Genomic DNA, 113,121 nt, shown 5'->3' on the forward strand with positions numbered 1-113,121 from the left:
GCCGCCGGATGCTCCCGGCAGGTTGCGCAGGTTCGGGCGGTTGATGGTGATCTGGCTCGAACTCACGGCCGACACGATGGGCGCGGCATTGAACGACGCGGTTTGCGGCACGCTGGCAAGCAGCTGCGCGGTGGAATTGGCGCCCACGGCGGTGATCGCCTGGGCATTGAGCGAAACCGTTTCCGAACCTGCCGGCGCGACGCCGCGCAGCAGGGTGCCGGTAACGATGATTTCCTGGATTTCCTTATCGCTCAGCGGCGGCGGGCTTTCCTGATCAGGAACGGCCTGCGCCATCGCGGCGATCGGTGTGAGTGCAATTATCGAGACGCCGAACAGCGCACACTGACGGACGGATCCGCAAGTCCTTTTCATACCCTCTCCCCTGTGCGGCACCTGCGGATTTTTCCGGGTTGCCGGTCTTGTTTTCCGCCGCTTCTGCTGTTGGCTATGAGGCTGTCGCAAGCGCCGGAGCACTAGGATTGGCAGATTCGCGGTCGCTTGTCTCGGGAAAAATTTAGAGGCTAAAATAAATCGGGGCCGCGCGGTGTTGCGGATACCGGGGAATTGGCCGATGGGAAGATCATGCGTCTATCGGATCAGGAATATAATCGCCTTCTGCTGCTCAAGAAGGTGCGGACGAGCGAGCCGGTTGCCCGGATCGATCTTGTCGGGCTGACCGGGCTGACGGGGGGGACGATCACGGCGATCACCGCCGATCTTGTGAAACGCGGCATCGTGATCGAGGAGAAGGTGGCCTCCAGTGCCCCGGGGCGGCCCCGGGTCAACCTGCGGATCAATCCGACCGGCAAGTACGTCATCGGCATCAATGCGACAGGTGACGGGCAGGCCGTGGCCGAGATCGTCAATCTGAGGGGCGAAAGCCTTGGCGTAGCAACGGCTGAATTAAAGCCGGCGACGCGGATCGAGGATCTCGCGCAGCAGTTCGTGGCGGCGCTGGAAGACGCCATTGCCGGCTGGCCGGTGAAGCGGGAGGAGATTTTCCGGATCGGAGTCGGGCTTCCCGGCATCGTCGACAGCCGTACCGGCATCGTCGAGCAGATCATCACGTTCGAGCCCGGCCCGTGCAACTTCGGGGACATCGTCTCGGGCGCGCTCGGGATTCCGACGCTGGTGGACAATAACATCAACCTGCTTGCCCGTGCGGAGCATTGGTACGGTGCAGGTGCCCATGCCGACGATTTCACCCTCATCAATGTCGATCTTGCCATCGGCGCGGCGCTTTACCGAGGCGGGCAGCTAATCAGCGGCGCGCACGGGATCGCTTCGGAATTCGGGCACACCAAGATCATGCCCGACATCGGCCGCCCTTGTTTCTGCGGCGCCAACGGCTGCCTGCAGGCCTATTGCTCGATCCATTCGATCATCGAGCAGTCCTGTGAGCGACTGGGGCGGCAGATGCCGTCACACGAGGTCATGAACCCCTGTTTCGATGGATTGATGGCAGAATATGCCGCTGCCGAGATCGACATCCGGACGGTGCTGGAACAGGCCAGCCACTATCTCGGCATAGCCGTGGCCAATCATATCACCATGCAGGACCCCGAGGCGGTCATCATCATCGGGCCGCCCGTTGCACGGATGGATGAGCTGCGCGGTGCCTTCTTCACGGCTCTCGAACAGAACACCTTCCCCGCTTTGCGCCGGCGGACCAGACTCTACTTCAAGGCGCGGGATCAGGGCGCCTATGCGCGCGGCGCTGCGGCGATGGTGCTGGAGCATGTCTACGCCGCATCGTGAATTTCACGGTTTGGCGGGGAGTAGGTAGATGAGGAGAGCCGGGTCATCCTCCTCATCTACCCAGTCGAGCGCTTGCAGGCTGTTGCTTTCGGGTCGGCCTTAGCCGACGAAACGCCAGCGGATCGTCTCTCCGGCATGGAAGGGAACGAGGGTGATGTCGCCGTCGACGATCGTTTCCGCCACGGCCACGTCCTCGCGCTTCAGCGTTACCGTGCCCTCGTTCAGGGGCAGGCCGTAGAAATTGGGTCCGTGTTCGGAGGCGAACCCTTCCAGCCGGTCAAGCACGCCTTCCTCGTCGAAGACCTGCGCGTAGCTTTCCAGGGCGAACGGCGCATTGAAGATGCCGGCGCATCCGCAAGAGGATTCCTTGCGGCCGATGGCGTGCGGCGCGCTGTCCGTACCGAGGAAGAACTTGGGCGACCCCGAAACCGCCGCCTTGCGAACGGCGAGACGGTGCCGTTCCCGCTTGGCAACGGGCAGGCAATAGGCGTGCGGACGAATGCCGCCATCGAAAATCGCGTTGCGGTTGATGATGAGGTGCTGCGGCGTGATCGTTGCGGCGATCCGGGGGCCGCTTTCAGCCACGAACTCTGCGGCGTCGGCTGTGGTGATATGCTCCAGAACGATCTTGAGCGCCGGGAAATCTCGGACCAGCGGCGCGAGGACGCGTTCGATGAACACAGCTTCGCGATCGAAGATGTCGACATCGCGATCGGTTACTTCGCCGTGGATCAGCAGCGGCATCCCGATCCGCTGCATCGTTTCCAGCAGCCCGGTGAGCTTGCGGATATCGGTGACGCCGTGGGCGGAGTTGGTGGTGGCATGGGCGGGATAGAGCTTGCAGGCAGCGAACACGCCCTGTTCGTAGCCGCGCTCGATTTCCGCCGGATCGGCATCGTCCGTCAGGTAGCAGACCATCAGCGGGGTGAAGTCCGTCCCGGCCGGCAGGGCGGCGATTATCCGCTCCCGGTACGCCTGCGCCGAGGCCACGCTGATGACAGGCGGCGTCAGGTTCGGCATGACGATGGCGCGCGCAAACTGGCGCGCGGTATAACCGACGACTGCGTTCAGCATCTCGCCATCGCGGAGATGCACATGCCAGTCGTCGGGGCGGCGGATCGTTATCTGCGATGTCATGAGGCCGCTCTAGCCCACCTCGATGGCTGTCGTCGATGCCGGATTCGGAACATTTCCGCTGCAACGATCGGTGCGTGCTGTCGGTTCGAAAGTTACCCGATGAACATCCCCCCGTTTACTGCGAGCACTTGCCCGGTGACGTAGCCGGCGCCGTCGGATGCGAGGTATTCGCAGGCCGCCGCGATATCTTCCGGGGTTCCGGGGCGTGGAATCGGAATGTGCTGGGCAATCACGTCAAGCGGCGGGAATGTCCCCGCGGCGATTCCCGCTTCTGCCATCGGCGTTGCGACGACCGATGGAGGGATGGTGTTGACGGTGATTCCCTGGCCCGCAAATTCGCGGGCCAGTGCGCGCGTCAATCCGATCACTCCGGCTTTCGCAGCGGAGTAATGCGCACGATCCGCCGCACCGGACTGGGCGGCCTGCGACGAGATCGTGATGATCCGGCCCCATCCTGCCGCGACCATGTCGGGCAGCGCGGCCTGTACCGTATGGAAAACGCCGGTCAGGTTGATGTCGATCATGCGCTGCCAGGTTTCCACGGTTACGTCCTGGAAGCGGATGCCCTCGGATATGCCGGCATTGGCGACCACGATGGCGATGGGGCCCAGTTCCTCGCGCACGGCGGCATAAGCGGTTTCGATGCTATTCCGGTCGGAAACGTCGACCTTGCGGGCAAGGATCGCCGCACCTTCCGAGCGCAGCGCGGCGCTTTCCCGGTCCAGCGCGTCCTGCTGGATGTCCAGCATCGCGACGGGGTGCCCGTTGCGGGCGAACAGGCGCGACACGCCCAATCCGATGCCCGAAGCTCCGCCGGTGACGACGACGACACGATCATGGCTGCTCATTTAGCTCTCTCTCTCCCATCCGTTTCGTTCCGCCGCGCGGTCGCCGCCGAGCTTCCTGGCCCGAGCGCGCTGCGTATGGATCGCTAGTTTATGCGATATCGTGGCGCACAACTTGCGTGATGTCCAGCCCACCGATAGGCATGGAGCGCGCGATTCGGATCGCGTGATAAAATTGGAATGGGAGAAAGAGAGTGCCAGTGCCGGACGTTTCCAACCGCTCGATCAATGAACTGATTTCCCTTGCGGGCAGGAGCGCGGTCGTGACCGGGGCGGCCTGGGGACTGGGAAAGGCAACCGCGAGGCGGCTGGCCGAGGCGGGGGCGGCCGTGCTCATCGCCGACATCGACGAGCAGGCGGCCGCTGCCACAGCCGGGGAACTGTCGGAACGCTATTCGGCCGACGTCTCGTTCGCCTGTCTGGATGCGGCCGATAGCGGTTCGATCGCCGCCGTGGCCGATCTTGCGGAGAGCCGGTTCGGCAAGCTGGATATATGGGTCAACAATGCGGGCATTCCTTCGTTCACGCCTTTGCTCGATCTCGATGACGCGGAATTCGACAATGTGCTGGCGATCAATCTTCGCGGATCGTTCGTGGGCGCGCGGGAAGCCGCGCGCCGGATGATCGCGCGCGGACAGGGCGGGGTGATCGTGAACGTGGCGTCCCTTGCCGGTGTCATTGGTATTTCCGAAGGCCAGGCGGCCTATTGCTCGTCCAAGCATGGCGTCGTCGGCCTCACCCGCCAGTTGTCCATCGAACTCGGCGCGCACGGCATCCGGGTTCTGGGGGTGGCTCCGGGCTTCTCTCTTACGGAAAAGACGATGTTCATCGCCGATTGGGATGAGGCAACGATCAGGAACTGCCCCATTCCGGGTATCGGGGCCAGCCGACTCGGCCGCGTGGGTGTGGCCGACGATATCGCCCGCGCCATCCTGTTCTGCGCGTCAGACCTTGCCGCATTCATGACCGGCAGCACGCTCCTGCTCGACGGCGGCGTCGCCGCCTGAGCATTCGCCGCGATCCGCCGGCCCGGCGGCAACCTTCTGGAGGCTGGCGCCGGGACGGACGGGATCAGAGCAGTTCGACGAGCGCGAGACCTTCCGGCGGGAGGTCCAGGGCGAGGGTTCCGTCACTGTCGAGGCGGCGGCGTTCGATCACGGGTAGAGAGGCCTTGCGCAATTGCGCAACCTGATCGCGCGAAGGATACTGCGGTGAACCCATCGCTCGCCAGGCCGGCATGGGCGAGCCGCGCTCCCAGTCCACATAGCGGACTTCCGCGGTTTTACGGCCGCCGATACCGTCGAAGGCAAGCGTTATGCGCTTTGGCTCGCCCTTGATCCTGCGTTCTGCGGTCATGCCTGGAATGCCGCCGGGTTGATCCACTTCCGCCAGGTTCCACACCAGCACGGAAACACGTCCGTCCTTCCCGCGCGAAGCCAGTGCCGGGCCCTGGGCGGAGAGCCGCTCGGTGCCGAGGCGGTGCAGCAGGCGATAAGTGTTGAACGAAGGCTTGGCGATGCCGTCGATCATCATGCTCCAGCCCATCGAGCCTTCCTTCAGCATGTAGTCGTCCACGCCCAGTTCCTCGTACATGCCGCTGAGCGTCCACTGCGACATCCCTGCACAATGCGCCATGCCCTGAGCGATGACGTGGGCGATCATGGCCGGGCTGTCCGACGACCATTCGGAAAGCCACAAGGGCTTGCCCGCGAGTGGACCCGCGTCGATGGTCCGGCGTGCATTGCCGAGCGCATCGGGGATCACGTCGTTGACGTTGCGCCGGGGCGCGTCCTTGCCGAAGACGTCGTTCTGGTCGTCACCGGCGTAGACGTGGGTGGCGAAGAAATCGACCGGCGCGTTGTTCGCCGCGCACCATTGCGCGAAATCCCCGATCCAAGCCGTTTTCGACGTTGCCGGTCCTCCTACCTGAATGCGCGGATCGACCGACTTGATGGCGACCGCGGCGGCCTTGTACATATCGAAGTAGCGCTGCTTGTCCGCTGTCCAGAAGAACGCGAGATTGGGCTCGTTCCACACCTCGAACGGCCAGGTGCGCACGGTTTCTATGCCGTAACGGTCCACCATCGCGGCGGTGAACGACTTCAGGAAGCGGGCGAATTCCGCGTCGGAAGTCGGCGGGGTGATGTTCCCGCCGTAGAAACCGAATTGGGTTTTGCCGGAGGCCAGTTTCCCCGGCATGAAGCTCAGTTCGACATAAGGGCTGATGCCGATGTCGAGCATGCCGTCGTAGACCCGGTGTACATTCAGCCAGTTCGGCCCGCCGTTGCGGCGCATTTCCAGGATGCTCTTGCCGAATACGCCGAGCTCGTCATTGAAGATGCCGTGGAAGCGGGCGCGTTTGAAGCCCGCTTCGGCCCGGCCGATCCGCATGTCCTGCCGCCATTCCTCGCGCATGGTGATCGCGGCGCGGTCCGATCCTACCGATTCTTCCCACACGTGGGGCAGCGGCCCGGTTACGGCGCGGGTGTCCACTCGAACGGTCTGGACCGCCATATCGGCCGCGCGGACGCCCCTTGCGGAAAGGGCCGCCGCCGCGGCACCGGATGCCAGGAATGTACGTCGATCAAACATGCTTCTCTCCACAATATTGTCGGATGCGCGGAAGGATCAGTGCGCCATTTCTATTTCGAAAATCGAGCTTGAGCCGGCGAGCTGTGACCGTGACGGGTAAGCTGCGGGTTACTTCCGCGAGCAGGGCGCCCGCTTCTTTCAGCAGGTCGGTGGTGATCGCCAGACCGGAGCCAGCGGCTGGGACGCTCGACGGAAGGACGTGCAGAGCCGGGCACGGCAAGCGCGGCTTCCATAGCGATCGAAGCGACAAGTCGCCGGCCGTTTGCCATTGTCATCTCCCATAATGTCGTGCGGCCATTTTTTTGGCCTTCACGTTTTCTGTTTATTGGTCTGACCAGTGATTGTTACCGTGTTTCTGACCCTGACACACGTTTTCTTCCCGGCGATGCTTTTAAAGCTGCATTGCGGTCCATGTTGACGTTGCCGGAATTCTTCAACGGGAAGCCGAGCAGCCGGATTGGACCGATCAATCCCGAGCGGCGCAAGGGCGCGTCTTTCCGGTAGGTGGGCGTCGCGGTCCATGTCACCTTGTCCGCTCCCGGCTGCGCATCGCCGATGAGGCGATTGACCCAGAGGTTGGCGACGCGGACTTGCACGCGGTTCCTGCCCGGTTTCATGAACGCGCCGATGTCGACGCGGTAAGGCGCATGCCAGGCGTGGCCGGCAATGCGGCCATTGATGCTGACTTCCGCGATCTCCCGCGCTTCTCCCAGATCGAGCTGGAGAGGCTGGCCTGCCTTCCAGCCGCGCGGCGTATCTATCTCGCGCGAGTATGTGGCCACGCCGGAAAAGTAGCGGATCGCCGGATCGTCGTTTTCGTCCAGCGGCGCCAGCGCCATGCGCACGCTTGCGGGCGCGCCGCGGCCGGGTTCGAACGCGACATTCCAGAGGCCCGGAACCGTCGCCAGCGGGACGGGATCGCGGGATGGCGCGGATTGCTGGCGTGCCGGGGTTTCCTTGCGAAACACCACGTTCACGGATTCGTCGGCCTGAAAGGTCAGGGGGATGATCGTGATGCCGTCCCGGATAGTGAAGCTGACGGATTCGGATCGGCCGGTCTCCGCATGCCACAACTCGGGTATCCTGCCGGCGATCCTGAACCGGGCTTCGATCGTCTCGGTTCGGTCCTTCTGATTGGAAATGAAGTAGATGTCGGCCTCCTGCGACTGTCGGTGCACGAACGGCAGATGGCTGTCGGCCTGCGCGCCGGTGTAGGAAAAGTCGGGCCTGACGCCGATATCGGTCAGGACGGAAGCGAGATCGTTAGTGTTAAACACGCGGCCTTGCCCGACGGCGGTGTCGGGCCGGCCCGGCCAGAGCTTGCCGAGCAGGCCAGCGTATAGGTCTTTGTCCGTTTCCAGCCCCGGGTCGCCGATCGGCCGCCGGCCCACCACGATCGCGCCTTGTTCTGCCAGGGAAGCGACCCTGCGCAGCACGGCAAGGCTCATCCGGCTGGAAGAACCGCCGAGATAGAGCACGCGGTAACGTGCGCCGCCGATGCTGGCGAGTTCGCCGCGATCGACTTTCAGGGCTTCCACGAGCGCATCGGCATTCACGAAGTCGAACGCATGGCCTGCGGGAATGCCGGTAGCTTGCCCATTTCCGAAAAGGGATGTGAGGGGCGCTTCCTCGCCGTGGAAATAGGCGACATCGGCAACGTTCCTTCCCTGCTGCAGCATCAGCGCGTTGCGTGCGATGTAATCCATCCACGGCCGCGCGAGTTCGCCCCATGCTTCGTTGCGATTGAAATCCTGCCCGAAGATCGAAAGGCGCAGTCCCGGCTTGCGGTCTTCCACCGGCACATGAACCGAGGTGTGGATGACCGGCCGGTTGATGCCGCTTGCGAATTCCAGGTCGATCATGCGCTTGAGATCGGCCGGACCATAGGACCACGGCGAGAGCATGGACGTCAGTGATTCCGCCGCCACGAATGTCCTGCCATAGATATGAGCGACCGATGCCGCGCCCTTCATGTCGGCTAGATAGGTGGGCTTGGGTCCTCCTGCGCGAGGGAAGGCCCACATTGCGGCCATGGGAATATCGGCGAATTTGCGCATGGCCATGTCGTCGCCCAGCATGGGGCGGTGGTCCTCCAGAGCTTCGCCGTAGACGATCATGCCGTGTTCGTGGGCTGACCGGGCGATCGTACCGTAATGCTCGCTGGCGAGCAGTTCCGCCAAAGTCCGGCGGAAGTCATGGAGGAAGCGGTCGCTCCGGCTTCGCGATCCGACGATCCTGCCGGTGAGGGCCGGCATCCAGGGAACCGGATCGTATCCGCGCAGGCGCCGGAACCGGTCGATCATGCCGGGCGTCCAGTTCGACGCGCCCACTTCGATGCTGTCGGTCAGGATGGCCCGGATCCCTTTTTCGCCCATCAGATCCTGGCCGGCCGCGTCGCGATAGGTTTCAAGGTAGTGATCCATGTAGCGCTGCACCGCTCCGGCGTCGTACTTGTCCACCTCGAGCCCGGTGGCCTCCAGCGGCGCCGGGTGGTTCATGGTGCCGACGAGCGAATAGCCGAACCGCATGATCCGCCACCGCCCCTTTGGCGGCAGCCAGTCCAGCGTGCCGTCGGGGCGGAGGCGCGCTGTCACGTCGATCACATCGGTCGGGGGCGTTCCCGGTGTGTCGATGAGTCCGTGGTCGAGATCGTAGTAGTCCGGCACGACGTCGAACCCGGCCTTGGCTTCGGCGCGATTGATGCGATCGGTTTCGGAAAGGACGAATTCGGCAATGCGGATGGTCTTCGCCTGCCCGGTGCCGGAAAACCCTGCCGCCAGAGCGGAAAGATCGACGCCTGCGGGTGGCGGCGCGATGTTGGGCAGGCTGCTGACTTCCTCGAACACGGCGCGGAACCGGCTTGCCTTCACGGGCGGGAAGGCCATGGTCGTGGGCACGCGCGAAAGCGGTATTTCGGATACTGCCGTCCACGTCCCACCGGTCGTTTCGGCTTCCAGTCTGGCCTTGAGGTTGGCGCCGACGAATTTGCCGGAACCGCCGGGCACGAAGAGCGTCATGGACCGGACCGTGGTTGGCCGGGCGTAGTCCAGTTCCAGGACCGATGGGCCTTTCGCCGCCTTGGCGAGGTCAACCGCGGATTCGAGATCGCCGTCCGCCAGGGCGGCTCCGTCAATCTTCTGCCCGGGGCCGTCCCTGTAGGATACGGGCGCCGGCACCTCGTTTACGGCGGCTGGAAAAGCCAGCACGGCGACATCGCGGTAGAAGGGCTGCGGAACTTCGGGCGCCTTCTCGTTAATGGTTGAGTTCGTTCCCGACTTTGCCGCGATCGACTGGAAGGGCCCGGTTATAGCAGGCGGCGCGGGGAGCGCCCGCGAGAACGGTTTTCCGCCTTCGATAGTCACCTCGCTCCAGACCAGTTTCTTCATGCCATCGGCGGGCGGCACCCATGGCCCGCCGGTTTCGGACCATCCCGGCGAAGAGGCGATGGCCAGTTCGATGCCGAGCCGGTCAGCTTCCCGAGCGGCGGCCCTGAACGCCGATTTCCAGGCGGGCGTCATGTAGACCAGTCTCTGGTCGACGATCTGCGGGCTCTGCAGATTGACATCGAAGGACTGTGCACCGCCGATACCGGCGCGCTTCATCCAGGCAAGATCCCTGAGGAGTCCGTCCTGCGTGATATTGCCGTTGATCCAGTGCCACCAGACGCGCGGCCGCGCTTCCATGGGAGGATCGTTGAAGGCGGCTTCGAGACCCCGTGCTTCCGCGGGCTGGGCGGGATCTGCTCCATCGGCAAGCGCGGGGGCCGAGCAGATGGCGGCCGAGAGTAACAGAAACTGCTTCAACACTTTGGCATAAAAACGAAAATTCCCTGCTGCCATGTCTCTGCCCGTTCCTGCATCGTTGCGCGAAAAATGCCTGGCCGGAACAGGCCCTTGCGTACTGTCTCCGGCGCCATGTATTTTGTGCGATACAGTATCGCGTATTAATGGATTGAAGCGCTGTCAAGCCAGTGACGCGGTTCGGCCGGCTGATGCCGCCGCATGCCCCCTTCCCATCCTCGTTCGGGCTTGACGCATAAGCGGCGTCAGGTTTATGCGCCACTGTATCGCGTAAAAACGAAATCCGGTTTGAAGCCGGTGGGGCCGCGGTGCAGGAGAGGGCTGGAAAATGACGACGATTATCGTTGTGGGCGCGTCCGGAGAGGAAAGAGCCCTGGAGGCGAGGCCGGGGCAAACCGTCATGGAAATCATCCGGGATGCCGGGTTCGATGAACTGCTGGCGCTGTGCGGGGGCTGTTGCTCCTGCGCGACCTGCCACGTCCATGTCGAACATGTGCAGGGGACGAAGGCCCTCGATCCCATGAGCGATGATGAAAGCGATCTGCTGGATTCGTCGAGCCACCGGAATGAGCGCTCGCGCCTCTCGTGTCAGTTGCAGGTCACCGATGCGCTCGATGGCCTGCGCGTGAGGATCGCCCCCGAAGACTGAAACACCGAAACACTCGCTTGCCGGGCAACGCACCCGCGCAAGGAACAGGAGCAGGATAGATGACTGAACTGGCCGATCGGGACTATTTCACCGACCATGAAATCCTTGTCGATCCCTACGCCTATTTCGAGGCCGTGCGCGGGAAGGGCGGGATCTACAGACCCAAGGGCAAGGATTACCTGATCGTCACGGGGTTCGAGGAGACCCTCGAAATCATGCGCAATTCCGAGGATTTCTCGGCGATCATCGGGCTTCAGGGCGCCTCGGCGCCCTTGCCGTTCACACCCCGGGGCTGCGATATCACCGCCGAGATCGAGGCGCACCGCGAGGCTTTCCACGGCGGCGACCTGCTCGTCAACCTGGACGACAATGCCCATCTTCAGTTGCGGTCGCTGGTCAACCGCCTGTTCACGCCTTCGCGCCTGAAGGCGAACGAGGCATTCATCCAGGCCTTCTCCGACGAACTGGCGCGCGATGCGGTGGCGAACGGCAGTGTCGAACTGGTCCGGGCGATCGCGACCCCGTTCGTCACGCTGGTCATTGCCGATCTTCTGGGTATCCCCGCCGAGGATCGCCAGCGCTTCATCGAGATCATCGAGAACGCGCCGCCCCCCGGAAATCTGGACGGCGAACTCGATCTTGACGCCGAGGACCATCCTTTCGTGATCATGGGCGGCTACTTCGCCCAATACGTTTCCGATCGCCGCGCCAATCCGACCGAGGACATCCTTTCCGAGCTGGCGAACGCCCGTTACCCCGATGGGACTCTTCCGGAAGAGATGGCCATCGTCAAACTGGGCATGTTCATGTTCGGGGCGGGGCAGGACACCAGCGCCAAGCTGCTGGGCAATGCGATGCGCTTCATAGTCGATCAGCCCGGCCTTCAGGACCGGCTCCGTGCCGACCCCGCGCTGATCCCGGCCCTGATCGAGGAAGTGCTGCGGCTGGAAGGATCCACCAAGCAGACCGCGCGCCTGGCGCGCAAGGACACGAAGATCGGCGATCTCGAGGTTCCTGCCGGAACGAAGATCATGCTGGCGATCGCGGCGGCCAATCGCGATCCGGCGCGTTGGGAAGATCCCCAGGAATTCAGGCTAAATCGCCCGAAGATCAGGGAGCATGTCGCATTCGGGCGGAGCGCGCATACCTGTGCGGGCGCTCCACTGGCGCGTGTCGAGGTGCGGATCATTCTCGAGAAGCTGCTCAGGTACACGTCGGATATCGACCTCGATCCCGCGGTTCATGGGCCGCGCGGTGCGCGAAAGCTCGACTTCGAGCCGAGCTTCATCATTCGCGGGCTGGCGGAACTGCATCTGAAACTGACCCCGGCAGACGGCGTCGATCTCAACGCGGCGCAGCCTTCGATCCTCGGGGAGACCCCTGCGGTCGAGGCGTCGCCGTCACCGGTCGCTCCGGCGGGTTACTCCACGGCCCGGACCAGACTGGCAGTGCTGCTCAAGGACGAGGCAGCCAAGGCGGTGCTCGATGCGCATTTTCCGGGGATCACGGCAGACAAGCGGATCGGCATGGCGAAATCGATGACGCTGCGCGCCATCCAGAAGTTCGCGCCCGGCCAGTTTACCAACGAAGCGCTGGATGCCGTTGACCTCGACCTGGCGGCACTGCCGACCGGCTGATGCACCGTTTCCCTTCGCCTCGCCGGACGCACGGGGCGAAGGGAATGGTCAATCCAATTTATGAAAACAGATTGACCAATGCGATACAGTATCGCACGAAATGCGTAATATAAAAAACAGAAGGGAAGGGGATTCGATGCGTAGGGAACGGGCTCTCACGCTCGCGGGCGCCAGCCTGCTTGCAATGTCAACGCCGGCACTTGCCCGGCAACAGACCGAACCGGCGGCAACGGGCGAGGCGAATGCAGCGCTGTCGCTGACCAATGAGATCATCGTCCAGGCCCGCCGTCGCGACGAGAGCCTGCAGGACGTGCCGCTTGTCGTGAACGCCGTGACGGCCGACACGATAGACAAGCTGAACATTCGCAGTTTCACGGATATCGGCTCAGTCGTCCCCGGCCTTCAACTGACGCCCAATGCCAATGGCATCGGCACGTCGTCATCGATCCGAGGCGTCAATCACGACGTGAATGTCAGTGCCGAAAACGGCACCATCCAGTACTATCGCAACGATGCCCCGGTCCCGTCGAGTTTCGTTTTCCAGACGATGTACGATGTCGGCCAGATCGAGGTCCTGCGGGGGCCGCAAGGTACTCTGCGCGGCCGGTCTACGCCTTCGGGTTCCATCACGGCAACCACCAGGCTGCCGGATCTCGTCGAGCCGGGCGGTTATGTTTCCGGTACATTCGGATCGGGATCGGCGGCCAACATCAACGGTGCCCTGAACATTCCGGTGATAGGCGACATGCTGGGCGTTCGCGTGGCCGGACTGCACAAGTTCGACCGGCTGAACCGCGTCAGCAGCATCAACAGCGATGTGAAGCCGCGCAGCGAAACCAATGCGATCCGCGCGACCGTTCGCTTCGAGCCGACCCAATGGCTACGCTTCGGCTTTCTCTATGAGGGAATGCAGAACGATGCCTTGCGTTTCGACCAGGTGCGTTCGGTAGCGGCGTTCAATCCCGATTACACCCCATCGGCCGGCGCACCGGACTACGGCGACATCGGGATAGGCGATTATCTTTCGGTTCAATCCCGGCCGAGCACTGTTTCGCAGAAATTCCGGTTCTACAACTGGAACGCCGAGGCCGACATTCTCGGCCAGCGCCTGGTCTACGTAGGATCGCGCACGGCGCAGCATTACCGCAGCTTCGGGGTGCGCGACCTCGCCAATTTCTTCCCCGACCTTGCGATCGGGCAGGAGGCCGACACGCGCGGCACGACGTCCAGCCACGAGGTTCGCCTGCAGAACCTCGACCGGATCGGGGGCCTGTTCGACTATGTCGTGGGCTATTTCCAATATGCGGTTCCGTCCCGCACGATCCTGAACGAGAGCAGCATCACGCAGTTGCGGCTGGCAGGCCCCGGCATTCCGATTGCGCCGCCCAGCGTGACGGACACGCCGATCTATCTTCCCAAAGGCATGCCGAAGGAGGAATCGTTCTTCGGGAACGTGACGCTTCATCTGGGCGATGCGACCGAACTGTCCGGAGGCCTGCGCCGAATCCACTTCACGGACTTCCGCGATGGCCTGTTTATCGGCTGCACCCCGCAGTTGTACGAGGCCGGATCGTGTACGCGCCAGAACGGCACGCAGTCGGACGTGAAGGAGAACACCACGATCTACAGCGCGAGCATCAAGCACCGCTTCACGCCGGGGCTCATGGTCTATGCGGCGACCGGCAGTTCCTGGCGTCCGCCTGTCGTCGCGATCGGCAATTTCACGCATGCCGATTACACGCCGAACGAAGTCGCCCATGTCGCGCTGCCGCCGGAAAGCTCGAAGTCCTATGAGATCGGCGTGAAATCGGACTGGTTCGATCACAAGCTGACATTCAACCTCACGGCCTATCACCAGAAATACAAGAACTACCCCTACCGTTCGGGCGGGGCAGGCATTGCTTATATCAACATCAATTCGGCCGGTGCGCCCACTATCGGCAACTTCAACTTCGTGAGCGCGGTGCCGGTGAAGGTGAACGGGGTGGAGGCGGAGCTCGCTTTCACTCCAACCTCGCAGTTCAGTGTCGGCGCTACCGTCAATTATGCCCGGAGCACGATAGGCAATGCGCTGCTGGCCTGTACCGACGCGCTGAACAACCAGACGGGTGCCGTCGGTTCGGACGGACTTCCCGACAGCGTGACCCCGACGCTCGCGCAGATGCAGCAGGCTTACGGCGCCGAGCGCGTGGCGGTGTGTCCGGGCGGCGGACAAAGCGCGACATTCCAGCCGCAGTGGACCGGCGTTCTGCGCGCGGAGTACAACCAGCCGGTCGGACATGACATGGACGCCTATGTGCGCGGGCTGCTGAGCTGGCGAGGCAAGTCGAAGACCGATCCCAACAACCGCTTCGACGATGTCGGGGCATATGGCCTGTTCAACCTCTATGGCGGTTTGCGCGCGGCCGATGGAGGCTGGGAAGTCACCGTCTATGCCAAGAACCTGTTCGATACGAACAAGCTGCTGACCCAGGATGACCTGGCCCAGTTCACGGCTGTGACCGACGTCTATCTGGCGCCGCCGGCCTTCAGCGTTACGGGCATCGGATCCACCGTCTACAACAGCCGCTACACGGGCGTGACCGTTACCGCGCCGCGCGAATTCGGCGTGACGTTCCGCGTGGCGTTCGGTTCCCGCTGAGGATATCTGCTCCCGAAGTCCCGACCTGCGGGACTTCGGGGAGGTTTGGCGATGCCGCTTCGAAACGGCGTCAGTCGGGAGCCATGATCGAGGTGGAAAGCAGCCGGAACAGGATCCTGGCCACTTCCGGCACACTATAGGTCCCCTCCGGCTGGCCGACCCACCATGCCAGCGTTTCGGCAATCAGGGAGGCTGCGCATATGGTGCCCAGATCCGGCGGCAGCCACGCATTAAGCGGCGTTTCGTTCTGCGCGACGATCCTTGATACGCGTAGCCATTCCTCGCGCATGGCGCTGCCCGCACCGCCGTTGAGGAGGATCGACCAGAGCGAACGGTGCTCATCGACATATGAGCAAAGCGCCCGGAAACCCGCCTCGTAGTCTTCCGCGTCGCGGATGGACAAGGTCAACTGGTTGAGGTGCGCGATCTCGTCCTTGGCGATGGCGTCGAGCAGGCCTTCCTTGGTCTGATGGTGGCGGAAGAATGTGGCGTAGTGAACTTGCGCTTCGGCGCAAATGTCACGGACGGTGATCTGATCGAACGGCTTTCGCTGCAGGAGCGCGAGCATGGCCTCCTGCAAGGCGCGCGCGGATCGCAAGGCGCGGGCATGCTTAGACCTCGATGACGCCAGTGGCTCGATTTTATGCGATACAGCGTCGCTTTTCTTACGATTCGGTTTGTCGGTATCGGCCATCGCCTCGTCTTTGACGCAAAAGCGACTGGCTGCGCAAGCGAACAGCGAAAAGGCGGGCCGGTCGATGGTGCCCGAAACGGCTCATGAGGTATCTTTGGTCAGGCGATAGAAGCAGTAGTCCGTCCCGTCGCGGCCATGCTCGACGAGTATCATCGCATCGATGCCGAGCTTCAACGCATCGAACGTTCCCAGGACGACATCCTTCCTGTGCTGGATCGTATGCGGATCATTGGCGCGGGGGTGCCGGAGCAGGCGCCGTGCAAACCGCCGCAGGCCGAGCAGTCTGCCCACGATCAGCCGGCGAAAGCCGTTCGGGCCGTGCAACAGCAACTCACCGATGGGAACCTGATGGCGGATGCCCACGATCAGGTGGCGTTTCGAAACCCGCCGGAGTTCCCGCAGAACTTCCTCAAGCCCGCGCGCGTCCATCCAGTTGAGGAAACGGATGCTCAGGGCGCAGTCGTAAGTGCCGTCCGCATCCGGGATGGCGCGAATGTCGGCAAGCTCGAGCGTGCAGTCCAGTCCGTCCGCATCGTCCAGCTTGACGCGTGCCGCTCTCAGCATGTCCGGCGAAATGTCGCGCCCGACCACCTTGAAGCCGCGTTCGTGATAGAGCTTGAGAAAGCGCCCGGTCCCCACCGGCATGTCGGTAACAGTGGCTCCGCTCCGGACGGCGCGCAAAAGCTCGCGGACGGCGCTATCCTCGCTTACCCATTTGGCTGTGGGTGCCCGGCGGGCATCGTATCCTGTGGCGGTGGCACCGGTATATGCGCTGCTCAGTGTCTGAAAATCCATCAACCGATCTCCTGCTGAGGAATTCTGATCCGCAAGAATTGTGCGACCTGTTCGGCGGCGTCGGATAACTGATCCTCGCCGTTCACCTCGAGGACGGGAACGCCGCGCCGCCGCAAATGCTCGGCGGCGAGAGCGAAGGCTTCGGCGGCGTCAACCGTGGCGGTATGAAGCTCGTTGTCGTCGAGACCAGCATGGGCGCTGATCCTGCGCCCCCTGTTGCGCAGACGTTCGACTATGACGCCGGGGCGCGCCGCCACGAGCACGACCGCACCGGGCTTCGGTACGGAGGAAAAGTAGGCCTCCCGCAATGACGGCGGGCTGGCCCAGCCTTTCTGGACGAGCGCATCCTGTTGGAGGATCTGCACGTCGGCGGGCAGGCGGTTCCAGAGATGGAGGTCGCGCAGCTGCTCCAGCATGATCGGCAGTCTGGCGAACCGGGCAAAGGCATCGCCGAAGCCGGTTCGCGCCATCTCGATGCAACACTCCAGGAAGGCCCCGTGGATATGCAGCATCTGGCGGAACGAGTCCTCCGAAGAGATCGCTGCCAGCCGCCTTGCAAAAACATCCCCCACGCGTGGCAACTGGAACGCGGAAAGGTAGGAGATGCGCCGGATCGGGCTGACCTGATCCAGGCTTGCCGTGGCGGCCAGCAGCCTGCCTTCCTGCACTGTGCGATAGATGGCCTGCCGCCCAAGACGCGCGCGTGCGGCATGGTAGATCGCGGACTTTCCCACGCCGGGCGGGCCGACGAATTCGACCTGCCGCTCGGCGCCGGGGAATGCCGGATCGTGTGCAACGGGGGGAATCGCCAATTGGGGGGTGGGCAGGTTCATCGCCTTCACATCCTCAGCGCTGAAGATTTCGCCCGCGGCTGTGCCCGGGCTCCTCGATAACCTGCCTCGCCCCCAAGGAAGATCAACTCAACCAAATTGGTAGAGAATGTGGATGCGGTCAACCCGGCATGGAATTGAGAAATTCTTATGACAGAAAAGAAAATTCCCGGAGGTACTGAACCGATTAGGGGCCGCTGTTTCGGCCTATATCCATGTTATGGCGAGATTTTTTAATAATGAGGGCGAAGAAATTATATTGAATTTTTCTTAAGTCGATCCGGAGGTGGCCGATGATTTACGATTCGCCCTCCAGCCTGAACTGGCGCAGAGGGCGATGTGCCCGGCAATCGCGCTGGGATCCTTCTCTCAGCCCCGGCGTCATGACTTCGAATGTGCCGGCAGCGAGGCATGGGAAACGCCGTCGCTCGAGACATCGAAAACGGCGTCCCCTGCGCCTGCCGCTTGGTGATCAGTCCGCCAGTTCCGCCGTCACGGGACCCGCCCGTCCGGCGCTTTCGCCTCGGGCCGCGCGCGCGGCGGCGGTGCGGTCCTTGATGGCTTCGAAATCGCTCTCGTACTTCTTGCGCATGGTGCCGCACAGACGGTCCCATATCGTTGTGTAGCCACCGAAATTGCCCGTGAAATAGCGGTGGTGCTGATCGTGGAATGTTGCCGAGATGAACCACTTCGTGGCCCAGGTCCGGTTCCACCAGCGGGGGAGGAACTCGTAGCCGGAGTGGACGTAGAGCCCCATGATGATGTTCGTTGGCAGGATCAGCGCCATTGTCGCGTCATGGACAGTGAAGGCGGCCAGAAACAGCGGGACGAACCCGCCATTGATGATCGATTCCAGCGGGTTGACCGAAAGCGTTGTCAGCAGGTTCGGCGAAGTCGATTTGTGATGGAGCTTGTGGACCCAGCTATAGACCGGTTCCTTGTGCATCCAGCGATGGAGCCAGTAGAAATAGGTGTCGAACAGGAAGAAGTAGAGCACATATTCCAGCGCGATGGTCCACCATGCCGCCGGTGTCGGATCGAACGTGATCCATCCGTGGGTCTTGGCCCAGCCGGTCGCCACGCCGATGATCTTGCCGGATATGGCCAGGGTGACGACGGCAATCAGCGCCTCGTTGCGGAAGATCTTCCACTTGAAGCCTCTGGGCTGGATCTTGCGTGCCTTGAAGAAGCCTGACGCGATGCCGGCGACTATGCCGGTCACCACGAAAGCCGCCAGCCAGAAATTCAGGGCCTGTTCGCCGCTGATGAAGGACTTGAACATCGGTGCCTCAGGAAAGAACGAGGGCAAAGGCGACGATATGCGCCGCCAGAGCAAAGGGAAGGGCATAAGCCGAGCGGCTGGGCATCCGGGTGTTCATGGGTTTCTCCATCTTCGGGTCCGAGGCGGACATGGCCATGTCCGGATGTCAGTTCGCGACTGGCCGGCAAGCAGGATTACGTTACGGAGGGAATTGCCCCATAAATCTCCCGGAAAACCGGCATTTTGCCAGTTCGCGCATCGCGAACTGGCAAAGGCGAACGTGTTTCGGCTTGGATTTCAGGATAAGTCGAAGGCAATTCCACCCTCCGCCAGTCCTTCGCATTTCGCCTTTATGCGCACCCGGCCCGGCTTGCCGCTCCCTCGCAGGATGAGCAGCGCCTGCCCGCGGTAGCACTCCGCGCTTGACGACTGGAAGGAGCCGGTTGCCTGCGGATTGGCACTGCCGAAAGCGGCCAGGGTTGCCGGTCCCTCGATCAAAAGATCGATGCGTCGGCGGTCGTCGGGCAGGACACGGCCCTGCGCGTCGGTGATGTCCACCCGCAAGTAGCTGAGGGCATTTCGGGCGGCTCCGGCTTCGCGGCGTTCCGGCACAACGCGAACGCGCGCGGCAGGGCCCACCGTTTCCAGCACCTTGCGCGCAATCGGCTTGCCGTTGCGATATGCGATCGCTTCCAGCTTTCCGGGGGCATAGGGCACCTCGAACTCGGCCCGCCGCCGGTCGGTCGGACCGAGTTCCCGGGAGGCGGCCAGCTTTCCGTCCAGTCGCAATTCGACCCTGTCTCCGGCGGCGTGAACCCGCACACCGAGCGGGCGCCCCTCGGCGCCGGGCCAGGTCCAGCTCGCCAATTCGTCGGACCAGCCCCAGCCGGAGACATATTCGAATGTCCCGTCAGGGCCAGGGCGCTGCACCGCCATTTCCAGATCGCTGATGCCCCACACCACATCGCGCGCCAGAGAGGACGCCTTCTGCTGGCCGATCAGGTCGATGTCGCCGCACCAGGCGTTCACCCAGGGGAAGGAGGGGAGGTAGATCGGATAGTTGCCGTTCTTCAGCCTCGCGTTGGCGCCGATCCCGGCTTCTCCGAGATAATCCATCGCGGTCCACAGGAATTCGCCAAGGAAGTAGGGCGCCTTCTCCTGCAAGGCCTGATAGTCGTAGACATCGCGAGCGAAGGTCTCGGAAGCATAGACCACGCGTTCCGGGTGCACGCCCTCCTCGGCCTCGATATCTTCGAGGCGGTAGTTGTAGCCGGGCACGTCGAGAAACACGGTCGATGCATTGTCGGTCTTGCCGCCTCTGCCCGCGCGCGCGGTTTCGGGGGCGGCGATCAGTTCAGCGCCAAGAACCCCGTTCAGTCCGGCCGTGACCGGCCTTGTCGGATCGAGCCGCCTGACGGCATTGGCCAGTTTCCATTGCCACTCCACCCCTTCTTCCGTTGACCGGAACGGGATCTCGTTGCCGATGCTCCACATGATGACGGACGGGTTGTTCCGGGCCGTGCGGACCATCGCATCGATGACTTCCGACCAGTGTGCCGGGAACTGCTGCGCGAAGTCCTGCGGCTCCTTGGCGACGTGCCAGGCATCGAACGCTTCCTCGATCAGGTACATGCCGAGCCGGTCGCACGCCTCCCTCAGGCTGCGGGACGCGGGGTTGTGCGAGGATCGGATGGCGTTGAAGCCGCGCGCCTTGAGCAGCCGCAGCCGGCGTTCGTCGGCATCGGGAAAGGCACAGGCGCCGAGCAGGCCGTTGTCATGGTGGAGGCAGCCGCCCTTGAGCTTCACCTGTTGGCCGTTGACGGTCATGCCGGTCCGCGCGTCGAAGGCTATGATGCGGATGCCGTAAGGCTGGACGATGCGGTCCAGCACGGAACCGTTCCGGACGAGTTCGGTTTCCAGCGAATAGAGTTCGGGGCTGGCCGCCGACCAGAGGCGAGGGCCGCGAACCTCCAGGGTCTGCCGCATCGCTGCCGCAGCAGGAGCGCTGGCTTCGGCGACGACGCGGCCATCCGGTTCGACGAGCCGGGTGCGGAGGATATCGCCGCTTTCCGGAGCGACGACTTCGCTCGACACATCCACCACCGCACGGCCGTTTTCGAGCTTGCTCGTCCAGGCCGCCACACCCCAGCGGACGAGCCGCGAGGCGGACGGGACAATGTCGAACTCCACCGAGCGGTAAAGGCCCGAACCTGAGTACCAGCGGCTGTTCCGGCCGAGGTTTCGTACCCGCACGGCCACCACGTTATCGCCGGTGCGGTCCAGGAAGGGCGTGAGGTCAAGCGCGAACGGGGCATATCCCGCCACGCTGCCGCCAACTTGCCTGCCGTTCAGCCAGACGTCCGTTTCCAGATAGGCCCCGTCGAAGACAATCTCGACGCTTGCGCCGGCCGGGTAGGCATCGGCGCGGAAGTGCTTGCGGTACCAGCCTTCGCCGCCATTGGTGAAGCCGGTTGCGGTCTTGCCGATCGAGCGTTTGTCGAACGGGCCGATCACGGTGCCGGGAAGTTGTCCCGGCAGGTCCTCCACGCTCCAGTCGTGGGGCAGGTCCACCCGGCGCCAGTCGGTATCGTCGAACGCCTTGCTTTGGGCGCCGTCCATCTCACCCAGCCGGAAGCGCCAGTCGTCGTCGAAAGGCTGGCGGCGCCCGCCATGGTTTGCGGGTGCCGGGCTGCGCGCACTTGCCGCAGGGGCTGCGAAGGCCGCGCCGCTTACGGCGGTTGCGGCGGCTATGGCCAGCACGTTGCGCCTGCCGGTGGTAAGGAAGCCGCGTTCCATCACCGCTCCCCCAATGTCTTGAGCTTAACATCTACACGGTCGAGCATGTCGGGTTTGACCACCCCGAACTGCACGAGCGACCGGAACGAGAAGTTGCCGAGGTGCGGCTTTATCATGTCGTTGCCGATGCGCGCCTCGACGTTGGGGATTTCCGCCAGGATGATGGCCCAGGCTTCCGGGATCGCCTTCAGATCGGCGATGGCGGTGTCTTTCGTGCCGAGCAAACGCGGGAGCCGGCGCGGCGGCGTGAACTGCTGTGCGGGCGGATAGAGCGGAGCGTCCATGGTCGTTGGTCCTGACCTTTCTTGCGGAATGCACGGTTTGGGAAAGCGGCGCGCGCGGGAGCCGGCGCGCAAGCGCGGCACGCCGACCTGGGCGGCGTGGACAAAATGGCCGGAAGCCTTGTCAGCCCATCACTTTTTCGGAGGTAGCTTCGCGAGATCGGCGTCGATCGCCGCCAGTTTGGCGTCGGTGATCTGGTCTGCCGAATACTGCTGGATGGCGCGCAATGTCATGCCGCGCGCCATGGCGATCTGGTCGCTCTTGACGATTTCGGGAAGGTACTTCTCAAGAACGGTCCTGGCTTCGGGATCGTCGAGAAGGGTTCCGATATCGGTGTCTTGTGTCGTGTATCGCGGAGTTGCGGCCTTTGCCGTGGCGATGGTCGCCGCCGCCGGGGCCTGTGCATTCGCGCCAGACGCGGCGGTGGCGGCAAGCAGTGCGATAAACAGCTGAGTGCGCATGATTTCCTATCCTTCTCCACTGCGGCGCCGTTTTTCCGGGGCAGAGCCCTCGCCCGGATCGCGCTCTAAATGTACACGTCGTATATATAAATCACGCAGACATTGCCAAGCATTTTTGCGCTGCCTGATTCCCGGCGGGGGTTTCCGGCAAGGGTCATGCGCAGGATCCGCCTTCCTGCAATTCCGGGGAAATATTTCGCAATATTTTCAATATTCACCGAACCGTCATCGCCACGACCCGGAATCGTCATCTGCGCTTCCTAGGGCGCACCGAACACAATCGTTTGTATCCGGGGAGCACCTCAATGCGTTTCAACAAGCGTGCGCTGGCATCGTCAGCGTCGACCCTTCTGCTCGCCTGCGCGAGCGTTTCTGCAATGGCCCAATCCGCGCCCCAGGCCGCGCCAACGCCGGCTCCGGCGCCTTCCGACGCTTCTGCCGAGACGGGACCGGACGGCGTGAACGGTGAGGATATCGTCGTTACCGGCAGCTATGCGCGCAGCCTGAGCGCGGCGACCGAAGCCAAGCGCAATGCCGCTTACGGCGTCGACTCGATCAATTCGACCGATATCGGCAAGTTCCCCACCCAGAACGTGGCCGAAGCGCTTCAGCTGGTGACGGGCGTGGCCATCACCCGCCCGCGCGGCGAGGGCATGTATGTCAGCGTTCGCGGCCTTGGCCCGCAGTTCCAGAACACGCTGCTGAACGGCAGCCCGGTGGCGGTAAACGAAGTGATCGAGAACGGCGGCGCCGCCGGTCGCCAGTTCCGCTTCGAGATGCTCCCGGCCGAGTTCACCTCCAGCATCGACGTCGTCAAGACGCCGACCCCCGACATGACCGAGGGCGCGCTGGGCGGCAACATCAACGTCAAGACCTTCGAGCCGTTCGACGTCGGCACCAAGACCACGCTCAACCTGCGCGGCACCTACACCACCCAGACCGACAAGGTTAAGCCGAACGCCACCCTCATCACGAGCTGGGTCAACAAGGACGATACCTTCGGCGTGCTCGTCGGCGGCCAGTACTGGGCCAAGGACGTCCGCAACGACCGCTTCATGAACTTCGGCTGGTACAAGGACCGCTTCGCTTCCGCACTGGGCGAAGGCTACTACCTGCCGACCCGCACCCGCCCGACCGTGGAGACGGAAAAGCGCGAGCGCATCTCCGGCATGCTTTCCATGCAGTGGCGCCCCAGCCCGGAGCTGGAAACGACGCTCAACGTCCTCGCCACCCGTCTGGACGTGGCCTATGACGAGTTCGGCCTCGACATCTTCCCGGACGATACCAGCGTGGCCGGGCACCGGCCGACCATCGACCCCGACAGCGTGGTGCTGGACGGCGATACCGTGGTGAAGGCGACGATCAACGACGTGCGCTTCATGGCCTCGCGCGAGTACAGCCTCAACCGTCACGATCTCATCAATGTCGGCCTGCGCCAGACCTGGAACCACGATGCCTGGCACGTTTCGGGCAATGTGAACTGGTCCTTCGCGCACAGCTATCACCCGAGCTACGATGTCGGCACCGTGCGCAGCCGTGCGATGTTCTTCGCGCCGCTGACTTATGACGCGACCGGCGGCTACAAGAACGTGCCCACCTTCAACACCACGGTCGATGCCACCAACCCGGCGAACTACCAGCTCTACCAGTTCAACATCGCGCCCAAGAACAGCAAGGACTGGAACTTCTACACGCGCGCCGACGTGGCGCACGATTTCGAAGGCTTCATCTCGAAGCTGGCCGTTGGCGGCGAATATCAGTTCCGCAAGCGCGACTATTCCCGCCGCGACTTCCTGGTGAATCCGGCAGCGGGCACCCCGCTCTCCAGCCTCGGTTCCGGCGCTTATGAGCAACTGCCCTTCGACAACTATCTCGAAGGTCTCGGCGGCAATATCCCGCGCAGCTTCCTGGTGCCGGTAACGCAGGCCTATCTCGACGCGTTCTTCACTTCGGATGTCGAGAATTCGGCGCTTACCGCTTCGGATCTCGCCGCATCGTTCCGCACCACCGAAAAGATCTGGAGCGCTTACGCCCGTGCGGATTACGCCTTCACGCTGGGTTCGATCCCGATCACCGGCAACATCGGCGCGCGTTACGTGCACACCGATCAGGTGGCGAGCGGCAACTTGCGGTCCGGCAGCGTGACCACGCCGGTCAGCTACCCCAAGACCTTCAACAACGTCCTGCCCAGCTTCAACTTGCGCGCCGAACTGTCCGGCAATCTCGTCGGCCGCCTGAGCGCAAGCCGTGTCCTGACCCGTCCCAACGTGACCGACAGCGCGCCGCGCATCACCGTCTCTACCGATGCTCCCACGGCAAGCGGCGGCAACCCCGATCTCGTGCCGTTCCTGGCCACGCAGTTCGACGGCTCGCTGGAGTGGTACTTCAACAAGTCGGGCTCGCTGACCGGCGCGGTGTTCTACAAGTCGATGGACGACTACATCACCCAGCAGAACGTGCCCATCGAGATCCCGGGGCGCGGCACCGTGCAGCTCAGCACGCAGGTCAACGGCGGCGATGCCAAGGTCTACGGTTTCGAGGCGGCCTATCATCAGGTCTTCACCTTCCTGCCGCAGCCTTTCGACGGGCTCGGCCTGCAGGCTTCCTACACCCGCACTTCCGTTCAGGCGGACTACACGGCGGGCTCTCGCACCATCAAGGACGAGATGATCGGCCTTTCGAAGAACAGCTTCAACGTGGTGGGCTTCTACGAAAAGGGGCCGATCTCGACCCGGCTTTCCTACGTCTGGCGCGACCGTTATCTCTCCGGGACGGGCAGCACCACGCAGGCCCCGACCTACACCGCCGCCTTCGGATCGCTTGACGGTTCGGTGGCCTATCGCCTGACCGACAACGTGACGCTGAGCCTGGAGGCGATCAACATCGCCGGCGCGCGTCAGTACACCTACAACGACAGCCCGCTGCGCTTCGGCGAGATCAACGATTACGGCACGACGATCCTGTTCGGCGCGCGGGCTGAATTCTGATGCGCGGCGCGATTGTTCTGGCCGCCATCGGGCTGGGTCTGGGCGGGGGAGCCATGGCTTCCCCACCGGCCGCCGGTTCCGGCGCGGCTCCCGCCTCCCAAGCGCCTGCAGCCGCCGACCTGCGAATGAACGACATTCAGGTCGTGGGTTCGCACAACAGCTTCAAGGCGCGCATTCCGGCGGAAGTGATGGAAGGCATCCGCCAGCGGGACGCGCGTCTCGCCGGAGCGCTGGATTACTACCACCTGCCGCTTGCGGAGCAGCTCGACGCCGGCGTGCGTCAATTGGAGATCGACATCTTCGCCGACCCCGAAGGCGGGCGATATGCCGATCCCAAGGGAGAGAAGCTGCTGGCGGCAGGCGGCGCCAGCGGGTTCGACCGGGCAGCCATGCTTAAGCCGGGCTTCAAGGTCCTGCACATTCCCGATGTGGACTACCGTGCCACATGCGTCACCCTGATCCGCTGCCTTGGCGAGGTCGATGCATGGTCGCGCGCCCATCCCGGCCATCTGCCGATCATGATCACCATCAATGCCGCCGACACGCCGAATTCGCATGACGTGACGGCTCCGTTGCCGCTCGACGATGCGAAGCTGCTCGATGATCTGGACCGGGAAATCCGCAAGGCGCTTCCCGGCCAGCGGCTCATCGCGCCGGACGAGGTTCGCGGCAAGGCCGGCAGTCTGGCCGAAGCCGTGAAGTCGAAGGGCTGGCCGACCCTGGAGGCTGCGCGCGGGCGGATCTACATCCTGCTCGATGTGCGTCCGGCCGTTTCCGAGGTCTATCGCCGCGGGCATCCCTCGCTGCGGGGCCGGGCCATGTTCGGCTGGTATCCCGATGGCGAGGCGGAAAGCGCGATCCAGATCGTGCAGGACCCGGTGGCCGACGGCGCAAGAATCCGCGAATGGGTGAAATCGGGCGTTATCGTGCGCACCCGCAGCGACGCGAACACCGTGGAGGCGAGGGCGCACGATCTGGCCAAGGCCCACGCCGCCGGGGAAAGCGGGGCGCAGGCCGTCAGCACGGACTATTACCCCGGTGCCCCCGATCCGCTCGGCCTCGGTTTCTCGGTCACTCTGCCCGGCGGCGTCATGGCGCGCTGCAATCCGGTTCGCGTGGCCGCTTCCTGCACCGTGAAGCCCTGACATGGCGACCTGGCGCAACCTGCTGGCGCTGACCGTGCTGGCGGTCGGCACGGTTCCGCTCATCGCCGTGTTTCCGGGCCAGTCGGTGGCTGCGCGCGAACTGGTGCCGGACAAGGCGGTCATGGTGATGCGGCACGGTATCCGTGCGCCTCTGGACGGCGAGGTGCCTGCGGGCACCCGCACGGCGGCGCCGTGGCCGGCATGGAGCGTGGCGGAAAGCGTGGTTACGCCTCATGGCGAACGGGCGCTGGAAATCGTGGCGCGGGCAGACCGGCAGCTTCTGGCAAGGCGCGGCCTGCTGGATAGGGCGGGTTGCCCGAAGCCCGGCAAGGTCGCGATCACGGCCAACACCTCGCCCCGCGCGATCGCCAGCGGCGAGGCCTATGCGCACGGGTTCGCGCAAGGGTGCGGGCTTGAAGTGGCGCACCGCGCGGCGGGAGAGGTGGACCCGATCTTCGAGCCGCTTCGCGCGCGTGCCACCGCGTTCGACGCTTCGGCGGCGGTGGCCGATATCGAGCGTGCCACGGGCGGGATGGCGGCGCTCGTCAAGCGGGACCGGGCGGAACTCGCCTTGCTCGACACGGTGCTGGGCTGCGGGGGCGACTGCCTGCCTCCCGGCGCCCCGGCAGTCGCACCGGGCGGCGATGGCCACGATATTGCGCTGTCAGGCCAGATCCGCAGTGCATCGGGCATCGCGCAAGTGCTGCTGCTCCAGTATCTCGAAGGAATGCCCGCCGATCAGGTAGGCTGGGGGCGGATCGACGAAAAGGGGCTGGAACGGCTCGGCCGCCTCCATGCAGACTTGTTCACCGTCTTCACCCGGCCGCCTTACATGGCCTCCCACCAGGCGAGCGCGCTGGGCCGGCGGATACTGGACAATCTGGAGCGTGGCCCCGATTTCGAGGTCCTGATGGGCCACGACACCAACGTGACCGCGCTGGCGGCTGCGCTGGATGTGGACCTGTCGGCCAGTGGCTATGCCACGAACGACGTGCCGCCCGGCGGGGCCATCCTGATCGAGCGGCTTCATGACCGGCGGACGGGCGAACGGTTCGTGCGCGTGTCCTACCGAACGCAGCCCCCGGCCGCCCTGCGGGCGCTGCGCGGCGATGTATCGTTGACGCCTCTCGTGCTTCCGGCCTGCGGAACGGAGCTTTGCCCCTATGCCGCATTCGTGTCGGCGCTCGGCGGCAGGCTTGCGCCGGGGGCGTCCTGAGCGCTTCGCCGCTTGGTCAGCGCAGCGTATAGCCGCCATCGCAGTAAAGCGTGCTGCCGGTCATGTTCGCGTTGTCCAGCAGGAACAGGGCGGCCTGGGCCTGCTCGTCGACATGGGCCGGGCGCCGTACGAGGCAGAGCTGCCGCCACTGCGCATAAGCGGTTTCGCGCTGGGCGGCGGGCCGTTCGCGCCAGAGTTCGCTGTCGGTGGTGCCGGGGGAGAGGCAATTGACCCGGATCGGCGACAGTTCGATGGCCAGCCCGCGCGCGAGCCCTTCCAGCGCGGAATTGCAGGCCGCATAGGCCGGAGCCCCGATCGGCCGGGCCGAGGCCGCACCGGACATCAGGACCACCGCGGCATCGGTGCGCAGCCGGGGTAGGGCTTCGAACACCGTCCAGTACTGGCCCCAGAACTTTCCTGCGAAAAGTGCCTCGCTCGTATCGTGCATGCCATCCTGGAACGGGCCGGTGCTGTACGTGGCCGCGGGCGTGAACAGCCCGGCCAGCACCGGGGATCCGGCGAAGAAGGCGTTGATCGATGCGCGGTCGGTGGTATCGACAAGGCGGCCGGATGCACGATCGCCCAGCCGCGATAGAGCCGCCGACAGTCGTTCCGCCGATCGGCCGCCGATCAGCACCCGGTCGCCGCGTCCGACCAGCATTTCCGCAACGGCAAAGCCGATCCCCGATGTACCGCCAACTATGGCGTAAGTCCGTTCATTGTTCATGGACAGGACGATATTCAGGCATGTACATCTCGGGAAATGAAGAAATTTCGCCTCATTCACGAATTGAAATCCTGAAATGCCGAGCGGCCCCCGTCAGTCCGGCGACGATATCAGCGTGTTCCTGGCGGTATGCGCGGCGGGTAGCTTCGCGGCGGCTGCCCCCAGGCTGGGGCTCTCCGCATCTGCCGTTGCCAAAGCGGTGGCCAGACTGGAAGCCCGCCTGCAGGTCAGGCTGTTCCATCGCACGACGCGCAGCCTTGCCCTGACGGCGGAGGCTGCAGTCTACCGGGAGGCGTGCGAGGCGGCGCGCGGCCGGATAGACCGGGTGGAAGCGGAACTGGCGGCGCTGGCATCGGAACCGGCGGGCCTGGTACGGATCAGCCTGCCGCCCCTGTTCGGCACGCAGATCGTTGCTCCGGCGCTGTTCGCCCTGCGCGAAACATGGCCGGGCCTCCGCTTCGACATCTCGACTTCCACGGCCTTGGCAGACCTCCCCGGGGAGAGGACCGACCTTGCCGTCCGCATCGGCGAGCTCCCCGACCTGCCGGGCGTGACGGCACGGAGGCTGGGTGTGCAGCGGGTCGTGCTGTGCGGCGCTGCCGACTATATCGCGAAGCGTGGCAAGCCGGTCCATATCGGCGATCTCTCGCAGCATGCCTTGATCGCCGCCGGGCGCAACGGCCGCGCGGTGCCATGGCAATTGCGGTCGGGTGACGGCGACCGTTTGGCGTTCGAGCCACAGGCGGGGCTGTTGCTTGACGGCAGCCTGCTGACGCTCGCTGCCATCCGGGCCGGGCAGGGGCTCGGACTGGTGCCCTGCTGGCTAGTCCGGGAGGAGATCGCGCGGGGCGAACTCGTCTCCGTGCTGGAAACGCATGTGGCCGGACATCTGCCTGTTCATGCGCTATGGATCACGGCGCCCGTCATGCTGCCGCGCCTGCGCGCGTCGATCGATGCTATCGTCAATGCGGCAAGAGGCGCCATCGCCGAGGGATTGCTGGTATGATCCTTGTGTGTACGGGCGCATAAGGGAAGCACCCGGAGCGGCAGGCCGCAAAGTTTTGCTTCCGGGAGTACGACTCTTATTGTCTAGTGATTTGGTTGAGATTAACTAGGCAGATCGGCGAGCGGCGCACACCCGCCGTTTGCGCAAGGATGTGACGGATGATCCTCGAAATACTGAAGATGGGCGATCCGCGCCTGCTAAAGCCCGCGCGTGCGGTGGAGGACATCGCCGCGCCGGAGGTGGGCGCGCTCGTGGCCGACATGTACGAGACCATGCACGCGGCTGGCGGGGTCGGGCTGGCGGCGCCGCAAGTGGGTGTGGACCTTCGCGTCATGATCTTCGGCTTCGAGGCAAGCGCGCGTTATCCCGGCGAAGCCCCGGTCCCGGCCACCACGCTTATCAATCCCAGCCTTGAAGTGCTGACGGAAGAGACGGAAGACGGCTGGGAGGGGTGCCTTTCGGTTCCCGGCATGCGCGGGCTGGTGCCGCGCGCCACGCATATCCGCTATGGCGGAACGCTGGAGGACGGCACCGTGCTGGAACGGGAAGCGCGGGGCTTCCACGCCCGCGTGTTCCAGCACGAATTCGATCATCTGAACGGCGTGCTCTATCCCCGGCGCATACGCGACATGACGAAGTTCGGCTTTATCGATGCCCTGTTTCCCGGCAGTTCGCTGGCCTCTCTGGAGGCCGGTTGATTTCCCCGATGCGGGTGTGCGGGCAGGCAGGTCTGGATAGTCCGGCCCGGTTCCGCTAACCGCCGCTTCCCCCAGCGCTCAGCAATTCACGAGTTTTTCCGGTTCGGAGCCATGATCGATATATTCCAGTTCCATCACCACCCCGCGCGGGCCCTGCGGTATCGCGAAGCGATGCGGCGATCCGGCGGAAAGGTGCGTGCCGCATGATCCGGCTTGAAGGCGTTCACAAGGCATACGGCGGCACCCATGCCGCGCTTGCCGATGTCGATCTGGAGATCGGCCGGGGCGAGGTGTTCGGCATCATCGGCCGGTCCGGCGCGGGCAAGTCCACGCTGGTGAGGCTGCTGAACGGCCTCGAACGGCCAAGCGCCGGACGCGTGCTGGTGGACGGCATCGACGTTGCGGTTCTGGGGCCGCCGCAATTGCGGTCGTTGCGCAGGCGCGTGGGGATGATTTTCCAGAACTTTGGGCTGCTCTCGTCGCGCACGGTGGCTGACAACGTCGCCCTGCCGCTGCGTATCGCAGGCGCCTCCGCCTCGGAGATCGCCGCGAAAGTGCCGGCCTTGCTGGAGCGGGTGGGGCTTGCGGAGCATGGCGACAAGTATCCGGCCCAGCTTTCCGGCGGCCAGAAGCAGCGCGTCGGAATCGCGCGGGCGCTGACCACCGATCCCGATATCCTGCTGTGCGACGAGGCGACCAGCGCCCTCGATCCCGAGACGACACGCAGCGTCCTTGCCCTCATCGCCGACCTCAACCGCGAGCTTGGCCTGACGATCGTGCTCATTACGCATGAGATGGAAGTGGTCCGCCAGGTGTGCGACCGGGTGCTGGTGCTCCATTCGGGCCGCGTGGTCGAAACGGGCAGCGTGGCGGACGTTTTCCTTCATCCGCAGGCGGCGGAGACCCGCGCGCTGATCGACGAGGACGGCGAACACGAGGCACCCATTGGGTTCGACGGTCCGATCGTGCGCCTGACGCTGCACGGACAGTCCGTCCTCGACCCCGTTCTCACAAGGATCGCGCGTGAGACGGGCACGGACTTCATCATTCTCGATGGCCGCATCGGCCGGCTCAAACATGGCAGTTTCGGCAGGCTCACACTGGGCCTTCTCGGCGGCGACACCGCCGCTGCCATCGCCGCGCTGCGCAACCATGGGGACGTCGAATGAACGACCTGTTCGCCAATGTGGACTGGGGCGAAATCGGCCAGGCCTGTCTCGATACGCTGGCCATGCTGGGCGGCTCGCTGGTGCTGACCGTACTGCTCGGCCTGCCGCTGGGCGTGCTGCTGTTCCTGACCGGACCGGGGCAGCCCTGGGCCAGTCGCTGGGGCAACGGGGCGCTGGCGCTTGCCGTCAACCTGCTGCGATCGGTGCCTTTCATCATCCTGCTGATCGTGATGATCCCGCTGACGATCCTGCTGGTGGGCACCTCGCTCGGCGTGGCGGGCGCGATCCCGCCGCTGGTGGTGGGGGCCGCTCCGTTCTTCGCGCGCCTCGTGGAAACGGCGCTGCGGGAAGTCGATCGCAATACGGTGGAGGCGGTGCAGGCGATGGGGGCGACGACGCGCGACCTCGTGTTCCGCGCGCTCCTGCCTGAAGCCCTGCCGGGGATACTGGCGGCTGTCACCGTCACGGCCATCACGCTGATTTCGTTCACCGCGATGGCCGGTGCCGTGGGCGCGGGAGGGCTGGGCGATCTGGCGATCCGCTTCGGTTACCAGCGTTTCCAGACCGACGTGATGTTCGTCACCGTCGTCCTGCTGCTCGTCCTCGTCCAGTTTCTCCAGGCCGCGGGAGACCGTCTCGTCCGCCGCTTTACCCGCAAATAGGATTTCCCATGCAACGACGCCTGCTTATCGCTGCCTTTGCGGCCTTGCTGCTTCCCGGTTGCGGCGCTTCCAAGAAGGTCGATGATCCCAACCTGCTGACGGTCGCGGCCACTGCCGTGCCGCATGCCGAAATCCTCGAATTCGTGAAGCCGGTGCTGGCCAAGCAAGGGCTGCAACTCGACGTTCGCGTGTTCAACGACTACGTCCAGCCCAATGTCCAGGTTTCGGAAGGGCGGATAGACGTCAACTACTTCCAGACCGGGCCCTATCTCGATGAGTTCAACAAGGCGAAGGGCACGCATCTCGTACCGATCGCGGGAATTCACATCGAGCCGTTCGGCGCCTATTCGCGCAAGTGGAAGAAGGTTGCCGACCTGCCCGCAGGCGCGACGGTGGCCATACCCAACGAACCGAGCAACAGCGGGCGCGCGCTTCAGCTTCTGGCGCATGGCGGGCTTATCACCCTGCGCGATCCCAGGAGCATGTCGGCAACGCCACGGGATATCGTCTCCAATCCCCGGAACCTGAAGTTCCGCGAGATCGAGGCGGCCACCCTGCCGCGCGTGCTCGGAGAGGTCGACCTGGCGACGATCAACACCAATTATGCGCTGGACGCCGGGCTCAATCCCATGCGCGATGCCTTGCTGATCGAAGGCAAGGACACGCCCTACGTCAACTTCGTGGTCGGCACGGAAAAGGCGCGCAGCGATCCGCGTGTCGCGAAACTGGTTGCCGCGCTGCGCACGCCGGAGGTCAAGGCCTTCATCGAGAAGAAGTATTCGGGGGCGGTCGTTCCCGCCTTCTGAGCGGGATCGCACAGCGCGCACGACCCGATCACACGGACCTGAGCGCGAATTCGGGTTTTGAGTTCGCGCTCAGATGATGAGGTAGGCGGTAATCGCCAGGCAGGCCACGGCTACCACCAGCCAGATCAGTGGCCAGCCTTCGCCTTTGCGTTCCTTTGTCGAAACGCTGTCGATGGGCGCAGGCGTCCATTCGTCGGTCGCATGGACGCGCTCCTCGGTCTGCTTCAGGGCAGGGTTGAGGGGCTGTCCGACCTTCGCTTGTTCGGTCATCGTCATGCTCCGTGGTTTCCCGCTTGCCCGCCAGTATGAACTTCGCAGGTCGGGGCGGCAATTCGCCATTGCAGGATGGCGTGGAGGCAGGTCCGCCCGGGATCTGGCCCATCGCGCATGGCGGACATGATCGTGGCCCAGTCTTCCTCGGACGCTGCCCGCGAAAAATCGGCCACGGCCATGCGCACGAATTCGGTAGCCGAAATGGCGGACGCGGCGGCGGCGCGGCGGACATCGGTGCAGGTATCGGGATCGGTTTCGGCAAGGTAGCGCTCCATGCTCGCCGCGGATCGCCGCGCCATGCCGAGAAGGTCGCCCAGCATCATGGTCAGTCCTCCACCGCGCCGACCACGATCCCCTCGACCGTGCCGCGTGCCGCCAGCGCGGCGACATAGCGTGTTGCCAGCATGGACCAGCTTCGCGCTTCCAGCATGTCGCCGATCCTGTCGCGCACCGCATCGAACGGAAGCGTGCGTCCGGGCAGGTGCCGGTTGAGGCGCACGACGTGCCAGCCGAAGCGCGAGCGAACCGGCTCGGCAGCGGTTTCACCGTTCTTCAGCGCCTCTATCGCCTGCTGGACCGCCGGGACCAGTTCCCCCCGACGGATCTGCCCGAGCGAGCCGTCCTGCTGGGCCGGCGCGCAGGCCGAGTGCGTCCGTGTGGCCTCTGCGAACGCGGTCTGGTCGTCCCCTACCGCGGCGGCGATGGAGCGTGCGAAGGCTTCGGCGGCATCCCATGCCGCGTCGTCCTGCCGCTCGGGTTCGATCAGGATATGGGCGGCATCGAACAGGTCCGGCGTTCGAAACCGCTGGGGATTGCTTTCATAATAGCGCCGCTGCTCGCCTTCGGTGGCGATTTCAGGGGCGACCTCCTGCTCCAGCACGAGGCGGACCAGCGCCTCGTCGTCGGTTTCAGCGCGTCCGGTTTCATCGGGATGGCTTGCCGGGTGGAGACCGAGGCGCCTGGCCTCCTGGACCAATAGCTCCCGTACGGCCAGTGCGCGGGCGGCCTCGACCCATGCGGTTTGCGGGTCGGGGGCGGGGTGATGCTGGATTTCCTGTGCGATGGCCTCGGGCGTGATCTCGACGCCGGTCACAAGGACGTCCCCGAAGGCCGGTGGCGGCGGTATGGCGGGACCGGAGCAGCCGCAACCGCCGCTCTGGCAGGCACCCGGCATGTCGCCGAACGACGGTGACACGTTCGTCACGTCGATCATGTCGGCTGTTCTTGTCATGACCCCTCCTGTCCGCTTTCGGCCATCTGGCGAAGCACCGTAGGCCCTCCATAGCTGGGAGCGCCTCCCGCGTGTCCGCGCGTCTGCGAGTAGTCTTTCGCGGACCGTTTGCCGCGGGTCCGCACGATCTGGAAACCGGGACGGAAGATGTACCAGATCGGCGCGCTGAAGACGTGGACGAGGCGGGTGAAGGGGGTGATGACGAAAAGCGTGAGGCCAAGAATGATGTGCAGTTTGTAGACCATCGGCACATCGATCAACAAGTGCGCGGCTGACGGGTTGAAGGTCTGGAGCCCCTGCGCCCAGCCCATGAACTTGAGCATTTCCTCGCCTTCGAGATGCTGCGCGGTCCAGAACGTCGTCGAGATGCCGAGCATGAACTGGCACCAGATCAGGACCAGCATGAGGATGTCGCCCCATGATGAGCTTCTGCGGATGCGGGGATCGAACAGGCGCCGGTGAAGCAGCAGCGAGCAGCCGACGAAGCCCGCCACACCGGCCACGCCGCCGACGAGCATGGCGGCGATCTGCTTGAAACTGTGGCTTATGCCCAGCTTGTCTATCACCGTGACCGGCGTGAGCAGCCCCACGAAATGGCCGACCAGAAGGATGAGGACGCCCATGTGGAACAGGTTCGAACCCAGCACCACCTGCCTGCGTCTCAGGAACTGGCTCGATTGCGATCGCCAGCTGAACTGGTCCGCGTCGAAGCGCAGGATGCTGCCCACGACAAGGACGGTCACGGCGAAATAGGGATACCATCCAAAGGCGAGGTGGTTGATGAAGTCATGCATCACGCTTGCTCCTTGCCGACGGGGCGGTTGGAGGCCCTGATCTTGGCGGTGACCCCGGTAGGGTCGCCCATCTCGTGGGCACCGCCGAACGTGACCGGGGCTTCTTCCCACTGATCGTCGAGGCGGGCGGAATCGTCGTCCGGTTCGCTGCGCTGGAGTTCCGCCAGCGCATCCTTGTCCATCCGCTGCCCGCCCAGTTCGACGAGCGCCGCGAAAATGGCGGCGTAGGGAGATTGCCGTTTTTCAAGCCCCTCGCTGAGCGCCGCGAAGACGTGGCGTGGTCTGGCGTCTGCAGAGCCGGGGCGAGCTTCAGCGTATCGGCATCGTCAACTTCGTCACGCGTACAGGCCGCCTTGCGCGGCTTGCCCTCGGCGTTGCGGTGTTCCTGTCGACGTTCGGCATCGACGTGACGGCGGGTCTTGCTGCACTGGGCATCGGCGGCCTTGCCCTCGCCCTTGGCGCGAGAAAGGCGGTGGAGGATCTGGTGGGCAGCATCATGGTGCTGGCCGACAAGCCGGTCAGGATCGGCGATCGCTGCAAGGTCAACGGGCGCATCGGCGACGTGGTCGACGTGGGAATGCGCTCGACGCGGATACGCACGCGGGAGCGTAGGCTTCTTACCATTCCCAAGAGCCAGTTCGCCGATGCAGAGATCGAGAACCTGACGCTGCGGGATCGCTTCTTCGTGGATCAGATATTCGGCGTCGGGTTTGATGTTCAGGTAGCCGGTGTCGAGGCGGTGCTCACCGCCTTGAGATCGGTACTGGAAGAAGACCCCGACTATATTCCAACGGCTTGCCCGGTTCGCTGTCTGGGTTTCAAGGAAGGGCTCTATACCTTCCAGATCCACAGCTACCTGCAAGGCCCGACATATGCCGAAGGCTTCGTTCGGCAGGAGCGGCTGTTGCTCGAACTGCTGCGCCGGCTTGACGCTATAGGCGTTTCCCCGTCACCGCCGCTTCATCGGATCGATCTGTCGGAGAGAAGTCCCGGCGCCTCTCGGGACTTTCCCCATGGCCAACCGGGGGCAAACCCTGATTAGATCGGGCGCAGCCGCGGGATATGATCGGGGACTTGCCGGGCCGCATCCGGCAAGCAGGGCAATGGTCGGGAAGCGTGGGAGCGCCCTCAGGGCGGCATCCCGCCTCCAGGTTTGCTCGCAATCCCAATCGCCGCAGGGCGTATCCGCAGGACGCATCTATGAACCTAGAAGTCGACAACTCGTTGGCCCTCATGAGGTCTTCGTCGCCCCTTTGCAGACCAATGCTGGTCGGGGCGGCGGTAGTTGCCACGTGCCTGTCGGCGCCTGCGGCCGCGCAGACGCTGGACAAGGACTATTGGATCGCGGTGCAGGCCTATTATCCGCGGATCGACACCAACGTCAGCGTGACGGCGAACACCAGTCAGACGGTCGGATCCGACATCGATTTCGAACGCGATCTCGACATGGACAAGAACGAAATCCTGCCAGCGGTATCGGCAGGCGCGCGCTTCGGGCGCATCGTCGTCGGCTTCGATTTCTTCAAGCTGAAGCGGCAGGGCTCGGTCCAACTGGCTCGCGACATCGAGTTCGATGACGTGACATATCCCGCGTCCGCCCAACTCGGCAGCAGCTTCGACAGCGATATCTACCGGGTGACGGTCGGATATTCGTTCGTCAGTCGCAGCAACCTCGAAATCGGGGCTGCGATCGGTCTGCATGCAACCCGTTTCGACGTCGCGCTCGAAGGGGAGGCGACGGTCGGCGGTTCATCCGTGCAGGCCCGTCGGCGCGAGAAGAACGTCCTGGCTCCCATGCCCACCATCGGTGCCTATGGGACGTACAGGATTGCGGACAGGTGGACGCTCAATGGCCGGGTCGATTACCTGTCGCTGAAGATTGGCGACTATGACGGCCGCCTCATCAATGCGCAGGCCGGCGTCAATTTCAAGGTGCTGGAAAACATCGATCTCGGCGCCGCCTATCGCTATGTCGATTACAGGGTCGGGATCGAAAAGGACGCGTGGGAAGGACGGGTTCGGTACAAGCTGCACGGTCCTGCCCTGCTCTTGCAGGCTTCGTTCTGAAGAAGGGGTGCCAAGCGGCGTCCAGGCCGCCTAGGCGGCGTGGTGGAACTCCTCGTCCAGCGAGGCGATCCGTTTCAAACGCGCTGCCTGAAGTCGGGAGAATAGCCCTGTCCGGCCGGGTATTCCTATCCCGGCCCCGCCATCGGCCGGATCGATCGAGAGGAAATGTTGCGAGGGCGGTGCGTACTTCACGAAAATGCGCCGCACCGTGGAACGCGATTTTCCCGCAATCGCAACGGCCAGGGCGACCGGATCCTTTGTCATCGCGCGCAGCATGAAGGTGCCGAAAGATGCGAAGCGGCGCCTGGAAAGCCGGGCCTCCGCCAACAGCAGGTCTCGCTGGGCCGAAATCCAGCGATCGAGCCAGCGGGGCGGATTGACGGCAGGATGGGCCTCGAGGAACAGGTCGCGCATCATCGCGTCCGAGCCGAGCATCCTTTCGCGGTTGCGCGACATGGTGCCCGGTCCCCGACGATATCCGACAAGATGCTCTGCCACCGATCCCAGCGGGGCGTGAGCGCAGAACATCAACTGCAGCAAATGATCCTCGCAGCCTTCGTATCCCGCATCCCTGAGGCCGGAATCGTAGCCACCTGCCCGGACCCAGGCGTCCTTTCTGAACACCATGCCGCTGCCGTTGCCCACGAGGTTTCGGTAGAGCATGCGGTAAGGGCCGATGTGGCACATGCGGTGAAGCGGGCTCGAGCCGATGATATTCGATCGATCGTCGATGAGGCGGAAGCCGGAAAAGGCACATTCGGCCGGTTCATCGGCCCTCGTCAGGACGGCTACGAGCTTGTGGAGATAGGAGGGGTGCCACAGGTCATCTGCGTCGATCGGTGCGATTAAACTGCCGGAAGCACTCGAAATGCCGAGGTTGCGTGCGGCCGCAACGCCCTTGTTCGGGCTGGAAATGACGCGCACGCGTGCGTCCCTGTTCGCAAAACCTGATGCAATGGCGTTCGTGCCATCCGAAGAACCGTCATCCACGACGATGACTTCGATGCCGGTATACGTTTGGCCTGTTACCGCCGCCAGGGTTTCGGCAAGGGTCGCCTCGGCATTGAACGCCGGGACGATCACCGATACCAGCGGGTTGCCGCCGCCGAAGCCGGCAGCGGGATCGCATCTGGTTTCCGTCATCCCTTGGCTGCCTTTTCTCGGCGATCGCTGCGAATCAGATCCTCGAGCATTGCCTTGAATTCTCCGACCGGGTCGGGGCTGACGAGGCTCCTGGCGGCCTCCGCAGCCTGCCGCCCGATGGATGGCCATGATCCACGCTGCTGCCATGCTCGCTCAAGTGCGGCATCGAGCGCGGCTTCGGTGGCGGACTCTGCAAGGAATCCCGACACGCCGTCCTGCAAGGCCTCCCGGTTGCCGGCAACGTCCGTAACGATGGCGACGCGGCCGCTCAGCATCGCCTCGACAAGCGACAGCGGCAGTCCCTCGCATCGGGACGGCAGGATCAGGCCGTGCGCCGTTTCCCAGATTTTCGCAGGGGTCGCCGAGTAGCCCGGGAACTGTACATTTTCGAGCCCGAGGTACGCGGCCATCCCCTTGAGCCCGTTTGCGTTGTGGCCGGAGCCATAGAACTGCACGGAAATGTCGCGGGTGCGCCATTTGGGCATCGCAAGGACGCGCAGCAGGAGATCCTGGCCCTTTTCGCGGGCATCCAGCCGCGCCAGACATGCCAGCCGGACGCTTTCCTCCGCTCCGGCGCTCGGCCAGGGCAGGGGATTGGACCAGTCGGCATTGTAGGGATTACGTACGAGGATGCCGTTAGGCAGTGCCATTCCCAGTTGTTCTTCGGTGAGCCGGAGGTTGTGTTCGCTGACGAAGAATGCCCGCTGCGCCGCGCCGAATACACCGCGCAGTTCGGCATGCATGCGGTCGTGCGGCCAGTAGAGGTCGGAGGCTTTCTGGCTGACCAGGACGAAGGGAATGCCAAGCTTCCTGCATACTTCACCGGCATACCAGCCGTCGTAGTTGAGCCCTTGCGATACGACGACAAGGTCGGGCTGCAATGCGCGCAGGCCCCGGGCCAGCAGGCGATCCTGCAGATATCGCGAAGCTTTCCAGACCTGGCTTACGAGCTTGCGCAGCCGGGTCGGTGCATGGCGGGGGCCGGCGAGATCGTGAATGCGGCAGCCGGAACCGCGCAGGACTGTCGCTTCGCGGCTATCGGCGATGAATGGCTTGTACACGGACACCCGATGTCCGCCTTTCGCGAACGTCAGCGCGGTCCTGTACCAGAGTTCCTCGCTGCCGCCCCAGACCTGGTTCGAGCTGATGAAGCAAATGTTTCGTGGCTTCGGGATGTGTGACGAGGCGGAAGAGTTCATCATGTGCCATCGCATAGGGGCATGGGAAAGCGGATGCCAGATGCATGACGGCATTCTGCGCCGGGAAAATAGCGAACGCCGACCTATTCGTGAATTTTTCCGGAAGTGTTGAAAAGGCAATACTATTTCTTCAGGTCTCGGGATTTTCTGCTAAGGGGAAATTTCAGCTGTTCGGGGGCGAACTCATGATTTTGATTACCGGGTCGGAAGGCCTCGTTGGGCGCGCGACCATTCGCGCACTTGCAGACCGCGGGATTTCCTGCCGTCAATTCGATATCGCACGCGATCCTGGGCAGGACACCCGTAATGAGCGTTCGCTCGAGGCCGCGGTGGAGGGCGTGGACGGCGTTCTTCATCTCGCAGCCGTTTCGCGGGTCGTTTGGGCGCAGCGTGATCCCAAGCTTGCGCAGGAGGTCAACGTGGCCGCCACGCAGAAGCTGGTCGATACCGTGATCCGGCAGAAGACCCGTCCGTGGATGATCTTTGCCAGCAGCCGCGAGGTCTACGGCGAACAAGGCAGCCTTCCCGTGCACGAAGACGCCGAACTCAGCCCGATGAACATCTATGCCCGTTCCAAGGTCGCGGGAGAACAGATGGTCGCTGCGGCGCGGGAGGCCGGCGTGGTTTCCAATATCGTCCGGCTTTCCAATGTCTACGGATGCACGCGCGACCATGCAGACCGCGTTGTCACGGCTTTCGCCCATACCGCGGCACTGGGCGGAGAGCTTCGCCTTGACGGTCCGGAAAACATGTTCGACTTCACGCATGTCGATGACGTCGCGCGCGGGCTGGTTGCCCTGATCGAGGCGACGCAGACAGGGAAAATCCTGCCACCGATCCACTTGCTGACCGGGCGGGGCACAACCTTGCAGATGCTTGCCGATCTGGCGGGACGCGTGGCACGCAAGCCGGTCAGCGCGCGTAACGCACCCTCGCGCACTTACGATGTCGCCCGGTTCTATGGAGATCCGTCGCGTGCGAAGGAGCTTCTTGGCTGGCAGGCGGAAGTAGACATCGAAACGGGCTTTGCGCGCCTCGCGGACAATTTCTTCGAAGAGGCGGAGGCGAAGACTTCATCGCTCGCGCTTGCGTAACGGGGCAGGGCATCCGGTGCTGGGAAAGTCGGCTCGGGAAATGCGTGCGTTGAGCCTTGGGCAAGTCTCGTAATGAAGGCCTCATTCAACCGGTTGCTGCATGTGCTGCGGCTCAGCGCGGCTCTGTTCCGGGCGTCTCTTCGCGCAAGAGCGCGGCGTTCGCTGCTGGGCCATCTCTGGCTTTTCATTCCGGCGCTCGTGGCTTGCCTCGTTACAGGATTCCTGCGCAATCGGGGCAACCTGAATTTCGACGTGCCGGGCATGCCCTACGTCTTCTTCGTGTTTGCCGGCATGAGCTTCTGGCAGGTATTCGTCGATGCGCTGGGGGCTCCGCTGGCCCAGCATTCGCAGAACCGGTCGATTGTGTCCCGCATCCGGTTCCCACATGAGGCATTGACGTTGGCGGGCCTGTGGAACGTCCTGCTTAGCGCTGCAGTTCGGATCTGCGGGGTACTCATCCTCTGCGCCGTGGTCGGCGTGCATGTCGGGGGCAGTATCGTCTGGCTCCCGTTGGCGGTTTTGGCATTGGCCCTGTTGGGACTGGGGCTGGGGTTGCTGTTGACCCCGCTCGGCCTGCTTTATGACGATATCGGGCGTGCGCTTCCCATGGCGACCACGCTGCTGTTCTTTGTCATGCCGGTTGCCTATCCCTTGGCGGCAACGGGGTGGGAAGCCTTCAACCCCGTGCTGCCGCTGATTAACGCCGCCCGCGCATCGATCGTCGGTGCATCTGTCGCCGACCCTTTGTGGTTGCCGCTCGTCGTCGGTGTGCTGGCGCTTGCCGTGGCTTTTCCGTTTTACCGGATCGCGCAGCCCGAACTGATCGAGCGTATGGGATGAGCGAAATCTACGCCATCGATGTCCGGCACCTGAGCAAGAAATACTGCCCGAACCTGCGGCGATCGCTGGCATATGCCGTGCGGGATACCCTGGCCCGTCTGCTTCCGTGGCTGCGACCATACCCGTCGCTTCGGAAGGGCGAATTCTGGGCGCTCGACGATGTGTCGCTGCAGGTTCGACGCGGCGAAGGCCTTGCGATCATCGGGCACAACGGCGCAGGCAAGAGTACGCTGCTCAAGATCATCTATGGCTTGCTGGAGCCCGACCACGGTTCGGCGCGGACTTCGGGCAAGGTAGTGGGCCTGCTTGACCTTGGAGCGGGGATCGACCCGCTGTTGACGGGCGCGGAGAACATCGTCGTGGTCGCGATGTTGCACGGCCTCGGACGCAAGGCGGCCAGGAACCTGATCCCGTCGGTCCTCGATTTCTCACAGTTGCAGGAGGCCGCCGATACGATCGTGCAGGTCTACAGCGCGGGAATGAAGGCGCGGCTCTCCTATGCCATCGCGGTTATGCTGCGGCCGGAAATCCTGCTGATCGACGAGGTCCTGGCCGTTGGCGATCTTGCGTTCCAGCGCAAGTGCATCAGCCATCTCGAACAGTTCATGGCAGGCGGCGGAACCCTGTTGCTGGTCTCCCATGTGCCCCATCATGTGCAGAAGGCCTGCAGTCGTGCCGTCCTGCTGGACCAGGGGAAGGTGGTGGCGTCGGGACATGTCGGTGACGTGGTCCGCCAGTATCTGGAACGGCGCCCGCTGGACATTCGTGCGGCGGACCAGATAGCGGCGGCGCCGTTCCGTGTTCTCCGCTTGTCTTTGAACCATGCCCGGGGCGGAGCCGCGCGCTGCGGGGAGCCGGCAGAAGTGGTCATGGAACTGGAAGCCGACGAGGATCTGAGCGCATTCTGCGGCTTTTCGATCCACTCGCAGGATGGCTGGACCTGCATCAGTTCCTCCTTCGATCGCGAAGCGCGCATTCTTTCCCCCGGGCGCTCGACGTTGCGCTGCGAAATCGCATCGCTTCCGTTGGTCGCCGGCACGTTCCTGCTGCGACCGATCCTGGCCGATAGCGTGGCGTTGCAAGTCCTTCCTCTCGGCGGACCTGATGGAGGTGGATCGCGCTTCGATGTCGTAGGCGAGGCGGACCTGTTTTCCAATGGCGAGAAGCAGTTGGGCCAATTGGTCCATATGGACGCATGCTGGATGGACCCGGACGCAAACGGGTCCGTGAGGCAACCCGTCGCCAGCGGCGAAGCCGTGCTTCCTTAGTCGCCGCACTGCTGCTGAAGAGAAGGATTTTCATGTCTGATACCGCCGCCATGCGGTCCGCTATACGGTCGGGCCTTGCCTATCTGGAATCTGTCCAGCTTGAGAGCGGCGAACTCCCTTCGTTCAGCGCGCATTCCTGCGACATGATCGAGCGCAGGGTATCCGATCCCTGCGTGTTCGTGACAGCATTTATCGCCAATGTACTGGCCGAGTGCCCGCAGGCAGCCCTCATATTTGAGCGCGCGTGCTCCTTCCTGACGAGGGAGCGCGAAGCGGGAGGGTTCTTCCGGTACTGGAAAAAAGGGCATCACGGGCAATACGTACCGTTGGACGTCGACGATACGGCGCTGGGGGCCGCCGCGCTCGGGAAGCTGGGGCGTCAGTCCGACAATCGAGCCGTCCTGCTTGAGAACCGCGATCCTCACGGCATGTTCTATACCTGGATCGTGCCGTCGAGGGGGCGCCGACACTGGCGACTGATCGGTCGCGACTGGCGGCAGGCGTTTGCCCCGCTGCGAAGCAGGCAACTCTTCGCATCAGGCAGAATCGAGCGGGACGATGTAGATGCGGGAATAAACGCGAACGTCCTTGTCTGGCTCGGGAGCTTCGAAGGCGACGACCGTGTCATCGACAAGCTGGTTGAAATCCTGCGCGGGGGCAGGGAGCCAAGCTGCGACAGATATTACAACGATCCCTTCCTTATACTTTACATGTTTTCCCGCGCGCTCGTCGGCCGGAGTGAGGAGGCCCGCTCCCTTATCCTGTCCAGGACCTCGGTTTCGCCGGAGGCGCCGGCAATCCATGTTGCGCTGGCAATCCTGGTTCGCTCGATTTGGGGGGCTCCCATCGATGAAGACTGGATCGACCGGCTGTTGCTCGCCCAGCAGCCAGCCGGCGAATGGCCTATCGCACCCCTTTATGTCGCCTCTCGCGAGAGGAGGGGGTATCTCGACTTTGCGCCTGCACCGGAAAAGGTCTGGCGCGTTGGCAGCGAGGCCATGACGACGGCGTTGAGCGTAAGCGCCCTCGATCGCGCCCTGGCGGGCAGAGAAGGGTGAGCGTTCACCTTGTGCATGTCGGATATCCCAAGACGGGTTCCACTTACCTGCAGTCCTGGTTTTCCCGGCATCCCGACATCCTGTTCGAACCCTATCATCTTGGCGGCAGTGCCGGCCCCCTCCGGTTCGCGTGGCAGGCGGTCTGCGGCGAGGCCGGCAAGGCTCGTGTCACGAGTTGCGAAGACCTTTCGGTACCGGCCATCAGGCCTGAAGACTGGCCTCGAATGGCCCAGGCCCAGCGCGCGGTCTGCGATCACCTGCACGCTCTTTTCCCGAGTGCGCATATCCTGATAATTACGCGGGGGTGGCGAGAGGTTATTCGCTCGGCACATTCGCAGCTCGTAGCCATGGGCTGGCACGAACAGCTCGAGACTTTCCTGGCTTCGCCGGCCGCGCAGTCGGTCATTCCGGTTGTCATGGACTATGACAGGCTGGTGTCCTGGTATCGGGAATTGTTCGGCGAGCGCGTGACGGTTCTGCCCTATGAACTCCTGCGCGCCGATCCCGCTGCCTTTCTCGCCGTCGTCGAAGGGATACTTGGCGTGGTTTCGGGGCCGATCTCGGCAGCAGCGGAGAACGTAAGGCTCTCGCAGGCGGAATTGAACGCCTATCCGAGAATTGCGAATGCCATTCGCAAGCTGCCGTCTCGGAAGCTGCGCAAGGCGCTCACGCTGCTTCATGTTCGAATGGCGAACTCGCGCCTGGGGCCGCATGTGGCGCGATTGGTCGACAGGATGGTGCCGGTTTCCGCCATCACCGAATTGCACCTTCCGGATCCTGTGCTGCAGGAAATACTGGCCGGTTCAACAAGGCTGGTCGAAGATCCCTGCTATCGGGACTACGCGGCGCTTTATACCGGCTGACCATCTCTCCCTACCGTAGTGCGACTTCTCTACAGTATTGCCGCAGAAGCCGGATCAGGTCCCCGAAGATGCGCAAGGGTGCTCTCGGAAAAAGCAGCAGGAACGCGGCCCAGGCCATCACGTCCGAAGGGTGGCGCAGAACGCCGCTCAGGAAGATGGCCGCAGGAAGAAAGCCCAGATAGTAGTCCTGAAGAAGCAGGATGTGGTTGCTCAGCGGCGCTATCACGACCGGCACATTGTGCCACAGCAGACGTCTCAGCCAAAGAACGATCCCGTAAACCGCCAGGAAACAGGCAGGAATGACGCCCCCGAGTTTGACCATCATGACCGCAAGCCCGGCAACTTCCGCGGGCATGACGATCCAGGATGCCAGACGTCTCGTGGGCATGGCTCCATGCTTTACGACGAAAGTCTCCACGCCGGTGACCTGATCGGCCGCAAGGTCGCGCAGCTGGTGCCACAGGATGGCGCGCATCCCGTGGGCAAGGCTCCATACTGCAACCGCCCCAAGCCAGACAGGATCGATCGCCAGGTCTGCGCTGCGAAAGGCGAGCAACAGGGCAACCAGCGTCGGCAAGGTCGCTTCGCCCAGCGCCACCACGATGATGCCCGCGCTTGCGCGCTTCTTCAGACGGAACGGTGGAACTGAATAAGCCAGGAATGCGAGCCAGGCGCAGGCATAGGCGATGCAAAGCGGAAGGTTGTCACGCCATGCGAAGAGGAACGCCGCGCCGGTGGCGATGCTTGCGACGAGCATTGCTGCAGCGAGCATGCGGACAGGCCCCGTTGCCAATGTGCTTTTGCCTGCGCGCAGGTCTTCCTCGCGGTCGCAGAGGTCGTTTACGATGCTGGCAAAAATTGCGCCGCTCACGAGCGACAGGATCAGCAGGATCGCGTCGCGCCAATGCGGGAGAACAGGCTGGCCAGCGCAGATCAGCGTTGCCGGGAACAGGCTGACGATGACGAGCAGCTTGTAGTCCCACCAGTCGCTCGCGCGGGTTGTTCGCCTTATGGAATCAAACACCTTGGGCATTGGCAATCATCCCCCGCCAGCGGAAGCCGAGGACGACACTCCGCAGCAGTGGAGTTCGATCTAGCGGAACGTAAGGTTATGGAACAGTGCTGTTATATTTGATGGAATGGCGAAAAGATCGCGCCGGATAGACCCGTCCAAATTCGCGATGCGTCGCTGCCTTGCGTTTTGCATCCGGTTGAAACTCAAAGTTGCATCTGCGGGACCGGACGCCCGGTCCTGTCGCTATAATGGGAAGTGGGGGACGCGGGAACGGATTGGCCGTTTGCAGTCTGGACGAAGGTAATCGGCGGCTTTGCGAAATTTCATCGCGCGGAGGATAACACCTGGTTGCGTTTTGTAGAGGAAGGCCCCGTAATGCAATCCATTCCAAATGGCCCGGGTACCCCAGGTAGCAGGTAGGGATCGCACATGTTTCTTGGCCAAAAACTGTCGGGACACCGCGGCGTGGTTGCGATTGTCGGTATCCTCGGTTTGACGATAGGCGGTTCAGCCGCACTGTTCGTGACGTCGCAGTCGATGGACCGGATCGCAGCGGCGCGGCAGGAGCAGCAAGTGCAGAACGCGCTTGCCCGCATCGTTTCGAGCTCGTCGGCCCAGGCATCTGCGATCAGTGCGCGGCTGGAGCCGGCACGGCAGATTGCGGACCTCGGGCCGGATGAAGCGGCGACCTGGCTGGACAACGAACTGGGGCGGCCTACCGTGGCCGCCGATGCGACGAAAGCGGTCGCGATCATGACGCCTTCGGGCGCGATCTATGGTTACACCAAGGCCGGCCGGGCAGAGCCCGAGGATCTGGAGGAAATCCAGAGCGCGACCAATGGCCTGGTGGCCTCTCTTCGTGACGCTTCTCCTTCTGCTCCTCCGGCCTTGGCGGGCACCCGAAAGGACGCGCCGGCGATGGCCGACCTTGGGTCCGTTCGGGGCGTCCCTGCCATTGTCGCCGCATCCCGGCTGCCCGCTTCCGGTGAACCGCTGACGCTGGTTACTGTCACATATCTGGACGAGCCGCTCCTGAACCGCTGGGCCAGCACGTTGATGCTCGATGGCTTCGCGGCCATCGGACCCAGGGCCATGCCTTCCCCCGCGATGCGGAGCGTTGCCCTGACCGCTTCCGACGGCACGGCGTTGGGGCGCATGGTATGGCGTCCGGCAAGACCCGGCGAGGCTATTCGCAGATATGTCATCCCCGCAACGCTGGCGATCGGCGCGGCGGTGCTCATCCTGTTCCTGATGATCGCCTTGCGCGCCAATAGCCTGAGGGAAGAAGCCGTAAACAATTCCAGGCGAGCACGTTTCCTCGAGAGTTTCGATCCCGGAACCGGGCTGGCAAACAGGGCTACGTTCATCAAGCAACTGGAACAGATCGCGGGAGCCCAGCCCTGCCAGCTGGTGCTGCTGGATGCCGACGATTTCAGCGCCATCAACGAGGCACTCGGCCACCGTGCCGGGGATGACGTTATCCGCGAATTCGGCAAGGCGCTGCTTGCCGAATTCCAGGGCTCGCGCTGCCTGGTCGCAAGGCTGGATGGCGATGAATTCGCCGTGCTCATCGTGGGCAATCCCGACGTGCACGATCTCGGCCCCCGTGCAACCGGCATCGCCATCAGCAGGGGAACGCGCGATGGCGGGACGGTATCCGTAACGATCTCCGCCGGGATCGCCGCCGCGCCCGAGCATGGTCATACCGCCAGCGAACTGATGAAGCATGCAGACATCGCCCTTGGTGCTGCAAAGTCCGCAGGGCCGGCCAGCCACGTCGTTTACGATCCCGCGCTTGGCGAGGCCTTCAAGAGCCGCAAGGGCCTTGAGGCGCGCATGAAGAAGGCCATCGAGGACGAAGGGTTCGAGCTGTTCTATCAGCCGATTATCAGCCTGAGCACGATGAAGCCCGCCGGTGTCGAGGCGCTGCTGCGATTGAAGCGCGGGGCCACGGACACGCCCGCCGTCTTCGTGCCGGTGATCGAGAAGCTCGGGCTCATGCCGCAACTGGGGGCGTGGATCATCCAGCAGGCCTTCAAGGACAGTCGCCGTTGGCCCAAGCTGAAGACCTCGATCAACCTCTCGCCGCTTCAGCTCGAGAATACCGCCTTGCTCGATCAGGTGGATTTCAACCGGGCGCGTTTCAATGTCGAGCCGGTTTCCATCGGCTTCGAGATCACCGAAGGCGTCCTGCTCAACAAGTCCGCGACGGTCCATGCGAACCTTCAGGGGCTGCGTGAGCGCGGCTACATCCTGGCGCTTGACGATTTCGGGACCGGTTACTCGTCGCTCAGCTACCTCTCGGAGTTCGAAATTCAAAGGCTCAAGCTGGATCAGAGCTTCATCCGCGGTGGGCGCCTGCTGGAAAACCGGAGCGCCACGCTTGTTCACGGCGTGATCGACATCTGCCACAAGCTGAACATCGACGTTGTGGCGGAAGGCATCGAAGACATCGCTGAAGCGTCGACATTGCGGGCATGGGGATGCGATTTCGCGCAGGGCTACCAGTTCGGCAAACCGGCACCGGCGCGTGTCACGGCGCAGAACCTCGTGACCTTGCAGAATAACGCGCATGAGATCGTCGACTATCGCACCGGCGAGCCGCTTTTCGGGACGCTTTAGAAGCGATCCCCGGTTACTGAAGGACTGGGTTTCTCAAAGCCTCGCAGATTTGCAGCAGCATCTGCGCAGACTGCGGCCGCGGCGAGCATCCGAGCGTCAGCCAGAGCGGATTGTCCGAGGCATCGAGATATCGTAGCCCCCTTTCGGCGAGCGGGTCACGGGAGCGGGCGAAGTCCGTCACGCCGGGCAACTGGATTAAATTCGCCGTGCTGCCGCGTTCGAGGGCGAGGATCAGGCGTGTGCCGCGTTCGGCATAGGGATCTGCAATGTAGAGTTCGCTGCCGTCTGCGGCATAGTGGATCAGGTATCCCATTGCCGGAAAGACATGTTCCAGATCGAACACGAATTCGCAGCCGCGCTCGGGCATGTCCTTCAGGAACAGGGCGCGGGCATCCCTGCCGCCGTGCCGGCTGATCGCCATGTCCCTGTCTCGCAGCGAGCCGAGGTGATGGAGTAGCGGCGCTGCTTCTGCCATCGCGCTTTCGATGGCTGCGCGCATGGTTTTGCCGTCACTGGGGGCATCCCGGGCGGCGGCTTGCGGGTGTGGGCCGTCGATCACCGGCTGGAAACGCCTGCGCAAGTCGGTTTCGATCAATTGTAGCCAGCGTTCCAGGCCGCTGTTGTCCTGTAGCGGCTGCTCGCCGGGGCCTTGCTGGACGTAGAGTATCTGGAATCGAGCAAGCACTGCCTCGATCGTCCCGGACAACCGCGGCCAGTTGGCGACGGCCCAGATCATCTTGCGGCGGGAGATTTCCATTCCTTGCGACTGCCAGACCGGGAGGTCGGGCCGCTTTGCGGCATCGGCAAGTTCCGAAAGCGGCAGGATGAGATTGGCAGCCTCCAGTCCGCCGCGCAGGCTTTGCGGGATCGAGGCCTGCCGCCCACGCATGGTTATCGAGCCGAGTTCCATGATCCACTTCTCGCGCAGTGCGCATCCTCCGAAAGGGGCTTCGGGGCGGCCTGCATAGCTGCCGATGTGGAGGAGTTCGTCTTCGAACAGGAATGCGTAGATGCCCGCCCCGCCCAGTCCCATCTCGCGCGCGCCTTCGCGGCTTCTCAGGAGACTGTCGAGCGACGTCGGATTGCCTGGAAACGCTCCCGTGCTTTCGGCCCGGACCAGATCGTAGACGTTGAAAATGCGCGATAGAAACACCGGACGCTCCCTTCCGCCATTCAGGGCGGCTGCGTGATTGACCGGATATTCTTTTTCTACCTCCATCGTTGACGGTCGATCCGGGAACTTCCCGGGGTAACGGCCTATTTAATCGTCTACTCAATCAATTAAATGGTTTCTCCCTTGTTAAGGGCGATCAGTTGGGCAAGGCCATTGGTTCTCGTCTTGGCCACGATCGCTGCACGGTGATCCTCCACTGTCCTTGCCGAAATGCCCAGTCGCTCGCCGACCTCCTTGTTGCTGTGTCCGCGCACCAGCAAGTCGAAAACGTCGCGTTCCCGGCGGGAGAGTTCCGCTGTGGCGCTTGCGATCCGGCGCTCGCGGGCGGACCATGCCAGGCCCTCGCAGACCGCCCCGACGAGACGCTCCTCGTCGATCGGCTTTTCGAGATAGTCGAGCCCGCCATGGCGGCGCACCGCGTCGACGGCGTGGGACGTCGTGGGCCAGGCGGTCATGAAGACAAGCGCCACGGCGCCGTCGGCTGCGCGCAGGCGGTCGGCAAAGGCGAAGCCGTCCATTTCCCCCATCTGGATATCGCTGACCACGCAGTCGAACCGCTGGCTGTCCAGGGTCGCGAGCAGTTCGGCGGGGGCTGTGAACGGCGTTGCCGGGAAGCCGTGGCGGGCCAGCAGACGGGCCACCGTATGCGCGAGATCGGTATCGTCGTCGAGCACGGCAACCAGCGGAGCGGGGGATCGGGCGGGAGCTGTCATGTGTCGTTTCCGGCAAGCGGGAGGCGCAGGGTGAAGCACACGTTTTCACTGCGGTCGGTGCGCAGGAGCGATCCGCCGTGCGCTTCGACGATCGTGCGCGCGATGATGAGGCCCACGCCCATGCCGGCATGTTCGGAAGCAGAGGGCATGGGCGTTGCATGGCTCCGGTTGCTGACGTGCAGTGCCAGTTCGTCGGCATCGGCGGCGATGTCTATGCGCACGACGCTGTCCGCAGTCGCGGCGATCCCGTTGCGCACGAGGTTGACGAGCGCCTGTGTCAGTTCGATTTCCTGGATATGGACGATCAGGTCGGGGTCGATCTCGCCGCAGACCAGACGGCATCCTCGCGAGCGCAGTTCGGGGCGAAGCATCTGTTCCACGGTGTTCAGCAGGAGCCGCACGGGAACTTGCGAAGGCTCGTCGGCGCTCTTTCCGCCGAAGCGGCGCAGGCGGCGCACGAGATCGGAAAGCGTGCGCGCCTTGCGGTCCACAAGGGCGGCGCTTTCGGCAATGTCCTCGTCGAGCCCGGCCGTGCGTTCGCGCAGATGGCTGGCTTCGATGGCAAGAGTGGAAAGCGGCTGGCTGATCTCGTGGATCACCGCGACTGACATGGCACGCAACGTTTTGAGGCGTTCGGCCTGGAACAGCAGGCGATTGCGCTTCTCCAGCGTGTCGTGAGCGGCGCGCTGGGCATCGGCGAAGCTGCCGGCCAGCCAGGCTACGACCACGATCGCCACCAGCGCGAGATGCAGTTCAAGGCGTTCGATCTGCGACAGGTTCTGGAGGGAGTAGGGCAGCGCCGGAACGAGAATGGCGATGATCGCGAGCCAGGCCGCGACGCGGCCGTGGCAAAGGCCGATCCATGCGCCCGCAAGCAGGGTCGGCATGGGCTGAAGACCGAGCCCGGCCTGCCATAGCAGCCACGTCAGGCCGAGGCCGAGCGCAAGTATGGCGGTGTCCTGCATGAGGGGACCCGCCAAGGGTCTCCATGCGAGCGGTAAAGCGCGCCGGGAGGATTTGCCGGGAGCGCGAAGCAGGCTTGCAACCCAGAGCAGCGGCGGCGCGAGCACGAGCACGCCGAGCAGGTCACCGACTGTCAGGCCGGTGAGGGATAGCACGAGTTCCGCGCCGGTGCCCGTCTTCTGGAATTCCGGCCATAGCACGGCAGTGGCAAGCGTGAGAGACGCCATCGCGGCGGGGCAGATGACGGCCGAGATCCCGAGATTCATCTGTGCCGACTTCAGCGAGCCGGCAGTCAGGCGGCGAACGACATGGATCGTGAGGGCATAGGCGATCGATGGCCGCAACACGCCCCATGCATCGAGCAGGGGGCGCGGGCCGTGCAGGTCAATCGTTCCGGTCGCCAGGTCGACGGCAAGCTCGGTCAGGCCTGTCCACGGTGCTACTCCCGCGCCGGCCAGCCATAGCGCGGCGAAGCGCCAGCCGGCGGCAGGATACCAGAGTGAGAAGAATCCGGTGCCGCCCCATGGCGCGGCGGCGGCGTGAAGCAGCCAGAAACCCGCGCCGTAGACGACCAGCCACCACAGGCGCGCCTTTGCGGGTGCGGCAGCAGAAGGCATCGCTTCGGCCATGAAATAGCGCTTGGTGTTCAGAGGCATCCCTTGCCATCTGCACCCGCTGCCTGCCCGGCGTAACCCGGAAATTTCCCGGGTGCGCACGGGCCGCGTCCATATCATCGGTCAAAAAAAGAGGAAGGCGGGCGAACCGTGGTCCGCCCGCCTTCCTCGTCTATCCCGATCGGGCGTCAGCTTCAGAAGCGGAAGCCGACACCGCCGCCGATCACGCGCGGATCGTTCACGAAAGCGGTCAGGTTGTTGAAGTCGATTGCGCCGATCACGTTCGATTCGTTCGTGATGTTCCGGGCGAAGACGAAGAGGTCCACGGCGTCGGACGGCGAACGCCAGCCTGCACGCAGACCACCTTCGAAGTTGGTGCCTACGTGGAATTCGGTCGCATCGTAAAGGAACAGATTGAAGTCCTTCTGCGCGACCCAGTCGGTCTGGGCATAGAGCTTGCTGCCGCTCGCCAGCTCGTAAGTGTAGGAGGCGTTGAAGTTGAACAGCCAGCGCGGGGCTTGCGGGAAGGGATTCCCGTCGATCGAGGCGCGGCGTGTGGTGCCCACGGTCACGATCGGATCGCGCACGGTGCAGGCGGCTCCGCAGAATGCGACCAGCAGGTCCGGATCGTCGATCTTGGTGAAGTTGTAGGAGACGCCGCCGCTGAACTGCAGGCCGCGAACCGGGTTGGCGGTGGCCTCGAACTCGACGCCGCGACCCTTGCCGCGCTTGGCGTTGATGAGCTGGTTGAAGTTGCCCTGTCCGCCGATGGCGGTGAACTGCGGGTCCTTGATGTCGTAGATGTAGCCGGTCAGGTCGACGCGGAAACGGTTGTCCGGCGTTGCAGCCTTGATGCCTGCTTCATAGGACGTGATCGTTTCGGAATCCGCCGTCGTCAGGATGTTCGAGGTGGCGATGCGGCCCTGGATGGAGGGGCCGCGATAACCGTGCGCGATACGGCCGAAGAGGCTGACCTGCGGGCTGAAGCGATAAAGCGCGCTGACGTCCCAGCTCGGCTGGTCATCCTTGACCGAACGCGAATCCGCGAAGGGCGCGCCCAGCGTGCGGGCCGCATCGAGGTCGCGCTTGTCGCGGGTCCAGCGGGCACCGCCGGTCAGCCGCAGACGGTCGGTTACGTCGTAATGGAGCTGGCCGAAGACCGACCAGCTGTCGCTCTTCTGGCGAAGTTCGGAGATGACCAGCGGATCGATCCCGCCGATGCCGTCCCAGCTGGCCGAGATAAGCTCGAACTTTTCATGCCAGTAGAACGCGCCGACCTGCCAGCCGAAGCGGGTATCGCCATTGCTGGCGAGGCGGATTTCGTAGGTCTGCTGGTCGAGGTCGCTCGACAGGGTGCCGGTTTCCGAACGGAACGGTACGGTGCCGCTTCCCTCCGTCGTGCCGAGCACGCCGCCGTCGATGTCGCCGCGGCCCGAGCTGCTGCCCTGATAGGCCGAGACGATCGCGGTCAGCGTTGCGCCGCCGAGGTCGTAATCGACATGAAGCGCCTGCGAGGTGGTGTCCTGCGTCTGCGGGTTGTTACGGCCGCCGTCGTAGTAGACGGTGTCGCGGTCGTATCGGTCGTTCAGCTTGTTCGAGCCGGTGGTCAGCACGTTGGCCCGGTTGAGCGTGCCGGTGCCTTCATAGTGGCGGCCCTGGAGGGTCAGCAGCACGGAAAGGCGATCGTCCGGCTTCCACAGGGCGTGGAGGCGGCCGGCAACGTCGTCGAACCCGCCAAGGTCCTTGCCCGGCTTGGTGAACGAGGCGTCGTAAGCGTTGTTCACCCAGTTCTCGCGGTGGTTGACGAGGCCGGCGACACGGAACGACAGGGTGCTGGTGGCAGGGATCGTCACGCCGACTTCGCCGCGCACGGTGCCGAGTTCGCCCACAGTGAACTGGGCCTGTCCCTCGGCATGGTCGCCGGGGCGGCGGGTGTCCATCTTGACGACACCGGCGGGCGTGTTGCGGCCGAACAAGGTGCCCTGCGGGCCCTTGAGCACTTCCACGCTGTCAAGGTCGAAGAGCGGGAAGCCCTTGAGGTAAACGTTCTCCAGCACGACGTCGTCCAGCACGACGGAAACCGGCTGCGAAGCGTTGAAGTCGAAATCGACGTTGCCGAGACCGCGAATGTAGAGACGTGGGGCGTAGCGGCCGTTCGAGCTTTCGACATAGAGGCTGGGCGTGCGGCCGGCGAGCGAGAGAATGTCGGCGCCGCCCTCGGAGACTGCGCTGATCTTGTCTCCGCTCAGCACGGAGACCGCGATCGGCACGTCGCGGATGTTTTCCGGACGGCGCTGGGCGGTGACGACGATGTCGGCGGAAGCGTCCAGGGTGTCAGCCGTGGCGGCACCAGGCCTGGCGGCTGCGTCCTGCGCCAGGGCAGGCGCCGCGCCGGCGAGGAGCGCCGGCACGCTGGCCAGCCAATACGTCTTCATCTTCATCTTGCACCCCTTAACGGTAAGCCGGTGCGTATGGATGTTGACGCCGGAAAACCGCGCGTAGTCGGCAGGAATGGCCACGCACCTGACCGCCTTGCCGAGCGCGGGCCTCTAACCCTGCAATGTGACAATTTCGATATTGATGTTTCGCCAGCCCACAGAAAACCATAGGGAGATGGCCATGTTTACAAAGACAGTGATCACCCTGTGTCGTTTTGGCATCACTTTGCTGGGGGCCGTCGCGGCCATGTCCGGGCCGGTTTCGGCCGCTCCGGCGAAGGCCGCTTTCGACCTTGTTCCGCTTGGCGTTGAAGGCGGTGTCGTGGAGGGGGCCACCACCGCCTGGTTCATTGCGGCAAGCGGAAGTCGCAAGGGGCTGGCCTGCGATGCCGGAACGCTGGTGCCGGGCATCAGGGCGGCCATTGCGAAGGGTGGATTTCCTGCCGGAAGCCGGGCCAGCGATGTGCTTCACGAAGGGATCGGGGCCTACCTGATAACCCACCCCCATCTCGATCACGTTGCAGGACTGGTCATGGCCTCGCCGGACGACAGCGCCAAGCCGATCCTCGCTTTGCCGGAGGTCAACGCCGCGCTTTCAGCGCATTATTTCAACTGGAGCTCCTGGCCCAACATGGGCGATCGCGGCCAGCCGCCCATGCTGCGGCGTTATCGCTACGAGGATCTCGTCGCAGGCGGAAAGCCGGTGCCGGTCGGGGACACGGGCCTGAGCGTGACGGCCTATCCGCTTTCGCACGGCGGAAGCCTGTCCACCGCCTTCCTGATCCGCTCCGGCGAGGACGCGCTGCTCTGCATGGGCGACACCGGACCCGATGCCGTGGAGCATTCGGCGCGGCTCGAAGCCCTGTGGCAGGCGATCGCGCCGCTGGTGAGGGCTGGGCGCCTGCGTGCCATCATCGTCGAGACATCCTATCCCGATCCGAGAAAGGATACCGAACTTTACGGTCACCTGACGCCGAAGTGGCTTCGCGCCGAACTCGGGCGGCTTGCGGCTGCTGCTGGCGGCGCCGACAGGCTGAAGGGCCTGCCGGTCGTCATCGGTCACATCAAGCCTTCGATTGACGGGGCCGAGCCCGCCGTTTCAGCCATCATGCGGCAATTGGCCGAAGGCGGCTCGCCCCCCGTGCGCTACATTCTCGCAGAGCAGGGTAAAGCCCTGGAGCTCTGAGGCCGGTCGGAGCCTCAGGGCTCCCGGTTCAGGACAAGGCTTCGCATGTCGAGGCGGCGGTGGTTTCGGGAGAGGGCCGGGCCGCCGCAAACAGCACTGCGATCAGGCCCGCGGCAGAGGTCGCCGCGCCAGCCAGTGCCACGGCCGGATAGCCAAGGCCGAGGGAGATGACGCCGCCGCCCAGCGCGGCGCCGAGCGCGTTGCCGAGATTGAACGCGCCGATGTTCACCGATGAGGCAAGGTTGGGAGCGTCGGCGGCAGCCTTCATCACCCTCACCTGCAGGGGCGGCACGAGGGCGAAGCTGGCGATGCCCCAGAGGAAGATGAGCACCGCAGTCGGCGCGGCGTGGCTCATCGTCATCGCGAACGCGGCGAGGATTGCGGCAAGCGATCCCAGCGTCACGATCAGCGTCCGGTCGACCGAGCGGTCCGCGAATTTGCCGCCTAGCCAGTTGCCCACGGTCAGACCGAGGCCGTAAGTCACCAGCATCGCTGTCACGAAGCCCAGTGAGGCATGGGTCGCATCGTGCAGGATCGGCGTGATGTACGTGAACACGGTGAACATCGCGCTGGACCCCACGACCGTCAGGGCCAGCGCGCCGAGCACCGGCTTGCGGGTGAGGACCTTGAGTTCGGCAAGCGCGTTTCCTTTGCGCGGCGCGGGCAATGCGGGCAGGGTCAGGCGCAGGGCGGCCATCGTCGCCGCGCCAAGCACGGCGATACCCCAGAAGGATGCCCGCCAGCCGAGATGCTCGCCCGCCCAGGTGGCCAGCGGCACGCCCACCACATTGGCGATCGTGAGACCCATGAACATGGCGGCTACCGCGCCGGCCTGGCGCTGGGGCGGCACGAGGCTGGCGGCCACGATCGAGCCGACGCCGAAGAATGCGCCGTGATTGAAGGAGGTGAGCACCCGCGCGCCCAGCAGCATCGCGTAGCTGCCCGACATGGCCGCGAGCAGGTTCCCGAGCGTGAAGATGCCGGCCAGTGCGATCAGCAGGGTACGGCGCGGCATGCGGCCGGTGGTCAGTGTCATCAAGGGGGCGCCGACGACGACGCCCAGCGCATAGGCGCTGACCAGTATGCCCGCGGTCGGGATCGATACGCCGAGGTCTCCGGCGATGACCGGCAAAAGTCCCATCGGCGCAAATTCGGTGACGCCGATGCCGAAGGCGCCGACGGAAAGAGCAAGGAGCCCGGGGTTCATCTTCATCGAAAGTCCTCAGACAAGCCGCCTTCGGGCCGAAGTGCCCGCATGAGCGACAGGAATGTCGGAGGCATAAATGGCCGCTTTCGAACTGGCCGGGTAGCGTCGATGAGCGCGAAGAATCTTTGCGTCTGGCGCAAAGGTGGATTAGTCATTGCGGGATGCTAGCGGAGGCTCTGCGCAGCAGGTTCCGCGATGGCCTTGGCGGATTTGATCTGGACGCCGCTCATGAAGAACAGCAGCCATGGCGACCGTTTCACCACGGCCCAGCCTGCGAATGAAACGACGAGCGCGGCCAGCGCGAGCGCGAGATAGCGCAGCGGATAAGGCACCGGCATCGCATCGATCAGCCAGAAAGTCGCGATGATGATCGGCAGGTGCAGAAGGTAGACGACAAAGGACGCATCCACCAGTTCCCGGACTTTTCTGGACTCCGTGTGGAAAAGGGACCGAGCGCCGGCGATGATGGTCTGGGTGAGACAGATGGCCGCGACGGCTTTCAGTACCGGGCGTGTATACTTGGGAAGCTCGGGCGCGCCGACCGCGACGAGTGCTGTGCAGAGGGCGATCAAGGCCACCGCCCAGGAGAAGCGGTTGAATTTTCCGTTCATTTCGGGTGCTCGGTTGAGCAGCGCGCCCAGCGCGAAATAGGGCGCATATTCAAGGGAAAAGCCCAGGGACAAAGGATTCTGCAGAAGGTCGGGAATGAACGGCCCGAGCTTCAGCAGCGCCACTTCATATACCCCCACGCACAGGCCGATGGCGATCATCGTGAGCGTGAAGAACCGCGCGCCCTGACTGTCTGCGCGGTCCAGCCGGTAGGTTCTGGCCGAGGGCACGAGGGCGAGGGCCGCGGAGGCGCAGGAAAAATAGATGAGGACGATGACGAACCAGAGGTGTCCGGTCGTCTCGCGCCCCATCGTCAGAAGCTGTCGGGCCCAGAAAGCGAACGCCGTTTCCGCGTCGCTGGAGGTTTGCAGGTCGGCTGCCAGGTTCATGAGCGGTACGATCACGATCAGCCCGGCCGCCAGTGGCGGGAGCAGCCGGACGAGGCGGCTTTGCAGGTAGGCTGCCGGTTGCCGTTTGAGGAGCAGCATCGCGGTGAAGTAACCCGCGATCAGGAAAAATCCCTGCATCCGGAACAAGTGCAGGAATTCCATCAGGTGCGTGAGTGGCAGCGATCTGTCGCGGGAGAGGACGATCCAGGACTGCCCGTCATCGCGAAAGGGATGCGCCGCATGAAAAGGAATGCCGAGCAACATCAGAAAGGCGCGCACGGCGTCCAGATGATGTTCGCGGCTCGGGTGCAGAAGAGCGCCATCGGGCGCTGACGCTATACGGACATTCCCCATGGATGCTTTTTTGCGGCAAACCGCCACGTCAGACAATTACTCTCAAGGCTGATGCCAAATTGCCGATCATGTCCCATTTGGTCAGGGCAATGCCTGAGAGGCGAGGTTTTTACGAGCTAGAGGCTTCGGGCGAGCGAGAGCGAGACGATCGCGCCTTCGCGCTGTGCGCGCTGCTCGCTGCCGCTGAACGAACCGGCGCGGCTGGGCGAATAGAAGCGGCGCAGGCGGGAAAAGTCCTGCCCGTTGATCGCCTTGACCGTCAGTGTCGTCTTGAAGCCTGCGATGGCGGTTGTCTCGACATAGGCGCCCCAGAGCGCGTGATCGCGCCAGCGCAGGACTTCGCCCGTGTAGAAGACATCGCCGTGTACCGCCGCGGTCCAGTTCACGCCCCACGAGGACTTGAAAGCGGGAACATCGTGACGGAATTCGGCCGTGATGCTGCGCGGGGAAATGTCGTCCATGACGCGGTTTCTGCCGGTTACCGGGTCTCGTAGCCGCGAGCCGCGCCAGGTGCCGTCAAGAGTCAGGCGCGCGCCCTTGAGCGCGGCGTCGAGCGGGAGCGTGCCCTGCGTGGAGATGCCCCATTGCCGGGCGTTTCCGATCGTTCCCAGCGCTTCCTCTCCCGTTGGCAGGACGAGATAGCCGAGCAGTCCGGTATGCCATTGATGATAGGCCTCCACGGCGATGGCGCCGCCCTCGCCCCAGCGGTGGTCGATCCGCGCCAGCGCCCGCGTGATGCGCGCGGGGCGCAGGCCCGAGTTGCCGCCGAGCGGGCGCCCGTCGGCCTGGTCTACCGATGCGGCGAAGTCGCCGAAGTCGAGCTGGTCTACGGTGCGCCGCATTCCGAACCGCACTTGGGTCTTGCCGGAAGGCGACCAGACGAGTGCGGCAGAGGGCTTGAGATAGGACAGGGTCTGTTCCTGCGCCGCTTCTCCCGTAACCCGGATCTGCGAGATTTCGGCCGCTATTCCCGCTTCAAGATTGAGCTTGCGGGAGAGCTTGACGGTGAGGTTGGCGAAGGCTTCGCCGCGCAGTTCGGAAACGCGGGTGGCCGCATTGGCCAGGGGCACCGCGACCAGCCCACCGCCGGTATCCTCTGCGTAGTTGAGCAGGCTGGAAAGGCGGTTGTAAGCCACTTCGGCACCGAATTCCGGGCGTATCGGGTGATCGCCCTCACGCGTGACGGTGCCGCGTCCGACCAGTTCCATCGGTTTCTGGACCTGCGAGGACAGCCCGCGATAGTCCGCTTCCACGTAATCCTCGTCGGTGGTAAAGCGCTCGGCCCGGCCGAGACCGACCAGTTTGGTGGTCCAGCCGGAGCCAATGCGGCGGGTCCAGTCCAGGCCGAGCTCGCCGCTGCGGCCTTTCTCGTCATAGGCGATATCGCGGCGGGAATCCGGCGTTTCGTCGGCGGCGGCGAAGATGTCGATGGCGCGATCGGAGGAGTAGCCTTCCTTGTTGAGCCGCAGGTTCACAGTCAGCGTGCCGCCTCCCAGCGCACCCGAAGTGGACAGGGCAAGGCCATATTCCGGGGCCTTCGCGGATATGCTTTCCTTGCGGGTGGAACTGAGGTTTCCTGCGGCATCCCGGTCGAAATAGATGCCCTCGTCGGGGTAGCGCGTCACTTCGCCGGACAGTTCGATGCTGGTCTGCCAGCCCGCGATCCGGCGTGCGTGGCTGGCGCGGACAGAAGGCGACACAAAGCCATCAGAAGTGTGGCTGAACGTCGCCGAGACATTCCCGGAGCCCCCCGCGTCCACACGCAGCACGACATTGGCGACAAGGGTCTGTCCCTGCGCTTCGGCAGCGTCGCTTCCGCGCAGCAGGACGATGCGCTCCACCCGCGAAGCGGCGATCCGGCGCAGCACTTCGGTGATGCCGCCGCCCTTCACCGTGGGGCGCTGCCCGTCGATCAGGACATTGCCCGCGCCGCCGCCGAAACCGCGCACCGAGGTTCCTTCACTGAGCAGGAACCCGGGGGTCCGTTCGAGCATGTCGAGCGCGGTCTGGGGCTGGAACGGCTTGTAGAAATCGGCCGGGTAGACCGGGTCCGGTCCCGCCGGGACGATGGCGGGCGGGGTTTCCTGTCCTGCCGGTTCGCTGGTGCGGGTTTCGTCGGGCGGAAAGATCGCGGCCGCGACGCCGGCGGCAAGGAAGGAGAGGGCGTTCATCGGGGCGCTTTCATCATGCGGGGAGACACGGCACTTCCGGCCCGTGAACCGGCGCCGGATCGCCGCCTTGGGCGGCGACAGGAAGGCTGCTTGCGGATGACATGATCGAGCCGTTTAGTTAGTTGCGAACGATTTGCAATAAGTATCAACGGGCGGCGCCACAACTCTCTGCCGAGTTCGAAAAAGCCTATCTTTCCAGCTTGGTGGCAAGGATCACGCTGGTGCTGGTCCGCTCTATCCCGTCGAGCAGTCCGATATCGTCGATCAGGTCGTTCAGCTGGCGGCTGTCGTCCGCCTCCAGCATGGCGATGATATCGAATTCGCCGCTGATCGCGTGGACGGCCTGAACGCGAGTGATCTGTTCCAGCGCGCTTTCCACGTCGCGGTGGCAGCGCGGCACCGTCTTTATCATCATGTGCGCGCGGATGCGGCTGGCGGCGAACGCCTCGCCAAGGCGCACCGTGTAGCCGGCCACCACGCCGGCTTCCTCCAGCCTTGCCAGCCGGGAATAGAGCTGGCTGCGGGAGATGTTCAGTTCCTTGGCGAGATGGGCGATCGGTTGCCGCGCGTCCTGCCGCAGCAGCGCCAGCAATCCGTCATCCGTTTCATCGAGCCGGCCACCGGAATGCACGTCATTCTCCCGGTCGTTCGTCCGCGAAGATCGCCGTTGCGGCAGCGGAACCCGCCGCGATGCGGCCACGATACATTCCCAGGTCGTTGATGGCAAACGCGGGCACGCCGTCCGGCCCCATGGCGATCAGGCCGCCGTCGCCGCCGATCGCGCCCACGGACATGATGGTGTCCTGCGCTGCGGCGGCGAGCGGCTGGCCGAGGTAGCCGACCCGGTCGCAGACCTGCCGCGCGGCGCTTTCCCGGATGAAGAATTCGCCCGATCCCGTCGCGGAAACCGCGCATTCGCCGTTCTTGGCGTAAGTGCCCGCACCGATGATCGGCGAATCCCCGACCCGGCCCCAGCGCTTGCCGGTCATGCCGCCGGTGGAGGTGGCGGCGGCGAGGTTTCCGTCCGCGTCGAGCGCCACGGCGCCCACTGTGCCGAACAGGTGCGTGCGGTCCAGCACGGCCTGGTGGTTGCCCTTCCACTTGAGGAACTGCTGCCAGCGCTCCTCCGTGCGGAACCACGACGGATCGACCTGCTCCAGCCCCTGCTGCGCGCTGAAAGCGTCGGCTCCGGCACCCATCAGCATCACGTGTGGGCTGTGATCCATCACTGCGCGGGCCGCGTCCACCGGATGGCGGGTGCGCGTGAGGCCGGCCACGGCGCCGGCCTTCTGGGAACTGCCGTCCATGATCGCGGAATCGAGTTCGTTGCGCCCTTCCGAGGTGAAGACGGCGCCGCGCCCGGCATTGAACAGCGGGTTGTCCTCCAGCACGCGCACGGCCGCAGCCACCGCGTCCAGGGAGGCGCCGCCCTTGTCCAGCACGGCGGCCCCGGCGCGCAGGGCTTCATCGAGCCCGGCCCGGTAGGCCTTTTCCTTTTCGGGCGAGAGCGAGCCGCGTTCGATGATCCCCGCGCCGCCGTGAATGGCGAGCGACCATAGCGGCACTTCCACCGCCTTGCCCCCGCGCACGGCGTAGTTCCGCTGGAACGTGGGGTTCTCCACCGTCCCCGCCGGCAAGTGCACGACAGAGCCCGCGCCGATGCCGGTCACCCGGACGTGATCGGCGGAGAAGGGGCGCGGCGGGATGCCGGTCTCGATCTGGTTGCGAGCATCGGCGCGAAGGCCCGCGCCGTTTACCAGCCATGCGCCGCCGTCCGGCGAGGTGGCATAGATGCGGCCGGTTCCGTCCGCCTCGACCGCCACCGCCGCGCTTTCGTCCACCCCGAGCCCGAACATCGGCGGGGCCTGCGGCGCGCGTTCCTTCTGGGCCTTGGCAAGGAAGGCGAAGAGCCGTCCGAGGCGGTCACGCTCCTTGAAATGGGTGTCGGTGACGATCCCTTTCAACGCGGCGATGTGCAGGAAATCGCCCTCTATCGTGTTTGCGGGACCGAAGGGATCCGCCAGAGCCTCGCCGCTGGTCAGGCTGCCGCCGTCCATCGCGCCGTAAAGCTTCTCGCCCAGCATGGCGAGGCCGGCGCTGGTTCCGCCCAGCGGCTTTCCGGCGGCGACATGGGCATCGAGCGCTTCGGCCACCGGCGTGCCGCGCCAGAACCGCACATAGTTGGACTGGTCGCCGCCGGCGATGAAGATGCCGTCGGCCTTGCGCAGCGCTTCCAGGACCTTGGGATCGTAGGCGGCCTTGCGGTTCTTGAAGACGAAAGTCTCGGCAGAGCTGATGCCGCCGATCTGACGGTAGAATTCTTCCCCGATCTCCGGTCCGTAGGAGGCACGCAGGATCACGATATGGCCCTGCCCGGCGTGTGCGAAGAACCACTTCATCGCATCGATGTTGCGGTCTCCGCCGCCCATCAGCAGCAGGCCGCCCGAATGGGTCGCGGCGGCGGGCGCGTTGACGTCTCCGATCGCGAAGTGCCGGTAGCCCGGTCCCGCCGATGCGGGAGATGCGGCGGCCAGTGCCGCCCCGCCCAGGACCATGGCGAGTGTCATGACAGGGCGATGCTTTGCGCGAAACTTCAAGATGCGAACTCCGGTTTGCCGGCCGCGCGCCTTACCCGGCAGAGCGGTGATTGCCCTGCAAAGCCGTGACGTCTGACATGCGACATTTTGCGCACACTAATCTGCAATATGAAGAAACAAAATGTCAAACTGGATTGAGCCGTTCTTCATATTGTGTTTCTTTGATGTGTCGAAAGCGTCAGGCCACGCAAGGGGGCGTGTCCGTCGCCTATCGTGGGGGCTTCATGGATTCTGCTTCGTACCGCCGCCGTCATGTCTGGATATCGGGGTGCGGGATCGCGGCCCTGAGTGTGTCGATGTGTGCGGCGATATGCGCCCCGATGAGCGCGCAGGCGCAGGAAACCCTGCAACCTCCCGAACCGGAGGGGGCGCCCATCGTCGTTACCGGCTCGCGCATTCCGCGCGTCGCCACCGAGGGGCCGGCGCCGGTCACCGTCATCAGTTCCTCCACCATTCTCGAGAACGGCTATGCCAGCGTGCCCGACATCCTGCGCGCCGTCACCCAGAACGGGGGCGAGACGCAGAGCCAGCAGTCCTTCAGCGGCGCCAGCTTCACGCCCGGCGCGCAGCAGGTGGACCTTCGCGGCCTTGGGCCGAACCATACCCTGGTTCTGGTGAACGGCCGCCGCATCGCCGATTTCCCGCTGCCGTTCCAGGGACGCAGCAACTTCACCGATATCTCGAACATCCCGGTCAGCATGATCGACCAGGTGGAGATCCTGAGCGGCAGCGCCTCGGCTATCTACGGATCGGACGCCATGGCGGGCGTCATCAACTTCAAGCTCAAGGACAAGGCCGACGGCACGACGATAGACTATCGCCACGGCCGCACCGAGCAGGGCGGGGGCATGTCGCACCGCCTTTCCGTGACGAGCGGCTGGTCGAACGACCGTTTCCACATCGTGGGCGGGGTGGAGTATCTGCTGCAGCGTCCGATCTGGGCATCGCAGCGCAGGATCCAGGACAGCACGGCGGACAATCCCACCACCGCCAGCCCGCTCGCCCGCCGCACGTTCCTGCGCTACGATCCCGATGCGGACGAATATGTCGATCCCGGCGCGTCGACGTGCGCGGGGCTGTCCTATCTCAACGGTGGCTCGACCTATTACGCCTCGCGCCCGCGCTACGGCGCCTATGATCCGGACCTTGACGATTACGGCCCCGGATACTTCTGCGGCAGCAATACCTCGATCGGCTACGGCACGATCATATCCCGGCGCGAAGGCTTCAACAGCTTCGCCTCGGCGGGCTTCAAGCTGTCCGACGCGGCGGAGCTGTTCGTCGATGCCCAGTTCGGCATCAGCAAGGTGGCGCTCATGCCGGACGTGCTGGAATGGGGTTTCCAGGACTCCTCGGGCAGCAGCGACACGACCTTCTACAATGCCTACGACAACCGGCTGGATGACTGGTACCGGCAGTTCACGCCCGAGGAATCCGGCGGTTTCCACAATGTCATGACGCGCAATCGCCAGACCACCTTCAGCGTGACGCCGGGCATCAAGGGCGCGCTGTCGGACAAGTGGTCCTACGAGCTTTCGTTCAATCACAGCGAATACCGCGCCAGGGTCGAGTTTCCCGAAGTCATCGCGGCCAAGGCCAATGCGCTGTTCCTGGGCGAGCAGATCGGCACGGACGAGGACAGCGGCTATCCGATCTTCAACGCCGATCCCTCGCGCCTCTACACGCCGCTCACCCAGTCCGAGTACGAGAGCATCACCGCCTATTCGGTCTACCGGCCGAAAAGCTGGACCGACAATCTCCAGGCAACGCTCACCAGCACGAGCCTGTTCGAACTGCCCGCCGGGCCGGTGGGCTTCGCCGCCGTGGCCGAAGGTGGAAAGCAGGGCTACGATCTCAACCCGGACCCGCTGGCGCTGACCGATTACTACTATGGCCTCAAGGACAGCGACGGGCACGGTTCGCGCAGCCACTGGGCGATCGGCGGCGAACTGCGCGTGCCGGTGACGAGCTTCCTCCAGCTTTCCGGCGCGGCGCGCTATGACGGCTATCGCTTTGCCGGCAACACCATCGGCCGGTTCACGTACAACGGCGGGCTGGAAGTCCGCCCGATGCGCACGCTTCTGCTGCGCGCCGCCTACGGTACGGGCTTCCGCGCGCCGGACCTGCACTATGTCTTTACCGGCCCCGGCAATACCCACCCTTCAGCGACCGACTATTACCTCTGCCGGACCGAGGAGCCCGACGAGGAAATCGGCGATTGCTCCTACTCGGACGAAGGCATCGTCGCCAAGCGCAACGGCAACCGCAGCCTGAAGCCGGAAACCAGCAAGTCGCTCAACGCCGGTTTCGTCTGGCAGCCGAGCCCGCGTTTCGACGTCTCGGTGGACTATTTCCGCGTATCGCTGTCGAACCAGGTGCAGGATCTCTCGATCGACCAGCTCCTGCGCGACGAGGCCGATTGCCGCATCGGCGAGACCAATTCGGGCAGCCCGGTCGATATCAATTCGCCGACCTGCCAGGACGCCATCGCCCGCGTGCAGCGCTATGCCAGCGGCGTGAACGAGGGCGAGCTGGATTCCGTCTCGATCAACCCGATCAACATCGCGCACGAGAAGACCAGCGGCATCGACGTGGCACTCCACGCGAACCTGCCCACCGGTTTCGGGCTGTTTTCGCTGACCGGATCGCACACCCACGTGTTCAAGCACAGCTTCCGGCAATATCCGGGCGACGCTTCGATCGACAAGCTGGCTTACGACAGCGGCTATGACATCCCGCGCGACAAATCGACCGCCAGCGTAAGCTGGAACCTCGAACAGCTTACCTGGACCGTTTCGGGAACGCGGCTGGGCAAGCTGCCCAATTACGACGAAGACGCCTACATCAAGGCGAGCTACCTGTTCAACACCAGCATCCAGTACGATTTCACCGACCATCTGCGCGGGTCGCTGACGGTGAACAACGTACTGGATCGCAACCCCGTGAAGGACCGCAGCTACGCGGCTTATCCCTATTACGACATCAGCTGGTTCGACAGCGTGGGCCGCAGCATCTACCTTGAGATGACGTGGAAGATCGGAGGCAAGGGCTTCTAGGGTCCTGACCCATTAATCACGCCTGCGAGGCACCGGAATGGCGAACATATCGGGCCAAAGCGGCTGCCGGGCGGGCTGGTTGCCCGTCCAAAGCCGCTTTGGTTCGAGATGGAAGCCATTCCGGTGTCCCGGAGGGATTTGATCAAAATGGCCTAGTGCAGCGTCAGAAAGGCTTGAAATATAGACATATTACTACGCCTTCCTTCCTCGCTCTGAGCCATTTTTATTCAAACCTCGCAGGCGTGATTAATGGGTCCTGACCCTAGGTCGTAAATTCATAAACGGCACGCCGGGCGGGGTTCATTTCCCGCCCGGCGCCACGGTCAGCCGCCCGATCAGGCGCCCGCCTTCGGCATCCCGATCCGATCCTTTCTCGAAGGCGATATCGGCATCGACGAGCGTTTCCTTCATCGAGGGGCGCCCGAAATCGCGGATCATCCGCAGCATCACCCTTCCGTTGCCGTTCGGATTGATGCGGTCCGCGTCGAACCCGTTGATGCGGACGGTGTACTCCCCGGCGGGGGCCTTGCGGATGGCGTATTCCTCGGGACCGTAGCCGTCGGTCATGTCATTGGTGATATGGCCGCCGGAGGAACTGGTCTGGTAGCTGTAGAACACCTTCTCGCCGTTGGGCTCGATGACCCAGAGGTCGATGTCGGCATCGTCGTTCGTCCATTCGATGACGATCCGGATATCGGTATCGAGCAGCGCCACGAGGCGCGGATCGAGCTTCCAGTTTCCGCCTGCCGCCTCGATCGCGGGAATGAGGCCGTTGGCTTCCATCAGGGCCACCGTCTCGATCCCGTCGAAGTCGCGGATCGCGGGATCGAGCACGACTTTCGCCAGCAGTGCGAAGGCCCGCTCCAGATCGTCCTTGCCCGAGGGGCCGTGCGCCCGCCCGCGTTCGGCAAGCGCCAGCGCCAGCGCGCGGCGGGGCTGGGGCCGGAAATCGCTTCCTGCCGCAAGCGTCTCGAACAGGGCGACGGCGCGGTCGAGATCGCCGTCCCGTTCCAGCCGGAACGCGACGATCTGCCGGGTTTCGTCATCCACCACCGCGAGTTCCAGCGCCGAAAACAGGAGGTCGCGGGCGGCCCCGGCATCGCCCTTGCGCCGGAACCATTCGGAGGTTTCCAGATAGAAAGCCGGCAGCGTGCCGAAGGTCTCTTCCTGTGCCGCCAGCACCGCCAGCCGGTTCTCCGGCTTCGCAGCGTCAAGCGCGGCGAGGTAGGGGCGCTCGGCAAGGGCGCTTTCAAGGTCGAGGCCGATGGTCCGGCCGGCGAGCGTTTCGCGGGATTGGACATCCACGGCCAGCGGCGCGCCCTGGACCGGGCTTGACCGCCGCTGTCCCGACACGACGATGTTCGCCGCGTCATCGCCGCCCGCCGAAGCGGCCTGCGTGGCAGGCAGGATAACGGAGACCGGCGGAGGCGGAGCTATGTTCATGGCAGGCGGGGCCGGAGGAGGCGGAGGAGGAGGCGCCGCCCCGAGGACCTCAGCCGAACGGCCCTTCACACGGGGGCGCGGCTTGAAGCGACTGTTCCACCACGTCTTGTGCGCGGTCCATTGCTCCACCACGAATGCCAGCCGTTCCTGCCGCTGGTGGGCGGTTTCCTGATCGCGGGTTTTCCGGGCGCTGCGGTAATCGGCCATCCATTGCCGGGAAAAGCCGCCGGATGGAGCAATATCGGCATTCAGGTACTGGTCGGGACTTTCGAGCACGAGGAAGGCCATCGATGGCCCCGCCACATTGAAGGAACGGGCCAGCCGGACCATGCGATCATGCGCGAGCGGATCGTCGCCCAGCTGGTCCACCTCCTGGCTTGCCCAGAGCGCGCCGGCGGCGTTGAGCGGGGCGATCGGCCCGGAAGGGGCTTCGTAGACGCGTTCGGCCGTGCCCTTGCGGAGTCCCGCGATAGACAGATGCACTTTTCCGGTCTCGGGCATCTTGCCGACCGCGAACCAGCGGCCGTCGGCAGCCGGCAGGGTGCGAAACGGAAGCTTTCGCCCGTTATCGTCACGCGCAGCCAGAATGGCGATTCCGGGCTTGCCGAGGGTCTGGACGACGTCCTGCCCGTTTTCCTGCGTGAGGCGCAGGAAGCGGCCGCCCGCAGCTTGCGCCATGCGGGTCAGGCGGGCACCGTTGGCATCCGGCGCCGAGGCGATGATCGAGAGCGGGCAGTCCGGTTCGAACGCGGCCTGATTGTCCAGCGTCGCCACGCCGTCGGAGAACAGCAGGCAGGTATCCGCCGCGGGCAATTCCGGCTTTTCCAGCCCGGCGAAGCTGGTGCCGCCCCGGTAGGTCACGGCGGCTACGGCCCTGTCCAGTTCGTCGGCGCTGTGAACGGTCTGAAGGCGTGGCGCGTCGCTCGCAAAGGTCACGAGGTCGATCGCCTCGGGCGCGGCCTGTTCCACGTAGGCGCGCAGGAGCGCCCTCTCGCGGTCGAGCAGGTCGTCCCGGCGTGACAGCGAACGATCCCAGTAGATCCTCAGGCGGCCGCCATCCTTCGCGCCCGGACGTCGGGCCGGCGCGGCATCGCCGATCTGGAAGAAGTCGCCGCCCTTGCCGTGGTGCGACACCAGCATCCCGGCAACGGGATCGCCGCCGAGGATGACGATGCCGCCCGCGACCGGCCGCTTGGTTTCCTCGAGATCGGTGGACCAGCTGCCGGCCGCCTTGTGCAGGAGCGACAGCGGCTTGCCGCCGATCCTGACCTCGGGCGCCGCCCGGAAACCGGAGATCCGCGTGCTGACGTGGAGGGCGGTGCCGTCCTGCAGATCGAGCGGGAGGACGAGCCCCCGCGCCGGGTCGAAGGGCGCGGAAAGACTGATGCGGATGCGCCGGGGCTGGTTGCGGGAAATCGGGAAGATGCGGGCCTGGAAAAGGTTCGCCGCGGTGATCTCCGCCAGACCGGGATCGATGCCCTTTCGCACTTCGTCCTCGTAGACGTTCCGGGCTCTGGGCTGGTCCAGCAGTTCGCCATCGATCATGGCCCCGTCAACGTCCAGCGCATAGCCGGTGACGACCGCGTCGGTGGGCAGTTCCAGCAGGAAACGCGCCTCGTCCGCCGTGCCGGACGCATCGGTGAGATCGGCCTCGATCACGATGTCAGCAAGGCGTCCCTGCACCTGCACGTCGACATGGAGCCGCGAGATTTTCAGGCCCTGCGCATCGTGCCTGCCGGAGCCGTCGTCTATCCCGCGCTGGTATGCGGCGAGCTGCGGGTTCGGCCCCGTGTTCGGCCCTGGGGGCGGCGCTGCCAGGGCCGAACCGCCAAGCGGCAGCGTTCCGGCCGCCAACAGGCCCAGAACCAGTTTCGCAATGCGCCTGCAACCCATCCGCCGATATCCCCCCGCAATTGCGCCACTAAAACATGACCTTGGCGGACAGGCAATGTGGCAGTTCAATCCGTGATCAGGCTGGCGGCCGCCACGTCGCGCACGGCGTCTGTCAGCACGCGGAGCGAGCGGGCCTGAATGCGCGTGACGGTCCAGTAGAGCTTGACGTCGAAAGGGCGGCCGGGCGGCAGTTCCTGCAAGGTGCCGGCGGCGATATGCGCTTGGGTGAGGGGAGCGGGATGCATTCCCCAGCCCAGCCCCCGGAGCGCGAAATCGACGAACCCTTGCGTGGAGGGCACCCAGTGCGTCGGCGCGGCCAGCTTGACGCCATGAGTCTCGAAGGCCCAGCGCGCCTGCAGCGTGTCGCGGCGCTCGAAGCGGAGCAGCGGGGCCTTGGCCAGTGCACCGGGATCGATGCCGTTCCCGAAGTGGCGCGCGATGAATTCGGGCGAGGCGCAGGCGCGGTAGCGCAGCGATCCCAGTTCGATCGTCCGGCACCCCTGCACCGGCTCGGGGTCCGACGTCACCACGGCGTGGACTTCGCCGGAGCGCAGCCGGTCCGCGGTGTGCGCCTCGTCGTCCAGCGTCAGGTCCAGCAGCATCCCCGTCGCGCGGACGAAGGCGGCGGCGGCTTCGGGGAACCATGTCGCGAGACTGTCCGAATTGACGGCCAGCTTCACGGTCAGCGGGGCTGCGCGGCTGTCTTCCGGCGGGTTGAGATGAGGTTGCAGGTCGGCTTCTAGCAGTTGCACCCGGTCGAAGTGGGCCCGCAGGGTCGCGCCCAGCTCGGTCGGCTCGCAAGGCTGGCCGCGAACGATCAGGACCGCGCCCAGCCGTTCCTCAAGGCCGCGCACGCGCTGCGACACGGCAGACGGCGTGATGTTCAGGGCTTCCGCCGCGCGCTCGAACGTGCCTTCGCGGATGACGGCGGAGACGGCGGCGAGGGCGGGGTAGTCCAGCATGATGAAGCAGTGCTTCATCTGCATTAGCAAATCAACCTTTGCTAATGCTGCGCCGGCCTGCACTGGAAGGGACATGAATGTTCTGACCATCCCTTGCGTGTTGACGTTGATCGTCGTGGCTGCGTCCCTGCTGGCCTTGTGGGCCGGACTTGCGAAGGGTGCGCCGCGATGACGGGGGCTGCCTATCCGTTCCTTTCCGGCTTCGCGCTGTCCGCCGCGCTCATCATGGCGATCGGCGCGCAGAACCTGTTCGTGCTGCGGCAGGGGCTTCGGCGTGAGCATGTCGGGCCGGTCGTGCTGTTCTGCGCTTCGGCGGATGCCGTGCTGATCGCGGCGGGGGTGGCCGGGGTCGGCGCGTTCCTGACGGCCGTGCCGGGGCTGGCGACGGTGCTTTCGCTTGGCGGGGCGGCGTTCCTGGCATGGTACGGGATCAAGGCGTTCCAGCGAATGGCTGCGCCCGATGCGATGGCGGTGGCGTCTGGCGGCGGTATCAGCCTGGGCAGGGCGATCGCGGCGACGGCGGGTTTCACCTTCCTCAATCCGCACGTCTACCTCGACACGGTGCTGCTGATGGGCACGGCGGGCGCGGCACAATCAGCGGCGGCGAGGCCGCTTTTCGTTGCAGGCGCCGCGAGCGCGAGCTTCATCTGGTTCGCCGGTCTCGGCTACGGTGCGCGCCTGCTCGTGCCGCTGTTTTCCCGCCCGGCTTCATGGCGCATCCTTGACGCCATCGTCGGCGCGACGATGCTGGTGCTTTCGGCATCGCTGCTCGCGCGGGCCGCGTTCTGATTTCTTTTTTCCCGGAGCCTGCTCATGTACTGTCCCGCCGCCTTTCGTGAAGACCGTGCCGAGGTGCTTCACGCGGCGATCCGCGCCTATCCGCTGGCCACGCTGGTGACGCATGGCGCGGCGGGGCTGACGGCCAACCTGATCCCGTTCACGCTGGTGGCGCCGCCGTCCGGGCCGGTCTTGCTCCGCGCGCACATGGCGCGCACGAACCCGCAGGTGGAGGAACTGCGCGCAGGTGCCGATGCCCTCGTGATCTTCCAGGGGCCGCAGGCCTATGTCACTCCGGCATGGTATCCGGCCAAGCGCGAGCACGGGAAAGTCGTGCCGACGTGGAACTATATCGCCGTGCAGGCGCGGGGCCGCGCATCCGTTACGGACGATGCCGCCTGGCTGCGCGCGCAGATCGACCAGTTGACGGATGAGCAGGAGCGCGGCCGCGCCGTGCCATGGGCGGTGGACGATGCGCCCGCCGCTTTCATCGCCGGTCAGCTCAGGGGAATTTCGGGTATCGAGGTCCCGGTCGAGAGGCTTGAGGGCAAGTGGAAGGCGAGCCAGAACCAGTCGCAAGCCGCCCGGAGCGCCGTGGCTGAGGGACTGCGAGAGGGCGAAACTCCGTCTGCGTCCATGGCGGATATCGTTGCGGCTGCGACGTAAAGTTATGATATTGACTCGCAATAGCTAAATTGCATTAATATGAACTTCGTATCAGCGAAGGAATTGGTGATGATCGTTCATGGACTTCTCGCCGCCGCTGCGGCTTTGCCGCTGCTTGCCGCCAATGTGCCGGACGCGGCGATGAACGATGCCTTCGAACAGGCGCTCGCTTCCCCGCCGGTGCAGAGGGATACGCGATCGGCCGGCGATCCGCAGATCGATGCGGCGCTTCAGGCGGAAAACTGCGGCGTGGTTGGCTCCATCGATCAGCAGATCGTCACGATGAAGTCGGGTGTCGTCGAGGATTCCGCCGACCTCGGTTCGGCATTCTTCGTGCGATGTGCGGACAGTTCCGCCTTTCTCCTGCGGGAATTGCGGGAGAAGGTCACCGTGAAGGACGGAAAGGTCACCGGGCGGGTAGGCAACCTCGGCGGACTGGGCTTTACGGAAAGCCTCGCCGGGCGACCGGCGGCGTTCCGCTATCAGGATTTCGCGAAGTTGCAGCGGACGATGGCGACCATTGCATGGGTCGCCCCTGATGGCGCCCGCTATGCGGTCAGCACTTATGGCGATGCGGATCAGGACAGCGCCCGCGAACGATTGTCCGCGATCGCGACGAAGTTCGTCTCTCGCCTGTAACGGGGGCGTTCAGGCGGCGATGTCCGCGAATGTGGCGCCGAGAAGGGCTGCTGCATCGTCGCCGGAAAGCCTGGCCTGAAGGCCCCGCTGCCCGCCGTTGAGAAAGATCGCGTCCCACAGCAGGGCGGTCTCGTCGATCACTGTCGGCACCCGGCGCATCTGTCCGAACGGGCTGATGCCGCCGATCTTGTAGCCGGTCAGTCGTTCGGCATCGGCGGGTTTCATCATTGCGGCGCTCTTGGCGCGCAGGGCGGCGGCGGCTTTCTTCATCGAGACTTCGCCGCTGCTCGGCGCGACGACGCAGGCCGGCTTGCCGTCGGCAAGCAGCATGAGGGTCTTGAACACCTGGGCAGGATCGGCGCCGATCGCCACGGCCGCCGCCTGGCCGATGCTCTCTGCCGAAGGATCGTAGTCATAGGCGTGGAGGCTGAAGGAGACTCCTGCCTGTTCCAGCGCCCTTGTTGCGCGGGTGGATTGCGCCATCGGGAATTCCTGCTCGTGGTTGCCCGCAGCCGCCTAGCGCAGCGCGCAGCGCGGGCCAAGGGGCAGGACCGGCACGAAAAGGCGCCCTGATATCGGCATGTCCCGTAAGATCAGGGAAATTCCCGCTCCAGCGCGATGCGGAAGGGAAAGCGCCTCGCCACTCTCACCGTCCCTTCGCCCAGCCCGGCGTCGGCGAGCACCTGCGTCCATTCGGCCGGGCGAAGCGAACGGGCGATCGAAAGCTGGCCGTCCTCCCGCACGATGCGGTGAACCCCCAGCGTCCGTGCGAGAAGGGGGAAGCCGTAATAGGCGAAAGCATGGCGGTGCAGGTCGCACAGGAGCCAGCCGCGCCGCGCTTCACACTCCATATGGCGCAGGAAGCGGGTGAGCTGCTCGTCGGTCATATGGTGAGCGACCTGGCTGCTGACGATGAAATCGAAATGCTCGGGCTGGTCGGCATAGTCGCCGGTCCGATAGTCTATCGGGACACCTTGCGCCGCGTCCGAAGGCGTTGCGGCACGTGCTATGCCTTCGCTCTCCGGGTTGAGGTCCACCCCCACCAGCCGTGCCTCGATCCCGCGCCGCGCCGCCCAGCGCGCCACGGTGCGCAGCAGGTCGCCATAGCCGAAGCCGACGTCGAGCAGGCTGAAGCTGCGCCCAGTTCCCACCGCGCGGGAGAGGAAGGAAAGGGTGGAATGGGCCGTGAAGGTCCAGCGGTTGACCCGCGCCAGATCGCGCAGCACGGCGGCATAGGCGGCGCTGTCGAGATCGACCGCGTCCATCTGTTCTTCCTGGCGGACGCGAACCGGCAGGAAGCTCACTGCACGACGATCTTTCCGTTCATGCCGAAGGCGCTGTGCATGAAATGCGTGCAGCGAAGCTTGTAGCTGCCGGGCTGCGGCGCGACGAGGTGGATTTCAACCGTTTGCCCTGCTGCCAGCGGCACTTGCCCGTCGGATACCTTGGCACGATCCGCCTCGGCGATCCGCGCGGCCGAGAAGAATTCCTTCGCCGCGAAATCGTGCCCGCCGGAAGCGGTATTCACCAGCTTCAGGTCGTAGCTGGCGCCGTGTTCCAGCGTGATGGTGGCGGGATCGAACTGGAAGTTCGACAGGCGTACCGTCAGCACGCGCATTTCGGCAGGTGCCGTTCCGCCGGGTTGCTGCGAGGCGGCGGGCAGGGGAGCCGCCAGAACGGCGGCGGCGATGACAAGACGGCAAGTGTTCATGTCCGGTCTTTCCATTGTCCGTGCAGGGACGCGACTCCGCGCGGGCGGAGCATGGTTCGTTATCGCACCGTTCCGGCCCGCGAAGAAGCGCTATCCGCGTCGCTCGCCGCGCTTGCCAGACCGGCGGAAAGCGCGCAGTCTCCGGTCCTTACGATCCGGGTGGGATGCCATGATGAGAAGCCAATGTCCGCTTACGGCGTGCGTGCTCCAGGCAGGATACCGGCCTATTTCCCGGACGGGCTGAGGTCATGGCGGAGCTTGCGATTTCGCGCCCTGCCGGACCTTCCCGGCTCCGATTCCAGCCCCGATTCCAGCCCTTGGCCCCCGTCCCAATGGAGAACAGCCGATGACTCACGATGCCGATATCATCGCCTTGATCGCCAAGGAGACGGGCCTTCCGCCCGAGCAGCTCCGCCCGGAAGCCACGCTGGCCACGCTGGACATTTCCTCGCTCGATCTTGTCAGCATCCTGTTCGAGCTGGAGGACAGGTTCGGGGTCGAAATCCAGCCGGAGGAACTCTCGCGCGAGACCACGCTGGGGCAGTTGCTGGAACGCATCGGAAGCGCCGCGCCGCGATGACCGGCGCCTCGGGGCACCGCGTGCTCGTGACCGGCATGGGGTGTGTGAGCGGTCTTGGCCGGGGCCTCGCTGTCAACTGGGCGCGTACCCGCAAGGGAGACGGCGCGATCCGCCCGCTGCCGGGCCCGGCGCCGGTGGGCATGGCCGCCTGGCTGGAGGGCAGGCCCGCGGACGACATCCGCTTTCCGGGCGTGGATGGGCAGCGCCTGCGCCGCCTTGGCCGCCTCGATCCGATCTCCCAGTTCGCGATAGAGGCCGCGCTGGAGGCCGTCCGGGATGCAGGCCTTGCGGATCATCCGTCACTGGCCCGGCGCACGGCGGTCCTGATGGGCTGCGGCAGCGGCGGCAACGAAACGATCGACACAGGTTACGAACGGCTCTTCGGCAAGGACGAGGCCAAGGTCCACCCCCAGACCATCCCTAGCTCGATGATCACGGCTCCCGCCGCGCATGTCTCGATCCTGCTGGGCATCCACGGCCCGGTCTTTACCCTGTCCAGCGCCTGCGCCTCTTCCGCTCACGCGCTGGGGGAAGCCCTGCACATGATCCGCAGCGGCCGTGTCGACGTGGCGATCGCGGGCGGGGCCGAGGCCTGCCTCACGCGTGGTTCGATGGCGGGATGGCAGTCTCTGGGCGTGCTGGCGCCGGACACCTGCCGCCCGTTCTCGCGCGATCGGCGCGGCATGGTGCTGGGCGAGGGCGCGGCCGTGCTCGTGCTGGAAAGCGAGCGCCATGCCCGCGCCAGAGGAGCCCGCGTTCATGGCGAACTGGCGGGATATGGCCTGTCGAGCGATGCGTCGCACATCACTGCGCCGGACACTGCCGGGATCGCGGCCGCTATTCGCGCAGCGCATGAGGATGCATGCATCGGTTTCGACATTCCCGCCATCGTTTCGGCGCATGGCACCGGCACCGCGCTGAACGATGCGGCCGAAGCGCTTGCGCTGCGGGAGGTCTACGGCGCAGACCTGCCCCGCCACCGGGTGATCGCCACGAAGTCCGCGCATGGCCACATGATCGGCGCGACCGGGGCGATGGAGTTCCTGCTGGGGCTGATGGCCCTTGTCGAAGGCACGGCGCCCCCGGTGCTGAACCATCTCGGCCCTGACCCGGAGTGCGATCTTCCGCTGGCGCTGGAGCCTCAGTCATTTTCGGCCGAAGTGCTGATTTCGAACAGCTTCGCGTTCGGCGGGCTGAACGCGGTGCTGGTGGGGAGACGGGCATGACCTCGGCTATCGCGCATATCAATCGCATCGGCACCGCCAATCCGCCTTTCGCGGTTCACGATGCTTTCGTGCGCTTCGTCAGCGCAGAGCTGGCCGATGCACGGTCTCGCCGCCTGTTCGAGCGCATGGCCGCCCGCTCCGGCATCGCGCAGCGCTATTCCTTCCTCGAACCGGTGACGCTTGCCGATGGCACGATAACCGATACGGCGGGCTTTTATGGGACGGGGGCGTGGCCATCGACCGGGCAGCGCATGGCGCTTTACGAACGCGACGCGCCCCGTCTGGCCTTCGCCGCGATAGAGGCGCTGGAAATCGACATCGCCGCGGCGGGGATCACGCACCTCATCGTCGCTTCCTGCACCGGCTTCATGGCGCCCGGGCTGGACCAGGCGATCGTTGCCGGCGCCGGACTCGATCCCGGCGTGGAGCGGACGGTGGTGGGTTTCATGGGCTGTTATGCGGCCGTCAATTCCCTGCGGCTGGCGCATCATATCGTCCGTTCGACGCCGGAGGCGCGGGTGCTGGTGGTGACGCTTGAACTCTGTACGATCCATTTCCAGCGGAGCGGCGATCTGGCGAACCTGCTGGCGATGCTATTGTTCGGCGATGGGGCTGCGGCGGCTTTGGTGACGGCGCGGCCGGAAGGGATCGCCCTGCGCGATTTTCGGGCGGTGACGATACCGGGCACGGCCGATGCCATCACATGGTCGATCCGCGATCAGGGGTTCGACATGCACCTTGGCGGAGAAGTGCCGGCCCGCATCGCCGAGGCTCTTGCGGCGGATGCCTCCCGCGGAGACGACCGGGGGCTCCTGCGCGGCGCTTCACCCGGTGATGTCGCGTTATGGGCGGTCCACGCGGGCGGCCGCACGGTGCTGGATGCCGTGGAGCACGGCCTTGGCTTACCCGCCGAGGCGCTGCTGCCTTCGCGAACGGTGCTGCACGATCACGGCAACATGTCCTCGGCGACATTGATGTTCATCCTTTCGCGGATGCTGTCGGGCTCGGGCGAGGGAGATGGGCTGGCGCTGGCCTTCGGGCCGGGCATGGCGGCGGAGAGCTTCCGCTTCACCCTGGAACGCTGACATGGCCGATGTCCTCGTGGTCGGCGGGGGGCTTGCAGGCGGGGCGGCGGCCTGCCTGCTGGCGCGGCAGGGGCGGGACGTGCTCCTGCTGGAACGGGAGCATGGGCCGCATCACAAGGTCTGCGGCGAATTCCTCTCGGTGGAGGCGGCGGCGCATCTGCGCCAGCTTGGCGTGGACCCCGCTTCGCTGGGCGGTGTGCCGATCCAGCGGATCAGGCTGGTTTCGGGCACTGTGGAAGCGGAGGCGCCGCTGCCCTTCGGTGCCTGGGGCCTCAGCCGCCATGTGCTGGACGAGGCGCTGTTGAGGGAGACCATCGCAGCCGGCGCGCGGGTGGAGCGGGGCGTCAGGGTACTCGAACTCGGCGGCTGCGTGGCCCGCACGAGCGAGGGGGACCGAGAGGGGGAGTATCTGCTGCTGGCAAGCGGCAAGCTGCCCCTGCGCGAAAGAGGCACGGCGTCCACGGGGCGGGCGGAGGCTGGTTTCGTGGGGTTCAAGATGCATTACCGCCTTGCCCCTGCCGCGATGCACCGTCTGGCGGGCACGATCATGCTCTTTCTGTTCGGCGGCGGTTATGCGGGACTTCAGATGGTGGAGGGTGGACGGGCCAACTTGTGCCTCGTCGTGCGCCGCAGCCGTCTTGCGCAGTCCGGCGGGGACTGGACGGGCCTGCGCGCCCGGCTGGACGAGATCGCGGCGCTGCGCGAAATGCTGGCCGATGCGGAGCCGCTGTTCGACCGTCCTGTAACGATCGCCAACCTGAACTACGGCATGGCCCCGGCCCGGACCGCGAACAGCCGGGTGCTGCGGCTGGGAGACCAGTGGGCGATGACCGCCTCGCTCACCGGGGACGGCATGGCCATCGCCCTGCGCAGTGCCTTCGTCGCCGCGCAAAGCGTGATGGCGGGCGAGGACGCGCGGCGATACGACTGCAGGCTCGCCGCGGAGGTTCGCGGTCAGGTCCGGCGGGCCATGGCGTTCCAGAACATGCTGGACCATCCGGTCCTGCGGCAGGCCGGGTGCCACGCGGCCCGGTCCTTTCCTGCGCTGCTGACAATGGCCGCGCGCGCAACCCGCCTGCGCGAATGGAGATGACAGCGGGGCGGGAGCGCCGAAGGGGCGCTCGCCTTTGCCGCCGTGATCTACTCCTCGTCAGCCGGTTCCCCGTCTCCGCGCGCGTAATGGCCCACCAGCATTCCGGCGGCCAGGACATGGTCCTTGATCGCCGCCAGGAATTCCGAACGGCCCGGGTTCGTTTCCAGCACGGGCGCGCGGGAAAGCGCGAAGAGCTGGAACACGTAATCGTGCGTGCCGTGGCCCGGCGGGGGATCGGGCGGCAGCCAGCCTTCGGCCTGATAGCTGTTGCGCCCCACATCGCGCCCGTCCGGCGCACCGTCGTCGTCAGGGCCGATGCCGCCTTCGGGAATCGCCCGTGTGCCTGCGGGAAGGTTCCAGACGATGGCGTGGACAAGAGGCTCGGCCGCAGGAGCGTCGGGGTCTTCGACCAGCAGCGCCAGGCTGGTGGTGGCGGCAGGAACCTCGCCCCATTCCAGCGGCGGGGATATGCCTTCGCCATCGGCCGTGAAGCGGGCGGGAAGGCGCGCGCCGTTCTCGAAAGCGGGGCTCGACAGGTCTATGAAGGCGCCTTCCGGCACCAGCCCGGCGCGGACGATCGCCAGCTTGGAATGTCCCGCGCGGAAGTTGTGAAACAGGGCGCCAAGCCATTGAGGGACATGTTCGAGCATGGGATTCTCCTTCGTCTCGGTGTGCAACGTCCGGACCCGACCTGAGGTTTCGTCACCATCGGCGATGACTTCCGGGTTTCGGCAGATCATGACGCCTGCGCCGTCAGCCGCATTGATCGGGCGCAATCGGGCCGCCCGGTATCGCCGCCGCCGTGCGATATCGCCGGGATGCGCTTGCAGAGCTGCGCTGACGATTGGCATCGATCCCGTTTTGGGTTAGGCGGCACCTGCAAGCCGGATTTCGTCCGGCCTGCAACGATCGCGCGGGTGCCTTTCGGGGCTGAAATGGGAATGCGGTGCGGAGGAAACTCCCATTCCGCAGCTGTCCCTGCAACTGTAAGCGGCGAGCGAGATGCCGGGGCTCCCTCAACGGAGCCGGCCACTGGATGAAGGCGCCCATCGGCGCCGGTTCCGGGAAGGCCGCGTATCGAGCTTTGACCCGTGAGCCAGGAGACCTGCCGGCGCGTCGGTCGCTCTTGCCATGGTCCAGGGAAAGGCCAAGGCTCGGTACTCCGCGTGAGCGACGAACCTGTGCGGCTGGGGCTGCATCGGTGTGCAGGGATGGCGTATGTCGCGCCCGCCTGTCGTTGCGCACGGACCGACTTCGTCGGCAAGCCCCGGTCATCGTCGCCGCGCGCGGTTGAAAGCGTTTATGCGCGTCTCGTCGAAGCGTGCCCTTTTGAAAATCCAGCGTTCCCGCCCGGATCGCCGCACATGAGCGACTTTGCCGTGCGCGGCTGGTGCCCCAGTGCCTGGCGCCCGATGATGGCGGGCGACGGGCTGATCGTGCGCGTGCGGCCGCGCCTTGGGCGCCTGTCACGCGCGCAGGCGCTGGCGCTCTGCGCGCTGGCCCGCGAATACGGCAGCGGGGCGATCGACCTCAGCCGCCGTGCCAATCTCCAGATCCGGGGTGTGACCGAAGCCGGTTGGGCGGCCCTGCTGGAGCAACTGGTGGCGCTGGAACTGGTGGATGCCCGGCCCGATACCGAAAACCGCCGCAATATCCTCGTCGCGCCGGACTGGACGGCGGGGGACGACACGTTCCGGATCGCCGAGGCGCTGGCCAGTGCGCAGGTTCGCCTGCCGGAACTGCCGGGAAAGATGGGTTTCGCCGTGGACGCCGGAGCCGCGCCGATCCTGGGGGGAAGCCCGGCGGACTTTCGGATCGAACGGGGCGAAGGCGGCTGGCTCATCCTGCGCGCGGATGGCCGGGCGCTGGGGATTCCCGTTGCCGTGGACGAAGCGGTCGGCGCGCTGGTCGAACTGGCGGAATGGTTCGTCGCCTCCGGCGGGATCGCATCCGGCAGGATGGCGCGCCACCGTGCCGAGCTGCCGGGCTGGGCCAGGGGATGGGTCTCTCCCGCATCGCCGCGTCCGGTCATCGGCCCCGGCGCCCATGCCATGGGCCATGCCTGCGGCGCCGCTTTCGGCAGCGTGGAGGCGGCGGCGCTGGCCTCGCTCGTCACACGTTCCGGGGCGGCGGCCTTGCGGATCACCCCGTGGCGGGTGCTTCTTCTGGAAGGCGCGAACCCGCTCCCCGATCCTGTCGGGGATGGCTTTGTCAGCGATCCTACCGATCCGGCCATGCGCGTGGACGCCTGCCCCGGAGCACCGCTGTGCCCGCAGGCGACCGTGGCGACGCGGCCGCTGGCCTTGCGGCTGGCCGCGCACGTTCCGGGCCGCCTTCACGTCTCCGGCTGCGCCAAGGGCTGTGCGCGTTCCGCCCCTGCAAGCGTCACGCTGACCGGGCGAAACGGCCGCTTCGACCTTTCCATCGATGCCGCTGCCGGAGACCCGCCATGCCGGTCCGGCCTCGATCTCCCACAACTGCTCGCCCATTTCGGAGCCGAATGATGCCTCATCTTTATGAAACCGATGGCGCGGCGATCTACCGCCAGTCTTTCGCGACCATCCGTGCCGAGGCCGATCTCCAGCGTTTCACGCGTGAGGAAGAGCGTATCGCGGTGCGCATGATCCATGCCTCGGGCATGGTCGAACTGGCCGCTCATATACGGTTCTCCGCGGGCTTCGCCGAAGCCGCGATCGCGGCTGCAGCGCGCGGGGCTCCGGTGCTCTGCGATGCGCGCATGGTGACGGAAGGCATCACCAGATCGCGCCTTCCCGCCGGCAATCCGGTGATCTGCACGCTGCACGACCCGGCGGTTCCCGATCTGGCGAAAGCCATGTCCAACACGCGCTCGGCCGCGGCGCTCGAACTGTGGCGGCCGCATCTGCAGGGGGCGCTGGTGGCGATCGGCAATGCGCCGACAGCGCTGTTCCATTTGCTGAACATGCTGGAAGACCCCGCCTGTCCGCGCCCGGCGGCGATCATAGGGTGTCCGGTCGGCTTTGTCGGCGCGGTGGAGTCCAAGGCCGCGCTGTGGGAGGCGATGCCGGTGCCCTGCTGCATCGTCGAGGGGCGGCTGGGCGGCAGCGCCATCACCGTGGCCGCGATCAACGCCATCGGGAGCCGCGCGGAATGAAGCCGGGCACCGTTCACGGCGTGGGCCTTGGCCCCGGCGCGCAGGACCTGCTGAGCGTTCGCGCCGACCGTCTGGTGCGCGAGGCAAGGCATGTCGCCTATTTCCGCAAGTCCGGCCGCCCCGGGCAGGCGCGCAGGATCGTCGAGGGGATGCTGCGCGAAGACGTTGTGGAATTCGCGATGGAGTATCCGGTCACGACGGAAATCCCGCTGTCCGACCCGCGCTACAACGCCTGCCTTTCCGAGTTCTACGAATATTGCGCGGGCCATGTCGCGCGGCTGGCCGGTGCGGGCGAGGATGTCGTGGTCCTGTGCGAGGGCGACCCGTTCTTCTACGGCTCGTTCATGCACCTCTACACCCGCCTGTCGGGCTCGGTGCCGACACGAGTGGTCCCCGGGATCACCGGGATGTCCGGCGCGTGGACTGCCAGCGGCGCGCCGATGACCTGGGGAGACGACGTGCTCACCGTGCTGATGGCCACGCTGCCCGAGGACGATCTGGCAAGGCGCATTCGCGATACCGATGCCCTGGTCGTCATGAAGATCGGTCGCAATCTCGACAAGCTGCGGCGCGCGGTGGCCGCCGCCGGGCGCGAGGGAGAGGCCTGGCTGGTGGAACATGCGGCCATGGCGGAGCAACGCGTTACGCCGCTGTGCGAGGCGCAGGCCGTGACGCCCTATTTCTCGATCCTGCTGATCCACGGGCAGGGCCGCCGGCCATGAGCGGCTGGATCGCGATTGCGGGCATCGGTCCGGGTGATGCCGCGCTGGTGACGCCAGAAGTCTCGCAGGCGCTGGCGGAGGCGACCGACATCGTCGGCTATGCCCCATACGTTTCGCGCGTCCCCGCGCGGGCAGGGCTGACGCTTCACGCCAGCGACAACCGGGTGGAGCTGGAGCGCGCCGCCCATGCCCTGGAGATGGCGGCGAGTGGGCGGCGGGTCGTGGTGGTGTCGTCGGGCGATCCGGGGGTGTTCGCAATGGCCTCCGCCGTGTTCGAGGCGCTGGAGGCGGGGCCTGCCGCGCACCGCGCACTCGATATACGGGTGCTGCCGGGGATCACCGCGATGCTGGCGGCCAGCGCCCGGGCGGGCGCCCCGCTGGGCCACGATTTCTGCGCCATCAACCTCTCCGACAATCTCAAGCCCTGGGCATTGATCGAGCGGCGGCTGCGCCTTGCGGCAGAGGCGGACTTTGCGATGGCGTTCTACAATCCCCGGTCGAAGGCACGACCGCACGGATTTGCGCGCGTCCTTGAAGTCCTGCGCGAGACATGCGGAGAGGACCGGCTGATCCTGTTCGCGCGCGCAGTCTCCACGCCGGAGGAGGAAATGCGTGTCGTCACGCTGGGCGAGGCCCGGCCGGAAATGGCGGACATGCGCACGATGGTGATCCTCGGTTCCAGCCGGACCCGGCTGGTCGAGCGGCCGGGAAGGCCGATCCTCTACACGCCGCGGTCGGCGGCATGACCCAGCCAGCGCAGCACCTCGCCGGGGTGGTGAACCGCCTTGCCCCGGGCGGGCGCTGGGCGGTCGATCATGAGCACGGGCACGCCGAGGCGGCGCGCGGCGATGAGCTTGGCCTCCGCCCCGGTGCCCCCGGCATTCTTGCAGACGATCAGGTCGATGGCATGGTCCCGCAGCAGGCGCGTGTCGGCCTCGGCGGTGAAGGGGCCGCGATCGACCACCAGATGATGGTCGGGAAGCGCGGGCGCCTGTTCCGGGCGGTCCACGAAGCGCAGCAGGTAGTGGTGCTGACCCTGCACCGCGAAAGCGTTCACATGCATCCGGCCGAGTGCCAGCATGACCCTGCGCGGCGGCCCGGCAAGCGCCGAAACGGCGGCCTCGATATCCGCCGCATGCTGCCAGCGGTCGCCTCGGGCGGGTTGCCACGGGGGGCGGGTGAGCCGGATGTGCGGCGTTGCAGTGTTCCGGGCGGCGGCCAGCGCGTGCGCGCTCATGGTCGCGGCGAACGGATGCGTGGCATCTACCAGATGGGTGACCCGGTGTTCCCGCAAATAGCGTTCCAGTCCCTCGATGCCGCCGAAACCGCCGATACGCACCGGCACCGGCTGCGCCTTCGGCCGTTCGACGCGCCCCGCATAGCTCAGTGTCGCGGTGAGCCCGCGCTCCGCCAGGGAGGCGACCAGCGCGCTGGCTTCCGTCGTCCCGCCGAGAACCAGGATATGGGAAATGCCGGAAACTCCTGAACAGCCATGGCTTACCATCGTCGGCATGGGTGAGGACGGGCTTTCCGGTCTCTCCGATGCAAGCCGCGAGGCACTGGCCGGTGCCGAACTGGTGACCGGCGCCGCACGCCACCTCGGGCTCCTGCCCGCCTCTACAGGTGAGCGGATGACGTGGCCAGTGCCCTTCGCCGATGGACTGGAACCGCTGCTGGCCCATCGCGGCAGGCGCGTGGTCATGCTGGCATCGGGCGATCCGTTCTGGTTCGGCGCAGGCAGTGTCGTGACCCGGCATCTGCGACGGGACGAATGGACCGCGCATCCCGCACCTTCGGTCTTTGCGCTGGCCGCCTCGCGGCTTGGCTGGCCGATCGAGGGCACGGCCTGCCTCGGCCTTCACGCGGCGCCGCTTGGCCGCCTGCGCCGCCACATCGCACCGGGGCGAAGGGCGCTGGTTTTGGTTCGTGACGGCGCGGCGGCGGTGGCGGTGGCCCGTTATCTCGCTGAACTGGGCTTCGGAGCTTCGGAGCTTTCCGTGCTCGAAGCGCTGGGCGGCCCGCGCGAGCGCATACGCCATTCGGCCGCGGAAGAGCTTGACTTCGCCGATATCGCGCACCCCGCGGCGCTGGGTATCCGTTTTGCCGGAAACGGCGCGGTTCTGCCCTGCGGCACCGGCCTGCCGGACGACTGGTTCGCGCATGACGGACAGATCAGCAAGCGCCCGGTGCGGGCCCTCACGCTTTCGGCGCTGGCGCCGCGTCAGGGCGAGACCCTGTGGGATATCGGCACCGGCTCGGGGTCCATTGCGATAGAGTGGCTGCTTGCGCACCCGGACATGCAGGCCATTGCCTTCGAGAGCGACCCCGCGCGTGCGGCGCGGGCGCGGGCCAATGCGGCGGCGCTGGGGGCCGATCGGCTGTCCGTGGTGGAAGGCCGCGCGCCTGCCGTGCTGGCCGGGCAGGCCGCGCCCGATGCGGTTTTCATCGGCGGCGGGCTCTGTGCGGAGCTTCTGGAATGTCTCTGGACCGTGCTGAGGCCGGGCGCACGTCTCGTCGCCAATGCCGTCACACTGGAATCGGAGGCCTTGCTGGCGCAATGGCACGGGGCGAGGGGGGGCAGTCTCCTGCGGATCGAACTGTCCGAAGCGGCGCCGCTGGGCGCGAAGCGCGGCTGGAGGGCAAGCTATCCGATCGTCCAGTGGAGCGTGGTGCTGTGATCGTGGCTGGTTTCGGATTTCGCGCGGGCGCGAACCTCGTCTCTCTGGAGCGCGCGCTGGAAGGGGCCTGCGCAGGCCTGCCGCCGATTGCGGCGCTGGCCGCCCCTTGCGACAAGGCCCCCCAGCTCAAGGCGCTGGCCGACCGTCTCGGCCTGCCGCTGCTGGCCATCGATGCCGAGCGGCTCCGCGCCGCATCCACGATCACCCGCTCCGCCGCAAGCCTTGCCGCGCGGGGAACCGGCAGCGTGGCCGAAGCTGCCGCGCTTGCCGCCTGCGGTCCGGCCGCGAGGCTGCTCGCCCCCCGCCACGTTTCATCTGACCGCATGGCGACTTGCGCCATCGCCGAGGGAGTTCAACCATGACCGTTCATTTCATCGGAGCCGGTCCCGGCGCGCCCGACCTGTTGACGCTGCGCGGGCGAGATCTGATCGCGGCGAGCCCGGTGTGCCTCTATGCCGGTTCGCTCGTGCCTGCCGCCATCCTCGACCATTGCCCGCCGGGCGCGCGCATCGTGAACACCGCTTCGATGGCGCTGGACGAAATCGTGGCCGCGATCCGCGAAGCCCATGACGCGGGGCAGGACGTGGCGCGGCTCCATTCGGGCGACCTATCGATCTGGTCGGCCATGGGGGAGCAGGTCAGGCGGCTGCGGGCGCTGGGCATTCCGTTCACGGTGACCCCCGGCGTTCCGGCATTCGCGGCGGCGGCGGCAGCGCTGGAGGCCGAATTGACGGTGCCCGCGCTGGCCCAGTCGCTGGTCCTTACCCGCACGCCCGGGCGGGCGAGCGCCATGCCCGAGGCCGAGAGCCTGACACGGTTCGCCGCGACCGGAGCGACGCTGGCGATTCACCTGTCGATCCACAATCTCGGGCAGGTGGTGCGGGATCTGCTCCCCGCTTACGGCACGGATTGCCCGGTCGCCGTGGTGTGGCGGGCAAGCTGGCCGGACGAGCGTGTCGTGCGCGCCAGCCTCGGTTCGGTGGAAGCCGCGGTGGCGGGGAGCATGGAGCGGACGGCGCTGATCCTCGTGGGCAAGGCGCTGGGGCAGGGCGTGTCCGGCGAGAGCAGCCTCTATGCCGCAGGTTACGACCGCCGGTTCCGCCCGCAAACGGCCGAATCCCGGTTCGCCGGGCTGGAAGAGTGACGGCCGCGTGATCGACCTTCATCTCATCGGGATCGGCACCGGCAATCCCGATCACTTGACCTTGGCGGCGGTGAAGGCACTGAACCAGGCGGACCTGATCCTGTTGCCGCGTAAGGGCGAACGCAAGTCGGACCTGCTGGACCTGCGCCGCGCGATCTGCGGTGCCGTGCTGACGCAGCCCGTGCGCATCGCCGAATTCGATCTGCCGGAACGCTCGCCGGTGCCGCCCTACCTTGAGGCGGTGGGAGACTGGCACGGCGCAATCGCCCGCGTCTGGGCCGATCAGATCGGTGCGCATCTGCCGCAGGGCGGCAAGCTGGCGCTGCTGGTCTGGGGAGATCCCTCCCTTTACGACAGCACGCTGCGGATCGCGGGCCTGCTCGCGGAGGGCGGAATGGCCCTGGGCACGCAGGTCGTGCCGGGCATAACCAGCATCCAGGCACTGACGGCGGCGCATTGCATCCCGCTCAACACTCTGGGTTCACCCGTCACGATCACCACCGGACGCCGCCTTCGGGAGGATGGGTGGCCGCAGGGCGCGGAAACGGTCGTGGTCATGCTTGATGGCATGTGCGCTTTTTCCGCGCTGCCGCAAGAGGGCCTGACGATCTGGTGGGGCGCCTATCTCGGCATGGCACATGAAGCGCTGGTCCACGGGCCGCTGGCCACGGCCGGGCCGCAGATCGTCCGGCACCGGGCCGAACTGCGCGCCAGCCATGGCTGGATCATGGACGTCTACCTGCTGCGCCGGGCCGTCAGTTAAGCGAGCCGGGAGCGGGCGCAACCTTGCCGTTCTGGCTCGTCACCAGGTTCTCCCGGGCCTGATACACCCGGCTGTGCGCGGGAACCCCGTGCGTGAGCCAGACATTGCCGCCGATCTCGGAGCCCTTGCCGATCGTCACCCGGCCCAGGATCGTCGCGCCGGCGTAGATCACCACGTCGTCCTCGATGATCGGATGGCGCGGCGTGGCCTTGACCAGCGCACCCGAAGGATCGGCGGGAAAGTTCTTCGCGCCCAGCGTCACGCCCTGATAGATGCGAACGTTGTCGCCGATGATCGCGGTTTCCCCGATGACCACGCCGGTGCCGTGATCGATGAAGAACCCCTGTCCGATCTGTGCGCCGGGGTGAATGTCGATCCCCGTTCGGCTATGCGAGATTTCCGAGAGGATGCGCGCCACCAGCGGTACGCCCAGCAGGTGCAGGGCGTGGGCAAGGCGGTGATGGATGATCGCCAGCAGTCCGGGATAGCAGATCAGCACTTCGTCGAGGCTGCGCGCCGAAGGGTCGCCGCGATAGGCGGCTTCGATATCTATATCGAGCAGGCGCCGGATCGCGGGGAGCTGGCGGGAAAACCCGGCGACCAGTTCCGAGGCATGGCGATCGATCGCGCCCTTGTCCTGCGTGCCGGAGGAATATGTCAGTTCGAGCCGCAACTGGGCCTGAAGCCGGCTCAGCGCGATCTGCAGGGACTGAGTTACGAAGGTGTCCTCGTTGTGCAGGCGGACGAAATCGGGGCCGAGCCTGAGCGGGAACAGCGCGCCGCAAAGTTCGTCGGCCACTTTTGCAAGGCGCACGCGGGAAGGGAAGCTCTCCACCCCATATTCCGAATGCTGGGTATTGGTGGTGCGCCAGTGATGCCGGATCTCCGCGAGTTCGCGGACAATGCTGCCGACATCCCAGAAGTCGTCCTCCCCGGCGTTCGCGCTGATATGTTCCGGCTCGCTGCTCATGACGTTCATATTCCCGGCCAATTACCGTGCTTCCCTCGAAAGAAACGGCGATGCCCCTGCCGCTTTCCGGTGCGGGGCTGGCGACCCCGTCCGAGGGAATCCCACGGGGCCGATCGGTCCACTCCGCCTCAGCGCAGCACTTCGCCCTCGATCGTGATGCGATGCATTTCGCGGCGGTGGCCGTGATAATCGTTGTAGGCGTAATGCCAGGTCGCGCGGTTGTCCCAGAAGGCGATCGAGCCGTCCCGCCAGTGGAAATCCTCCTGGAATTCCGGCTTCACGCAGTGTGCGTAGATCTCCTGGAGCAACTCCTGGGAAGCGTCTTCGGAAAGGCCCTGGATGCGCACCGTGAAACTGGGGTTCACGTAGATCGCGCGCTTGCCGCTGAGCGGATGGGTTATCACCATCGGATGAACCGGATCGTCCAGCACGTCGGCCGCGCCGGAGTTGCCGATGCGGCCGTCCTGTCGGGTATCCTGCGCGGCTTCGTAGACCCCGGCCTTGCTGCCGAAGACATGGCGCGCCGAATGGACGGCGCTGCGGCCTTCGATCCGGGCGCGCAGGGCTTCGGGCAGGCCGTCATAGGCGGCATACATCGAGGCGAAGGCCGTCGCGCCGCCTTGCGCGGGCAGTTCGCGGGCGACAAGGATCGATCCAAGCGCGGGCTCGAAATCGTAGGAATGGTCCGTATGCCAGCCGCCGCCGATATTGTGCTGCTGATCCGGTTCCTTCACGACGAGCGCGATCTCGGGATAGCCCGGGTGCGCGGCGAAGAAGCGGTTGATGTTGATCTCCCCCCAGTTCCGGGCGAAGGCGATGTGCTGTTCCTCGCTGATGGACTGATCGCGGAAGAACACCACCCCATGCTCCGCGAAGGCGGCGCGAATGGCGGCAAGATCACCGGTTGCGAAGGGCCGGGACAAGTCGATGCCCAGGATTTCGGCACCGACGCGCCCGTGCTTGCGGATTTCGAGAGTCATGCCGAAACCTTTTCTTGGCCGGATTTCCGGATGGATCGGTGCAAACCGGTGTCGTGAAAACTCATCCTTCGTATCGCCCCTGAGTTATGGGGAACACGAAGCCTGGCGTTGTCGCCCCGAGCATCGCGCGCTTTAGCTGTTGGTTACGCGGAGCAAGCTGCTTCCCGGTCAAAAGCCGCGGACTGGAAAATACTGCGGAAGAGCGAGCCAGGTTCCCCTCGCCTTCATTCTCAACCTATTTAATTGACATTAAGGCGTCAAGCGACCGGGGTCAGCCGACCGGGCTTTCCTGCGAAAACTATTCTTTGCTTGCGCCAAGCCTGCCTTGGAGCGTCGCAGATGATGCAGCGAGGCAACCCGCAAATCGAATCCAGCAAATCGATTTATCCGCAGGGCGATATCCATAGCATCGATTTGTATACGGACGCGCGGCACGGGACTATCCTGACTGGACGGTCGTTCTCTTCCAGACGGCAGGCGGGTCTACAGAGACTGCCGGGAGGAGAAAAATACAGGCCGCTCAATAACATCCAGGCGAACCTGGAGTTGGGAAGGAGTTTGACGAGTGGAAGAAGGTTTCGAAGTCGATTCGGGCGACAAGGCCATCATCATCCTGCAGAGCCTGATCTGCTACCTGCGCGAGAAGAACGTGCTCAGCCGGGCGGACATCCAGGAACTGCGCGATCGCGTCGATGCGCGCATCCTTGCGGTTGAAGGTGCCGCCGCGGAAAAGGCGATGCCGTGCAATTCGGCCGCTGCCGTGGCCGCCGCGCGCGAAATGGCAAGCCTCGATGAATATTGCGGCAAGCGCTACGGCGGGAAGCACCGCAAGGCGCACTGAAACGGGTCCTGGGCATGGGCCGCACGGGGCGGCCTTGCCTGTCTGAAAACAGGCTGCCGGCCTGTTTCCGAGATTGCCTGTTCGCTATATTGCTTGCAGCGCGGCGACGATCATCCGCGCGGAGTGTTCTGCCGTGCGTTCGGCGCTCAACCTCGGCAGCGACATGCTGCGATGACCGAGCCCGAAAAGGCAGCCCAGCATCATCTCGACGGCGCCTTCCAGTTCCTCGCCCGTCAGATTCCGGTTCGCGGCGCACGCGAATTCGCGAAGATAATCCCGAAATTGCTCGCACATGGAACCGATCGTGCGTCCCACTCGTTCGTTGCGGAAGCCTTCGGCAAGGATGTCGAAGGACAATGCCTCGTGCCCTTCGTCAATGACTTGCAGGAACAGTTCCCGGAAGGTTTCCAGGACAGTCAGTTCGCCCTGATCAAGACGTCGACGCAGATCATCAAGTTCGGTAAGCTTTTCATCGAAATCGGCAATTACGATCGCCTCGATAATCTCTTCCTTGCTTTTGAAGGAGCGATAGATCAGCCCGACCGACATCTCCGCAGCAGCAGCCAGTTCCGACATCGACGTCTGGTGGAAACCGTTCGTTGCGAACAGTTCCCGCGCTGCGTTTCGGATCCGATCCCTGCTGGGTACTTTTTGCTGCACTGCACCCATTTTTCGTTCTCGTACGTATTTTTCGCTTGTATTCTCCATGGCCGATTTCTAGTGGCGATGCAATGTGAATGATCGTTCACTCTCAAATTGCCCCCCAACGATCGCAACGGATGAACCAATGCAAAAGGCGATGATTATCGGGTTTCTGGCGTGCGCCTCGGCGCTTGCGCTGAGTGCATGTGGAGAGCAGCAGCCGTCTGCGCCGCCTCCGCCCGAAGTCGGTGTCGTGACGCTCACGACCGAATCAGCAGCGCTGACGAATGAACTCCCCGGCCGTATTACCGCGCTGGAAACGGCGGATGTCCGGCCCCAGATCACCGGTGTAATCCGGCGCCGGCTGTTCACCGAGGGCAGCAACGTGCAGGCCGGCCAGCTTCTCTACGAGATCGAGGACGCGCCTTACCGTGCGGCCGTGGCGCAGGCGCAGGGCTCGCTGGCCACCGCCAATGCGACGATCCGCTCCACCGCGCTCCAGGCCCAGCGCTACAAGGACCTGATCGCGATCAACGCGGTCAGCCGGCAGCAATACGATGATGCCGCCGCCGCCGCGCAGCAGGCGCGGGCCAATGTTGCGGCGCAGCAAGGTGCGCTCCAGGCCGCGCAGGTGAACCAGAACTTCACGCGCATCCGCGCGCCGATCTCGGGCCGTATCGGCCGTTCGCTGTTCACGCCGGGCGCGCTCGTTTCGGCCGCGCAGGCGGACGCTCTGGCGACGATCCAGCGTACCGACAGCGTCTATGTCGACGTGACCCAGTCGGCCGCCCAGATCATCGACCTCAAGCAGGCGATGGCCGCCGGGGGTGTCAGCGAAGCCGACGGCGCCCGCGTCCAGCTCATCCTGCCGAACGGTTCGGTCTACCCGATCGAAGGCCGCCTCCAGTTTGCCGACGTCACCGTGGACCAGAGCTCCGGCTCCGTGATCCTGCGCGCGACCTTCCCGAACCCCAACGGCCTGCTGCTGCCGGGCATGTATGTCCGCGCCAAGCTGGTCGAGGGCCTGCGCAGCAATGTCATCCTCGCACCCCAGCAGGGCGTCACGCGCGATCCGCGCGGCCGGGCTACCGCGATGGTCGTGGGCAAGGACAACAAGGTCGAGCAGCGCCAGATCGAAACCGATCGCGCCGTCGGCGACAAGTGGATCGTCACCAAGGGCCTCAACGTCGGCGACAGGCTGATCGTCGAGGGTCTCGTAAACCTGCGGCCGGGCACGGTCGTCAAGGCGGGCATGCCGCAGCAGATCACGACCGCGGGCGGGGCGAAGTAACCCATGTCCCGGTATTTCATCGACAGACCCATCTTCGCATGGGTCATCGCCATCGTCATGATGCTTGCGGGCGTCCTGGCGATCCGTTCGCTCGCCGTGGCCCAGTTCCCCGAGATCGCGGCCCCCGCCGTCCAGATCTCCACCAGCTATCCCGGTGCGAATGCCGAGACGCTGGAAAGCACGACGACCCAGGTCATCGAGCAACAGCTTAAGGGCATCGACCACCTTCGCTATTTCTCGTCATCGAGCGATGGCGCCGGCAACCTTACCGTGACCCTGACCTTCGAGCAGGGCACCGATCCCGACATCGCGCAGGTCCAGGTCCAGAACAAGCTCACGCAGGCCACGCCGCTGCTGCCGCAGGAAGTGCAGTTGCAGGGCCTTCGCGTGACCAAGTCCACCGCGACCTTCCTGATGGTCATGGCCGTCTATGCTGATGACGGCATTCACGACCAGGAGGACGCGGGCGATTTCGTTGCGAGTTCGCTGCAGGACCCGATCAGCCGCGTCAACGGCGTGGGCGACACGCAGCTTCTGGGTGCGCAATATTCCATGCGCGTCTGGCTTGACCCGTACAAGATGGCCAACCTCGGCGTCACGACTTCGGACGTGACCTCGGCGATCCAGGCGCAGAACGCGCAGGTTTCGGCGGGCCAGATCGGCGGTACGCCTTCGCCCAAGGGGCAGGCGCTCAACGCCACGATCACCGCGCAGTCCCGCCTGCGCACGGCCGAGCAGTTCCGCCAGATCATGCTCCGCAACAACACCGACGGTTCCGTCGTCCACCTGTCCGACGTCGCGCGCGTCGAGATGGGCGCGGAAAACTACAGCTTCGGCGCCAAGCTCAACGGCTATCCGGCTGCCGGTTTCGGCATCAAGCTGGCACCGGGCGCGAATGCGCTCGACACCGTCGAAGCCGTGAAAACCCAGATCGACCAGCTCTCCAAGAACTTCCCGAGCTGGGTGAAGTACAAGTTCCCGGTCGACAATTCGACCTTCGTGAAGCTCTCGGTGGAGCAGGTGATCCACACGCTCGTGGAAGCCGTGGTGCTCGTCTTCATCGTCATGTTCCTGTTCCTCCAGAACTGGCGCGCGACGCTGATCCCGACCATCGCCGTTCCCGTCGTGTTGCTGGGCTCGCTCGCGATCCTGCAACTGGCCGGCTTCACCATCAACACGCTAACCCTGTTCGGCATGGTGCTGGCGATCGGCCTGCTGGTCGATGACGCCATCGTCGTGGTCGAGAACGTCGAACGTCTCATCCAGGACGAAGGGCTGAGCCCCAAGGAAGCGGCCCGCCGCTCGATGGACGAGATCAGCGGCGCGCTGGTCGGCATCGGCCTCGTGCTTTCGGCGGTGTTCCTGCCGATGGCGTTCTTCGGCGGTTCCACCGGCGTCATCTTCCGCCAGTTCTCGATCACCATCGTCTCATCGATGGTGCTCTCGGTGATCGTGGCGCTCGTCCTTACGCCGGCGCTCTGCGCCACGATCCTCAAGCCCAGCTCACACGGCCACGGCCACGGCGAAGGCAAGCGGACCGGTATCGCGGGCATGTTCAACCGCTTCTTCGACTGGTTCAACCGGACCTTCGATCGCGGCGTCGAGCGCTACGGCAAGGCGGTGGACAAGGTCGAACACCGCTGGGGCCGGACCATGCTGGTCTACGCCGCCATCGTGGTGGGCATGGGCCTTATCTTCCTGCGTCTTCCCGGCGGCTTCCTGCCGGACGAGGACCAGGGCATCCTGATGAACCAGGTGTCGCTGCCCGCCGGTACGACGATGGAGGAGACCGAGCGCACGCTGGCGCGTGTCCGCGATCACTACCTCAAGGACGAAAAGGCCAACGTGGCCGACGTCTTCACGATTTCCGGCTTCGGTTTCGTGGGGCAGGGCCAGAACGTGGGCCTCGCCTTCGTGCGCATGAAGGACTGGTCGGAGCGCAAGGGCGCGGAGAACACCGTGATGGCGGTGGCCCAGCGTGCCAACATGGCGTTCCAGAAGATCACGTCTGGCATGGTGATCGCCTTCGCGCCGCCCGCCGTCCAGGAACTGGGCAATGCGACCGGGTTCGAGTTCCAGCTCGTCGATCGCGGGGGCCTCGGCCACCAGAAGTTGCTGGAGGCGCGCAATCAGTTCCTCGGCATGGCCGCGGGTGACAAGCGCCTGGCGCAAGTCCGTCCCAACGGACTGGAAGATACGCCGCAGATCAAGCTGGACGTCGATCAGGCGGCTGCCGGTGCCCTTGGCATCGCGCAGGCGGACATCAACTCGACCATCAGCACCGCCATGGGCAGCAGCTACGTCAATGACTTCATTGACCGCGACCGTGTGAAGAAGGTGTTCGTGCAGGCCGACCAGCCGTTCCGCACGACGCCCGAATCGATCGGTGCGTTCCATGTGCGTGGCAGTTCGGGCGTGATGGCACCGATCTCCTCCTTCGCGACCACCGAGTGGATCTACGGTCCGGCCAAGCTGGAACGCTTCAACGGCGTGTCCTCGATGCAGATCATGGGTGCTCCGGCTCCCGGCGTCTCCACCGGCGATGCGATGAAGGTCGTGGAACAGCTTGCCACCAAGCTGCCGGCCGGTGTCGGCCTCGAATGGAGCGGTATCTCCTACGAGGAAAACACCTCGGGCGGTCAGGCTCCGGCGCTTTACGCACTGTCCATGCTGATCGTGTTCCTCTGCCTTGCCGCGCTTTACGAAAGCTGGTCGGTGCCGATCGCGGTCATGTTCGTCGTGCCGCTGGGCGTGCTCGGCGCGGTGATCGCGGCGACGCTCGTGGGGCTCAACAACGACATCTACCTTCAGGTAGGTCTCATCACGACCATCGGCGTCTCGGCCAAGAACGCGATCCTCATCGTCGAATTCGCCGAGGAGAAGATGCGGGACGGCCTCTCACCCGTGGCCGCGGCCCTGGAAGCGGGCAAACTGCGCCTGCGTCCGATCCTGATGACCAGCTTCGCGTTCATCTTCGGCGTGTTGCCGCTGGCGGTTTCGACCGGGGCGGGCGCGGGCGGCCAGAACGCGATCGGCTGGGCTGTCGTGGGCGGCATGCTCTCGGCCACCATCCTGGCCATCTTCTTCGTTCCCGTCTTCTTCACCGTCGTGAAGCGCGTGTTCCGTGAACATCACGGAAAGGACGGGGCACCTGTCGACGGCGAGGCTTCGGCCGCGCCTCAGGAGGCATGAAAATGCGAAACGTGAAAGCGCTTACGGCCACGTCGCTGGCGCTGGCGCTGGCGGCCTGCAACATGGCCCCCAAGTATGTCCGTCCCGACCTGCCGGTTCCGGCGACCAGCCCGCAAGGGTTGGCCGCGCCGGACGGGCAGGGGGCGCAGGCGGTATCGGCCGATACCGCCTGGAAGGACTTCTTCACCGATCCGCGCCTGGCGCGGGTCATCCAGACCTCGCTGGACAACAACCGCGATCTGCGGATTGCCGTTGCCAACGTCGAACAGGCCCGTGCCCAGTACCGCGTGCAGCGTGCAGATATTCTGCCCACGCTCGCGGGGAGCGGCAGCGCGACCTACCAGGACCAGCCCTTTGCCCAGCAGGCTGCGGGCGGTGCCGGCGGCATATCCGGGCGGACCGATATCTACACCGCCTCGGTCGGGGTTTCGGCCTGGGAAATCGACCTGTTCGGCCGCGTGCGCAATCTCACCAAGGCGGCGCAGGAAAGCTACTTTGCCTCGGTCGAGAACCGTAACGCCGCGCAGACCGCGCTCATCGCCGAAACGGCAACGGCGTGGCTGACGATGGCGGCCGATCAGGAAAAGCTCCAGATCGCCCGCAATCTCGAAAAGGCGTTCGGCCAGACGTTCGACCTGACCAAGGCGCGCTTCGCCAAGGGGATCGCCTCGGAACTGGAAGTGCGACAGGCGCAGACCAGCTACGATCAGGCCCGTTCCGATATCGCCCAGGCCACGACGCTGGTGGCGCAGGACAGGAACGCTCTGGAACTGCTGGCGGGAACCAGCCTTTCGGCAGAAGATTTGCCGACCGCGCTGCCGGAAAGCGACGTCACGCTGGCCAACCTGCCGGCGGACCTGCCCTCCAGCCTGCTGCTGCGCCGTCCCGACATTGCCGCGGCGGAGCATCAGCTTATCGGTGCGAACGCCAATATCGGCGCCGCCCGCGCGGCGTTCTTCCCGAAGATCTCGCTGACCGCCGCATTCGGCACGATGAGCCTCGGCCTGTCGAACCTGTTCAAGTCGGGCAGCGACTACTGGTCGGTGGCACCTTCGGCGAGCCTGCCGATCTTCGACTTCGGCAGGAACCAGGGCAACCTGCGCTATGCCCGCGCGACGTATGATGCCATGGTGGCGACTTACGAGAAGAGCGTGCAGACCGGCTTCAAGGAAGTCGCCGATGCGCTTGCCCGGCGCGCGACGATGACCAACCAGCTCGAAGCCCAGACCTCGCTGCGCGATTCCGCGCGGGTCAGCTATCGCCTCTCGGACGCGCGGTTCCGCGCGGGCGTGGACGATTTCCTGACCACGCTGGATTCGCAGCGCACGCTCTACAGCGCCGAACAGACCCTGGTGACGACGCGGCTGACCCGCGCCAGCAACATGGTCGAGATCTATCGCGCCATCGGCGGCGGCCTCAAGTAGAGCCGGCCGGCTGCCTGAGGAAGCCAGGAGGTTCGGATGACCTGTCCCCCCGGGTCATCCGTTCCGCAGCGATTGTCCTCGTCACGCCACCGATGTGCCGGACATGTCGCGCGGACCGGGTTGGGATTGCCCAACCCGGACATCCGTCCTGACGGGGATTCCTGAAGGAACCGCGCGTCGACTTTATCGTCAAGGCAGGCGGTCTGCAGCGGTCTCGCCAGAGGGCGGAAACGGGCTGTGGAAAAAGATCGAAAAAGTTTTTCGCAGGGCGATTGTCCCTCTTGTCATGCCGGAAAAGCCGATCTAAAGGGCTGCCTCCCAAGCGGAACACGGCCTTCAAAGCCGGTTACGGCAGGGAAACCGGATCGAACCTCCCAGGTTGATCCGCTGAAATGATTGGGGCCTTAGCTCAGCTGGGAGAGCGCCTGCATGGCATGCAGGAGGTCAGCGGTTCGATCCCGCTAGGCTCCACCATTTCACCAGATACCCTTTATTCCCGAAAATCTGATCGGCCACAAACAGGCCGCGGCATCCTTCATGCAGGGCCATCTTGCGCCTGCGCGTCGGGGCCGTGCTAGAGTAGCTCTCCATGCATCCCAGCGAAGGGCGAACCAGGTTTCCATGAAGTTCAGTCGATCGGACCTTGCCGATTTCGCCTATTTCCTCGCCATCGCGCGCAATCGCAGTTTCCGGCGGGCCAGCCTTGAACTCGGCATCAGCGCCTCGGCCCTGAGCCATGCGCTGAAGGGGCTGGAAGAGCGCCACGGCGTGCGCCTGCTCAACCGCACCAACCGCAGTGTTACGCTGACAGCGGCGGGAGAGGCGTTCCGCGACGCGATCGCCGAGCATTTCGACGCGATCGATCACGCTGCGGAAGTGCTCAACCGTTTTCGCGATGCGCCGGCCGGACGCATCCGGCTTAACGTGCCGGAGGATGCGGCCGAACTGATCCTCGCCCCGGTGCTGCCCCGCTTCGTCGAACTCTATCCCGATATCGAGATCGACCTCTCGATCGACAACCGCATGATCGATGTGATCGATCAGGGGTACGACGCCGGCATTCGCTATGGCGGCACGGTGCCGGAAGACATGATCGTGCAGCGCATCTCGCCGCCGATGCGCTGGGTCGTCGCTGGTTCGCCCGCCTATTTCGAGCGTTTTGGAACGCCGCAGGTCCCGCAGGATCTCATGAATCACCGCTGCATGAAGATCAGGCTCGGCAACGACCGCATCTATCACTGGGAGTTCGAAAAGGGCGACGAGGCGGTGGCGCTCGCCGTTCCCGGTCCGCTCACCATCGGCAATTCCCGCATCGGCCTGCACATGGCGCTCAGCGGCGCCGCGCTCATCTACGCCGCCGAACCTTCTATTGCGGGTGCCATCGCGGAAGGCAGGCTGGCGATCGCGCTGGACGAATGGGGCTCCATGGGGGAGGCTTTCCATGTCTACTATTCGAGCCGCAGGCAGGTGCCCTCCGGCCTGCGCCTGCTGGTGGACCTCATCCGCGAAATGAGGCCGCTCGGGTTCTAGACCGGGCGGGATCAGGGGTAGGGTTCGCAGCCGGTCCCGTCATGGTCGCTGTCCAGGTGCTGCCCGAAGCCGCGCTCACCCCGATAGAGCGGTGCCAGCCCCCTCGCTTCAACTTCGCCGCAAGTCCGGAAAACATAGCCCTCTGGCAGCGTGTCCAGCAGGGCCTGGCGGGCAGCGCTTTCGGTACGCCATCGATCAAAGGCATTAAGCGCCAGACCGGCTGTGCCGCCGATGCAGATCGCGACGAGGAAGTATCCGCCCACCGTCTGCCATACGGAACGCGACCGTCGGCGGCGTAGCGCACGGATCGAATAGGGAGCGGGCGATCGAACCATCTGCGGATCGTGGCCGAAAGAAATGGACGATCGGTAAAAAGACCGGCTGGCCCGTTTCATCGGTTGTTTCGCTGGTGAGGGCGCGGCGCTCCGACTGGCTGCAAGGGACGATCACGATGAGTTTCGTTCATCGCTTTGTTCGATTGCCTGCGGGCTGATCCGGCGGGGGCGGACGCCTACCTGAAGGGCGCGGCGACGGTCTGCCGCGCATACTCTCTCAGTTTCAAGGACAAATTCCGATGACGAAGGCATTTGGTGCCGTCACCGAACACACTCCGCTCGTGGCGCTCGATATCGAACGCCGTGAGCCGGGGGCACACGATGTCGCAATCGATATCGCATATTGCGGCGTCTGCCATTCCGACCTGCACCAAGCGCGTGGCGAATGGGCGGGCACGCTCTACCCTTGCGTGCCGGGGCACGAAATCGTCGGCCGCGTCAGTGCGGTAGGCAGCGAAGTGACGGCCTTCAAGGTTGGCGATACCGTTGGCGTGGGCTGCATGGTCGATAGCTGCCAGCATTGCAGCGCCTGCGACGAAGGCCTTGAGCAATATTGCGACGATGGCTTCATCGGCACGTACAACGGTGCAACCGCCGATGCCCCCGGCCATACCCAGGGCGGCTATTCGCAGGCCATCGTCGTCAACGACAAGTTCGTCCTCAAGGTCAGCCACCCGGCGGAACAGCTTGCCGCCGTGGCGCCGCTGCTCTGCGCGGGGATCACCACATGGTCGCCGCTGCGCCACTGGAAAGTCGGCCCGGGCCAGAAAGTGGGCGTGGTCGGCATCGGCGGTCTGGGACATATGGGCGTCAAGCTTGCCCATGCACTTGGCGCGCATGTCGTGGCTTTCACCACTTCGGACAGCAAGCGCGAAGCCGCGCTGGCGCTCGGCGCGGACGAGGTGGTGGTCTCGCGTAATCCCGACGAGATGAACGCCCATGCGAACAGCTTCGACTTCATCCTCAACACCGTTGCCGCCAGCCACGATCTCGATGCCTTCACCGCGCTGCTCAAGCGCGACGGTACGATGACGCTGGTGGGCGTACCCGAGCATCCCCACCCGTCACCGAACGTGGGCGCCCTGATCTTCCGCCGCCGGACCATCGCCGGCTCGCTGATCGGCGGCATCGCCGAGACGCAGGAGATGCTCGATTTCTGCGCCGAGAAGGGCATCGTTGCCGATATCGAACTGATCGACATCCACGATATCAACGAAGCCTTCGATCGCATGCAGCGAAGCGACGTGAAGTACCGCTTCGTGATCGACAACGCGACGCTGAACGCCTGATCCGGTATCCGGGCTGGCAGGGCTCCTTCGCTCTGCCCGCCCGGAGCTTCTCAGTTGCTGGACGTTTTCAGGAAGCCCTGCCTTTCGAGACTGGAAATGGAATCCCGCGCAACCGGGGCGAATTCGCCGTTGGTCAGCCGGATTACGCGGTTTCGTCCGTCCGATTCCACCGAGGCGATGCCCTCGCGGGCAACCCACCAGCTTCGATGGACCTGCTGGCCGGGGCATTCGTCCATTTCCGCGATGGCATCGCGAAGGCGCATCAGGAGCAGTTCGCTCGACCCGGCCCCGTGGACGCGAACGTAGTGGTCCTCGCTTTGAAGCGCCAGGATCGGTCCCGCGAAAGCCTTGCTGAGCCGGCGTTGCAGCCGGGGCATGCCGCTGTCGTCCAGCGGTTCGCCCAGGGCTTCGTCGCGTTCAGGCGCCGCGGCGCGAACGGGGGTATCGTCCGCGAAGCTTGCGATCCGGTCGCGGTGAGGTTGGTGTCCGTCGCTCAACTGGGCGTCGATCCGCTTGGCCCACCAGACCACGACGAGGATCGCGACCGCACTGAGCAGTGCGAGAGGGAGAATTCCCGTAAAGCCGCCCAGTGCATGGAAGAACACGCCCCCGCCCCAGACCCAGACGAGCGTGAGCGGGAAACTGGACAGCAGAACGCCCCAGAACAGCAGCGCATTTCGCGGCAGCGAGGTGGCATTGGCGATGGCGATCAGCAGCCAGATCGTGGGGCGCACCAGCACATAGGCGCCCATGAGGTGCGTGAACCAGTTCCAGGCCCGCGCCGGAAACTCGGCATCGAGATATGTGCCGAATGGGCCGAGAAAGCCCACGATCCCGGCGAGGATGACCATCGCCCAAAGCTCCAGCAGGCCCCGACGCACCCAACTCATGTCATCGCCTCCCGATCCGCGCTGCGCAGGCTGGCAGATGTCCGTAATTTCGCGGTGTTAGGCAAGGGGCTGAGGCGAAGTTGCCGATGAGGTAACGCAGCGGCGGTTGCGACTTGCGCGGCGCGTGTGAAAGTCCGACCGAGACGGCCTGCCGATTGAAACCCGCTTTTTTCCGATGCGCCTGATAGCGGACGCAGGGCCGAGGGCGCATTAACAACCGCTGCGCGTCCCTGTCGGTCGCTTGACGTGGGGGACACCTGGACGAATTCCGCGAGGGATCGATATCCACGTATCCGGGGCGTTCAGCCGGGCAATCCATCCATCGTGACAACCTTTTCCAGATCGACATCCCAGTCTGCACGGCTGGCGCAACAGATGTGTGCGGTCGGTCGAATTTCGACGGGGCCATCGAGGCAGCCGGCGGGAACCTTGAGCAGTGCGCCATCCATCTGGACATCGGGGAGCGCTGACCCGCACTCAACGCAGAAGCTGCGTTGGTGCCGGGTGCCGGGCAGCCGAAAAATTTTCACTTCAGCCTCTCCGGCCACCCAATGGAGCGATGCGTCAGTCGCGAAGAGATTGGCGCCATGGGCCGTGCCGCTTCCCTTCCGGCACCGCGAGCAATGGCAGAGGAAGAAGCTGTCGAAGCTGCCGTTGATGTCGAAGCGAACTGTTCCGCAAAGACAGGAGCCGGAAATGTTGGACTGGTTCGAGGACGCCGAGCACATGAGCATTTAGTTAGTGCGCATGTCGAACCTGGTCCAGCGATATGGTCGCAGTGTTTTCCATCACCGGGTGAAAGCCGGAGCGGGACAATCGCCTATCGGCTCAAACGTGGTCACGGCCCTTCGAGCTGACGCACCTGCTCGTTGACGACGGCCTGACCGCGCCGGATTCACGCGCTCTAGCTGACCTTGAGGCCCAGTTCGCGCAGAAGCAGGCCTGCCTGATCGGCCGAAATCGTCGCGCCGCGAAAGGGGGCGGCGTCCACGAGGCGCAGGCCGCCGAGGTCGGCGCCGCGCAAGTCGGCGCCGTCGAACCGGGCGCCGTCGAGGCCGGCTTCGCGCAAGCTGCATGCTTCGAAGGTCGCCTGCCGGAAATCGCACTTCCGCAAGTCCGCCGTCGAGAAATCCACGCGCTTCAGAACCGTCTTGCGGAAAGAGTGGCCGAGCAGCTTGGCATCGATCAGCAAGGTTTCCTCGAACCGGATCTCCACGCCTTTCGTATCGGAAAAGTCGGCGCCGGTCAGCTTGCATCCGGTGAAGGCGGCCGAATGCAGGGTGGCTTTCCTGAAAGCGCCGTTGTTGAAATCGCTGGCAGTGAAGGCCGCGCCGGTGAGGTCGGCGGCGATGAAGTTCACGAAAGCGCCCCGGCAGGATTTCCAGGCCGTATCTTCCAGCATCGCGCCCCCGAAATCGGCCTTGCGGAAGTTGCAGCGTTCGAATTGCCAGCCCGAAAGGTCGAGGCCGGACAGGTCGGCTTCCTCCAGATCGCATTCGGCCAGCGTGCGCGGCGTGCCGCACAGGTTGCGGATGTCCCCGCGCGTGAGGGTCCGGCCGGTCAGGGCAGCGGCGGAAAACAGATCGTCCATCCCGGCTTGCTAGCCTGCGAAAGGCCGACATGCCAGCGCCGAGGCCAAGGCAGCGATGGTGCGGGCAAATGCATTCGTGCCAAGCAATGAAATGCTTAAAGGACTTGTGCTGGCGGCGCCGGGTCTATTTATATGATTAAAGATATAATGGGAGAGCGCAACCAGATGCAAGTCAAGCAGCAGGAGACCCGCAGTTCTCTGGGGCGGAACCTCACTTACGGCCTGCTCGATCGACTGGGTTCGCAGATCATCGGCGGTGTATATGCCGAAAAGCCGTTTCCGACGGAAGCCGAACTTTCCGTGCAGAACGGCGTCAGCCGCTCGGTCACGCGCGAAGCGGTGAAGATGCTGACGGCCAAGGGGCTGGTCAGTGCCCGGCCCCGACAAGGCACGGTGATCCAGCCTTCCAGCGAATGGAACCTGTTCGATACCGATGTGCTGCGCTGGATGCTGGAAAAACGGTTTTCGATCGATCTCCTCAAGCAGTTCAGCCAGTTGCGCGTCGCGATCGAGCCTGCCGCCGCCGCGCTGGCGGCCAGGGAGGCGGACGAGGCAGGGCTGGGATCGATCGCTGCCGGCTTCGCCCGGATGCAGGCTGCCGAAGAAGGACGGGACGATGTGCTGGAGGCTGATGTCGCCTTCCACGTCGCGATCCTGAGCGCATCGGGCAATCCGTTCTTCGGGCAGTTCCGCGACGTGGTGTCCACCGCCCTGAAGACCTCGATCCGCTACACCAACCGGATCGTCGGGCGCAGCGCCGATCTTGAGTCTCACGAGCGGGTGAAGAACGCCATCCTGTCTCGCGATCCCGAGGCTGCTCACGATGCGATGAAGCTCATCATCGTCGATGCCCTGGATGCGATCGAGCATAACGAAGGCGAGAGCTGAAGGCCAAAGGGCGGCGGGGAAGGGCGGAAAACGATCTGCCGCAAACGATTGACCGCCGTAACCATATATATCATACAAATGGAAAGAAGACGGGAGGGCCTGAACCGGCAAGGACTGCGATCCGCAAGGATCGTCGGCCCTCCCAGCTACGCAGCTGCCGTGAGAGCCCAGACCGATGATGGACGACCAGACGATTTCCACCGACCGCCGCACTGCCATGGCGCTGGGCCTTGCGGGCCTCGGCACGGCGAGCCTTCCCGGCATCGCCCTGGCCGAAACGACGACGCAGGGGCGGGCAGAGGATTCCCCGCGCCGTTCGGTGCTGCTGGCGGAAGGGTGGCGCTTCCATCTCGGCCATGCCGCGGACATGGCGAAGGATTTCGATTTCGGCCTGAACCAGCGCACGTATGCCAAGCCCGGCCGCGACGTTTCGCCCGCCACGCTGGCCGATTTCGATGACAGCGGCTGGAGCGCAATCCGCGTTCCTCACGACTGGGCGGTGGACCTGCCCTTTGCCGCGCCCGCCGCGCCTGCGGAGAAGGACAAGGAAGACGCTGTCGCCGCGCACGGTTTCAAGGCGATCGGGCGCGCATTCCCGCAGAACAGCGTCGGCTGGTATCGCTGCCGCCTGCCGGTGGGCGCGGCTGACAAGGGACGCGCGGTCTGGCTGGAATTCGATGGCGTGTTCCGCAATTGCAAGGTCTTCGTGAACGGCTTCGAGGCGGGCGGCAGCGCCAGCGGCTATGCTCCGTTCCGCGTCGATATCGCCGATTTCCTCGATTACGAAGGCGGCGCCAACCAGGTTGCGGTGCGCGTCGATGCCTCGCTGGGCGAGGGCTGGTTCTATGAGGGGGCGGGGATTTACCGTCACGTCACGCTGGTCAGCGCGGCTGCCTGCCACGTTCCCCAGTGGGGCACATGCGTCCGCGCGGAAGTGGACGGCGAAGGGGCCGCTGTCACCATCCTCACCACCCTGGCGAACGACGCCGAAAGCCCGGCGAAAGTGACCGTGCGCCACGCGGTCCATGATGCGGAAGGGCGGCAGGTTGCCATGGCGGCCGATCACCTTGCCGAGCCGGCCGCGCTCGGCAAGGTGGAGTTCGAGCAGACCGCACGCATCCGGGCGCCCCGGCTCTGGTCTCCGGCAAGTCCCTATCTCTACCGGCTCACCACCGAAGTCCTGCGCGATGGCGTGGTGGTGGACAGGACCGAGACCGCGTTCGGCGTGCGCACCGTGACCTTCGACGCGGTTCGCGGGTTCACCATCAACGGGCAGAACGTGAAGCTGCTCGGAGTCTGCAACCATCAGGACCACGCCGGCGTCGGCGCCGCGATCCCCGATGCGCTGCACGAATGGCGCGTTGACCGCACGCTGGAAATGGGCGCCAATTCCTGGCGCAGCGCACACAATCCCTCCGCGCAGGTCCTGCTCGACATCTGCGACCGCAAGGGCATGATGATGATCGCGGAAACGCGGCTCAACACCACCAACCCCGAGGCGATGGACGAGCTGGAGCGGATGATCCTCTCCTCGCGCAATCACCCTTCGATCATCCTCTGGTCGGTTGGCAACGAGGAAGGCCATCAGGGTTCGGAGCGCGGCCGCCGCATCTCGGCCGAACTGGTAGCGCGCTGCAAGGCGCTGGATCCCACCCGCCTCACCACCCAGGCCATGGACCAGGGCTGGGACGGCGGCGCTGCCGAGGCGGTGGATGTCGTCGGCTTCAATTACCGCACCGACAAGATCGCCGCCTGGCACGAACGGCACCCCGACAAGCCGGTGATCGGCACCGAGACCGGCAGCACGGTCTCCACGCGCGGCGCGTACGAGAACGACGAGGCCCGGCACATCGTCAAGGCCTATGACACCGAGCACCCCTGGTGGGCATCGACCGCCGAGGAATGGTGGACGATCGTGGCGAACGCGCCCTACATTGCCGGCGGCTTCATCTGGACCGGGTTCGACTATCGCGGCGAGCCCACGCCCTATCCGGCGTTTCCCAGCGTTGCCAGCTACTTCGGCGCGATGGACAGCTGCGGTTTCGCCAAGGACAACTACTTCTACTACCGCGCGTGGTGGCGGCCGGACCAGCCGCTGGTCCATCTCCTGCCGCACTGGAACTGGGCGGGCCGCGAGGGGCAGCCGATCCCGGTGTGGGCGCACGGCAACTGCGCGGAGATCGAACTGCTGCTCAACGGCAAGTCGCTGGGGCGCAAGCCGATGCCGCGCAACGGCCACCTCGAATGGCAGGTGCCCTATGCGCCCGGCAAGCTGGAGGCGCGCGGGTACAACGGCGGCAAGGTCGTCGCCCGTGACCAGCGGGTGACGGCATCGGCCCCGGCGAAGCTCAAGCTCACTGCCGAGCGCGTCCGTCTCGCCGCAGGCGGCGCCGATCTTTCGGTGCTGCGGGTCGAAGTGCTCGACAAGGCCGGAAATCCGGTGCTCACGGCGGACAATGCGCTGCGCTTCAGCGTCAGCGGCCCGGCGCGGATCATCGGGCTGGGCAACGGCAATCCCACCTCGCTGGAGGCCGACAAGGGCGACAGCCGCAATGCGTTCAACGGCCTTGCGCAGGCCATCGTGCAGGGCAGCGGTTCCAGCGGCTCGGCCCGCGTCACCGTGTCCGGCGAGGGGCTTTCGCCCGCCGCCATCGATCTCTTTTTCCACTGACCGGCCGCAGGAGAATACCGGTGAAGAACGTCATTCGCGCCGCGCTTGCGGCCTCCACGCTGCTGGCTGCGACTTCGGCTCATGCCGAGACCAAGCTCTATCTCGGCGCCGACCTGTCCTTTGCCAACGAGATGGAGGACTGCGGCGCGGTGTTCCGCCAGAACGGCAAGCCCGTCGATCCTTTCGTGCTTCTGAAGGCAAAGGGCGGAAACCTGATGCGCGTGCGGATCTGGAACGATCCGCAGTGGACGAAGTATTCGAACTACGAGGACGTGCTCAAGACCATCCGCCGCGCCCATGCCGCCGGGCTGGAGGTACTGCTGGACTTCCATTACTCCGACGACTGGGCCGATGGCGACAAGCAGATCGTGCCGGCCGCCTGGGCCAAGATGGACACCCAGCAGCAGGTGCGCGCGCTGCATGACTACACGCGCGAGGTGCTTTCGAAGCTGAACGCGGCGGGGGAACTGCCCGAACTGGTGCAGGTCGGCAACGAGACCAACCCCGAAGTCATGGGCGGCACCAAGGACAAGCCGATCGACTGGAAGCGCAATGCCAACCTGCTCAACGCCGGCGTCGCGGCCGTGCGCGAGGTTTCGAAGGAGACGGGCAAGCCGATCCGGGTCATGCTGCACATCGCCCAGCCCGAAAACGTCCTGCCCTGGTTCGACGATGCGACGGCGGCGGGCGTGCTCGACTATGACATCATCGGCGTGAGCTATTACTCCAAGTGGTCGAAATACAACCTCTCGGGCCTGGCCAAGGTCATCGACACCGCGCACAAGCGCTACGGTGCGGATGTCATGGTGGTGGAGACGGCCTATCCCTTCACCGAGGATAGCGCCGATGCCTCTACCAACCTGCTCGGCACGGATTCGCTGATTCCCGGCTATCCGGCAACGCCGAAGGGGCAGTTGAAGTATCTTGAGGACCTGACGCAGACCGTGGTCGATGCGGGCGGGAACGGCGTGGTCTACTGGGCGCCGGACTGGGTTTCCACGCAGTGCAAGACGCGCTGGGGCACCGGATCGAACTGGGAAAACGCCGCCTGGTTCAACTTGCGGAAGCACGAAGTGGTGCCGGGCATGGACTTCCTCTCGAAGACTTACGTGAAGGCCTCGAAATAACGCAAAACGGGAAGGGCGGCCCCCTGGGGGGCAACCCTTCCCGTCCTTTTGCCTTCCCGTCTCGGTGGCGGGTTGGAAGCTCTTAGAAACGCATGCCTACGCCGACGACTGCCGCGTCACGGCCGCCGAAGTTCGCTTCGTATTCGGTGCGCTGGTATTCGGCCGAAATGTAGGTCTTCGGCGTCACCGCATATTCCAGGCCGCCGCCGTAGCGCACGCCCTCAAGCGAATAGTTGCCGCCGGCCACCGGCTCGAAGCGGGTGCTGGTGTAGCCGACCTTGCCGAAGGCCAGGACCTTGGGGGCGACCACATAGCCCGCGCGGAGCGAGGCGGTGATGTCGCGGCTCACGTCGGTCGTGGCGCTGTCGGTGGTGGAGTCGCCGAAGGAGACTTCCGGGCCCACGGTGATGCGCGGCGCGACGGCAACGTCGTAGCCGGCGTTCACGCCGTAGGAGAAGCCTTCATCGCCCTGAATCTTGTCGAAGCCCATGGTGACGCCGGCGCGGGGGCCGGTGAACGCTTCGGTGTCCTGCGCCATGGCGGGAACCGAAAACGAAGCGGCAAGAGCGGCCGAAAGTGCAATGTACTTCATGGTAATCCTCATAATAGTCCTGCGACACAAAGGTCGTCTTATCTCCAAGGCAAAGTTATTGTTCTGAGATGAGCGCAGATATTCGCGATCATCGTTCAGGAATTAATATTTCTGAAAAATTTCGTATATATTTCTCAGGAAATATATCATCTTGAACAATGCCTTGGGACGAGTTCCCTATGTCGTTCCAAGACTGTACTCAAAGTTAATGGGCCGTATGGGCACCATTCACAAATGTGACAGGTTGGATAAGGTGCCGGTGCAAAGCGCGCTTTTCCGGGCTTCCGGCGGGTTGCAGAGGATGCATTTTCCCGCGCCGGCTTGTGCGGGATACCCTGAAAAAATTGTATTTTCTTCCGCGCCGCGCGCGAATCGCTGGCGGCGATGGCGCTGGCGGGCGGCGTTTCGCGCCGCGGGCGCGCACAAAAAAGGGGCGCCGGGAGGAGATGGCGCCCCTTTTCGTGTTTCCTGCCCTCATGGAGGGCCGGAATGACGGCCCCGCTTGCGCACGGGGCCGGTTGGGAGATCAATATTTGAAGGTCACGTCCATCAGGTAGCTGCGGCCGTACTTCTCGTAACGGGCGATCTGGTCGGGATCGTTGTTCCAGTAGAAGCGGGCGACCTGGTTGGTCAGGTTGTTGGCCTGGAGGCGCACCGAGAAGTTCTTGGTCACGGCGTAGGACACGCTGGCGCCCAGCGTCGTCTCGGATTCGAGGCGGGTGAGCTGCGAGGCGTCCCAGCCGTAGATCACGGTGAACGGGCTGTGATGCTTGAGCGCCACGCGGGCATCGATGCCATGGTCGGAATACCACAGGTCGATTTCGCCGGTGAACTTGGTGAGGCCCACGCCCGGGAACGGATTGCTGACCGGGGCCAGTTCCTTCACGTTGGAATCCACGAAGCTGGCGTTCGCGTAGAGGCCGAACTTGTCGAGTCCGGGGATGAAGTAGAACGGCGTCTGCAAGGTCGCCTCGACACCGGCGATGTAGCCGCCCTTGCCGTTGCGCGGCGAGGTGATCTGGTAGGTGTCGCCGCCGATCGTTTCCTGCGTCTGCGTGTAGCCGACGTTGCTGCTGACGTCCTTGTAATAGCCCGCCACCGCGACGAGCGCGTCCTTGTGGAAGTACCATTCCAGCGAGAGGTCGCCCTGGGTCGCCATGAACGGCTTGAGGTGCGGGTTGCCGCCCGATCCGGTGTTGGTCGGCGGGTAGTTGCTCAGCGCCATGCTGGCGCGCAGCTCGTCGAGCGGCGGGCGGGACAGGACGCGGGCGGCGCCGGCGCGCAGCTTCAGGCTGTCGGTCAGCTCGAAGTTGAGGTTGAGGCTGGGCAGGACGCGGAAGTACTTGTCGTTCTCGCGCACGGGATCGAACACGGTGACGTTCTGCTGGAGATCGTTGTCCCAGTAGGTCCGGCCCGAGAAGGCGTTCGAATGGGTCGAGACGTTGACGAAGCGGACGCCGAGGTTGCCGGTGAAGCCGTTGCCCGCGAAGTCCGACATCACGTAGCCTTCGAAGTTATCCTCCTTGACCCGCCAGTACTTCGACTTGTCGCGCTCGGGCGTGCCGATTGCGAGGTATTCGGCCGCGAGCGTTTCGTAATTGCCCCAGACCAGGTTGGGCACGTTGAAGGTGCCCACCGAGAATTCGGTCAGGTACGAAGGATCGATCGTCAGGTTGCCGAGCGTCTTCGTGTTCACCGTGGCGGTATAGGCGTCGTAGCTCTTCACGCGGTTGGAGTAGCGAAGACCCCCGCCGAAGCCGGTGAAGAAGCCGTCGTGGATGTGGCGATAGACGTCCACCTGCGCGGCGCCGAGGTCGTCCTTGAGGCGCTGCGGGCCGTCGTACTGGCCGGCGTAGTAGCTCGGGATGACCTGGTTGTTGACGTCACCCGGGTTGGAACTGACGGAGACGCTGGGCACCGAGCCGCGCCCGGTCGAGAAGGTCGTGCTCGCCGGATAGAGTTCGGTGGCGATCGCGCCCCACGAATTGTCGCGGCGCGCGCGCGAGTAGGAGCCGTCGAACTTGGCCGTCCAGTCGCCGTCGTCGTACTTGGCGTTGAAGCCGGTCACGAACAGGTCCTTGTCCTCCTGGTAACGGGCAAGGACATTGGTGACGGAGGAATAGTTGTTCAGCGTGGCGCCGGTGATCGTGTTGCCCGACAGCGTGTAGCTGCCGTCCTGGTAGATATCGCCGGGGGCGCCGATCTCGCCGCCCCAGTCGCCCCAGCCGTTCTGGCGGCCGTACCACTGCTGCGACTGGTGCTCGTCGATCTTCACCTTCGAGTAGAGGACATCGAGGTTGATGTCCCAGTTCGCGGTGGGCTGCCACTGGATCGCGCCGGTGGTGGACCAGCGGGTTTCCTTGAGCGCCTTGATCTCGGTCTGCGCGCCCCAGGGTGCGTTGACCGGCTGGCCGTTCAGCGTGGGGGCGTCTTCGCCATTGATGTCGTAAGTGTTGTAGCCCCAGCCCTGGAACGAGTTGTAGCCGTTCTTCTGGCGCTGGAAGGTGCCGCCGACGACGACGGCGAGATTGTCGGTGATCTTGCCGACATACTGCGCGCTGCCGCGCGAACCCCAGCCGGAATAGCCGGGAATGTCCTTGCCGCTGTCATTGTAGAGCGCGCCGGCGCGCGCCGTGAGCGCGGGGCCCTGGTAGTCCAGCGGGCGCACGGTACGGATGTCGATCGTGGCCGCGACGCCGCCCGAGATGATGTCGGCCGACTGCGACTTGTAGACGGTCACGCCCGAGACGATTTCCGAGGGATAGATTTCCCAGCGGACATTGCGATCCGGCTCGGACGAGGCGACTTCGCGGCCGTTGATGAGGCCGAGCACGAGGCGCGGGCCAAGGCCGCGCACGGCCGCCTGGCTGGCGTTGCCGCGATCGCGCGTGGCGGTGACGCCGGGCAGGCGCTGCAGCGAATCGGCGATGGTGACGTCCGGCAGCGCGCCGATGTCCTTGGAACTGATCGTCTCGGTAACGACCGAGGCCGCGCGCTTGGCGTTCAGCGCATCGCGCAGCGAGGCGCGCAGGCCGGTGACGACGATTTCCTCGTCCGTCGTATTGCCTTCGGTCCCGGCCGTCTGGGCGACGGCGGGCGTGGCAACGAGTGCGATGGCGAGAAAGCTGGCACCGCCCATGCGGCGCCGGATTGCGGATTTCATAATTCCCCTCCCAGCTTCGGTTCTTATTTATCGGATAAATAATTTGTCAGACAAATAGAGTCAAGCGTCATTCGCGCATTCGGGCAGGGGGTTTCAACCGAAATCGCCGCCCGTTTATCCGCCTGATGGGCATCCATGCAGCGCGGCTTCGAACACGGGCTGCCGTCTGTACCGTCGATGGCTCTAGAACCGTTCGCGGCAGGCCATCGGGACGATATCTCCCCGATGTGGACCGGCGAGCCAAAGGAGCAGGCAGGCATGGTGATGGACAGGCGCAAGTTCACGCTCGGCGCGGCGGCGTTCGGCATGGGAGCGCTGGCATCGGGCCTGCCCGCCGTCGCCTCCGCCCGCGCGGCGCCGGCGAAGGGCGCTGGCAAGGGCGCCGCGCGTTCGGGAGAGCCGGACGTGCTGGTGCTGGGCGCAGGCATTTCCGGGCTTCAGGCGGCCTGGCTGCTGGAGGAGCAGGGGCTCAAGGTCACCGTGATCGAGGGGCGCAGCCGCGTGGGCGGGCGGATCATGACCCTGCTGGACCAGCCCGGCTATCCCGAAATGGGCTTCAATTCGATGGGCGAAGGCTATGGCCGCGGCCTCGATATCGCCCAGCGTGCGGGTGTGGAGATGCAGGAAGTGGGCGCGCGCTACCGCATCGGTCCGCCCAGCCTGCTCTATATCGGCGACCAGCCGCTCACCCGCGAGGAATGGGCGAAGTTTCCGGGCAACCCCTTCCCCGATGCGTTGAAATCGGTGCTGCCGGCAGAGCTGGTGCCGATGCTGGTCGCCCAGAAGACGCGGCTGGAGGACTGGAATTCGTGGCACGACCCGGTCAATGCGAAGCTCGATATCTCGCTGCACGATTTCCTGCGCCAGCAGGGGCTGTCCGACCAGGCGATCCACCTCTCCTACGATATCGCGCCCTATTACGGCATGAACGCCTATGACGTTTCCGCCCTGCTCAGCGAGTACAACGACGGCTTCGTGAAGGCGCAGATCGCGGCGGGGCCCAAATCCTTCGCGGTGAAGGGCGGCAACCTGCTCATGCCGATGGCGCTGGCGAAGCAGATGAAGGGCGACGTCCTGCTTGGCCGCGAGATCGTGGCGATCACGCAGGACGGCGGCCGCGCCACGGTACACTGCGCTGACGGTGCGACCTTCTCCGCCCCCAGGGTGATCTGCTCGCTGCCGTTCTCCGCCCTGCGCAACGTGCGGATCGAGCCCGGCCTTTCGGGCGTGCAGGCGCAGGCGGTGGCGCAGCTTGGATATCAGCCGATCTCGATGGTCTTCGTCACGGCCGAGGCCCCGTTCTGGGAACAGGACGGCCTCTCGCCCGGCATGTGGACGGACGGCGTGCTCGGCAACGTCATCCCGCAGCGCTACGGCGACGATCCGCAGCAGATCACCGGCTTCATCGTCCAGGCCCGCGCCAACCTTGCGAACTACTGGGACCGGATGGGGGCCGAGGCGGTAAAGGCCATGGTCGTCGCCCGGATCGAGGCCCTGCGTCCGGCGGCGAAAGGCAAGCTGGCCGCGCATTCCTACTTCAGCTGGTCGCAGGAAAAGTTCAACCTCGGAGACTTCTCGTACATCGCGCCCGGGCAGGTCGCCTGGATGGACGAGATCGCCAAACCCGCGGGCAGCCTGTTCTTCTGCGGCGAGCATACCGCCACGGGTGCGCGCGGCCTCGAAGGCGCTCTGGAATCGTCCGAGCGCGTCGCTCTTGAAGTCCTCGGCATGTGAATGCCATGAAGTGCCGCCCCCGCGCCCGCTGACAGGCCAAGCCGCTGTTCGCAAGGCGGAGAGTTGCGGTGCGGGGGTGGGGAAGGGTGCCCGGAATATGGTTCGGGTCCAACAACACGTCGCAAGCGAGAATTGTCCCATGGAATACGATTACGTTCCCCTTCCGCAGCGCCAGCCCCTCAAGTGGCCGAACGGCGCGCGGGTTGCCCTGATCCTGACGTTCAATCTCGAAACCTGGGACCTCACCAAGGATACCGACAAGCCCTATTACGCGGGCGGCCCGGCCATCCTGCCTGACGTGCTGCCGGGCAACACGCCCGATTTCCCGAACTTCACCTGGCGCGAATATGGCCAGCGCGTGGGCATCTGGCGCCTGTTCGACCTGTTCGACGAACTGGGCGTTCCGGCCAGCTGCACCACCAATGCCGTGACTTTCGAACGCCGCAAGGCGATGACCGACGCGGTGCTCGAACGCGGCTGGGAACTGCTGACCCACAACTGGGAACAGGGCGAACTGCTGACCAACTTCGCACACCAGCCGGAAAAGGAGCGCGACATCGTCCTGCGCAGCCTTGAGCAGTTCGAGAAGTACACCGGCCGCAAGTCCAAGGGCTGGCTCTCCTCCAGCCTGCGCGGCACGATGCAGACCGCCGATATCCTCGCCGAGCAGGGCTGCACCTTCTACTGCGACATCATGAACGATGATCAGCCGTTCCTGCTGCGCACGCCCAACGGCCAGATTGTTTCGGTGCCATATTCCAATGAAATCAACGATTTCACTTTCATTACTCGAAAGAACTTCACCACCGACCAGTTCCGCGATGCGCTGATCGAGGAACTTGATGTGCTTTATGAAGAAGGCGGCAAGACCGGCCGGATCATGAACGTCGGCCTGCATCCGCACGTCTCCGGCCGTGCCCATCGCGTGCGCGCGCTGCGGGAGTTCATCGAACACGCCAAGTCGCTCCCCGGTGTCTGGTGGGCCACCCGCGAAGAGATCGCCGAATGGTATCTCCAGAACCATGAGAGCCACATTCCCGGTCAGTTGACCGGCGGATCGGCGGCCTGACGATGGCGCGCGCCGAAAGCATCGTCATTGTCGGCGGCGGCATCGCGGGCATGACCGCCGCCGCCGCTCTTGCGCAGGAAGGCTTCAAGGTCACGCTGCTGGAAAGCGCGCGTGAATTCGGCGAGATCGGGGCGGGCGTCACGCTCTCCCCGAACGCCATGAAGGGCCTCGACTTCATCGGCGTCTGCGAGGAAGCGGCGAGCGCGGGCGTGGAGCCCAGCCGCCAGCGCATCCAGCACTGGCAGGACGGCCGCACCATCGTCGCCAAGGACCGATCTGACCAGCGCGACAAGTACGGCGCGCCTTACGTCACCATCCACCGCGCCGACCTGCACGAAGTCCTGCTGGGCGCGGCGCGGCGGGCGGGCGTCGATCTGCGCACCAGCGCGGGCGTGGTCTCCAGCGAAGGCAATACGGTGACGCTGGTGGACGGTTCGATCGTGACCGGCGACCTGATCGTCGGCGCGGACGGTGTGAAGTCGGTGATCCGCGAACGGTTCGAGACCACGCCGCCGCACTTCACAGGCCATGTCGCCTGGCGCTGCCTGGTGCCGGTGACGCCGGAATTGCAGGAACTTTCGGACTTCCCCGGCATCATCATCGGCCCCGGCGCGATGATCACGCGCTACAACATTCGCGGGTCCACGGCGATGAACCTGGTGTTCTTCTCGCGGCAGGACGGCTGGAACGAAGAGGGCTGGACCACTCCGGTCGATCCCGGGGAGGTCCGCAAGGTCTACGAAGGCTGGTGCACCGATGCGCAGAAGCTGATCGCCGCGGCCTGCGAGCAGCCGATGTACAAGTGGGCGATCAACGCCCGCACCGCGCTGCCGGGCTGGATCATCGACGACAACG

Annotated in this window: 97 protein-coding genes, 1 tRNA gene and 1 riboswitch (2 of these 99 only partly in view); of the genes, 51 read left to right on the plus strand and 47 right to left on the minus strand. The window is 64.9% G+C overall.

What is annotated here, in order from left to right; translation table 11 throughout:
- Positions 1-372, minus strand: partial view of a TonB-dependent receptor plug domain-containing protein gene (locus ACLIMP_RS18990; RefSeq protein WP_443478825.1) — the start only. The gene continues 2,319 nt to the left of window position 1, outside the view; only the first 372 of its 2,691 coding nucleotides appear in the window; it begins with the start codon at positions 370-372; the stop codon falls past the left edge of the window.
- Between the two features lie 210 nt (positions 373-582).
- Here ACLIMP_RS18990 and ACLIMP_RS18995 point away from each other — a divergent pair, with 210 nt between their 5' ends.
- A complete protein-coding gene (locus ACLIMP_RS18995) occupies positions 583-1,758 on the plus strand; it encodes an ROK family protein (RefSeq protein ID WP_324699514.1) in 1,176 nt (391 codons plus the stop codon).
- A 99-nt stretch (positions 1,759-1,857) separates the two neighbouring features.
- Here the strand turns inward: ACLIMP_RS18995 and pyrC are convergent, their stop codons facing one another.
- On the minus strand, positions 1,858-2,895 hold the full coding sequence (gene pyrC / locus ACLIMP_RS19000) for a dihydroorotase (RefSeq protein WP_324699515.1): 1,038 nt from the start codon (positions 2,893-2,895) through the stop codon (positions 1,858-1,860).
- 92 nt (positions 2,896-2,987) lie between these two features.
- Positions 2,988-3,743, minus strand: coding sequence for an SDR family NAD(P)-dependent oxidoreductase (locus tag ACLIMP_RS19005; protein WP_324699516.1), 756 nt, complete (start codon positions 3,741-3,743; stop codon positions 2,988-2,990).
- Positions 3,744-3,934: 191 nt separating this feature from the next.
- Here ACLIMP_RS19005 and ACLIMP_RS19010 point away from each other — a divergent pair, with 191 nt between their 5' ends.
- Entirely contained in the window at positions 3,935-4,747 is an 813-nt protein-coding gene (locus ACLIMP_RS19010; protein ID WP_324699517.1) for an SDR family NAD(P)-dependent oxidoreductase, read from the plus strand.
- 64 nt (positions 4,748-4,811) lie between these two features.
- Here the strand turns inward: ACLIMP_RS19010 and ACLIMP_RS19015 are convergent, their stop codons facing one another.
- Both ACLIMP_RS19015 and ACLIMP_RS19020 read right to left on the minus strand, forming a co-directional pair.
- Positions 4,812-6,332: a GH39 family glycosyl hydrolase gene (locus tag ACLIMP_RS19015; protein WP_443478826.1), complete on the minus strand. Its 1,521-nt coding sequence runs from the start codon at positions 6,330-6,332 to the stop codon at positions 4,812-4,814.
- A 344-nt stretch (positions 6,333-6,676) separates the two neighbouring features.
- Positions 6,677-10,138: a glycosyl hydrolase gene (locus tag ACLIMP_RS19020; protein ID WP_324699519.1), complete on the minus strand. Its 3,462-nt coding sequence runs from the start codon at positions 10,136-10,138 to the stop codon at positions 6,677-6,679.
- A gap of 322 nt (positions 10,139-10,460) precedes the next feature.
- Between ACLIMP_RS19020 and ACLIMP_RS19025 the strand changes: the two genes are divergently transcribed.
- The 3 genes from ACLIMP_RS19025 to ACLIMP_RS19035 all read left to right on the plus strand — a co-directional run bounded on the left by ACLIMP_RS19025 (position 10,461) and on the right by ACLIMP_RS19035 (position 15,059).
- On the plus strand, positions 10,461-10,781 hold the full coding sequence (locus ACLIMP_RS19025; RefSeq protein WP_132468888.1) for a 2Fe-2S iron-sulfur cluster-binding protein: 321 nt from the start codon (positions 10,461-10,463) through the stop codon (positions 10,779-10,781).
- A gap of 59 nt (positions 10,782-10,840) precedes the next feature.
- The gene (locus ACLIMP_RS19030; protein ID WP_324699520.1) at positions 10,841-12,418 is read left to right on the plus strand and encodes a cytochrome P450; all 1,578 of its coding nucleotides are present in this window, start codon (positions 10,841-10,843) and stop codon (positions 12,416-12,418) included.
- Positions 12,419-12,554: 136 nt separating this feature from the next.
- On the plus strand, positions 12,555-15,059 hold the full coding sequence (locus tag ACLIMP_RS19035) for a TonB-dependent receptor (protein WP_324699521.1): 2,505 nt from the start codon (positions 12,555-12,557) through the stop codon (positions 15,057-15,059).
- 70 nt (positions 15,060-15,129) lie between these two features.
- Here ACLIMP_RS19035 and ACLIMP_RS19040 read toward each other — a convergent pair whose 3' ends face one another.
- The 8 genes from ACLIMP_RS19040 to ACLIMP_RS19075 all read right to left on the minus strand — a co-directional run bounded on the left by ACLIMP_RS19040 (position 15,130) and on the right by ACLIMP_RS19075 (position 22,429).
- A complete protein-coding gene (locus ACLIMP_RS19040) occupies positions 15,130-15,753 on the minus strand; it encodes a TetR/AcrR family transcriptional regulator (RefSeq protein WP_082370587.1) in 624 nt (207 codons plus the stop codon).
- A gap of 81 nt (positions 15,754-15,834) precedes the next feature.
- Entirely contained in the window at positions 15,835-16,548 is a 714-nt protein-coding gene (locus ACLIMP_RS19045) for a class I SAM-dependent methyltransferase (RefSeq protein WP_324699522.1), read from the minus strand.
- The gene (locus ACLIMP_RS19050) at positions 16,548-17,381 is read right to left on the minus strand and encodes a hypothetical protein (RefSeq protein ID WP_132468887.1); all 834 of its coding nucleotides are present in this window, start codon (positions 17,379-17,381) and stop codon (positions 16,548-16,550) included. The genes ACLIMP_RS19045 and ACLIMP_RS19050 overlap by 1 nt, the downstream gene beginning before the upstream one ends.
- 469 nt (positions 17,382-17,850) lie before the next feature.
- Positions 17,851-18,660: a sterol desaturase family protein gene (locus tag ACLIMP_RS19055; RefSeq protein ID WP_324699523.1), complete on the minus strand. Its 810-nt coding sequence runs from the start codon at positions 18,658-18,660 to the stop codon at positions 17,851-17,853.
- Positions 18,661-18,936: 276 nt separating this feature from the next.
- Positions 18,937-21,435 carry a glycoside hydrolase family 2 TIM barrel-domain containing protein gene (locus ACLIMP_RS19060; RefSeq protein WP_324699525.1) on the minus strand — a complete coding sequence of 833 codons (2,499 nt, stop codon included), beginning with the start codon at positions 21,433-21,435 and terminating at the stop codon, positions 18,937-18,939.
- On the minus strand, positions 21,435-21,719 hold the full coding sequence (locus ACLIMP_RS19065) for a hypothetical protein (protein ID WP_054441819.1): 285 nt from the start codon (positions 21,717-21,719) through the stop codon (positions 21,435-21,437). Before ACLIMP_RS19065 ends, ACLIMP_RS19060 begins: the two co-directional genes overlap by 1 nt.
- Before the next feature lie 129 nt (positions 21,720-21,848).
- A complete protein-coding gene (locus ACLIMP_RS19070; protein ID WP_324699527.1) occupies positions 21,849-22,178 on the minus strand; it encodes a hypothetical protein in 330 nt (109 codons plus the stop codon).
- A 65-nt stretch (positions 22,179-22,243) separates the two neighbouring features.
- Positions 22,244-22,429, minus strand: a complete 186-nt coding sequence (locus tag ACLIMP_RS19075) for a hypothetical protein (RefSeq protein ID WP_132468885.1) — start codon at positions 22,427-22,429, stop codon at positions 22,244-22,246.
- 54 nt (positions 22,430-22,483) lie between these two features.
- Between ACLIMP_RS19075 and ACLIMP_RS19080 the strand changes: the two genes are divergently transcribed.
- Genes ACLIMP_RS19080 through ACLIMP_RS19090 form a run of 3 tightly spaced genes read left to right on the plus strand, consistent with a single transcriptional unit; the run spans position 22,484 to position 27,526 of the window.
- A complete protein-coding gene (locus ACLIMP_RS19080) occupies positions 22,484-25,165 on the plus strand; it encodes a TonB-dependent receptor (protein WP_443478827.1) in 2,682 nt (893 codons plus the stop codon).
- Positions 25,165-26,310 (plus strand): Ca2+-dependent phosphoinositide-specific phospholipase C, encoded by a 1,146-nt coding sequence (locus ACLIMP_RS19085; protein ID WP_231636224.1) that lies wholly within the window; start codon positions 25,165-25,167, stop codon positions 26,308-26,310. Before ACLIMP_RS19080 ends, ACLIMP_RS19085 begins: the two co-directional genes overlap by 1 nt.
- A gap of 1 nt (position 26,311) precedes the next feature.
- Complete coding sequence (locus ACLIMP_RS19090; protein WP_132468884.1) at positions 26,312-27,526, plus strand: histidine-type phosphatase; 1,215 nt, start codon at positions 26,312-26,314, stop codon at positions 27,524-27,526.
- 16 nt (positions 27,527-27,542) lie between these two features.
- Here the strand turns inward: ACLIMP_RS19090 and ACLIMP_RS19095 are convergent, their stop codons facing one another.
- Positions 27,543-28,253 carry an SDR family oxidoreductase gene (locus tag ACLIMP_RS19095; RefSeq protein ID WP_082370588.1) on the minus strand — a complete coding sequence of 237 codons (711 nt, stop codon included), beginning with the start codon at positions 28,251-28,253 and terminating at the stop codon, positions 27,543-27,545.
- A 76-nt stretch (positions 28,254-28,329) separates the two neighbouring features.
- On the opposite strand from ACLIMP_RS19095, the gene ACLIMP_RS19100 reads away from it, so the two are divergent.
- The 5 genes from ACLIMP_RS19100 to ACLIMP_RS19120 all read left to right on the plus strand — a co-directional run bounded on the left by ACLIMP_RS19100 (position 28,330) and on the right by ACLIMP_RS19120 (position 32,594).
- Positions 28,330-29,259 (plus strand): LysR family transcriptional regulator, encoded by a 930-nt coding sequence (locus tag ACLIMP_RS19100; RefSeq protein WP_132468883.1) that lies wholly within the window; start codon positions 28,330-28,332, stop codon positions 29,257-29,259.
- 158 nt (positions 29,260-29,417) lie between these two features.
- Positions 29,418-29,957, plus strand: a complete 540-nt coding sequence (gene def / locus ACLIMP_RS19105) for a peptide deformylase (protein ID WP_185999591.1) — start codon at positions 29,418-29,420, stop codon at positions 29,955-29,957.
- 203 nt (positions 29,958-30,160) lie between these two features.
- Positions 30,161-31,126: a methionine ABC transporter ATP-binding protein gene (locus tag ACLIMP_RS19110; RefSeq protein ID WP_443478828.1), complete on the plus strand. Its 966-nt coding sequence runs from the start codon at positions 30,161-30,163 to the stop codon at positions 31,124-31,126.
- Complete coding sequence (locus ACLIMP_RS19115) at positions 31,123-31,788, plus strand: methionine ABC transporter permease (protein ID WP_132468882.1); 666 nt, start codon at positions 31,123-31,125, stop codon at positions 31,786-31,788. Before ACLIMP_RS19110 ends, ACLIMP_RS19115 begins: the two co-directional genes overlap by 4 nt.
- An 8-nt stretch (positions 31,789-31,796) precedes the next feature.
- Positions 31,797-32,594: a MetQ/NlpA family ABC transporter substrate-binding protein gene (locus tag ACLIMP_RS19120; protein ID WP_054441823.1), complete on the plus strand. Its 798-nt coding sequence runs from the start codon at positions 31,797-31,799 to the stop codon at positions 32,592-32,594.
- 69 nt (positions 32,595-32,663) lie between these two features.
- Here the strand turns inward: ACLIMP_RS19120 and ACLIMP_RS19125 are convergent, their stop codons facing one another.
- Genes ACLIMP_RS19125 through ACLIMP_RS19145 form a run of 5 tightly spaced genes read right to left on the minus strand, consistent with a single transcriptional unit; the run spans position 32,664 to position 35,074 of the window.
- Positions 32,664-32,870: a hypothetical protein gene (locus ACLIMP_RS19125; RefSeq protein WP_221937294.1), complete on the minus strand. Its 207-nt coding sequence runs from the start codon at positions 32,868-32,870 to the stop codon at positions 32,664-32,666.
- Entirely contained in the window at positions 32,867-33,190 is a 324-nt protein-coding gene (locus ACLIMP_RS19130) for a hypothetical protein (protein WP_054441825.1), read from the minus strand. The genes ACLIMP_RS19125 and ACLIMP_RS19130 overlap by 4 nt, the downstream gene beginning before the upstream one ends.
- Before the next feature lie 2 nt (positions 33,191-33,192).
- Positions 33,193-34,098: a peptidylprolyl isomerase gene (locus ACLIMP_RS19135; RefSeq protein WP_082370589.1), complete on the minus strand. Its 906-nt coding sequence runs from the start codon at positions 34,096-34,098 to the stop codon at positions 33,193-33,195.
- Positions 34,095-34,892 carry a respiratory nitrate reductase subunit gamma gene (gene narI, locus ACLIMP_RS19140; protein ID WP_185999593.1) on the minus strand — a complete coding sequence of 266 codons (798 nt, stop codon included), beginning with the start codon at positions 34,890-34,892 and terminating at the stop codon, positions 34,095-34,097. Before narI ends, ACLIMP_RS19135 begins: the two co-directional genes overlap by 4 nt.
- Positions 34,892-35,074 (minus strand): hypothetical protein, encoded by a 183-nt coding sequence (locus tag ACLIMP_RS19145; protein WP_132468879.1) that lies wholly within the window; start codon positions 35,072-35,074, stop codon positions 34,892-34,894. Before ACLIMP_RS19145 ends, narI begins: the two co-directional genes overlap by 1 nt.
- A 95-nt stretch (positions 35,075-35,169) precedes the next feature.
- On the opposite strand from ACLIMP_RS19145, the gene ACLIMP_RS19150 reads away from it, so the two are divergent.
- Both ACLIMP_RS19150 and ACLIMP_RS19155 read left to right on the plus strand, forming a co-directional pair.
- Positions 35,170-35,934, plus strand: coding sequence for a mechanosensitive ion channel family protein (locus ACLIMP_RS19150; RefSeq protein WP_054441827.1), 765 nt, complete (start codon positions 35,170-35,172; stop codon positions 35,932-35,934).
- Positions 35,935-36,155: 221 nt separating this feature from the next.
- Positions 36,156-36,959, plus strand: coding sequence for a hypothetical protein (locus tag ACLIMP_RS19155; protein WP_443478829.1), 804 nt, complete (start codon positions 36,156-36,158; stop codon positions 36,957-36,959).
- Positions 36,960-36,989: 30 nt separating this feature from the next.
- Here ACLIMP_RS19155 and ACLIMP_RS19160 read toward each other — a convergent pair whose 3' ends face one another.
- Positions 36,990-38,102, minus strand: coding sequence for a glycosyltransferase family 2 protein (locus ACLIMP_RS19160; protein WP_054441830.1), 1,113 nt, complete (start codon positions 38,100-38,102; stop codon positions 36,990-36,992).
- Positions 38,099-39,304 (minus strand): glycosyltransferase family 4 protein, encoded by a 1,206-nt coding sequence (locus ACLIMP_RS19165; protein WP_054441831.1) that lies wholly within the window; start codon positions 39,302-39,304, stop codon positions 38,099-38,101. Before ACLIMP_RS19165 ends, ACLIMP_RS19160 begins: the two co-directional genes overlap by 4 nt.
- 182 nt (positions 39,305-39,486) lie before the next feature.
- Between ACLIMP_RS19165 and ACLIMP_RS19170 the strand changes: the two genes are divergently transcribed.
- The 5 genes from ACLIMP_RS19170 to ACLIMP_RS19190 all read left to right on the plus strand — a co-directional run bounded on the left by ACLIMP_RS19170 (position 39,487) and on the right by ACLIMP_RS19190 (position 44,424).
- Entirely contained in the window at positions 39,487-40,395 is a 909-nt protein-coding gene (locus ACLIMP_RS19170; protein WP_054441832.1) for an NAD-dependent epimerase/dehydratase family protein, read from the plus strand.
- A 72-nt stretch (positions 40,396-40,467) separates the two neighbouring features.
- Complete coding sequence (locus tag ACLIMP_RS19175) at positions 40,468-41,235, plus strand: ABC transporter permease (RefSeq protein ID WP_054441833.1); 768 nt, start codon at positions 40,468-40,470, stop codon at positions 41,233-41,235.
- Positions 41,142-42,503, plus strand: a complete 1,362-nt coding sequence (locus ACLIMP_RS19180; RefSeq protein ID WP_221937295.1) for an ABC transporter ATP-binding protein — start codon at positions 41,142-41,144, stop codon at positions 42,501-42,503. The genes ACLIMP_RS19175 and ACLIMP_RS19180 overlap by 94 nt, the downstream gene beginning before the upstream one ends.
- 32 nt (positions 42,504-42,535) lie before the next feature.
- Positions 42,536-43,561 carry a prenyltransferase/squalene oxidase repeat-containing protein gene (locus ACLIMP_RS19185; RefSeq protein WP_054441835.1) on the plus strand — a complete coding sequence of 342 codons (1,026 nt, stop codon included), beginning with the start codon at positions 42,536-42,538 and terminating at the stop codon, positions 43,559-43,561.
- Complete coding sequence (locus tag ACLIMP_RS19190) at positions 43,558-44,424, plus strand: sulfotransferase (protein ID WP_443478830.1); 867 nt, start codon at positions 43,558-43,560, stop codon at positions 44,422-44,424. The genes ACLIMP_RS19185 and ACLIMP_RS19190 overlap by 4 nt, the downstream gene beginning before the upstream one ends.
- Before the next feature lie 10 nt (positions 44,425-44,434).
- On the opposite strand, the gene ACLIMP_RS19195 is transcribed toward ACLIMP_RS19190, so the two are convergent.
- On the minus strand, positions 44,435-45,457 hold the full coding sequence (locus ACLIMP_RS19195; protein WP_054441837.1) for a UbiA family prenyltransferase: 1,023 nt from the start codon (positions 45,455-45,457) through the stop codon (positions 44,435-44,437).
- A 411-nt stretch (positions 45,458-45,868) separates the two neighbouring features.
- On the opposite strand from ACLIMP_RS19195, the gene ACLIMP_RS19200 reads away from it, so the two are divergent.
- Positions 45,869-48,061, plus strand: a complete 2,193-nt coding sequence (locus ACLIMP_RS19200; RefSeq protein WP_054441838.1) for a putative bifunctional diguanylate cyclase/phosphodiesterase — start codon at positions 45,869-45,871, stop codon at positions 48,059-48,061.
- A gap of 13 nt (positions 48,062-48,074) precedes the next feature.
- On the opposite strand, the gene ACLIMP_RS19205 is transcribed toward ACLIMP_RS19200, so the two are convergent.
- From ACLIMP_RS19205 to ACLIMP_RS19220, 4 genes are all read right to left on the minus strand, one after another.
- A complete protein-coding gene (locus ACLIMP_RS19205) occupies positions 48,075-49,214 on the minus strand; it encodes a hypothetical protein (RefSeq protein WP_132468875.1) in 1,140 nt (379 codons plus the stop codon).
- Between the two features lie 128 nt (positions 49,215-49,342).
- A complete protein-coding gene (locus tag ACLIMP_RS19210) occupies positions 49,343-49,948 on the minus strand; it encodes a response regulator transcription factor (RefSeq protein ID WP_054441840.1) in 606 nt (201 codons plus the stop codon).
- Positions 49,945-51,567: an ATP-binding protein gene (locus ACLIMP_RS19215; RefSeq protein ID WP_443478831.1), complete on the minus strand. Its 1,623-nt coding sequence runs from the start codon at positions 51,565-51,567 to the stop codon at positions 49,945-49,947. The genes ACLIMP_RS19210 and ACLIMP_RS19215 overlap by 4 nt, the downstream gene beginning before the upstream one ends.
- Positions 51,568-51,719: 152 nt before the next feature.
- The gene (locus ACLIMP_RS19220) at positions 51,720-54,044 is read right to left on the minus strand and encodes a TonB-dependent receptor (RefSeq protein ID WP_207906101.1); all 2,325 of its coding nucleotides are present in this window, start codon (positions 54,042-54,044) and stop codon (positions 51,720-51,722) included.
- Positions 54,045-54,144: 100 nt separating this feature from the next.
- Here ACLIMP_RS19220 and ACLIMP_RS19225 point away from each other — a divergent pair, with 100 nt between their 5' ends.
- On the plus strand, positions 54,145-55,149 hold the full coding sequence (locus tag ACLIMP_RS19225; RefSeq protein WP_207906100.1) for an MBL fold metallo-hydrolase: 1,005 nt from the start codon (positions 54,145-54,147) through the stop codon (positions 55,147-55,149).
- A gap of 28 nt (positions 55,150-55,177) precedes the next feature.
- Here the strand turns inward: ACLIMP_RS19225 and ACLIMP_RS19230 are convergent, their stop codons facing one another.
- From ACLIMP_RS19230 to ACLIMP_RS19250, 5 genes are all read right to left on the minus strand, one after another.
- On the minus strand, positions 55,178-56,362 hold the full coding sequence (locus tag ACLIMP_RS19230) for an MFS transporter (RefSeq protein ID WP_054441843.1): 1,185 nt from the start codon (positions 56,360-56,362) through the stop codon (positions 55,178-55,180).
- 158 nt (positions 56,363-56,520) lie between these two features.
- Positions 56,521-57,735, minus strand: coding sequence for an acyltransferase family protein (locus ACLIMP_RS19235; protein ID WP_443478906.1), 1,215 nt, complete (start codon positions 57,733-57,735; stop codon positions 56,521-56,523).
- An 89-nt stretch (positions 57,736-57,824) separates the two neighbouring features.
- Entirely contained in the window at positions 57,825-59,879 is a 2,055-nt protein-coding gene (locus tag ACLIMP_RS19240; protein WP_324699540.1) for a TonB-dependent receptor domain-containing protein, read from the minus strand.
- Between the two features lie 187 nt (positions 59,880-60,066).
- Entirely contained in the window at positions 60,067-60,510 is a 444-nt protein-coding gene (locus ACLIMP_RS19245) for an Lrp/AsnC family transcriptional regulator (protein ID WP_054441845.1), read from the minus strand.
- 1 nt (position 60,511) lies between these two features.
- Positions 60,512-62,476, minus strand: a complete 1,965-nt coding sequence (locus ACLIMP_RS19250; protein WP_443478832.1) for an isoaspartyl peptidase/L-asparaginase — start codon at positions 62,474-62,476, stop codon at positions 60,512-60,514.
- Between the two features lie 224 nt (positions 62,477-62,700).
- Between ACLIMP_RS19250 and ACLIMP_RS19255 the strand changes: the two genes are divergently transcribed.
- On the plus strand, positions 62,701-65,532 hold the full coding sequence (locus tag ACLIMP_RS19255) for a TonB-dependent receptor plug domain-containing protein (RefSeq protein ID WP_132468872.1): 2,832 nt from the start codon (positions 62,701-62,703) through the stop codon (positions 65,530-65,532).
- A 300-nt stretch (positions 65,533-65,832) separates the two neighbouring features.
- On the opposite strand, the gene ACLIMP_RS19260 is transcribed toward ACLIMP_RS19255, so the two are convergent.
- On the minus strand, positions 65,833-68,868 hold the full coding sequence (locus ACLIMP_RS19260) for a DUF2135 domain-containing protein (protein WP_443478833.1): 3,036 nt from the start codon (positions 68,866-68,868) through the stop codon (positions 65,833-65,835).
- 65 nt (positions 68,869-68,933) lie between these two features.
- The gene (locus ACLIMP_RS19265; protein ID WP_279388368.1) at positions 68,934-69,854 is read right to left on the minus strand and encodes a LysR family transcriptional regulator ArgP; all 921 of its coding nucleotides are present in this window, start codon (positions 69,852-69,854) and stop codon (positions 68,934-68,936) included.
- Positions 69,855-69,998: 144 nt separating this feature from the next.
- On the opposite strand from ACLIMP_RS19265, the gene ACLIMP_RS19270 reads away from it, so the two are divergent.
- From ACLIMP_RS19270 to ACLIMP_RS19280, 3 genes are all read left to right on the plus strand, one after another.
- Positions 69,999-70,619, plus strand: coding sequence for a LysE/ArgO family amino acid transporter (locus ACLIMP_RS19270; protein ID WP_054441849.1), 621 nt, complete (start codon positions 69,999-70,001; stop codon positions 70,617-70,619).
- A 24-nt stretch (positions 70,620-70,643) separates the two neighbouring features.
- The gene (locus ACLIMP_RS19275) at positions 70,644-71,273 is read left to right on the plus strand and encodes an FMN-binding negative transcriptional regulator (RefSeq protein WP_324699543.1); all 630 of its coding nucleotides are present in this window, start codon (positions 70,644-70,646) and stop codon (positions 71,271-71,273) included.
- A gap of 69 nt (positions 71,274-71,342) precedes the next feature.
- Positions 71,343-71,912, plus strand: a complete 570-nt coding sequence (locus ACLIMP_RS19280; protein ID WP_443478834.1) for a hypothetical protein — start codon at positions 71,343-71,345, stop codon at positions 71,910-71,912.
- 9 nt (positions 71,913-71,921) lie between these two features.
- Here the strand turns inward: ACLIMP_RS19280 and ybaK are convergent, their stop codons facing one another.
- From ybaK to ACLIMP_RS19295, 3 genes are all read right to left on the minus strand, one after another.
- Entirely contained in the window at positions 71,922-72,395 is a 474-nt protein-coding gene (gene ybaK / locus ACLIMP_RS19285) for a Cys-tRNA(Pro) deacylase (RefSeq protein ID WP_185999608.1), read from the minus strand.
- Between the two features lie 110 nt (positions 72,396-72,505).
- On the minus strand, positions 72,506-73,177 hold the full coding sequence (locus tag ACLIMP_RS19290) for a methyltransferase domain-containing protein (RefSeq protein ID WP_132468924.1): 672 nt from the start codon (positions 73,175-73,177) through the stop codon (positions 72,506-72,508).
- Positions 73,178-73,212: 35 nt separating this feature from the next.
- Positions 73,213-73,623, minus strand: coding sequence for a cupredoxin domain-containing protein (locus ACLIMP_RS19295; RefSeq protein ID WP_132468869.1), 411 nt, complete (start codon positions 73,621-73,623; stop codon positions 73,213-73,215).
- Between the two features lie 346 nt (positions 73,624-73,969).
- On the opposite strand from ACLIMP_RS19295, the gene ACLIMP_RS19300 reads away from it, so the two are divergent.
- The 4 genes from ACLIMP_RS19300 to ACLIMP_RS19315 are packed head-to-tail and all read left to right on the plus strand — an operon-like array spanning position 73,970 to position 77,607.
- A complete protein-coding gene (locus ACLIMP_RS19300) occupies positions 73,970-74,203 on the plus strand; it encodes an acyl carrier protein (RefSeq protein WP_054441853.1) in 234 nt (77 codons plus the stop codon).
- The gene (locus ACLIMP_RS19305) at positions 74,200-75,429 is read left to right on the plus strand and encodes a beta-ketoacyl-[acyl-carrier-protein] synthase family protein (RefSeq protein WP_324699545.1); all 1,230 of its coding nucleotides are present in this window, start codon (positions 74,200-74,202) and stop codon (positions 75,427-75,429) included. Before ACLIMP_RS19300 ends, ACLIMP_RS19305 begins: the two co-directional genes overlap by 4 nt.
- The gene (locus ACLIMP_RS19310) at positions 75,426-76,514 is read left to right on the plus strand and encodes a type III polyketide synthase (RefSeq protein ID WP_324699546.1); all 1,089 of its coding nucleotides are present in this window, start codon (positions 75,426-75,428) and stop codon (positions 76,512-76,514) included. The genes ACLIMP_RS19305 and ACLIMP_RS19310 overlap by 4 nt, the downstream gene beginning before the upstream one ends.
- 1 nt (position 76,515) lies before the next feature.
- Positions 76,516-77,607, plus strand: a complete 1,092-nt coding sequence (locus ACLIMP_RS19315; RefSeq protein ID WP_132468868.1) for an NAD(P)/FAD-dependent oxidoreductase — start codon at positions 76,516-76,518, stop codon at positions 77,605-77,607.
- 47 nt (positions 77,608-77,654) lie between these two features.
- On the opposite strand, the gene ACLIMP_RS19320 is transcribed toward ACLIMP_RS19315, so the two are convergent.
- Positions 77,655-78,257 (minus strand): YbhB/YbcL family Raf kinase inhibitor-like protein, encoded by a 603-nt coding sequence (locus tag ACLIMP_RS19320; RefSeq protein ID WP_324699547.1) that lies wholly within the window; start codon positions 78,255-78,257, stop codon positions 77,655-77,657.
- A 248-nt stretch (positions 78,258-78,505) separates the two neighbouring features.
- Positions 78,506-78,734: riboswitch (cobalamin riboswitch) on the plus strand.
- Positions 78,735-78,971: 237 nt separating this feature from the next.
- Between ACLIMP_RS19320 and ACLIMP_RS19325 the strand changes: the two genes are divergently transcribed.
- Genes ACLIMP_RS19325 through cobJ form a run of 4 tightly spaced genes read left to right on the plus strand, consistent with a single transcriptional unit; the run spans position 78,972 to position 82,208 of the window.
- On the plus strand, positions 78,972-80,111 hold the full coding sequence (locus tag ACLIMP_RS19325) for a ferredoxin-like domain-containing protein (protein ID WP_054441856.1): 1,140 nt from the start codon (positions 78,972-78,974) through the stop codon (positions 80,109-80,111).
- Positions 80,111-80,740: a precorrin-8X methylmutase gene (locus ACLIMP_RS19330; RefSeq protein ID WP_054441974.1), complete on the plus strand. Its 630-nt coding sequence runs from the start codon at positions 80,111-80,113 to the stop codon at positions 80,738-80,740. The genes ACLIMP_RS19325 and ACLIMP_RS19330 overlap by 1 nt, the downstream gene beginning before the upstream one ends.
- Positions 80,737-81,462 (plus strand): precorrin-2 C(20)-methyltransferase, encoded by a 726-nt coding sequence (locus ACLIMP_RS19335; RefSeq protein WP_132468867.1) that lies wholly within the window; start codon positions 80,737-80,739, stop codon positions 81,460-81,462. Before ACLIMP_RS19330 ends, ACLIMP_RS19335 begins: the two co-directional genes overlap by 4 nt.
- On the plus strand, positions 81,459-82,208 hold the full coding sequence (gene cobJ / locus ACLIMP_RS19340) for a precorrin-3B C(17)-methyltransferase (protein ID WP_132468866.1): 750 nt from the start codon (positions 81,459-81,461) through the stop codon (positions 82,206-82,208). Before ACLIMP_RS19335 ends, cobJ begins: the two co-directional genes overlap by 4 nt.
- Here the strand turns inward: cobJ and ACLIMP_RS19345 are convergent.
- Entirely contained in the window at positions 82,184-82,933 is a 750-nt protein-coding gene (locus ACLIMP_RS19345) for a cobalt-precorrin-6A reductase (protein ID WP_132468923.1), read from the minus strand. The two genes, cobJ and ACLIMP_RS19345, sit on opposite strands and share 25 nt — an antisense overlap.
- Between ACLIMP_RS19345 and cbiE the strand changes: the two genes are divergently transcribed.
- The 4 genes from cbiE to cobF are packed head-to-tail and all read left to right on the plus strand — an operon-like array spanning position 82,932 to position 86,047.
- On the plus strand, positions 82,932-84,140 hold the full coding sequence (gene cbiE / locus ACLIMP_RS19350; RefSeq protein ID WP_132468865.1) for a precorrin-6y C5,15-methyltransferase (decarboxylating) subunit CbiE: 1,209 nt from the start codon (positions 82,932-82,934) through the stop codon (positions 84,138-84,140). The two genes, ACLIMP_RS19345 and cbiE, sit on opposite strands and share 2 nt — an antisense overlap.
- Positions 84,137-84,502, plus strand: a complete 366-nt coding sequence (locus tag ACLIMP_RS19355) for a cobalamin biosynthesis protein (protein WP_054441858.1) — start codon at positions 84,137-84,139, stop codon at positions 84,500-84,502. The genes cbiE and ACLIMP_RS19355 overlap by 4 nt, the downstream gene beginning before the upstream one ends.
- Positions 84,499-85,284 (plus strand): precorrin-4 C(11)-methyltransferase, encoded by a 786-nt coding sequence (gene cobM / locus ACLIMP_RS19360; RefSeq protein WP_054441859.1) that lies wholly within the window; start codon positions 84,499-84,501, stop codon positions 85,282-85,284. The genes ACLIMP_RS19355 and cobM overlap by 4 nt, the downstream gene beginning before the upstream one ends.
- Before the next feature lie 7 nt (positions 85,285-85,291).
- Positions 85,292-86,047: a precorrin-6A synthase (deacetylating) gene (gene cobF / locus ACLIMP_RS19365; RefSeq protein ID WP_443478907.1), complete on the plus strand. Its 756-nt coding sequence runs from the start codon at positions 85,292-85,294 to the stop codon at positions 86,045-86,047.
- Here cobF and epsC read toward each other — a convergent pair.
- Both epsC and ACLIMP_RS19375 read right to left on the minus strand, forming a co-directional pair.
- A complete protein-coding gene (gene epsC, locus ACLIMP_RS19370; protein ID WP_054441975.1) occupies positions 86,040-87,017 on the minus strand; it encodes a serine O-acetyltransferase EpsC in 978 nt (325 codons plus the stop codon). The two genes, cobF and epsC, sit on opposite strands and share 8 nt — an antisense overlap.
- 128 nt (positions 87,018-87,145) lie before the next feature.
- The gene (locus ACLIMP_RS19375; RefSeq protein ID WP_054441861.1) at positions 87,146-87,997 is read right to left on the minus strand and encodes a TauD/TfdA dioxygenase family protein; all 852 of its coding nucleotides are present in this window, start codon (positions 87,995-87,997) and stop codon (positions 87,146-87,148) included.
- Positions 87,998-88,562: 565 nt separating this feature from the next.
- On the opposite strand from ACLIMP_RS19375, the gene ACLIMP_RS19380 reads away from it, so the two are divergent.
- Complete coding sequence (locus ACLIMP_RS19380) at positions 88,563-88,838, plus strand: hypothetical protein (protein ID WP_054441862.1); 276 nt, start codon at positions 88,563-88,565, stop codon at positions 88,836-88,838.
- A gap of 84 nt (positions 88,839-88,922) precedes the next feature.
- On the opposite strand, the gene ACLIMP_RS19385 is transcribed toward ACLIMP_RS19380, so the two are convergent.
- Positions 88,923-89,507, minus strand: a complete 585-nt coding sequence (locus ACLIMP_RS19385) for a TetR/AcrR family transcriptional regulator (RefSeq protein ID WP_324699548.1) — start codon at positions 89,505-89,507, stop codon at positions 88,923-88,925.
- A 118-nt stretch (positions 89,508-89,625) separates the two neighbouring features.
- On the opposite strand from ACLIMP_RS19385, the gene ACLIMP_RS19390 reads away from it, so the two are divergent.
- The 5 genes from ACLIMP_RS19390 to ACLIMP_RS19410 all read left to right on the plus strand — a co-directional run bounded on the left by ACLIMP_RS19390 (position 89,626) and on the right by ACLIMP_RS19410 (position 96,917).
- A complete protein-coding gene (locus ACLIMP_RS19390; protein WP_054441864.1) occupies positions 89,626-90,771 on the plus strand; it encodes an efflux RND transporter periplasmic adaptor subunit in 1,146 nt (381 codons plus the stop codon).
- Between the two features lie 3 nt (positions 90,772-90,774).
- Complete coding sequence (locus ACLIMP_RS19395) at positions 90,775-93,963, plus strand: efflux RND transporter permease subunit (RefSeq protein ID WP_443478835.1); 3,189 nt, start codon at positions 90,775-90,777, stop codon at positions 93,961-93,963.
- Positions 93,964-93,965: 2 nt separating this feature from the next.
- On the plus strand, positions 93,966-95,387 hold the full coding sequence (locus ACLIMP_RS19400) for an efflux transporter outer membrane subunit (RefSeq protein ID WP_443478836.1): 1,422 nt from the start codon (positions 93,966-93,968) through the stop codon (positions 95,385-95,387).
- Positions 95,388-95,785: 398 nt separating this feature from the next.
- Positions 95,786-95,861, plus strand: a tRNA-Ala gene (locus ACLIMP_RS19405).
- 147 nt (positions 95,862-96,008) lie between these two features.
- Positions 96,009-96,917 carry a LysR family transcriptional regulator gene (locus tag ACLIMP_RS19410; RefSeq protein WP_324699549.1) on the plus strand — a complete coding sequence of 303 codons (909 nt, stop codon included), beginning with the start codon at positions 96,009-96,011 and terminating at the stop codon, positions 96,915-96,917.
- A gap of 11 nt (positions 96,918-96,928) precedes the next feature.
- Here the strand turns inward: ACLIMP_RS19410 and ACLIMP_RS19415 are convergent, their stop codons facing one another.
- A complete protein-coding gene (locus ACLIMP_RS19415; protein WP_324699550.1) occupies positions 96,929-97,252 on the minus strand; it encodes an excalibur calcium-binding domain-containing protein in 324 nt (107 codons plus the stop codon).
- A gap of 239 nt (positions 97,253-97,491) precedes the next feature.
- Here ACLIMP_RS19415 and ACLIMP_RS19420 point away from each other — a divergent pair, with 239 nt between their 5' ends.
- Positions 97,492-98,541, plus strand: coding sequence for an NAD(P)-dependent alcohol dehydrogenase (locus ACLIMP_RS19420; protein WP_443478837.1), 1,050 nt, complete (start codon positions 97,492-97,494; stop codon positions 98,539-98,541).
- A gap of 50 nt (positions 98,542-98,591) precedes the next feature.
- Here ACLIMP_RS19420 and ACLIMP_RS19425 read toward each other — a convergent pair whose 3' ends face one another.
- From ACLIMP_RS19425 to ACLIMP_RS19435, 3 genes are all read right to left on the minus strand, one after another.
- A complete protein-coding gene (locus ACLIMP_RS19425) occupies positions 98,592-99,431 on the minus strand; it encodes a LytTR family DNA-binding domain-containing protein (protein ID WP_054441868.1) in 840 nt (279 codons plus the stop codon).
- Positions 99,432-99,733: 302 nt separating this feature from the next.
- Entirely contained in the window at positions 99,734-100,165 is a 432-nt protein-coding gene (locus tag ACLIMP_RS19430) for a GFA family protein (RefSeq protein ID WP_324699552.1), read from the minus strand.
- Between the two features lie 170 nt (positions 100,166-100,335).
- Entirely contained in the window at positions 100,336-101,022 is a 687-nt protein-coding gene (locus ACLIMP_RS19435; protein WP_324699553.1) for a pentapeptide repeat-containing protein, read from the minus strand.
- A 165-nt stretch (positions 101,023-101,187) separates the two neighbouring features.
- On the opposite strand from ACLIMP_RS19435, the gene ACLIMP_RS19440 reads away from it, so the two are divergent.
- The 3 genes from ACLIMP_RS19440 (at position 101,188) to ACLIMP_RS19450 (ending at position 105,708) form a co-directional block, all read left to right on the plus strand.
- Positions 101,188-101,910 (plus strand): FadR/GntR family transcriptional regulator, encoded by a 723-nt coding sequence (locus ACLIMP_RS19440; RefSeq protein ID WP_054441977.1) that lies wholly within the window; start codon positions 101,188-101,190, stop codon positions 101,908-101,910.
- Positions 101,911-102,085: 175 nt separating this feature from the next.
- The gene (galA, locus tag ACLIMP_RS19445; RefSeq protein ID WP_443478838.1) at positions 102,086-104,581 is read left to right on the plus strand and encodes a beta-galactosidase GalA; all 2,496 of its coding nucleotides are present in this window, start codon (positions 102,086-102,088) and stop codon (positions 104,579-104,581) included.
- Positions 104,582-104,601: 20 nt separating this feature from the next.
- A complete protein-coding gene (locus ACLIMP_RS19450) occupies positions 104,602-105,708 on the plus strand; it encodes a glycoside hydrolase family 53 protein (protein WP_443478839.1) in 1,107 nt (368 codons plus the stop codon).
- A gap of 82 nt (positions 105,709-105,790) precedes the next feature.
- Here ACLIMP_RS19450 and ACLIMP_RS19455 read toward each other — a convergent pair whose 3' ends face one another.
- A complete protein-coding gene (locus tag ACLIMP_RS19455) occupies positions 105,791-106,300 on the minus strand; it encodes a porin family protein (RefSeq protein WP_054441870.1) in 510 nt (169 codons plus the stop codon).
- 526 nt (positions 106,301-106,826) lie between these two features.
- Positions 106,827-109,463, minus strand: coding sequence for a TonB-dependent receptor (locus ACLIMP_RS19460; RefSeq protein WP_221937301.1), 2,637 nt, complete (start codon positions 109,461-109,463; stop codon positions 106,827-106,829).
- 177 nt (positions 109,464-109,640) lie between these two features.
- Here ACLIMP_RS19460 and ACLIMP_RS19465 point away from each other — a divergent pair, with 177 nt between their 5' ends.
- The 3 genes from ACLIMP_RS19465 to ACLIMP_RS19475 form a co-directional block, all read left to right on the plus strand.
- Complete coding sequence (locus ACLIMP_RS19465; RefSeq protein ID WP_292635854.1) at positions 109,641-111,197, plus strand: flavin monoamine oxidase family protein; 1,557 nt, start codon at positions 109,641-109,643, stop codon at positions 111,195-111,197.
- Positions 111,198-111,336: 139 nt separating this feature from the next.
- Positions 111,337-112,266 (plus strand): polysaccharide deacetylase family protein, encoded by a 930-nt coding sequence (locus tag ACLIMP_RS19470; protein WP_324699555.1) that lies wholly within the window; start codon positions 111,337-111,339, stop codon positions 112,264-112,266.
- Positions 112,267-112,268: 2 nt separating this feature from the next.
- Positions 112,269-113,121: the 5' portion of an FAD-dependent oxidoreductase gene (locus ACLIMP_RS19475; protein ID WP_324699556.1), read on the plus strand. The gene runs 299 nt beyond the window's last position; only the first 853 of its 1,152 coding nucleotides appear in the window; the start codon lies at positions 112,269-112,271; its stop codon lies beyond the right edge, outside the window.

The sequence above is a fragment of the Novosphingobium aeonii genome (assembly GCF_052279045.1).
Taxonomy (GTDB): domain Bacteria; phylum Pseudomonadota; class Alphaproteobacteria; order Sphingomonadales; family Sphingomonadaceae; genus Novosphingobium.

Bases quoted from the DNA above. Each gene is read 5' to 3' on its own strand.
- ACLIMP_RS18995 (WP_324699514.1), top strand. From the start codon at position 583: ATGCGTCTATCGGATCAGGAATATAATCGCCTTCTGCTGCTCAAGAAG.
- pyrC (WP_324699515.1), bottom strand. From the start codon at position 2,895: ATGACATCGCAGATAACGATCCGCCGCCCCGACGACTGGCATGTGCAT.
- ACLIMP_RS19005 (WP_324699516.1), bottom strand. From the start codon at position 3,743: ATGAGCAGCCATGATCGTGTCGTCGTCGTCACCGGCGGAGCTTCGGGC.
- ACLIMP_RS19015 (WP_443478826.1), bottom strand. From the start codon at position 6,332: ATGTTTGATCGACGTACATTCCTGGCATCCGGTGCCGCGGCGGCGGCC.
- ACLIMP_RS19025 (WP_132468888.1), top strand. From the start codon at position 10,461: ATGACGACGATTATCGTTGTGGGCGCGTCCGGAGAGGAAAGAGCCCTG.
- ACLIMP_RS19030 (WP_324699520.1), top strand. From the start codon at position 10,841: ATGACTGAACTGGCCGATCGGGACTATTTCACCGACCATGAAATCCTT.
- ACLIMP_RS19035 (WP_324699521.1), top strand. From the start codon at position 12,555: ATGCGTAGGGAACGGGCTCTCACGCTCGCGGGCGCCAGCCTGCTTGCA.
- ACLIMP_RS19040 (WP_082370587.1), bottom strand. From the start codon at position 15,753: ATGGCCGATACCGACAAACCGAATCGTAAGAAAAGCGACGCTGTATCG.
- ACLIMP_RS19045 (WP_324699522.1), bottom strand. From the start codon at position 16,548: ATGGATTTTCAGACACTGAGCAGCGCATATACCGGTGCCACCGCCACA.
- ACLIMP_RS19050 (WP_132468887.1), bottom strand. From the start codon at position 17,381: ATGAACCTGCCCACCCCCCAATTGGCGATTCCCCCCGTTGCACACGAT.
- ACLIMP_RS19055 (WP_324699523.1), bottom strand. From the start codon at position 18,660: ATGTTCAAGTCCTTCATCAGCGGCGAACAGGCCCTGAATTTCTGGCTG.
- ACLIMP_RS19060 (WP_324699525.1), bottom strand. From the start codon at position 21,435: ATGGAACGCGGCTTCCTTACCACCGGCAGGCGCAACGTGCTGGCCATA.
- ACLIMP_RS19065 (WP_054441819.1), bottom strand. From the start codon at position 21,719: ATGGACGCTCCGCTCTATCCGCCCGCACAGCAGTTCACGCCGCCGCGC.
- ACLIMP_RS19070 (WP_324699527.1), bottom strand. From the start codon at position 22,178: ATGCGCACTCAGCTGTTTATCGCACTGCTTGCCGCCACCGCCGCGTCT.
- ACLIMP_RS19075 (WP_132468885.1), bottom strand. From the start codon at position 22,429: ATGACGATTCCGGGTCGTGGCGATGACGGTTCGGTGAATATTGAAAAT.
- ACLIMP_RS19080 (WP_443478827.1), top strand. From the start codon at position 22,484: ATGCGTTTCAACAAGCGTGCGCTGGCATCGTCAGCGTCGACCCTTCTG.
- ACLIMP_RS19085 (WP_231636224.1), top strand. From the start codon at position 25,165: ATGCGCGGCGCGATTGTTCTGGCCGCCATCGGGCTGGGTCTGGGCGGG.
- ACLIMP_RS19090 (WP_132468884.1), top strand. From the start codon at position 26,312: ATGGCGACCTGGCGCAACCTGCTGGCGCTGACCGTGCTGGCGGTCGGC.
- ACLIMP_RS19095 (WP_082370588.1), bottom strand. From the start codon at position 28,253: ATGAACAATGAACGGACTTACGCCATAGTTGGCGGTACATCGGGGATC.
- ACLIMP_RS19100 (WP_132468883.1), top strand. From the start codon at position 28,330: ATGCCGAGCGGCCCCCGTCAGTCCGGCGACGATATCAGCGTGTTCCTG.
- def (WP_185999591.1), top strand. From the start codon at position 29,418: ATGATCCTCGAAATACTGAAGATGGGCGATCCGCGCCTGCTAAAGCCC.
- ACLIMP_RS19110 (WP_443478828.1), top strand. From the start codon at position 30,161: ATGATCCGGCTTGAAGGCGTTCACAAGGCATACGGCGGCACCCATGCC.
- ACLIMP_RS19115 (WP_132468882.1), top strand. From the start codon at position 31,123: ATGAACGACCTGTTCGCCAATGTGGACTGGGGCGAAATCGGCCAGGCC.
- ACLIMP_RS19120 (WP_054441823.1), top strand. From the start codon at position 31,797: ATGCAACGACGCCTGCTTATCGCTGCCTTTGCGGCCTTGCTGCTTCCC.
- ACLIMP_RS19125 (WP_221937294.1), bottom strand. From the start codon at position 32,870: ATGACGATGACCGAACAAGCGAAGGTCGGACAGCCCCTCAACCCTGCC.
- ACLIMP_RS19130 (WP_054441825.1), bottom strand. From the start codon at position 33,190: ATGATGCTGGGCGACCTTCTCGGCATGGCGCGGCGATCCGCGGCGAGC.
- ACLIMP_RS19135 (WP_082370589.1), bottom strand. From the start codon at position 34,098: ATGACAAGAACAGCCGACATGATCGACGTGACGAACGTGTCACCGTCG.
- narI (WP_185999593.1), bottom strand. From the start codon at position 34,892: ATGCATGACTTCATCAACCACCTCGCCTTTGGATGGTATCCCTATTTC.
- ACLIMP_RS19145 (WP_132468879.1), bottom strand. From the start codon at position 35,074: ATGGACAAGGATGCGCTGGCGGAACTCCAGCGCAGCGAACCGGACGAC.
- ACLIMP_RS19155 (WP_443478829.1), top strand. From the start codon at position 36,156: ATGCTGGTCGGGGCGGCGGTAGTTGCCACGTGCCTGTCGGCGCCTGCG.
- ACLIMP_RS19160 (WP_054441830.1), bottom strand. From the start codon at position 38,102: ATGACGGAAACCAGATGCGATCCCGCTGCCGGCTTCGGCGGCGGCAAC.
- ACLIMP_RS19165 (WP_054441831.1), bottom strand. From the start codon at position 39,304: ATGATGAACTCTTCCGCCTCGTCACACATCCCGAAGCCACGAAACATT.
- ACLIMP_RS19170 (WP_054441832.1), top strand. From the start codon at position 39,487: ATGATTTTGATTACCGGGTCGGAAGGCCTCGTTGGGCGCGCGACCATT.
- ACLIMP_RS19175 (WP_054441833.1), top strand. From the start codon at position 40,468: ATGAAGGCCTCATTCAACCGGTTGCTGCATGTGCTGCGGCTCAGCGCG.
- ACLIMP_RS19185 (WP_054441835.1), top strand. From the start codon at position 42,536: ATGTCTGATACCGCCGCCATGCGGTCCGCTATACGGTCGGGCCTTGCC.
- ACLIMP_RS19195 (WP_054441837.1), bottom strand. From the start codon at position 45,457: ATGCCCAAGGTGTTTGATTCCATAAGGCGAACAACCCGCGCGAGCGAC.
- ACLIMP_RS19200 (WP_054441838.1), top strand. From the start codon at position 45,869: ATGTTTCTTGGCCAAAAACTGTCGGGACACCGCGGCGTGGTTGCGATT.
- ACLIMP_RS19210 (WP_054441840.1), bottom strand. From the start codon at position 49,948: ATGACAGCTCCCGCCCGATCCCCCGCTCCGCTGGTTGCCGTGCTCGAC.
- ACLIMP_RS19215 (WP_443478831.1), bottom strand. From the start codon at position 51,567: ATGCCTCTGAACACCAAGCGCTATTTCATGGCCGAAGCGATGCCTTCT.
- ACLIMP_RS19225 (WP_207906100.1), top strand. From the start codon at position 54,145: ATGTTTACAAAGACAGTGATCACCCTGTGTCGTTTTGGCATCACTTTG.
- ACLIMP_RS19230 (WP_054441843.1), bottom strand. From the start codon at position 56,362: ATGAAGATGAACCCCGGGCTCCTTGCTCTTTCCGTCGGCGCCTTCGGC.
- ACLIMP_RS19240 (WP_324699540.1), bottom strand. From the start codon at position 59,879: ATGAACGCCCTCTCCTTCCTTGCCGCCGGCGTCGCGGCCGCGATCTTT.
- ACLIMP_RS19255 (WP_132468872.1), top strand. From the start codon at position 62,701: ATGGATTCTGCTTCGTACCGCCGCCGTCATGTCTGGATATCGGGGTGC.
- ACLIMP_RS19260 (WP_443478833.1), bottom strand. From the start codon at position 68,868: ATGGGTTGCAGGCGCATTGCGAAACTGGTTCTGGGCCTGTTGGCGGCC.
- ACLIMP_RS19265 (WP_279388368.1), bottom strand. From the start codon at position 69,854: ATGCAGATGAAGCACTGCTTCATCATGCTGGACTACCCCGCCCTCGCC.
- ACLIMP_RS19270 (WP_054441849.1), top strand. From the start codon at position 69,999: ATGACGGGGGCTGCCTATCCGTTCCTTTCCGGCTTCGCGCTGTCCGCC.
- ACLIMP_RS19275 (WP_324699543.1), top strand. From the start codon at position 70,644: ATGTACTGTCCCGCCGCCTTTCGTGAAGACCGTGCCGAGGTGCTTCAC.
- ACLIMP_RS19280 (WP_443478834.1), top strand. From the start codon at position 71,343: ATGATCGTTCATGGACTTCTCGCCGCCGCTGCGGCTTTGCCGCTGCTT.
- ybaK (WP_185999608.1), bottom strand. From the start codon at position 72,395: ATGGCGCAATCCACCCGCGCAACAAGGGCGCTGGAACAGGCAGGAGTC.
- ACLIMP_RS19290 (WP_132468924.1), bottom strand. From the start codon at position 73,177: ATGGACGCGGTCGATCTCGACAGCGCCGCCTATGCCGCCGTGCTGCGC.
- ACLIMP_RS19295 (WP_132468869.1), bottom strand. From the start codon at position 73,623: ATGAACACTTGCCGTCTTGTCATCGCCGCCGCCGTTCTGGCGGCTCCC.
- ACLIMP_RS19300 (WP_054441853.1), top strand. From the start codon at position 73,970: ATGACTCACGATGCCGATATCATCGCCTTGATCGCCAAGGAGACGGGC.
- ACLIMP_RS19305 (WP_324699545.1), top strand. From the start codon at position 74,200: ATGACCGGCGCCTCGGGGCACCGCGTGCTCGTGACCGGCATGGGGTGT.
- ACLIMP_RS19310 (WP_324699546.1), top strand. From the start codon at position 75,426: ATGACCTCGGCTATCGCGCATATCAATCGCATCGGCACCGCCAATCCG.
- ACLIMP_RS19315 (WP_132468868.1), top strand. From the start codon at position 76,516: ATGGCCGATGTCCTCGTGGTCGGCGGGGGGCTTGCAGGCGGGGCGGCG.
- ACLIMP_RS19320 (WP_324699547.1), bottom strand. From the start codon at position 78,257: ATGCTCGAACATGTCCCTCAATGGCTTGGCGCCCTGTTTCACAACTTC.
- ACLIMP_RS19325 (WP_054441856.1), top strand. From the start codon at position 78,972: ATGAGCGACTTTGCCGTGCGCGGCTGGTGCCCCAGTGCCTGGCGCCCG.
- ACLIMP_RS19330 (WP_054441974.1), top strand. From the start codon at position 80,111: ATGCCTCATCTTTATGAAACCGATGGCGCGGCGATCTACCGCCAGTCT.
- ACLIMP_RS19335 (WP_132468867.1), top strand. From the start codon at position 80,737: ATGAAGCCGGGCACCGTTCACGGCGTGGGCCTTGGCCCCGGCGCGCAG.
- cobJ (WP_132468866.1), top strand. From the start codon at position 81,459: ATGAGCGGCTGGATCGCGATTGCGGGCATCGGTCCGGGTGATGCCGCG.
- cbiE (WP_132468865.1), top strand. From the start codon at position 82,932: ATGCCGGAAACTCCTGAACAGCCATGGCTTACCATCGTCGGCATGGGT.
- cobM (WP_054441859.1), top strand. From the start codon at position 84,499: ATGACCGTTCATTTCATCGGAGCCGGTCCCGGCGCGCCCGACCTGTTG.
- epsC (WP_054441975.1), bottom strand. From the start codon at position 87,017: ATGAGCAGCGAGCCGGAACATATCAGCGCGAACGCCGGGGAGGACGAC.
- ACLIMP_RS19375 (WP_054441861.1), bottom strand. From the start codon at position 87,997: ATGACTCTCGAAATCCGCAAGCACGGGCGCGTCGGTGCCGAAATCCTG.
- ACLIMP_RS19385 (WP_324699548.1), bottom strand. From the start codon at position 89,507: ATGGGTGCAGTGCAGCAAAAAGTACCCAGCAGGGATCGGATCCGAAAC.
- ACLIMP_RS19390 (WP_054441864.1), top strand. From the start codon at position 89,626: ATGCAAAAGGCGATGATTATCGGGTTTCTGGCGTGCGCCTCGGCGCTT.
- ACLIMP_RS19395 (WP_443478835.1), top strand. From the start codon at position 90,775: ATGTCCCGGTATTTCATCGACAGACCCATCTTCGCATGGGTCATCGCC.
- ACLIMP_RS19400 (WP_443478836.1), top strand. From the start codon at position 93,966: ATGCGAAACGTGAAAGCGCTTACGGCCACGTCGCTGGCGCTGGCGCTG.
- ACLIMP_RS19410 (WP_324699549.1), top strand. From the start codon at position 96,009: ATGAAGTTCAGTCGATCGGACCTTGCCGATTTCGCCTATTTCCTCGCC.
- ACLIMP_RS19415 (WP_324699550.1), bottom strand. From the start codon at position 97,252: ATGGTTCGATCGCCCGCTCCCTATTCGATCCGTGCGCTACGCCGCCGA.
- ACLIMP_RS19420 (WP_443478837.1), top strand. From the start codon at position 97,492: ATGACGAAGGCATTTGGTGCCGTCACCGAACACACTCCGCTCGTGGCG.
- ACLIMP_RS19425 (WP_054441868.1), bottom strand. From the start codon at position 99,431: ATGAGTTGGGTGCGTCGGGGCCTGCTGGAGCTTTGGGCGATGGTCATC.
- ACLIMP_RS19430 (WP_324699552.1), bottom strand. From the start codon at position 100,165: ATGCTCATGTGCTCGGCGTCCTCGAACCAGTCCAACATTTCCGGCTCC.
- ACLIMP_RS19435 (WP_324699553.1), bottom strand. From the start codon at position 101,022: ATGGACGATCTGTTTTCCGCCGCTGCCCTGACCGGCCGGACCCTCACG.
- ACLIMP_RS19440 (WP_054441977.1), top strand. From the start codon at position 101,188: ATGCAAGTCAAGCAGCAGGAGACCCGCAGTTCTCTGGGGCGGAACCTC.
- galA (WP_443478838.1), top strand. From the start codon at position 102,086: ATGATGGACGACCAGACGATTTCCACCGACCGCCGCACTGCCATGGCG.
- ACLIMP_RS19455 (WP_054441870.1), bottom strand. From the start codon at position 106,300: ATGAAGTACATTGCACTTTCGGCCGCTCTTGCCGCTTCGTTTTCGGTT.
- ACLIMP_RS19460 (WP_221937301.1), bottom strand. From the start codon at position 109,463: ATGAAATCCGCAATCCGGCGCCGCATGGGCGGTGCCAGCTTTCTCGCC.
- ACLIMP_RS19465 (WP_292635854.1), top strand. From the start codon at position 109,641: ATGGCTCTAGAACCGTTCGCGGCAGGCCATCGGGACGATATCTCCCCG.
- ACLIMP_RS19470 (WP_324699555.1), top strand. From the start codon at position 111,337: ATGGAATACGATTACGTTCCCCTTCCGCAGCGCCAGCCCCTCAAGTGG.